Below are 114,768 nucleotides of genomic sequence, written 5' to 3' on the forward strand. Positions count from 1 at the left end.
GCGAAGGGGTCGCAGACTTGGGGTCGCCTTCTCTTTGGTGACTTTCTCTTGGCGAACCAAGAGAAAGTTACCGCGCCGCCGGGCGCGCACCCCGGCTCCCGCCATCAACACTGGCATGCTGCCCCATCAGCGAGCTAGCGAGCAGCGCCCAAGTTTCGACAGATTCAAACCGAACGGACGTGGGTCAAGCGCCCAGGTTTCGGCAACCTCAACCCGACCGTGTGTAGAGCGCAGCGCCCCGACCCACCAGCAGCCGAAACGGCAGCAGCAGCGCCACCCCCAACACCAGCTTCACCCCCAGGTCCCCCAGCGCCCAGGTCACCCACGGATCGTTGCTGCCAGCAAAAGCGATACTCCAGAACACTGCCGTGTCCAGCACCGCAGCCAGCAAAGTGGCCACCAGCGGCGCGCGCCACCAGGTGCCGTGGCGCAGCCGATCGAACACGGCGATGTCCAGCCATTGCGACAGCAAAAACGCCGTGCCGGACGCGATGGCAATGCGCGCAGGTGCCAGCACCAGCGACGCGGCCACCGCCACCGCAAAGCCCACCCAGGCCACGCGGCGCGCTGGCTGCGGGCCGTGGGAGCGGTTGACCAGCTCGCTCACCAAGAAAGCGACGGGGTAAGTGATCGCGCCCCAGGTCAACCAGTCGTTGATCGGGAACTGCACCAGGATGTTGGAAGCCAGCACCACAGCGGCCATGGCGAGCGCTGCAGCTGCGAACTGCGCGCGGGTCGGGAGCGTCAGCGCAGCAGGCATGCCACCACCAGCACGTCAGGCCGTGCCCAGCAATGCACGGGCAACCGCCTCGCTCACCTTGATCCCGTCCACCCCCGCCGACAAAATGCCGCCCGCGTAGCTCGCGCCTTCACCCGCCGGGTACAGGCCGGCGGTGTTCAGGCTCTGCAGGTTCTCGCCCCGCCCGATCTTGAGCGGCGATGACGTGCGTGTCTCCACGCCGGTCAGCACCGCGTCGTGCATGTCAAAGCCCTTGATCTTGCGGCCGAACACGGGCAGTGCCTCGCGCAGTGCGGCGATGGCGTAGCCGGGCAGGGCGGCGTGCAGGTCGCCCAGGGCCACGCCGGGCTTGTACGAGGGCTCCACATCGCCCAGGTGTTTGGACGGCGTGCCTTTGATGAAGTCGCCCACCAACTGCCCCGGCGCGCTGTAGTCGCGCCCGCCCAGCACGAAGGCGTTGGACTCGAGCTGGCGCTGCAGCACGATGCCCGCCAGCGGGTGGAACTGGCCCTGCGGCAGCGCTTCGATGCCGTGGGTGTGGCCCAGGTGGGTGTCGAAGGCGGCGGCATCGGTGGGGTAGTCGCTCGGGTCGATCCCCACCACCATGCCGGCGTTGGCGTTGCGCTCGTTGCGCGAGTACTGGCTCATGCCGTTGGTGACCACGCGGTTCGGCTCGCTGGTGGCTGCCACCACGGTGCCGCCCGGGCACATGCAGAAGCTGTACACCGCGCGGCCGTTCTGCGCATGGTGCACCAGCTTGTAGTCGGCCGCGCCCAAGAGCGGGTGGCCGGCGTGGCGGCCCCAGCGGGCGCGGTCGATGATGCCCTGCGGGTGCTCGATGCGAAAGCCGATGGAAAACGGCTTGGCCTCCATGGCGACGCCGCGGTCGTACAGCATGGCAAAGGTGTCGCGCGAGCTGTGGCCCAGGGCCATCACCACATGGTCGGCGCGCAGGTCGGTGGTCTCGCCCGTGGCCTGGTTCAGCACCTTCAGGCCGCGCAGGTGGCGGGCGTCGCCCGTGCCTTCCACGACCACGTCCGTCACGCGCTGCTCGAAGCGGATCTCGCCGCCCAGCGCGATGATCTGCTCGCGCAGGTTCTCCACCACCTTCACCAGCTTGAAGGTGCCGATGTGCGGGTGGGCGACGTACAAGATTTCTTCGGGCGCGCCGGCCTTGACGAACTCGTTCATCACCTTGCGGCCCAGGTGGCGCGGGTCCTTGATCTGGCTGTAGAGCTTGCCGTCGCTAAAGGTGCCGGCGCCGCCCTCGCCGAACTGCACGTTGCTCTCAGCATGCAGCTCGCGCTTGCGCCACAGGCCCCAGGTGTCCTTGGTGCGCTCGCGCACGGGCTTGCCACGCTCCAGCACGATGGGCTTGAAGCCCATCTGCGCCAGCACCAGCGCCGCGAAGATGCCGCAGGGGCCGAAGCCCACCACCACGGGGCGCAGGGGCAGGTCGGCAGGGGCCTGGCCCACGGGGTACCAGGCCATGTCGGGCGTGGGCTGGATGTGCGGATTGCTGTCGAACTGCGCCAGCAGCGCGGCTTCGTGTTCTGGCTGGGCCAGTGCGATGTCGACGATGTAGACCGCCAGCAGCTCGACCTTGCGCGCGTCGAAGCTGCGCTTGAAAACGTGCAGGTGGGCAATGTCGGCCGGGGCCAGGCCCAGCAGCTTGGCGGCGGCGGCGCGCAGCGGCGCGTCAGGGGCTTCGGCGGCCGTGAAGGGCAGCCGGATTTCAGAGAGGCGGATCATGGTCTTGCGGGCCCGTGTCGATCGGGCGGCGTGCAAAGTCGTGGGGCCGTGATTTTACCGGGGCTGCTTGCGCGGCGTGCAGTGGCGGCGTGCAAGCGGGTCAGCAAGCGACCCGTGTTTTGAGTGATTGCTATCAAATAAATAGCTGCTGCCGCTTTATGGATGAGCGGTACAGGCCATTTTGGTTTGATTTTTGGGCGGGTTGGTATTGTTGCTGTCGTTGTTGCCGCCCCGGCGCCAGCGCAGTTCGGCCACGCCAAACGCCACGGCGGCCAGTACCAGCGGCACAAAGTAGTACAGCGCCCGGTACGCCAGCAGCGCGGCCAGCACCTGGTCCTGCCCCAATGCGCCTGCCGCTCCGGTGGCCAGCAGCGCCACGCCCACGGCCTCCAGCACGCCCAGGCCGGCAGGCACGCGCAAAATGAGCCCGGCCACAGCGCCCAGTTGCACGGTGGCCAGGGCTGCGGAGTAGCTCACCTGGCCCTGCAGCACCGTCCACAGTGCTGCGCCCATCAGCATCCAGTTGGCGGCCGAGACGGCCACCTGCCACAGTGCCACAGGCCAGTGCGGCAGCGGAAACTCGTGGCCCCGCAGCGTGAGCGCCCGGCCCGCGCGCAGCGCGCACAGCGCCACATAGGCGATGGGCAGGCAGCTCACCAAGGCACCGCCTGCGCGCAGTTGCCACGGCTCGACGGCCCAGCCTGCCACGGCCGGCGCAACCCACAGCCAGGGCAGTACGGCCAGCAGCAGCAGGTAGCCCACCCAGTTGGTCACGATGCTGGTGCCCACCACCTGGCCGATGGTGCCGGGGCCCACACCGCGGCGCTCGTAGAGCCGGTAGCGCACACCCACGCCGCCAATCAGCGAGCCCAGGTTCAAGGTGAAGGGATAGCTGGTCATCGCAATGCCCAGCGTGGTGGAGCGCGACAGGCCGTGACCTGTGCAGTGGCGGCCGATCAGGTCGAAGGTGCCGTAGGTGCAGTGGCTGGCCAGCGCCAAGGCACCTGCCACGGCCAGCACGCTGACCGGCAGCGCCTGCAGTGCCTGCCACACGGCAGGCCAGTCCACGGTGCGTGCCTGCCGCACGATGAGCCAGGCCACCACCGCGAAGAAGGCCAGTGCCAGGCCCCGCGTGAGCCAGGGCCACCAGGGGCGCTGCGTGATGCCGCGCCAGCCTGTGGGTGCTGCATGCAGGTGGGTGTCGCTGCCGGGCTCCAGGGCAAGAGGGTGGGGGGTGCTGGCAGCCATGGGCAAAAGAGGTTATGCGGAGCGCACGGCTTGGCTGCGAGCCGCGTTAAGCCGCGGCACCCGCGTTGGGCGTGGACGACTTGGCGCCCGAGCCACCGGGTGCGCCATCGGCCTCGGCTGCGGCTGCCGCCGCGCGCACCATGGTGATGGTGGGCTGGTGCCGGGGCAGCCAGCCCGCCCACGTGGGGAACCAGCGCATCAGGTGGAACACCAGGTAGCTGCGCATCAGCCGCAGGCCATCGAAGCGCCCGGAGGGCTGGGGCTTGATCTGCTTGCAGCTGTTCTCCATCAGGTGCGACAGTCGGCCATACAGGTGGTCGTTGAAGGCGCGGTCGCGGATGATGACGTTGGCTTCGAGGTTCAGCGACAGGCTCAGCGGGTCAAGGTTGCTCGAACCCACGGTGGACCACTCGTCGTCCACCAGCGCCACCTTGCCGTGCAGCGGGCGGTCGCAGTATTCGTAGATGCGCACGCCGGCGCGCAGCAGGTGGTCGTACAGCATGCTGGCCGCCGTGCGCACGATGGCCATGTCGGGCTGGCCCTGCAGGATCAACCGCACGTCCACACCGCGCTTGGCCGCGCGCCGCATCTCGCGGATGAAGCGGTAGCCCGGGAAGAAATACGCATTGGCGATCACCACGCGGTGGCGCGCCGAGCGCAGCGCGACGCGGTAGTGACGCTCGATGTCGTTGGTGTGATGGTGGTTGTCGCGCGTGACAAAGATCGCGTCGGCACTGCCTGCTGTGGCCGGTTCCTTTTGCTGCGCCTTGCCATCCGGCTGCTGTTGCGGCTTGCGGCCGCCACGGCCCAGCACCGCCTCGCGTGCAAAGCGGTGCATCTGGGCCACGATGGGGCCGCGCATCGCTACCGAGTAGTCCTGCTTGGCCTCGGGTCCGAAGTCCGCCACATGGTCGGCCGAGTAGTTGATGCCGCCGATGAAACCCAGTTCGCCATCCACCACCACGATCTTGCGGTGCATGCGGCGCAGCAAATTCAGCCGCTGGCCCATGAAGCGGCGGCCCGGGTCGAAGATGCGAAAGCGCACGCCCGCATTCACCAACTGGCCGACAAAGCTGTCCGACAAATCGGGCGAGCCGAAGCCGTCCACCAGCACGTGCACTTCCACCCCGCGGTCGGCTGCGGCCAGCAAGGCTCCATGCAGCTCCTTGCCGATCTTGTCTTCGAACAAAATGAAAGTCTCCAGCACCACTTCGCGCTGCGCTGCGCGGATGGCGTCGAAAACGCGGGGGAAGAACTCCTCGCCGTTTTCCAGCAGCTCGAAGTGGTTGCCGGGCACCCAGCGCGAAGACCGCGGCGGCGTGAAGGTGGGGCGGCGCAGGCTCATAGATAAATCTCCGCAGCCAGGGGCGCGTGGTCCGACAGCTTGTCCCATGGCTTCTTGGGCAGGGTCAACGGCGAGTGCACCGACGCGTTGCGCACGTAGATGCGGTCCAGCGCCAGCAGCGGCATCGACGCAGGGAAGGTGCGCACCGCGCGGCCGAAGGCCTGCACGAACACCTCCTCCAGCCCCGCGCCGCGGTGCAGGATGGAATGGGCGCGGTGGCGCCAGTCGTTGAAGTCGCCCGCCAACACCACGGGCTCGTCCTTCGGAAAGGTGTTCACCAGGTCGCACACCAGCTTCAATTGCCGCTGGCGGTGCGACTCCTGCAGGCCCAGGTGCACACACACCGCATGCACCGGCAGGTGATGGCCTGGGGGCTGCAGCACACAGTGCAGCATGCCGCGGCGCTCGGGCCCGGCAATCGAGATGTCGTGGTTGTCGTAGCGAGTGATGGGGAACTTGGACAACAGGGCGTTGCCGTGGTCGCCGTTGTCATACACCGCGTTGCGGCCGTAGGCGTATTGCGACCAGATCGTGTCCGCCAGAAACTCGTAGTGCGGCACTTGCGGAAAGTTGGCGAGCCGGCTGGCATGCTTGTGGTGCGTGCCCTGCACCTCTTGTAAAAACACCAGGTCCGCCTCCACCTCCCGCACTGCTTCGCGCAGCTCATGCAGCATGAACCGCCGGTTGAATGTGGTGAAGCCCTTGTGCACGTTCACTGTCAGAACCTTGAACGCAATGGGCTGGGATGGGGTGGTGGCCATAGGCAAACAATCGTTGTAGTGACCCTGCGGCGAAGGCGCCACGCAGGGCGGTCCGAAGGGTGAAACGATTGTTGTGGCCGTGGTGCGCGGCCACTGTAGGACGTCTGGCCGTTGGCATGTGCTGCCGTGGCCGAAAAGGCTTGCAGTGACTGCGCCGCAATGAGCAGCAAGGGTCAAGAAGTCACCCCACCTCGGCATCAAAAGCTGACGCGCCCTGGACCAGCGCCACCGTGGATCTGGCTCTGCCAGTCCACGGGGGGCGTCCCCCGGGGGGATGGCGCGCCGCACCTCAGGGGGCGATTTACGCGGGCAGGAAGCCTTCTACGGACAGGTAGCGCTCGCCCGTGTCGTAGTTGAAGCCCAGCACCTTCGCGCCAGCTGGAAGCTCGGGCAGTTTCTGCGCAATGGCGGCCAGCGTGGCACCCGAGGAGATGCCCACGAGCAGGCCCTCTTCGCGCGCGCTGCGGCGGGCGTATTCACGCGCCGGTTCGGCATCGACCTGGATCACGCCGTCGAGCACGCTGGTGTCCAGGTTCTTGGGGACGAAGCCCGCGCCGATGCCCTGGATGGGGTGCGGTGCCGGCGCGCCGCCCGAGATCACGGGCGACGCCGTGGGCTCGACCGCAAACACCTTGAGGTTCGGGAACTTGGCCTTGAGCACCCGCGCCACGCCGGTGATGTGCCCACCCGTGCCCACGCCCGTGATCAGTGCGTCGATGCCGTCCGGGAAGTCGGCCAGGATCTCCTGCGCCGTGGTGCGCACGTGCACGTCGATGTTGGCGGGGTTTTCGAACTGCTGCGGGATCCACGAATCCGGCGTCTGGGCCTGCAGCTCTTGCGCGCGGGCGATCGCGCCCTTCATGCCCTTCTCGCGCGGCGTCAGGTCGAACTGCGCGCCGTAGGCCAGCATCAGGCGACGGCGCTCGATGCTCATGCTGTCGGGCATCACAAGGATGAGCTTGTAGCCCTTGACGGCCGCCACCAGCGCCAAGCCGATGCCGGTGTTGCCCGAGGTCGGCTCGATGATCGTGCCGCCAGGCTTGAGCGCGCCCGACTTCTCGGCGTCTTCCACCATCGACAGCGCAATTCGGTCCTTGATGGAGCCACCGGGGTTGCTGCGCTCGGACTTCACCCACACGTTGGCCGCCGGGCCAAAAATGCGGTTGATGCGCACGTGCGGCGTGTTGCCGATGGTTTGCAGAATGTTGTCAGCTTTCATGGCGTCTCCTGTGAAGGTCAATTCAATGGATAGGGGTGACGGGGTGACCCAATGCCAGCCGGTGGATGGCCAGATAAACAACCATCCGTTCAGCCTGAGCCTGTCGAAGCCAGGGCACGATGGCGTGGCTGGTCCTTCGACAGCTCTGGGTGGACGGGTCACTGACCGGCATTGCGGTGTCCCGCGCATTCTGAACCAGTTGTTCGACGGCTCCGGTGATATGGATATATCCGAGGCGCCACTCCCCAGCTTTCAGCCATTCCAGCTGCGCTCACTGCAGCGGGCTGACCTCCACCCGCATCGCCCGGTCCGCCGGCGTGATCTCCACCCGCACCGGCAGGCCCAGCGCAATCGTCTGCGCATTGGTGGCCGTGTGCTGCGTCACCTCGGTGCAGGTGTAGCGCGCGGCACGCCCGCTGCGCCACACGGCCAGTGCCAGCGGCAGCATCCACTGGTCCGCCAGGTGCGGCCCCAGCGCACCGTGGCTGCGCTGATATGTGAGCACCTCGTCCGCCAGCCGCTTGGCCACCTGCTCGGCCGACAGGCTGCGCTCGCCCAACTGGCAGAACACCTCGGTCACGTGCTCGTATTCCAGCGTGGCGATGAGTGCATTGCCCGGCCCTTCGTTCTGCCGCGTGGGCGGGTTGCGCAGTTGCCCCGCTTCGAACGTCCAGCCCATGCGCTGGCCCAGGGCCTCCAGTTCGCGGTGCGCAATGTTGCGCGCCAGGCCCGGCACCAGCGCTTCGCCGTAGGCATTGAGCAGCGCCCCGCGCTCCATCAAGTCCACAGGTGTCAGCGGCTGCGCTGACGGCGTGATGTGCGCCACCAGCTCGCCGCCCCCGGCGGGGTAGAAACCGCGGCGCTGCAGTTGCAGGTCCAGCCCCACACCCAGGCGCCGCACCAGTGGCGTAAACGACCGCTCCAGAAAGTCGAACGGCGGCGCCATCGGGTTGTGCGTGCCGCCCGACAGCTGCACACGGCTTTCGCCGCCGGCCAGCATCAGCGCGGGCAGCACCGTCTGCAGCACCAGCAGGCAACTGCCCGCCGTCGCGATCTGAAAACGGTAGTCGCCCGCCTGCACCGCGCCGGGCGTGAACAGCAGTGTCTGCGAGCCCAGCTCGGCGCCGTCCGCCTGCCCACCGCTCACGGCCACTGCGGCCTGCACGCAGGCCAGGTGTTGGCGCATCAGACCCGGCTTGGGCCGCCCGGCACGGATGCGCGTGATGTGCAGCGGCCGGCCGGTGACCATGGAAAGCGCCAAGCCGGTGCGCAGGATCTGGCCGCCGCCCTCGCCGGTGAAGCCGTCGAGGATGAGTGGCGGGGGATTCGGATTGCCGGAGATATTGGATGTCTCGCTCAAGATAGCCTCAGATGTCAGTGTCGAAAGAGAGTGCTGCATGACGCAAGATCGCCATTTCCATGCGCTGAGCTCTCCCGGATGTCCATGAATTTTGGTCTTTGCAGAGGACTCGTAGTTCTTTCAGAAAACTCTCATTGGCCACTTTGATGGCCAGTCGGCAGTCGTATCGGAAACTGCCTGTAGAAGGGCGATGGGCAATGGAAATCAGAAGAGATTTCTGAATGTCTTTTCGTTCCCGGTCCTGCAGTTGGGCTTGTTTGAGTCTCGTGCAAACCACGTTGCGCAAGTAGCCTGAGCGGAAGAACCGAGGACTGATTTGCAGGTACAGAATTGCCGTGTCACGCCATTTGCCGCTGCCAGCCAGGATGTCGTGTTGCGCTTGAGCACTCCATAGTTCCCACAGCGGGCTTCGGTATGCCCGAAACTCCTCTGCGGCGCGCATGTACTCTTTGCGCAGCGCCGGGTTGGAGCGCTGGCGCATGGCTGCGGCACGGCAAGCCGCGTGAAGACGGTTCATTTCACGCTCGGTCTCCCGGATCACGCGAGCGTCAATCACCGGGGTTTTCACGCCAAGCTGCGTTTCGAGTCCCTGATGTCGTACTTCAGCACGGTGTCGTGCAGCAGCACATCCAGCGCGGCATGCCCCGGCACGGGCAGCGGCTGCACGGGTTCAGCTGCGTTGCGTGACAGTTCGGCCTCGATGAACGCGTGGATGCCCGGCCAGCGCGGGCTGGTGGCGGCCTCGCCGGCGCGCATCTTCACCTCCAGCAGGGCGTTGATCTCCGCGACCAGCGCAGCGTCGGCCACCGGGTCCAGCGTGTGCTGGGCCAGCTCGGCGAAGCGCATGGGCGGTACGCCGGGCAGGTTGCGGATCCAGCGCGCAGCCAGCAGCGGGCGCAGCACGTACAGGTACTTCTTGTAGCGCACCTCGTCGGCCTGCAGGTGCTCGCGGAAGTTCTTCTTGGCCATGGAGCTGTAGTGGTGCCAGCCCTTGGCGTTGGAGAAGACGTTCTCTGCCAGCGCGCGGAACGGCGCCATGGTGGCCGCCTCTTCGCGGTAGACGATGGGCGAGCGCAGCCACTCCAGCAGCGTGGGGTTGGACTCGCGCAGCAGCCCGAGCGCCTTGCGCAGGTCCCAGCCGTTGATGTCCAGGTCGCCACTGATCGGCACCTCGATCACATCGCGGCCGGGTGCCACTGTGAGGTACCAGGGCAGCCGGTGCACGTAGATGAAGCGCACGTCGTAGTCGCTGTCGGGCGATGCAAAGCCCCAGCCGCGGCTGCCGGACTCGCAGGCGAAGAGGATGGTCACGTCGTGCGTGGACTCGATGCGCTGCAACTCCTGCATCACCTGCGCACGCATGTGGGGCTCGACCGGGTGGGCGGAGCGCAGCAGTTCTTTTTGTTCTGATGTATGCATAAAAATCGGCTGTAGCGCCTACTGGGTAAGCGCTACTAGCTATGAGTTTTCATAAGCGGCCCGCTTCGGGCTGGCTGCAGGTTGTTGTTGGCGGTCAATCTGTCACTTGGACACCAACCAATTTGAGATTGAGGACAAGTTGGGTACGCACCTCACCCAAAGTGCGCGCGAGCAGCCGAGCTCTCCACGCCGCCCAGTTTGCCTGCACTTCTGGTACAGCCAGTTTCGACGCTCCAGGGTCGTCGTCGTATCCAAACTCGAATCCGCACTGGCACATTTCGAATGAGGCTCCTCCGCAATCCAGATAGGGTGGATTGAGCAGCCCAACACTTCCACACACCGGACAGGCCCAATGCCCGTCAAGGGATTGGAAAAGGAATGCGCAGCTACCGTCTCTCAAACGGACCTCTTGTCGTTGCATTTGCCTCACCCCTTCACGCACACCACCTGCTTGAGCGTGTACACCACCTCCACCAGGTCTTCCTGCGCCGCCATCACCGCGTCGATGTTCTTGTACGCCATCGGGATTTCGTCGATCACGTCGGCATCCTTGCGGCATTCCACGCCTTCGGTCGCTTTGATCTGGTCTTCGACCGTGTACATCTTCTTGGCCTTGGTACGGCTCATGGTGCGGCCCGCGCCGTGGCTGCAGCTGTTGAAGCTCTCGGGGTTGCCTTTTCCGCGCACGATGAAGCTCTTGGCCCCCATGCTCCCCGGGATAATCCCCAGCTTGCCTTGCTCGGCACTCACCGCGCCCTTGCGGGTCACGAAGACGTCCTGCCCGAAGTGCGTTTCGCGCTGCACGTAGTTGTGGTGGCAGTTCACCGCCTCCACGTGCGTCTCGAACGGCTTGGTGACACACAAGCGCAGCGCAGCGATCACCCGGCCCATCATCACTTCGCGGTTGGCGGCGGCGAATTTCTGCGCCCACCCCACAGCCTTCACGTAGTCACCGAAGTACTGCGCGCCTTCCTCGAAGTACGCCAGGTCCTTGTCGGGCAGGTTGCGCTGGTTCATCTCGGCGTCCTTCTTGGCCAGCTCGATGAAGTGGGTGCCGATGGCGTTCCCCACCCCACGCGACCCCGAGTGCAGCATCACCCACACGGACTGGTGTTCGTCCAGGCAGATCTCGATGAAGTGGTTACCCGTTCCGAGCGTTCCCAGGTGCTTGTAGTTGTTGGTCTTCTCGATGCGCGGGTGCGCCTCGCAGATTTCCTTGAACTCGTCCACCAGCGCCGACCATGCGCGGTCGGTCTCGGCAGGCGGGGTATCCCAGCTTCCTTTGTCGCGGCCGAAGTGCTTGGGCGTCATCCCCACCGGCACGGCGCGTTCGATGGCGGCACGCACACCGGACAGGTTGTCGGGCAGGTCGCTCGCGGTCAGCGTGGTCTTGCACGCCATCATTCCGCAACCCAGGTCCACACCCACCGCGGCGGGGATGATGGCCTTGAGCGTCGGCACGACCGAGCCGATGGTGGCGCCGATCCCCAGGTGCACGTCGGGCATCACCGCCACGTGCTTGAACACGATGGGCAGGCGCGCGATGTTGCGCAGCTGGTTCTTGGCTTCTTCTTCCACGGGCACGCCGTTCGTCCACATCTTCACGGGGACGCCGTTGGGTACTTCGAGTTGTTCGTAAGTCTTCATATCGTTCTTTCGTCTTTGGTCTTCTCTGCCGTTCATTGAACCATTCCGCGCGCTGCGGCCTGGGCGTAGTTCTTCAGTTCGTCGTCGCTCTTCACCTGGCGGATGAATGCGTCCATGTGCGCCTGCAGTTCCTGGGGCCGCCCCAACCGCGCGCCCTCATGGCCTATCCCGTGCAATGCGGATTCCTGGGCAGCCCGGTACGGCATCGCCAGCATCTCGCAGAACACCTGCCACATCGCGTCGCGCCATTCAGGGATGTCCTTGGCGTTCCAGAACGACGGCCATACGTCAAACCACATGTAGCTCACAAAGTACAGGCGGTCGCTTCGGCTCCCGATGGGGCTCGGCCCGGTATCCAGGCGCGGGCCGAGGCAGTCGCGCCACAAGTTGGGCAGCGCCCGCATCATGCGCATAGCGTCGGCCAGGGGCACGGAGGGGTCGTTCACCATGTGCGGAATGTCCCCGGCGTTGTTGCTCATCACATGGTTCAGGCCCATGCCCACCTGCTCGTCGCTGTAGGGCGCCAGGTCGGTGCCCGCGTTGGCGAACAGCACGGTCTGGATGTGGGTCCATTGCAGCGGCGTGGCGTCGAACTCCGGCTCGTCGATCAGCCAGTACCACTCCTGCCCGCTCTTATCGGGCACGGGGCGGTCGAACAGATAACGCAGGGCTGCGCTATAGACCGCCGGCTCCAGGTTGATCGACTCGCAACTCACGGGCGTCTCCTTACGGTTCGCGCGCCTTTCACGTGCGGTCAGTTTCTTTGCTTTCATCTCGATTTCTCTTTCCTCATGAGAATCAACGCATCTTCACGAGGCCGTTCAGCACCTGGTCCAGGCCACCAAACACCGAGATCTTGTCGATCCGCTCGGCCACCCGCTCCAGCGTCTCCAGCTCCTTCATGCGCAGGGCGACGGGGTTGTCCTCCATCACCTTGGCGGTGTTGAGCAGCGAGCGCGTGGCGGCGGTTTCCTCGCGGCGGCGGATCACGTTGGCCTGGGCCTGCTTTTCCGCCTGCACCACCTGGGTCAGGATGGTCTTCATCTCGCCGGGCAGCACGATGTCCTTCACGCCCACGCTCTCCAGTTGCATGCCGTAAGGCTGCAGCTTGATCGCCAAGTGAGCGGTCACCACCTCGTCGATCACCGTCTTGTTCTCCAGCAGCTCGTCGAGCGTGCGGGTGCCCACGGCGGCGCGCAGCGCAAACTGCAGCTCGCGGTACAGGTAGTCGGCAGGCTTTTGCAGCTGGGCAAAGGCTTGCAGCACATTGGTCACGCGGTAAGTGGCCGACAGGTTCAGGCGCAGGCTCACCTTGTCGCGGGTCATGATGTCCTGGCCCGAGACCTCCACGGCCTGCAGGCGCAAATCCACCAGTTCCACGGCGATGGTGCGGCCGTACTTCCAGAACGCGTAGGTACCGGCGGTCAGCAGGCGCTCGACCTTGCCGTCCAGCGTCAGCAGCGCGCACTGGCCTTCAGGCACCTGCACCTGCAGCACGCCGTTCAGGCCAGTCACTGCGCGCTGGCGCAGTTGGGTCTGCGTCAGACGGGCGACCAGGTCGGCGGGCAGCTCGGCACCGTTTTGCAGGTTCACCACCTGTACGGTCACGTCCACCAGGCCCTTCCAGTACAGGCGGCGCGTGCCGGGCGGCAGGATTTCAACCAGCACGCCGTTCTCGCTGCGCAGGCCCACTTCGCGCTCCGACAGGTTCACCTGCACGAAGTTGGCGGCGACCACGGCAGGCTCCTGGGCCATCAGGTAATCGGCCAGGCCGTTCGTGAACGCGGGTTGCTCCAGAGCGAAGGTTTCCACGCGCAGCGTGTCCAGGCCGGCAAACAGCCAGTGCGTACCGCTCTGCAGCACGCGGTCGAAATCGCCGTTGCGCAGCAGCAGGGCGCGTTCGTTCTTCTTGACGGTGATGCGTTGGATCTTGTTGTTCAGCATTTCTTTTTCTCCTTATTGCGGTCCGCGCCGCGGATTTCTCGTTCGTTCGTTCGTCTTCTCTTCTTCGTCGTCGTTGTCATGTCGGTTGGCGCACAGCGCTGGCAACACAACCCCCATCCCAAGAGGGCGCCGTTACAGCGGCGGCGGGGCTCCAGGCAGTGCAGCCGCGGGCCTTGCAGTGCGCCGTGGTTGCTGCCCTGTAAACAGGGCGGCAGCGTGGCTGGCTGCGGGCGCGGGCTGCACCGGGGTCTGGTGCAAACCGCCGCCGGCTGACGGAGTGCCTGCGGGGGCTGCCGTGCAGCAGCCTTTGCCTGCGCCCCGCGTCCGGCGGGTGGTCTTTCGACCGTTTCTTCAAAGCTCCGGCCTTGCGGCCGGAAGAATGGACAGGAATCGAACCTGTGACAGACCCTTGCGGGTTGCTCTTCCTCTGAGCTACCAGTGGTGGCCCGCCTGGAGTCGAACCAGACACGTCCTTTCGGAGTGGTCTCCACGACCGTGCCGTGACCAGACGATGGCGACGTGCGGCATGCAGGGGTTCGACAAGAGCCTTGAGGACCCCTGGAACCTCGGCACCGGCAGGGCGAACTTGTGTCCTAACCCTGGCCTGTGAGCGGTCGACGCTGGCGTCTGGTACTTATCTATTGCCAGATGCGTGCCAGCTTGTGAAATTGGGGGTGAAAATTTGCAAGCCATTGATTCATATGAAATTAATGACATTTCAAAAAATCTTTGTCGCAATCGATTTGCCTAAAAGATAGAATAAAAGCTAGTCAATTAGCTGAATATGATGCGCAAAGAAAAAGTGGTCATCGGTTTTCTGGGAACGCAGCTGGATGCAGGCAAGGGGGCGGGCCGCTGGGAGAAGTGGCGCCCCACGGTGTCGCTGGCCCAGCACGAGGATGTGGTCGTCAAGCGGATGGAGCTGCTCTACACCCCGCCCCACCACGATCTGGCCCACCAGGTGCGCACGGACATCCACACCGCGTCGCCCGAAACCACCGTCCACCTCGTCAAGCTGGACATCGCCGACCCGTGGGACTTCGGCGAGGTCTACGCCACGCTGTTCGACTGGGCCCAGGGCTACCGCTTCGACACCGAGCGCGAGGAGTACTGGACGCACATCACCACCGGCACGCACGTGGCGCAGATCTGCCTGTTCCTGCTGGTGGAGTCGCGCCGCATCCCGAGCGTGCTGGCGCAGACATCACCGCCGAAGCGCCAGCAGATGGGCGACCCGGGCAGCTATGCGCTGATCGACCTGGACCTCTCGCGCTACGACGTGATCGCGCAGCGCTTTGGTGCCGAGCAGCGCGATGCGGTGGACTTTCTCAAGAGCGGCATCGCCACGCGCAATGCGCGCTTCAACGCATTGATCGAAGAGGTCGAGCGCGTGGCGGTGCGGTCGCGCGCGCCCATCCTGTTCACCGGGCCCACGGGCGCGGGCAAGTCGCACCTGGCGCGGCGCCTGTTCGAGCTCAAGAAGGCGCGCCACCAGGTCGAGGGCGACTTCGTCGAAGTCAACTGCGCCACACTGCACGGCGACGGCGCGGCGTCCACGCTGTTCGGCCACAAGAAGGGTGCCTTCACCGGCGCGGCGGCCGACCGCGCGGGCCTGCTGCGCACGGCGCACAAGGGCGTGCTTTTTCTCGACGAGATCGGCGAGTTGGGCCTGGACGAGCAGGCCATGCTGCTCAAGGCCGTGGAGGAAAAGCGCTTCTACCCCATGGGCAGCGATCGCGAGGTGGCGAGCGACTTCGAGTTGATCGCGGGCACCAACCGCGACCTGCGCACCGAAGTGGCGGCCGGGCGCTTTCGCGAAGACCTGTACGCACGCATCAACCTCTGGAGCTACCAGCTGCCCGGCCTGGCCCAGCGGCCCGAAGACATCGAGCCCCACCTGGACCACCTGCTCGCGCGCACCGGTGTCGAACTGGGTCGCATGGTGCGCCTGTCGGCCGAGGCGCGCGTGGCCTACCTGCGCTTTGCGCAGTCAAGCGACGCGCTGTGGAGCGGCAACTTCCGCGACCTGTCGGCCAGCGCCACGCGCCTGGCCACGCTGGCCGACAGCGGCCGCATCGGCCTGCCCCTGGTCGAGGCCGAGATCGCCCGCCTGCGCTGGCTGTGGCAGGCGGCCCGGGATGCGCGCGACGGCATGGCCCAGGCAGGCGTTGGCACCGTCGGCCGCGACGATCTGGTGGAACTGCTGGGCGAGGAGGCGGTGGGTGGACTGGACCTGTTCGACCAGCTGCAACTGGCCGCGGTGCTGCAAATGTGCCGGCAATCGCGCACCTTGTCCGACGCGGGCCGACAGCTCTTCAACGCCTCGCGCACGCAGCGCACGGTGGTCAACGATGCGGACCGGCTCCGCAAGTTTCTGGCGCGGTTCGGGCTGGATTGGGAGCGTGTCAGCCGAAAGGGATGAAGGCTGCGCGGTGCGCCACACGGGAGGTGGGATAATCCAGCCCGTGAAGCACGCCAGACCGCCGCTGGTGCAATCTGGGAAACCAGGCACTGGAGGAACGTCCGGACTGCACAGGACAGCGTAGCAGCTAACGGCTGCCCACCGTGAGGTGAGGATCAGAGCAACAGAGACGAGTCAGGTCGTTTTCAGCCACCAAGGGTGTTCTATGGGGGCCAGCGCAAGCTGGTACCGGCTGGCGCAAGCCAGACGCTCAGGCGCAAGCCTGAAGCCCCATAGCCGCCCAAGGCGCGGAACGCGACTTGGGTGAAACGGGCAATCTCTACGCGCAGCAATACCAAGTAGGCCAGCGTTGATGTGGTTCCGCAGAGCTGGCGGGTAGGTAGCACCGAGCCGTGGTGGCGACACCCGGCCCAGATTAATGGCGGTCACACTGCGGGCAACCGTGGTGCACAGAATCCGGCTTATCGGCGTGCTTCACACTTTATTTTGAGGCCCATGTCCACGGGCTTCACACAGCGCGGCCGCATCACGCCTGCATCACGGCGTGATGACGCACTGCAGTGACGAAACCCGCGCCTTGCCCGCGCTGACGGCGAACGAGATGGCCGCAGACGCCACATCCTCACCCGCTGCGTGGCGAATGGTCACCGTGCATTGCGCCGCCTTGCTGCAACTCCCCTCGATCACGTTCGTGCCTGCATACAGGTACGCCATGCGCATGGCCAGCAGATCCTTGACCTTGGCTTTTCCGGTCTGGCCAAAATCGCCATGGCATGAGGACGCGCGGGGAATGGTGTCGTTGGCGGCCGCCAGCAAAGCGCCCAGAGCCTTCTGCGTGGCGACCGGATCCGCAGCAGCGGCCGCAGCGGGTGCTGTATCAGCTGCCAACGCAGGAGGCGCCGCCAGGGCGCAGCCCAGAGCGATGGCTGCGCAGAGCGTGTGCAGGCGCTGTGTCACGGTGCCACCCCGTAGTACAGCGAAATATCGTTGCCGGCGTAGCTGTTCTTGAATTTGTTGTGGAACGCTTCTACGGAGTTGTCGGCAACGACCTTGTGCTGGCCGTTGGAGAAGTTGAACACCATGCCGCCATGGTAAATGCCCACATGTTTTTGCGGCACGGGAGACATCACATTGTTGACCACGTTGGCGGCCGACAGGACAAAGATCAACAGCCCGTCTGATATCGCGGGCTTGTCGGCCCATTTGCCCTTGAGGGCCAGCCTGTTGTAGAGCTCATCGCAGCGGATGGACCCGCCCGTCTTCTTGGTGCTGAACTTCATGTCGCCGCACAGCATGCCCAGTTTGATGCCCAGTGCATGGCTTACAAAATGTGCGCAATGATTTTGCGACGCAGAGTCAAATTTGTTGGAGCAGATGTCGGAGATCGGCTTGCCTACGTAAGCTTGAAGGGCTGTGAGTGTCGTGCTCATAGGGGTTGGATGGATGAGTAAGCCCTGCGGTTCAGCAGGGCAAGACACCGCCTTGGTTCCGATCCATTCACCTCTTGGGGGATCGACCTCGTCCGTGCGAGGCAGGCGGCTGCGAAACCCGGCCATTCTCTGCAGGGAAGCGCCCATCGCTGTTACTTTGTGTTTATCCAGGTAACTAATTCAGCGGAATGTGCTGCCAGATGTTGTTATCTGCGGCAGCACATGCTGGCCCCGAGGGGCCTTCTTTTCGTCTACTCAGCTGCTACGGATTTCGAACACGCGCATGTCAGCTCTTGCCGCAATGCGGCGCATGACCTTGCTCCAGTTCCGTCGCCCGGCGCACGGTGTCGGGGTGGCTGCTCAGCAGCGACCACACCGGGTGCGCTTCCAGTTCGGCGCGGGCCTGGCCTTTGGTGATCGGCGCGGGTGCGCTGGCTGGCGCACTGCCGGGTGCAGCGGGAGCTGATGCTGCGGCTGTCGCGTCTGCTGCTTGGCCTGCAGCCGGCTTGGCGCTGTCCTTCTCCTTATCCTTCTTGTTCTTTTGCTTCTGGTCCTCTGCCTCTTCTTCGTCCCGCGCAATGGCCAGCAGCAGCTTGCCCATGGGCGCGGTGGGCAGGGCGGTGTGGCGCATGAGGGCGATGGCGTAGCAGTCGGCTTCGCGCTCGTGGCTGCGGCTGTAGGCGAGGCCGGTCAGCACCGAGGCGCCGGTGGACACGATGCCCGACACATCCCCCAGCGCCAGGCCCAGGCCCATGTTGAGCACGCCTTGCTCCACCACCATGCGCGTGGTGTGGCGGTGCACGACGTGGCCGATCTCGTGCGCCAGCACGCCCACCAGGGCGTCGTCGGGCAGGCCCTTCTCGGCGGCGGCCTTGACGATGCCGTCGGTCATCACGATCTTGCCGCCGGGCAGCGCGAACGCATTGGCGCCCATGCCGGCTCGGAACTCCAGCGACAGAGGCGGGCGGTAGTCGGGGTAACGGTGCAATGTGCGGGGCGTCTGCTGCACCAGGGCGTCGAAGCGCGCCTTGAGCTGGTCTTGCCGCTCGCTGGGCAGCTTGCTGGGCTTGAGGGTGCCGTCGTCCATCTGCTTGAGCACGTTCTCGGCCACGCTGGTTTCCCAGCCCACCGGCACGAAGCGGGTGAGCTGCGTGGCGGCCCAGGGTGTGCCGTAGCGGTAGAACAGCGTGAGGCCGATAGCAGCGGCCACCGTCACGCCCAGCAGCACGGGCCAGCGCGTCTGCATGCGCTGGGCGATGCCAGGGCGCTCGCCCGCGGCGGCCAGCGCGGCGCGCCAGTCGGCCACGGCGTCGATCTCGAGGCTGCCCTGGTCGCGCAGGTCCACCACCACGCGGGGCTGGGGCTTGTGCTCGTTCCAGGCCTCAGGCCAGCCCACGTCCTTCCAGGCAAAGACCACGGGCTCGGCACCGGGCTGAGAAAGCGGGTGCAGCACCAGCGACGGCCCGCGGGGCGTGGGCTGCAGGCTCACCATCACGGGCCGGGCCTTGCTGCTCAGCCCGTCGAACCAGCGTCCCTGCAGCAGGCGGGCCGGGGGCGTGGTAGGGTCACTCATCCGATAAGGTCCAGGCCGGCCGCGTCGGCCAGCGCATCGCCCAGGCCGCCCTGCTGTTGGCGCACCATGGTGCCGGCCACCTGTTCCACGCCGCCCTTGACGTGCAGGGTCACCGATTCGAGCTTCATACGGTATTCGCTCACGCGGGCAAACGGGCGGTACAGGCCCAGCGTGAACAGGGTCAGGAACATGTTCTTGATGCGCAGGCCCACGTAGCCGCCGCTTTTGAGGTGGCACTTGAAGCGCGCCACATGGCTCACGCCGGTGTTGTTCCACTGCAGCTGGAACATGCGGGCCTCGCGGTACGCGCGGGCGGGGGCCGAGGCCAGGAACAGCAGCAGCATCCCGCCGATGATGGCGGCGAAGATGATCACGAACAGCCAGAAACCCAGCTTGTCGGAGGTGGCCACCAGCAGCGCGATGGAGCTGCCCGCCAGCACCGCGATCAGCGTGGCGATGACGACGACGCACAGGACGAACACGGCCACCGTGGCCAGCCACACCTTCACGAAGTCCATGTACACCGGCTTCCAGCGGCCGCGTTCGGCGCCCACCTGGGCGCGCAGTACCAGCAGGCTCTTGTAGTTGTATTCCAGCCGGATGAAACACAGCACCGTCAGCACCAGGCCCAGCGCCAGCAGGCCGCCCATGGCGGGCGTGAAGCTGGGCAGGGCGCGCTTGGCGCCTTCTTCGGCTTCTTCCATCGCCTCCATGGCCTGGGCCAGTTCGGGCGACAGCATCTGCATGCCGAAGAACACGGCGAACCACACCAGGGCCAGCGCAAACATGGGCCAGCTGGCGATGTAGACCTCTTTCCAGCTCGCAGTGAACTGCAGGCGCAGCCCGCGCCAGCGCGTGGCACCCAGGCGAAAGCGCATCGCGCTGCCCCAGATCAGCGGCGAGAGCAGTGCACCCGTCAGCAAGAACACGCCCACGGCGGCATCCTGGCCGGTGTTGGCGGCGATGTTGTAGGCAATGGTGATCAGCGTCAGCAGCACAAAGCCCATCACCATCTTGCGCTGCTGCGCGGTGAATTCGAGCGGGCTGCCCGCCACCAGCGTGTGGCTGTAGAAGTACTGCGCAGTACGCCGCCGCGCCCAGGGCGTGTAGATGCCCAGCGTGACGATGGACAGCAACACGTTGACGATCCACACCCTGAAATACTCGCCCCCACTGCCGGTGAATTCGAGCGGGTGCGCGTCGATGTTCTGCGGCATGAAAGTCGACATCGGTCCTGCCGAGCCGCCGGTATTGTTTTCGTTCATGAACTCACTCCCTCCCGAGTGGCAGGCAGTGTAGCAGCGAGGCATGGGTGCGAAATTCAAGCAAAAGCAGCCCCTGCCGCTTGATAGGAAAGCGCGAGCAGCTATATTTTTAATAGCATTGGTCGCCCGCCACACGCCGTTCGCAAAAGGCACGCCTCCGCCAGCGCACCCGTGGATCTGGCTTCGCCAGGCCACGGGGTGCGTCCCCCTTGGGGGGAAGCGGCGCAGCGGCTCAGGGGGGCATCAGTCCTTCCCGTGGACCTGGCTCCGCCAGGCCACCGGGTGCGTCCCCCCTCCGGGGGGAAGCCGCGCAGCGGCTCAGGGGGGCTAGAACTTCTCCCAGGGTTGCAGGTACCGCCACTGCCCTTCGGGCACCTTGGCCAGCGGCACGCGGCCGATGCGGATGCGCTTGATCGCCACCACCGACAGCCCCACGGCCTCGCACATCGCCGGAATCTGCCCGGGCCGGATGCCCTTGAGCGCAAATCGCAGCTTCGTCTCGTTCTGCCAGCTCACCTTGATGGGCGGCAGCGGGCGGCCATTGAAGGTGAGGCCGTGGCACAGGCGCTGCAGGCCGTTCGGGGCGATCTCGCCTTTCACCTCGACGATGCACTCCTGCTCCAGCGACTCGATGTCTTCGGCCAGCTTGCGCCCGATGCGCTTGTCCTGCGTGTAGACCACGAGCCCGCTGGCTTCGGTCGGCAAAGGCGTGAAGCACTCGAGCTGCCGGAAGTGCCGCTGCAGCACGCGAATGCCCGAGGCGTCTTCCGCCAGGTGCGACGCGGCGCTCAGCAGCGTGGTGGCGGGCGTGGCGCCCTGGCTGCGGCTGCCGTGGCTGCCATGACTGCCTGATGGGGTGTTGTGGGCGGAGGCTCCGCCGGGCGCGCTCTGGCCCAGGCCCGCTTCAAATCCGGCGGGCTTGTGCAGCAGCAGCGTGACCGGCGTGAGTTCCAGCAGGCTGGCATCGGGGTCCACCGTCACGGCCTGGTCGGGCCGCACGCGGGTGCCGGGCTCCTCCACCACCTGGCCGTCCACGCTCACGAAGCCGCCCTCGATGAACTGCTCCGCCGTGCTGCGCGAGCAGTTGAGTTGGTCGGCCACGCGCTTGGCCAGGCGGATGTGGGAAGGGTCAGGGTTCTTGTCGGTCATACATCAAAGGTGAACATTCGCCGTGCGCGGGTCGAGGGTGTAGGTGGGTGATTGTCGGCGGTGCACTCCCCACGAGCGCGGCCTGTCGCCAGTGCCACCGTGGAACTGGCTCTGCCAGGCCACGGGTGGCGTCCCCCTGGGGGGGAAGCGGCGCAGCCGCTCAGGGGGGCTTCTCAACCTTCAAGTTGCAGGGACCGGATGCGTTCCACATGCGCCAAGAGCGACCGCTGCGCCACCGGCCACATGCGCGGCGGCACGTCATCGTAGGCGTGGCGCACCCAGTCCTCCATGGTGCCCTCTGGCAGCGCCTGCATGGCAGCCAGCACCTTGGCTTCGCGTGCGAGGCGGTGGGCCTTGAGCTTGGCGATGGCGCTGCGGGCCTGGCCCAGCACGTAGCCGTGCGCGGGCAGGATGAACTCCACGCCGTGCTGCGTGCAGACCGCGTCCAGCCGGTCCAGTGAGTCGAGGTAGTCGGCCATGTTGCCGTCCGGCGGGTCGACTACCGTGGTGCTGCCGTTCAGGATGTGGTCGCCGCTGAACAGCAGGGCGTCTTCCACCAGCAGCAGGCACAGGTGGTTGGCCGCGTGGCCGGGCGTGTGGATCACCTGCAGGGTGTGGGTGATATTGCCCTCTGCCGCTTGTCCTGCAAGCGTCAGCAGCTCATTGTTTTGTAGCACCCGGTCGGGCGTGAAGGCGCTGGCTGCGCGCGCCGTGGGCGCGGACGGCAGGCCCAGGATGGGCGGCGGCGCCTTGCCCGCCTGCACACACAGTGCCTGCAGCGGCGCGGCGCCCGGCGAGTGGTCCGCGTGCGAATGCGTGCACACGATCATGCGGATGTCGCCACCCGCTGCGCGCCAGAGCGTGTCCAGGTGCTCCGGGTCTGCCGGGCCGGGGTCGATGGCGATGAACCCGGTGGCCGGGTCGCCCACCAGGTAGCTGTTGGTGCCGGGCCCGGTCATCACGCCGGGGTTGGGCGCGGTCAGGCGTTGCACGTTGCGCAGCAGCGGCACGGGCTGCGCGGTCTGCCAGTCGAGCGCGTGGACGATCTGCCCGTCGGGGCACACCAGCGCCAGCTCGCCGTAGGGCGTGTCGCTTTCCATGTAGCGCGCTTCCTTGCCGGCCAGGGTGCCGGCGCGCGGGCAACTGGTCCACAGCGGCTGCTCGTCGGCTAGCGCGTCGAACACGGCCTGCGTGGTGCCGAACTGCGCCAGCCGCTGCAGCGTGCGCACGGTCGGAAAGATCATGAAGAACTGCCCCGCCTCGTGCCGCGCGAGCGCATCGGCCGGGCGCACCCACACGGGCTCGAACTGCTCGGCCTCGTCGGCCACCGGCTCCTGGCCTTCTTCAGGCATGCGTGCCACGAGAAACGGCACGTCGAAGCGGCGCGGCAGGTCGCGGTCGGTCGTCCAGTGCGCCAGCACGAACACGCTGTCGGCCGCGAGCCGCAGGCCGCGCGCGCTGCATTGCTGGGCGAAGGGCTGGTGGCGGTCGATGGCAGCGATGTCGGCGGCATCGGCCCAGCGGCCGTCGGCGGCGTGGCGCGCCAGCAGGATGCCCAGTTCTTCGAAGCTCTCGCGGATGGCGGCGATGGCCTGGGTGAGGTGCAGGTCGCTTTGTGTGGGGCGGCGGTCTGCGGCGGCGTGGGTGGTGGGGGCGGCGTCCAGCGCGTCGATGCCGCCGCCGGGGAAGACGTATGCGCCAGGGGCGAAGCTGGCGGTGGCGGATCGGCGGGTCATGAGGACTTCGAGTCCGCCTGCATCGCCTGGCGCATCACGCAGCAGCAGCACGGTGGCGGCGGGGCGGGTGGCTACGGGCTCGCGGTGGGGGTGCAGTTGTTGGGTGGTGCGGGGCATCGGGGGATTATCGGCGTGGGGCGGGAAGCTTCGCTCGTTGTTCCCTTGCCGGTCGGGGTGAGTCTGTCGAGGCCTCGGGGCTGGCTTAGCCGTACCCGTTCGGGTTGGCTACCAGCCACCTGTGCAGCGCCCCAGCCGCCCACCCGGCACCACAATCAGCCCCGCCCCCACCCCGCCCTACTTGCGCTGCAAGAAATCCACCGCCAGCGCCGCCAGCGTACGCGCCCCCACCGGCAACTGGTCTTCATCGATATCGAACAACGGCGAGTGGTTCGACGGCGCCTTGTTGAAGTCCGCGCCCTTGGGCGGCGCGCCCAGAAAATAGAAGAAGCCGGGCGCCACCTTCTGGAACTCCGAAAAATCTTCCGATCCACTCACCTTGGGGATGATCATCGCCTTGCCCCCCGACGCCAGCTTGAGCGCTGGCAGCGATGCAGCCGTCAGCTCCGCTGGGTTGCTGGTCACCGGGTATGCCACGGGGCCGAAGCGCACCTTGGCCTTGGCGCCGCTCGATGCCGCGATCTGCTCCGCCGTGGTGGTGATGCGCTTCAGGGCCTCCTGGCGCATACCTTCGTCGAAGGTGCGCAGCGTGCCCAGCAGCTCCACGTTGTCCGGAATGATGTTGTAGCGCGTGCCGCCGTGGATGGAGCCGATGGTGACCACCGCGGGCTCCTGGCTGATGTTGAGCTGGCGGCTCACCACCGTCTGCAGGCCCAGCACGACCTGGCTGGCGGCCACCACCGGGTCGACCGCGTTCCAGGGCGACGAGCCGTGGCCGCCGCGGCCTTCCACCTGGATGCTGATGTTGTCCGAGCCGGCCATCAGCGGGCCGCTGCGGTAGCCCACCACGCCGGACGGCAGGTTGGCCGTGATGTGCAAACCGTAGATGGCCTGCACGTCCTTCATCGCGCCCTCTTCCACCATGGCCTTGGCGCCGAAGCTGGGCACCTTGCCGCTGGCATCGGCCTCCACCGGCGCGCCCTCTTCGGCGGGCTGGAAGATGAACTTGATGGTGCCGGGCAGCTGGGCCTTCATGCCGGCCAGCGCCTCGGCCGCGCCCATGAGCATGGCCACGTGGGCATCGTGGCCACAGGCGTGCATCACCGGCACTTCCTTGCCCAGGTAGTTGGCCTTCACTTTCGAGGCGAACGGCAGGCCGGTGTTTTCGGGCACGGGCAATGCGTCCATGTCGGCGCGCAGCGCCACCACCTTGCCCGGCAGGCCGCCGCGCAGGGTGCCCACCACGCCGGTGCCGCCCACGTTGGTCTGCACCTCCATGCCCAGCTTCTTGAGGTGCTCCGCCACGAGCTTGGCGGTGCGCACCTCCTGGCCCGACAGTTCCGGGTGGGCATGGATGTCGCGGCGCCAATTGACCATCTTGGGCGCTACCTTGTTCACGGCGGTGTCGATGACCTGCAGGCCGGCGGCATCGAGCGCCTGAGCGTGGGCCGAAGATACGACGGCCAGCCCGCTGGCAGCGAGGCCTGCGGCAATGGCGATGGCAGAAAGGGGTTTGTGCATGGAGCAGGTCCGTAAAGGTGGGTGGCAGCTTGCAAGGCCGGTGGATAGCAAAAAGCACGTCCATGCTAAAAGCCGCACCCCGCTGCATGACAAGCGAAAATGGCCATCCAAAGAGCCAATACCGCCATGCAGCCCCCACGTTTTCCCTCGCCCGCCGGCACGACGAGTCGCACCGAGCCCGCGGTGTATCGCATCGACATCCCTTTGCTGCCCGAGTCCGCGGCGGGCAATGCGCTGCAGCTCATCGACCTGCTGCGCAGCGCGAATCTGCTGGCGGGCTTGCGCCTGGGCGCGCAGGCACCGCGCCTGGCCTGGCGGCTGCGGGACGCCGAGGGCCTGCCCCTGCCGCAGTTGCCGGGGCCGCTGGCGGCCTACGGCGCCGCCCCTGCCCAGGCCGACGACCCGGAGGCCAACCGTGCGCCCGCCCAGGCGCTGTTCATCCCGTCGTTCCACGCACCGGACATTCCGGCCATCCGCGCAGTGGCGGGCCGCTACGGCGCGCTGTCGCGGCAGCTGGGCATTGCGGTCGATGCGGGTTGCAAGCTGGTCACCGTCGGCAACGGCGCCTGGCTGGCCGCGCACAGCGGGCGGCTCAACGGGTGCCAGGCGAGCCTGCCGTGGTTCTACATCGCGGGGTTCGAGCGGGACTTTCCGGGCATCGGCCTTAGCCTGGGCCAGGATGTCTCGGACGACGGGCCCTGGCTCAGCGGCGCGCTGCCGCACAGCGTGAATCTGCTGGCCATCGCCCTGGTACGCCACGCGATGGGCCCGGAACTGGCCTCCGCCTGCGAGTCCGTGATGGCGCCCGACCACCAGCGCGCCCGCGCCGCGTTGCAGGCCAACGCGCAGCAGCACATCCCGGCCACGCGCGACAGCACCCTGGCGCGCGCCATCGCCTTCATGGAGGCGCACCTGGACCAGCCCTACGCCCTGGCCCGGCTGGCCGAGGCTGCGTCGGTGAGCACGCGCACGCTGCTGCGGCACTTCCAGCAGGAGCTGTCGCAGTCGCCGCTGGACTACATGCACGGCCTGCGCTGCGCGCGCGCCCGGGTGATGCTGGAGGTGACGCTGGAGAGCGTGCCCAGCATCGCCGTGGCCTGCGGCTATGCGGACCCCGCGGCCTTTCGGCGCATCTTTGCGCGCTACACCGGCATGGCGCCGGCCGAGTACCGCAAGCGGCATGCGCTGCGCGCGCCGCGCCGGCGCTGGCGGGTCGAGGTGGCGGGGCGCTGAGTGAGTGGAAGGGCCTAACGCAGCAGCGCGTTGCCAGCCGGCAGGCGGAACGCCTCCACCAGCTCGGCCAGCTGCTGCGCCTGCACGCGCAGGCCTTGCGCAGCGGCGGAGGATTCCTCGACCAGCGCGGCGTTCTGCTGCGTCATCTGGTCGAGCTGCGACACCGCCTCGCCCACCTGGCTCAGGCCCGTGGTCTGCTCGCGCGCGGCGGTGCTGATCTCGCCGATGATGGTGGCCACCTGGCGCACCGAGTCCACGATCTCACCCATGGTGCTGCCGGCTGCATTCACCAGCTTGGAGCCTTCGTCCACCTGGCGCACGCTGTCGCTGATCAGGCCGCCGATCTCCTTGGCCGCCGTGGCCGAGCGCTGGGCCAGGTTGCGCACCTCGCCCGCCACCACGGCAAAGCCCCGGCCCTGCTCGCCCGCGCGGGCGGCCTCCACGGCGGCATTGAGCGCCAGGATGTTGGTCTGGAACGCGATGCCGTCGATCACGCTGGTGATGTCGGCAATGCGGCGCGACGACAGGGCGATGCCGTCCATGGTGCCGACCACGCGGTCCACCGCCTCGCGGCCGCGGCGGGCCACGTCGCTGGCGCCGGTGGCCAGGCTGCTGGCCTGCGCGGCGGCGTCGGCGCTGTGGCGCACGGTGGCCAGCAGCTCTTCCATGCTGGCGGCGATTTCTTCCAGGTTGGAGGCCGTGTGCTCGGTGCGGGCCGACAGGTCGCTGTTGCCCGCGGCGATCTCGCTGCTGGCGCCCGCCACCGAGGTGCTGGCCTGGCGCATGCCCACCACCAGCCCGGCCAGCCGCGCCTGCATGCCGCCCAGGCGTGCCAGCAGGGCTTGCAGTTCGTCGCGGTTGCCGGCGCTGGGCGTGGGCACGGCCGTGGTCAGGTCGCCTTCGGCGATGCGATCAGTCACTTCGGACGCTTGCGCCAGCGGCTGCAGGATGGAGCGCGAGAGCAGCCAGGCGCAGGCCAGGCTCAGCAGCAGGCCCACGGCGGAGCCTGCCGCCAGCAGCACGATGCCCTGGCTTTCGCTGCGGCCAGCGGCTTCGCGGGCTTCCACCACGCGCTGGCGCTGGTACTCGGCCAGCTTGTTCACCGAGGCCGCATACGCATCGGCCGCAGGACGCAGGCGCGTGGCGATGGCGTCGGGTGGCAGGGCCTCGCCGTCCTTGCGGCGCTTGACCAGGTCGTCGCGCACCGTGCGAAAGCCGTTGCCGGCCTTGTCGATGGCGTCGAACAGGGCCTGGGATTCGGGGTCTGCAGCCAACTCGTCCAGCCGCTTGCGCACTTCGGCCGAGCGGGCCGAGGTGACCTTGCGGTCCGCATCGATGCGGGACGCGTAGGCGGCGTTGTCGATCTCCAGCAGGGTCTCGGCGCGCACCGAGCTCAGCACCACGATGGCGTGCAGCTCGCGCGCCAGCAAGGCGCGCTCCGACGATGCGCCCCCCAGGTCATCCGCAATGTCCTGCAGCCCCGCCAACCGCCAGATGCCGACGGCGGCAGACAACGACATGACTAGGCACACAACGCCAAAGGCCAGGGCCAGGCGCACCGCAACACGTGCGTGGGAGATGGACATACAACAGGATTCCGTAAGAAGATTTCAGGGCACGGCATGCACGACAAGCCACGCTGACTGGCCCCGTGGCGAGTTTATCGACAGAAAGTTACAGACACTTGAGGCTGGAGGCCACCGGCCAGCGGCCCTGCACAGAGGCAGGGGCCGCGCGGCACGTCTGCCACCGCACTCGCCGCGGCCCGCCCTCCTCCCGCCAGCGTCCGGCCCCGCCGAAACGCCCATGAAAAAACCGCCGCAGGGCGAAACCCTGTGGCGGTCGATGGTGGGGGGCACGGGGGCGTTGAAAACCCCGTTCAATCCGCCTTACTGCTGCGCGTTCTGCAGCGCGGCGATGCGCTCTTCGATGGGCGGGTGGGTGGAAAACAGCTTGCCGATGCCGCCGGCAATGCCGAAGGCGGCGACGCTCTTGGGCAGCTCGCCGGGGTGCATGCCGCCCAGGCGGGCCAGGGCGTTGATCATCGGCTGGCGGCGGCCCATGAGCTGGGCGGCACCCGCGTCAGCGCGGAACTCGCGCTGGCGGCTGAACCAGGCCACGATCATCGCGGCGACGAAGCCCAGCACGATGTCGAGCACGATGGTGGTCACGTAGTAGCCGATGCCGGGGCCCGAGCTGTTTTCGTCGTTCTTGCGCAAAAAGCTGTCGACCGCGTAGCCGATGACCCGCGACAGGAACACCACGAAGGTGTTCATCACGCCCTGGATCAGCGTCATGGTGACCATGTCGCCGTTGGCGATGTGGGCCACCTCATGGCCGATCACGGCCTCGACCTCGTCGCGCGTCATGCCCTGCAGCAGGCCGGTGGACACCGCCACCAGCGCCGAGTTCTTAAAGGCGCCCGTGGCAAACGCGTTCGGGTCGCCTTCGAAGATGCCGACTTCGGGCATGCCGATCTTGGCCTGGTCGGCGAACTTGCGCACGGTCTCGACGATCCAGCGCTCATCGGGCGAGCCGGTGCCGTCGATCACGCGCACGCCCGAGGTCCACTTGGCCATGGGCTTGCTGATGAGCAGCGAGATGATCGCGCCGCCAAAACCCATGATGAGCGCAAAGCCCAGCAGCGCGCCCAGGTTCAGCCCGTTGGCCGTGAGGTAGCGGTTCACGCCCAGCAGGCTGGCCACCACCCCCAGCACGACAACGACGGCCAGGTTGGTCATCACAAATAACAGGATCCGCTTCATGGAATGGGTTCTCCGTGGGGTCTACTACAACAACAGTGTTCGCTGGTCCAGATGGGGGCCGGGGGCGGTGCTTCAAGCGGCACGCCCAGCGTGGAAAGCCGCCTGCACCCCGCGCCGGCCCGCCCATGGCCGCGATTTCATCGCGCTATGGTAGGTGCAAACCCGCGGCGCGGCGTTGATCACACAAGCGTTGACGGGAATTACGGCCGGGGCCCGGGGCGCGGCGCTGGCCGAAAGACCTGGGCGTCGGCATAAAAGCCGGGTGCCTCGTTGGCCGGCCACCAGCCCGGCACGCCCAGCACCGGCAGCGGCACGAACGGCTTGGCAGCCCAGGTGTGCGGCTGCACGGCCTGCGCCAGCCAGGCGTCGAGCTCGCCCAGACCGTCCCCAGCACCGATCACTCCCGAATTGATAGCTACTGGCGCTGGATAGACGTGCGCCACCATGGGTTTTCGGGGTGCTACCAGCTTCTCCAGCAAGGCATGGCCGAACAGCACCAGCCGGGCCCGGGGCCACAGCGGGCGCAGGTCGATGAACAGGCGCTGCCAGTCCCGCGCGCGAAGGGCATCCCACAGCGCATCGGGCGCCTGCAGCAGCGCGCCGTTTTCATCGAACACCGTGAGCGAATCGCGCAGCGGCCCGCGCACGGCCTGCACGCCATCGGCCGCGATGGCCTGGGCCTGCAGTTCGTTCAGGCGGCGCTTGGCCTGCGGAAAATGCAGCCACACCAGGCCGTTGAAGAAGTCGTGCAGGTTGTCGCGGGTGGGTACGCGGCGGGTGTGCCAGATGTACTGCTCGTAGGCCGTGCCCTCGGGCAACTCGGACTGGGCGGCGAACACCACCGGCGCAGCCCCAGGCACCGCAGCCTGCAGCGCCTGGCCGACCGGGCTGCCGCCCTGCACCTGCTGCGCCACCGGCAGGCCCCGGCCGCGCCACGGCGCCAGCCAGGGAGCGCTCCAGTCGATCGCGCAGGGCAACGTGGAGGTGGGCGGGCTTACACCAGTCGCCACGGCAGCGCTTCACCGGAGCGCAGGGGCTTGAGGTTGGCCTCGCCGAAGACGAAGCTCTCGGGCGGCGTCCAGGACTCGCGGCGCAGGGTGATGGTGCCGGTGTTGCGCGGCAGGCTGTAGAAGTCGGGGCCGTGGAAGCTGGCAAAGCCTTCGAGCTTGTCCAGTGCCCCCGCGTTGTCGAACGCCTCGGCGTACATCTCCATCGCGGCGTGCGCGGTGTAGCAGCCGGCGCAGCCGCTGGCGTGCTCCTTGAGGTGTGCGGGGTGCGGCGCGCTGTCGGTGCCCAGGAAGAACTTGGCGGAGCCGCTGGTGGCGGCCTCCACCAGCGCCACGCGGTGCGTCTCGCGCTTGAGCACGGGCAGGCAGTAGTAGTGCGGGCGCACGCCGCCGACGAAGATCGCGTTGCGGTTGTACAGCAGGTGGTGCGCGGTGATGGTGGCGGCCGTGAAGCGGTCGGATGCCTGCACGTAGTCGGCCGCGTCCTTGGTGGTGATGTGCTCGAAGACGATCTTGAGCTCGGGGAAGTCGCGGCGCAGCGGGATGAGCTGCTGGTCGATGAAGACGGCCTCGCGGTCGAACAGGTCGATGTCGCTGCTGGTGACTTCGCCATGCACCAGCAGCAGCATGCCGGCCTTTTGCATGGCCTCCAGCGTCTTGTAGGTCTTGCGGATGTCGGTCACGCCCGCGTCGCTGTTGGTGGTGGCGCCCGCGGGGTAGAGCTTGCAGGCCACCACGCCCGCGTCCTTGGCACGCGCGATCTCGTCGGCGGGCAGGTTGTCGGTGAGGTACAGCGTCATCAGCGGCTCGAACTGCACGCCGGCCGGCACGGCGGCCAGGATGCGCTGCTTGTACTCGAGCGCCTGCTGCGCCGTGGTCACGGGCGGGCGCAGGTTGGGCATGATGATCGCGCGGCCGAACTGCGCCGCCGTGTGCGGCACGACGGTCTGCAGCGGCTCGCCGTCGCGCACATGCAGGTGCCAGTCGTCGGGGCGGGTGATGGTGAGGGTTTGAAGGGGGTGGGAAGGTGCGGCGGTCATGGCCTGCATTCTCCCATTGCGCGCCCCACCCCATTGCACGCTATGTATTTGATAGCTGGTTGCGCTTGCCTACGGTGCGGCAGGCGGTCAAAACCCTTCAAATCTCCTATCATGCACCACCAGTCCTGACGCCAGCAGGTCACTCTGCCGTGATGCCCACCTTGCGCACCACTTCGCCGAACTTCACCAGGCGCTCGGACATCATCTTCTCGAACTGGGCGGGCGTCATCTCTTCCGGCGCGATCACGCCGCGGTCCTTGAGGTTGGCCACCATGGCGGGCGACGTGGCGACCTGGCGCACCGCCTTGAACAGCGTCTGCACCACGGCGTCGGGCGTGCCGCCGGGCGCGGCCAGGCCGGTCCAGGACGTGAGGTTGAGCTCGGGGTAGCCCACCTCGGCCAGCGTGGGCACGTCGGGCAGCTGCGGCAGGCGCTGGTCGGACGCCACGGCGAGGGCGCGCACCTTGCCCGCCTGGACGTGGGGCAGCATGATGACCAGGTTGTCCAGGATGAACTGCACCTCGTTGGCCAGCACCGCCGTGATCAGCGGCGTGCCGCCGCGGTACGGGATGTGCGTGGTGAAGGCGCCGGTCGCGGCCTTGAACATCTCGACGTTGAGCTGGCCCATGCTGCCCACGCCGCCGCTGCCGTAGTTGAGCTTGCCGGGATTCTTCTTGGCGTAGGCCACGAACTCGGCGAACGTCTTGAACGGCAGGCTGCTGTGCACCACCAGTGCGTTGGGCTGGCGGCCCAGGATGGCGATGTTCTCGAAGTCCTTGACCGGGTCGTAGCCCACCTTGGGCTGGGTCAGCGGGTTGGCCAGGTGGCTGCTTTGCGACGACACGACCAGCGTGTAGCCATCGGGCTTGGCACGCGCCACGTACAGCGCACCCACAGAGCCGCCCGCGCCGGCGCGGTTCTCCACCACGATGGGCACGCCCAGCACCTTGGACAGGGGCTCGGAATACTGGCGCGCCATGATGTCCACCGACCCGCCGGGCGGGAACGGCACCACGAGCGTGATCGGGCGCGAAGGGTATTTCTCGTCGGCCTGCACGGCCAGTGGTGCCAGGCCGGTCATGGCCGCCAGGCCCAGCGCCAGGCTGGCGGAAAGAACGCGACGGCGGGGAGTTTGCGAGGCAAAGGACATGGGTCTACTTTCAGGAAACTGGAATGGGGATGGAGCGTCGGCGCAGCGGCATCGGCGGACCTGTGCTGACTTGTACGGATAAGCGGATGGGCGCGGAATGGTTCAGGGGTGGTCGAGCACCGCCAGCGCCACGGCCTGCGCGCGCGGCACGAAGGTGGACAGCTCGCAGTACTCGCGCTCGGTGTGCGGGTGGCCGCCCACGGGGCCGGTGCCGCACAGCGTGGGCGCGCCCACCGATGCGGTCAGGCCGCTGTCCGCCGCGCCCCCGGTGAACTCGCCCTGCACCTCGAAGCCCAACGACAGCGCGCCGCGCTGGTACAGCGCCAGCAGCGCGTCGGGCGTGGGCTTCATGGGCAGCGTGCGGCGCGATTCGGTGATGCGGCCCTGGGTGCGCGGCACGGACTCTTCCTCGACGATGGCGCGCACCTTTCCGAGCAAAACCTCCGGGTCGGTGTCGGAGGTGAAGCGCAGGTCCACCTCGGCCTTGGCGTGCGGCGCCACCATGTTGGGCACGATGCCGCCGTGCACCACGCCCACGTTGACGGTGGTGCCCGTGGCGGGGTCGGTCAGTGCATGCAGCGCCAGCGTCTTGCGGGCCAGCGCCTCGATGGCGCTCGCGCCCGCCGCGTGGTTGATGCCGGCGTGGGCGGCGACGCCCTCCACCTCGAACTCCACCACCATCGAGCCCTTGCGGCTCGTCACCAGGTTGCCGCTGACGCGGCCGGGCTCGGCATTGAGCACCGCCTTGACGCCGCGCGCCTGGGCCATGATGCGCTCGCGCGTGACGGGCGAGCCGATCTCCTCGTCGCACGAAAAGAACAGCTGCAGCGGCCCTTTGAGCCCGCCGCAGCGCGCAAACGCCTCGGCCACGAACACGTTCATCACCAGGCCCGATTTCATGTCGGCCACGCCGGGGCCGTAGGCACGGCCATCCTCCACACGAAACGGGCGCCGCGCCACGGTGCCGACAGGAAACACGGTGTCCATGTGGCCCATGAGCACGATGGGCGGGCCGTCGGCGGCGCCAGGAACGTGGGCATGCAGCAGCACGCCATAGCCCGGCACGGGCTCGAACCGCACGGCCACGCCGGCGGCTTCCAGCCGCTCGCGCAGGGCGATGGCCACCGCTGTCACACCTGGCTCGTCGCGGCTGCCGCTGTCGATGTTCACGACTTTCTGCAACAGGTCTTGCATGGCTTGGGACTGGCCAGCCAGCCAGTCCAGAATGCGCTGGCGCACCGCCAAGCCTTGGTTTTCAAGGGTATCCTGCATCTCAATCCTCAGGTTTTGCCCCGGAGTCGGGGCGCGAATCTGGGTTGAAGTGTTGCACGCGTCGTCCGTGTTTGCAATACGTTTTTCACAAAAGAGACATCAATGAAATCATCATTGCAAACATCCACAGGCTTGCTGACCGAGCGCCTGGCGCGCCAGAGCGCGGAGCTGACCGCCAGCGAACGCGCCCTGGCCGAGGCCCTGGGGCGCGACTACCCGCACGCGCTGCTCGAATCTGCCACGGCCCTGGCCGCGCGCAATGGCACCAGCGCGTCGACCGTGGTGCGGCTGTTCGCCAAGCTGGGCTACGCCAGCTATGCCGAGGCCCAGCGCGAGGCGCGCGGCGAAGTCACCGCCCTGCTGCAGACAGCCGGCCAGCGCGCCCCGGTGACCATCGGCACCGAGCGCAGCCTGCCGCAGTGCGTGGACGATGCTTTGCTTCACGACCAGCACAACATCACCGCCACCCGCGACAGCCTGGACATGGCGGCTTTCGAAGCCATGGCCCGGCGCATTGCCGAGACCGAGGGGCGGATCTTCGTGCTGGCACAGATCAACAGCGCCCCCGTGGCTGCGTGGCTGGCGCTGCACCTGAACATGTGCCGCCCTGGCGTGCACGAACTGGGTGCCGGTGCGGTGGCGGCCACCGACCAGCTGCTGTGGGTGCAGCCCGAGGACACGCTGCTCGTCTTCAGCATCCGCCGCTACGCCAGCGGGCCGGTGAAGGTGGCCCAGCGCTTTCGCGACGCGGGCGCGCAGGTGCTGGCCATCACCGACAGCCCGGCCGCCCCGCTGGCGGCGCTGGCGCGGCACCTCGTGCAGGTGCGCACGTCCAACGCATCGCCGTTCGATTCATACACCGCCGCGTTCTTCGTCTGCAATGCCCTGGTCTCGGCCGTCGCTCAGCTTCGGCATGCCCAGGTGTCCGAGGCGCTCAAGCGCAGGGACACGCTGTGGAAGGATGTGGAGGACCAGCAGCTCATCGTGGCCGAGCAGTCGGTGCGCAGAACGTCACGCAAGTAGCGGGAAAGGGCGCGCCCGCTGCCGTCAGGCTTTTGGTGTGCAGTGCCAAAAACAAAGGCGCCCGCAGGCGCCTTTGTGGAATCCACCGCATCGCACCCGAAGGGCTGCGATGCAATGCGGGCGCACCGGTCAGTGCGCCAGGATCTTGTTGAGGAAGTCCTTCGTGCGGGGCTGGCGGGCGTCCGGGTTGTTGAAGAAGTCGTCCTTGGAGCAGTCCTCCAGGATCTTGCCGCCCACGTCCATGAAGATCACGCGGTTGCTCACCTTGCGGGCGAAGCCCATCTCGTGGGTCACGCACATCATGGTCATGCCTTCGTTGGCCAGGCCCACCATCACGTCCAGCACTTCGCCGACCATTTCGGGGTCGAGCGCGGACGTGGGTTCGTCGAACAGCATCACGATGGGGTCCATCGACAGCGCACGGGCAATGGCCACGCGCTGCTGCTGGCCGCCCGACAGCTGGCCCGGAAACTTGTCCTTGTGTGCCATCAGGCCCACGCGTTCAAGCATCTTCAGGCCACGCTTTTTGGCGTCGTCCGCGCTGCGGCCCAGCACCTTGATCTGCGCGATCGTCAGGTTCTCCGTCACCGACAGGTGGGGGAACAGCTCGAAATGCTGGAACACCATGCCCACGCGGCTGCGCAGCTTGGGCAGGTCGGTCTTGGGGTCGTGCAGACGGATCCCGTCCACGGTGATCTCGCCCTTCTGGAAGGGCTCCAGCGCGTTGATGGTCTTGATCAGCGTGGACTTGCCCGAGCCCGAAGGGCCGCACACCACCACCACTTCACCCTTGTTGATGGTGGCCGAGCATTCGTTGAGCACCTGCACGGGGCCATACCACTTGGATACGTTCTTGAGTTCGATCATTTCTTTTTCCTCAATCCTTCTCTTGTCACTTGTTCAGGGCGCCACGCATGAACCGATGCGGGCCTCATGCGAGGACGCCGTGGAACTGGCTTTGCCAGGCCACTGGCGTCGTCCCCCGCCGGGGAAGGCGCCGAAGGCGACTCAGGGGGCTACCGAATAATGGCGATCTTCTGGTGCAGGCGCTTCACTGCCCACGACAGCGCATAGCACATCACGAAGTACAGAACAGCTGCAGCCAGGTACGCCTCGATGGGACGGCCGAAGTTCTTGCCCGCCACTTCAAAGCCCTTGAGCATGTCGTACGCACCGATGGCATAGACCAGCGACGTGTCCTGGAACAGGATGATGGTCTGCGTGAGCAGCACCGGCAGCATGTTGCGGAACGCCTGCGGCAGCACCACCAGCTTCATGTTCTGGCCATACGTCATGCCCAGCGCCTGGCCTGCGTGCACCTGGCCACGCGGGATGGACTGGATGCCCGCCCGCATGATCTCGCTGAAGTACGCCGCCTCGAAGGCGATGAAGGTGATGATGGCCGACACCTCGGCGCCGATGGGCCGTCCGATGATGGCTGGCACCAAGAGGAAGAACCACAGGATCACCATCACCAGCGGAATGGAGCGCATGCCGTTGACGTAGATGGTGGCGGGCACGTCCAGCCACTTCTTGCCCGACAGGCGCATCAGCGCGAGCAGGGTGCCGAAGAACACGCCGCCCAGGGTGGCGACGGCCGTGAGCAACAGGCTGAAATACAGCCCCTTGAGCACGAAGTTGGAGATCAGGTCCCAGTTGTAGAAGGAGAAATCGAGATTCATATCAATGTCCCCCGCCGCCGCTGGCTACGACCATGCCGGGGATTCGCACGCGTTTTTCGATGAACGCCATGATCCGGTTGATCGCAAATGCCGACATGACGTAGAGCGCCGTCACAGCCAGGTACACCTCGATGCCGCGCGAGGTTTCTTCCTGCGCCTGCATGGCGAACATCGTGAGTTCGGCCACCGACACGGCGAAAGCCACCGACGAGTTCTTGAAGATGTTCATCGTCTCGCTGGTGAGCGGTGGAATGATGATGCGAAACGCCATGGGCAGCAGCACATAGCGGTAGGTCTGGAAGGTGGTGAATCCCACCGCCATACCCGCATAGCGCTGGCCGCGCGGCAGTGTCTGGATGCCCGAACGCACTTGCTCGGCGATACGCGCCGAGGTGAAGAAGCCCAGGGCCAGCACCACGAGTGCAAAGCCGGGAACGCCTCGGAGCACCGGGAACAGGCTCGGCAAGACGTGGTACCAGAGGAAGATCTGGACCAGCAGAGGAATATTGCGAAACAGCTCGACCCAGGCATTGCCCAGCCGAACGATCATCGGCCGGTCCTGCAAGGTGCGCAGCGTGCCGATGAAAGAGCCCAACACAAGCGCCAGCACCAGGGCCAGCAACGAAACAGACACCGTCCAGCCCCAGGCCGACAGCATCCAGTCCAGGTACGTGATGTCGCCGCCTTTGCCAAAGCAGCTTTGCACGACTTCCCTGTCCATGGTGTCCTGGCAGAACACCTGCCAATCCCAACTCATAGGAGCACCCCTTTAATTCTTGGAAAGGCGTCGGGCTGACCCGCAGGCGCAGCCCAACAAAAAAGCCCCCTCGAACCGGTTGGCCGAAGGGGCACAAGCTCAGCGAAGATTACTTCTTGGCGTAGTCTTCCATGGGCTTGTCGTTAGGCGATGCCCAGGCAGCCTTGGTAGCGTCCGACATCGGCAGGCCGATCTTGGTGTTGGTCGGTGGCACGGGTTGCATGAACCACTTGTCGTACAGCTTGGCCAGAGAGCCGTCGGCGATCTGGCGCTTGATGGAGTCGTCCACAGCCTTCTTGAAGGCGGCGTCGTCCTTGCGCAGCATGCAGGCGATGGGTTCCACCGACAGCACTTCGCCAACGATCTTGTAGTCGGCAGGGTTCTTGGACTTGGAGATGTTGGCAGCCAGGATCGAGCCGTCCATCACGAAGGCGTCGGCACGGCCGGTTTCCAGCATCAGGAAGCTGTCAGCGTGGTCCTTGCCGAACACTTCCTTGAAGTCGATGCCGCCAGCGCGCTCATGCTTGCGCAGGGTCTGCACCGAAGTGGTGCCGGTGGTGGTGGCCACGGTCTTGCCTGCCAGGTCCTTGATCGAGGCGATGCCAGAGTTGGCCTTCACCACGGTGCGCACTTCTTCCACGTAGGTGGTCACGGCGAACGCCACGTCCTTCTGGCGGGCCGCGTTGTTGGTGGTGGAGCCGCACTCCAGGTCCACGGTGCCATTGGTCACCAGGGGGATGCGGTTTTGCGAGGTCACGGGCTGGTACTTGATGTCCAGCTTGGGCAGGCCCAGTTGCTTTTGAACGTCGTGCAGGACGATTTCACCCATTTCAGTGTGAAAGCCGACGTACTTGCCGTTGCCCAGGGTGTAGGAAAGACCCGAAGACTCCCGCACGCCGAGCGTCACGCTGCCCGAGCCCTTGATCTTGGCCAGGGTATCTGTGGCCTGCGCAAACGCGCTACCTGCAGCGAGGGCGGTCACAGCAACCGCGAGCAAATGCTTCTTCATGAGAATCTCCTTGTATGTGAAGCGAAAGGACAGAGGGGAATTTTAGGGCTCCGCACAGGCCGGGGTGGCCGGCAGGCAGAGCATTCCGGAAAGGGTACTCAACCAGGATTGTTAGTCAGAACGGAACCTGGTCAGTAGGGTATTTCCAGAAGTCCCGCAGCAAATAGCTGACGGGAAGGTTCAGCACCGTGCCGGTCGGGGGGATCGGCTTGTTGAACCACTTGTCATAAACGGGGTAGATGTCGCGGCTGGTGATCATGCGGCGCATTTCCTCATCCACCAGTTTTTTGAACTCGGGGTCGTTCTTGGGCAGCATGATGGCCAGGGGCTCGGTGGTCATGAACCGGCCCACCACCTTGAGCGCCTTGGGGTCCGGGCGGCCGGCAGCCAGGCCGTACAGCAGCACGTCGTCCATCACGAAGGCATCGGCCTCGCCCTTTTCGACCATGTCCACCGCCTTGGCGTGGTCGGGGGCCTCCACGATGGTGATGCCCATCAGGCGCTCCCGGTTGGCCTGGTCGGCCGCCTTGAGCGGCGTGGTGCCCTTGGTGGACACCAGCTTCTTGCCATTGAGGTCTTCGACCCGGTCGATGGGGCTTGCGGCCTTGACCAGCAAGCGCGCGCCGGTGATGAAGTGGGGAATGGTGAACGCCACTTTCTGGCGCCGCTCGGCGTTGTTGGTGGTGGAGCCGCACTCCATGTCCGCCTTGCCCTGCTCGATGATGGAAATGCGGTTGGCGGACGTGACGGCCACGAACTCGACTTCCATGTCCTTCTTGCCCGTCTTCTTGCGCACCACGTCGGCCAGGCGCAGACACAGGTCCACCGCATAGCCCACGGGCTTGCCCGACTGGGAGTCCACGTACGAGAACGGTACGGACGAATCGCGGTGGGCAATCACCAGCTTGCCGCCGGCGCTGATCCGTTCCAGGACGGTGGCGGCCTGCGCGGGCATGGCCAGGGCGCAGCACAGACCTGCAAGGCCTGCGGCGAATCCCCATTGCTGTACTTTCATGCGATGCCCTGTTGAGTGAATGAACTGGATCTGCAATCTTCGTGCCATCTAGCGCTTGACACGGTCTGCAGTGTCCAACCCAGCGATGGCGCGAACTGTACGTGTCGTTACCATGAAATTCCAATGCCGTTTGCGGGCGCAACTATGCAAAGTGTTTATATCCGTAGTTACCCTTAGCATGACCCTGCCTGTGCCTGCAGGTAGGTCCACAGCGCCTGGGCGGTGCTCTTGGGCGCCTCTTTGCCGCCCGGTTTCTCGCGGTAGGCCCGCACGTCCATGGTCATCTGCAGGCCATCGGTGTCCGGCGGGGCCGCACTCACGAGGCGCCGGGCGCGCAGTTCCTTCTTCACCGCACTGTGCGGCAGGAAGGCCACGCCGTGGCCTTCGAGCGCCATGGCCTTGAGCCCCTCGGCCATGTCGGTCTCGTACACGCGGTCCAGGTGGATGGGGGTGCCGGACTCCTTGAGGATGAGCTCCGTCACCCGCCCCAGGTAGGCACCGGGCGCGTAGCCCAGGTACGGCAGCGGCTGGCCCGAGCGGCCCGGCAGGCGGTGCAGCGGCTGGCCATCGGCATCGGCCTTGCTGTAGGGGGAGATCACCTCCTGGCCCAGGCTGACCATCTCGTAGCGGTCGGCATCGAGCTGAAACGGCTGCGACGGGTGGTGGTAGGCGATCAGCAGGTCGCAGCCACCCTCCACCAGGCGCATGACGGCGTCGTGCACGTTCAGCGCGATGAGCCGGCTCTTGAACGGGCCGAACTTGTCGGCCAGGCTCGATACCCAGGCGGGGAAGAACGTGAACGCCAGCGTGTGCGGCACCGCGAACTCGATCATGTCCTTGCCGGCACTGGTGTGCGCCCGCAGCATGGCCCGGGTGTTCTGCAGGGCCTGCAGCATTTCCAGCGCCTGGTCGTACAGGGTCTTGCCGGCCGGCGTCAGGCGGGTGGGGTAGGAACTGCGGTCCACCAGATCGGTGCCTGCCCAGGCCTCCAGCGCCTGGATGCGCCGCGAAAAGGCGGGCTGCGTTACATGTCGGAGCTGGGCGGAGCGGCTGAAGCTGCGCGTTTCCGCAAGACTGACGAAATCTTCGAGCCACTTGGTTTCCATCGTCCCATTATCGGCGCGGGGCCCCGCCAGCGCAGTGCGGGGATATGAGGGTTTACACAGTGGATACCGCCTGCACCATTGGTGTGCACACTTAGCAACACATCGCATAATAGCCAGCGGCGCCAACCGCGCTTTTTTGCCCTCGGGGCATGCCCCCAGCCCCTGGTGCACAACACTGCCGGGCAGAGCAATCGACCAGCATGTGTTTGTTTGTCTCCTCCATCCCTGCTCCCCCGCTCCAATGTCCTCCTCTTTTCCTCCGGGGGCCAAGGCCTCCGACGCGGCACCGGCTGCCGCGAGCCCTGAGTCCGAGCCGCGCTCCCTGCGGCTGGAAGACTGGCTCACCGTCATCGTGATGGCGTCGCTTGCGCTCATCACCTTTGCCAACGTGCTGGTGCGCTACTTCACCAATTCGTCCTTTGCGTGGACGGAAGAAATCTCGGTCTTTCTGATGATCGTGCTGGCCCTGGTGGCCGGCTCGGCCGCCGTGGCGCGCGACCAGCACATCCGCATCGAATACTTTGCCGAAGGCGGCTCGGCCCTGCGCAGCAAACGTCTCGCGCAGTTGGGCGCCATCTGCGTGGCCGTGCTGTTCGGGCTGATCGCGGTGCTAAGCGTGCGCGTGGTGTGGGACGACTACCGCTTTGGCGAGACCTCGCCCGGCATCGGCGTGCCGCAGTGGTGGTATTCCATCTGGCTGCCGGTGCTCTCCACGCTGATCGCGGCCCGCGCAGTGGGCCTGCTGGTGCGCCGCAACCGTGAAGCGCGCCGTTCCGACGCCGCCGCACAGGACGCCCAGCCATGATCGCCACGCTTCTGTTCGTGGCCTTCCTGGGCCTGATGTTCGTGGGCGTGCCGATTGGCGCCGCCCTGGGCCTGGCAGGTGCCGCCGCCATCGCCCTCGCCAATGCCGACAGCCAGTGGTTCGGCTTGCTGGCCGTGCCGCAGAACTTCTACGCAGGCCTGGGCAAGTACCCGCTGCTGGCCATCCCGATGTTCGTGCTGGTCGGCTCCATCTTCGACCGCTCGGGCGTGGCCCTGCGCCTTGTGAACTTCGCCGTATCAATAGTCGGGCGCGGCCCGGGCATGCTGCCGCTGGTGGCCATTGCGGTGGCGATGTTCCTGGGCGGCATTTCGGGCTCGGGCCCGGCCAACGCCGCCGCGGTGGGGGGCGTGATGATCGCCGCCATGTCGCGCGCGGGCTACCCGCCCTCGTTCTCGGCCAGCGTGGTGGGGGCCGCGGCCGCCACCGACATCCTGATCCCGCCCTCGGTCGCGTTCATCATCTACTCGGTGCTGGTGCCGGGCGCCTCGGTACCGGCGCTGTTCGCAGCCGGCATGATCCCCGGCATCCTGGCCGGTATCGCACTCATCGTGCCGGCCGTGTGGATGGCCCGCAAGCACAAGATGGGCGCGCTGGAAGCCACCATGCCCCGCCCCCCGTTCTGGAAGAGCCTGCGCGAGGCCACCTGGGGCCTGGCCGCACCGGTGCTGATCCTGGGCGGCATGCGCGCCGGCTGGTTCACCCCCACCGAGGCCGCCGTGGTGGCCGTGTTCTACGGCCTGTTCGTGGGCATGGTGATCCACCGCACGATCAAGGTGCGCGACCTGTTCCCCATCCTGCGCGAATCGGGCGAGCTGTCGGCGGTGATCCTCATCGTGGTGTCGCTGGCGGGCATCTTTGCGTATTCGCTGTCCACGCTGGGCGTGATCGACCCGGTGGCCAACGCCATCGTGAACTCGGGCCTGGGCGAGTACGGCGTGCTGGCGCTGCTCATCGTGCTGCTGATCACCGTGGGCATGTTCCTCGACGGCATTTCGATCTTCTTGATCTTCGTGCCGCTGCTCTTGCCCATCATGCAGTTCTACAAGTGGGACCCGGTCTGGTTCGGCGTGATCCTGACCCTGAAGGTGGCCCTGGGCCAGTTCACCCCGCCGCTGGCGGTGAACCTCATGGTCTCGTGCCGCATCGCGGGCGTGCGCATGGAGTCGACCGTGCGCTGGGTGGGCTGGATGCTGCTCGCCATGTTCCTCGTGATGGTGCTGGTGATCGCCTTCCCGCAGCTGGCGCTGTGGCTGCCCGCCAAGCTGGGCTACTGACTGACCGCCGTACCGACGCATTGCATTGACTGACTGACGCATTGACCCATCGATTTCTACAAGGAGACTGACACCATGAAACTGCGCACCTTCCTGACCTCGGCCGTGGCCGCCGCAGCGGCCCTGGCCTTCACGGCCCCTGCCGCCATCGCACAGACCGCCTACAAGAGCGAGTACCGCATGTCGCTGGTGCTGGGCACCGCCTTCCCCTGGGGCAAGGGCGGCGAACTGTGGGCCAACAAGGTCCGCGAGCGCACCAGCGGCCGCATCAACATCAAGCTGTACCCCGGCGTCTCGCTGATCCAGGGCGACCAGACGCGCGAATTCTCCGCACTGCGCCAGGGCGTGATCGACATGGCCGTGGGCTCCACCATCAACTGGTCGCCCCAGGTCAAGCAACTGAACCTGTTCTCGCTGCCCTTCCTGTTCCCCGACTACGCCGCGGTGGACGCGGTGACGCAGGGCGACGTGGGCAAGCAGATCTTCGCGACGCTGGACAAGGCCGGCGTGGTGCCGCTCGCCTGGGGCGAGAACGGCTACCGCGAAATCTCCAACTCCAAGAAGGCCATCAAGACGCCCGAGGACCTCAAGGGCCTGAAGATCCGCGTGGTGGGCTCGCCCCTGTTCCTGGACACCTTCACCGCGCTGGGCGCCAACCCCACGCAAATGAGCTGGGCCGACGCACAGCCCGCCTTCGCCAGCGGCGCCGTGGACGGCCAGGAGAACCCCATCGCCGTCTACATGGCAGCCAAGCTGCACACCGTGGCGCAAAAGCACGTGACGATGTGGGGCTACGTGAACGACCCGCTGATCTTCGTGGTCAACAAGGACATCTGGGCCTCCTGGACCCCTGCCGACCGCGAAATCGTCAAGCAGGCCGCCATCGACGCCGGCAAGGAAGAGATCGCCATCGCACGCAAGGGCATGGTCGAGGCCGACAAGCCCCTGCTCAAGGACATCGCCGCCAACGGAGTGACCGTGACGCAACTCTCCCCCGCCGAGCGCGCCGCGTTCGTGAAGGTCACCCGCCCCGTGTACGACAAGTGGAAGGGCCAGATCGGCGCCGACCTGGTGACGGCTGCCGAGAAGGCGATTGCGGCGCGCAAGTAAGCTGACGCTATCAAAAAAGGAGCTGCTGGCGCTTGTCTATCAAGCGGTAGCAGCTCTTTTTTCGTGTGTCACAGGTTGGGGGCTTTGGGTGGAGGGTGTTTCACCGCGTTCTTCGCCAGCTTGCGCTCCACCGCAGCGTGCAGGTCCACGCCCGCATGGTCGGCGATCTGCAGCAGGTACAGCAGCACATCGGCCACCTCATCGGCGATGGGCTCCGTAAGCGCCGGGTCGTCGCGCGCGGCCAGGGACTGCTCGGGCGTCATCCACTGGAAGATCTCGGCCAGCTCGGCCGCCTCCACCATCAGCGCCATCGACAGGTTCTTGGGTGTGTGGAACGGCTGCCAGTTGCGCTCGGCAGCGAACTCTCGCAACCGGGTTTGCAGGGCTTTCAGGTCCATGGTGCTTCTCTCTTCCAGCTCATTGGCTGACTTTTCATCGCCATCAAGGCTGGCTGCATCTGCATCTGCATCTGCTGCTGATTGCTCGCCCTCATGCAGCACCATCCGCAGCCGCCACCGATGCCGCGATGTCCGCCATGGACCGAAATAGCACCAGCGGGTCGTCGCGTGAAGCGATGAACCCCCGCCGCGTCCAGAATGCGGCGGCACCCTCATCCACAGCGTGAACAACCAGAGCACGGCCACCGATGAGCTGGGCCGCTGCCACGCTGCGCTGCAAGGCATGCTTGACCAAGCCTGTACCCACGCCCTGCCCGGCCCAGCGGCTGTCGGTGGCCAGTTGCCCCAATAGCAGGCAGGGCACCGGATCGGGCGGCTGGCCGGTGCGGACGGAGCGCGGCAGTTGCACGGGCAGCACCGCCGTGGGCGACAGGCCGTAGAAACCCACCACGCGGCCCTGCACATGCACGACGACCACGGCCGTGAAGCCCTTTTGCTGGTTGGACAGTGCGCGGGTGTGCAGCCAGCGGTCGAGCGCGGGGTGGCCGCACGAGAACGACGACACCTCGTGCTGGGCCGTCAGGGCCTGCGGCCCTTCGATCTTCACGGAGTGCGTTCCCAGGGCGCGGTGCGCTGCAGGGTTTGAACCATCTCCGGCACTGGCGTACCGGGCTCGGCGAGCACGGACAGGAAGGCCTCGAAGCCCTCAGGACTCATGCGGATGGGCAGTGCTTCGAGCAACGCTTCTTCCGCAGCCCGCACGGCGGCATCGCGCATGAACTCGGTGCGCGACCGGCCGCGCAGTGCCGCGGCACGGTCGATGATGGCCAGGTCGCCGGTGGCGAGGCGCAACGACAGGGGATGAACGGTGAGGGCAGTCATGCGCACATTGTAGCGATGTAGCGCAAATAGCACTACAGAGCAACACCACGTCTACAACCCTGTTACCGCCAAGCCAATTCACTAGCCGCTGGCACTTGTTGCCCAGGTGCGTAGTAAATCACGGCCAGATATTCACCTGGCCTTGACTCAGATCGGCGACACCGGCGCCTCGCCCGCCCGGTGCCGGCGCGCGTTCTCCAGGAAGCGGTCCACCGACGCCTGCACCGCCTCGGGCGACCAGCCGGCGACGTGGGGGGTGAGCACCACGGTGTCCAGGCCGGTCAGTTCGGCCGGCGGCGCAGGCTCGCTCTCGTACACATCCAGGCCCGCGCCTGCGATGGTGCCGTCGCGCAGGGCCTGGGCCAGCGCGGCGGTGTCGATGACGCTGCCGCGCGCGATGTTGACCACATGGCCGCGCGGGCCCAGAGCCTCCAGCACAGCCGCATTGATCAGGTGCCGCGTGCCCGCGCCGCCGGGCGTGGCCACGATCAGAAAGTCCGCCCATTCGGCCAGCGCGGCCACGTCGGCGAAGTAACGGTAGGCCACATCGCTGCGCGCACTGCGGTTGTGATAACCCACCTCCATCTCGAAGCCCAGCGCGCGCTGCGCGATCTTCTTGCCGATGGTGCCCAGGCCGATGATGCCCAGCCGCTTGTGCGACACGTTGGGCGGCAGCGGCAGCGCCGTGCGCCACACGCCCTCGCGCGTGAGGGCGTCCAGCTTGGGAATGCCGCGCACGGAGGCGATCAGCAGCCCGAACGCATGGTCGGCCACGCAGTCGTCATTGGTGCCCGCACCGTTGGCCACCACGATGCCACGCGCCTTGGCATGCGCCACCGCGATGTTCTCGTAGCCGGCGCCCAGCGCGCAAATCAGCGACACCTGGGGCAGCGCATCGATCTGCGCTGCCGAAAGGCCCGTGGCGCCGATGGTTAGCACCACCGTGATGCGCGCGCCATGCTCGGCCATCGCCACCGCAGCCTGCGCCGCGTCGGGCGCATAGATCACCTCAAACGACTGCGCCATCTGGGCGCGGTGTTCTTCGGACAGGAACATGAGGGCAAGCAGGACAGGTTTCATGGGAGCGGATGGAACAGGATGAACGAGGAACAGAAAACGACGGAGCAAAACAAGGGACGCCACAGAAGCATGCAACGGTCAGTCACCCCACCAACGCATGCCACGAGCGCGGCCCCACCAGCGCCACCGTGGAACCGGCTCTGCCGGGCCACCGGTGGCGTCCCCCTCAGGGGGATAGCGCGAAGCGCTTCAGGGGGAGCTCTCATTCTGCAGTGCCCACATGCTCGAATACCGCCCGCGCTGCGCCAGCAGTTGCGCATGCGTGCCGCGCTCGATGATGCGGCCCGACTCCATGACCAGGATCTCGTGCGCGTCCACCACGGTGGACAGGCGGTGCGCGATCACCAGCGTGGTCTTGTTCTGCGCCACGCTCTGCAGCTCGGCCTGGATGGCGCGCTCGTTGGCCGAGTCCAGCGCCGAGGTGGCCTCGTCGAAGATGAGGATGGGTGGGTTCTTGAGCAGCGTGCGCGCGATGGCCACGCGCTGCTTTTCGCCACCCGACAGCTTGAGCCCGCGCTCGCCCACCATGGTGCCGTAGCCCTTGGGCGCACTGGCGATGAATTCGTGGATGCGCGCCGAGCGGGCCGCGGCCTCCACCTCGTCCTGCGTGGAGCCCGGACGGCCATAGGCGATGTTGTAGGCCACGGTGTCGTTGAAGAGCACGGTGTCCTGCGGCACGATGCCGATGGCCTGGCGCACGCTGGCCTGTGTCACGCCGCGGATCTCCTGGCCGGCGATGGTGATGCGGCCCTGCTGGATGTCATAGAAGCGGAACAGCAGCCGCGCCAGCGTGCTCTTGCCCGAGCCCGACGGCCCCACCACCGCCACCGTCTTGCCGGCCGGGATTTCGAAACTCACGCCGTGCAGGATGGTGCGGCCGCCCTGGGGGTCGTAGGCGAAGTGCACGTCCTCGAAGCGCACCGTGGGCTGGTCCAGCCCTGCCAGGGGCTGCGCGCCGGGGGCATCGGCCACCTCGCGCTCGCGGTCGAGCAAGGTGAACATCTTGTCCAGGTCGGTCAGGTTCTGCTTGATCTCGCGGTAGATCACGCCCAGGAAGTTGAGCGGGATGTACAGCTGGATCATGTAGGCGTTGACCATGACCAGATCGCCCAGCGTCATGGTGCCCGCCGCCACGCCCTGCGTGGCACGCCACAGCATGGCCACCAGGCCCACCGCGATGATGAGCTGCTGGCCGGTGTTGAGCAGCGACAGCGTGAACTGCGCCTTGATGCGCGATCGGCGGTAGCGGTCCAGGCTCTCGTCGTAGCGCCGCGCCTCGAAGCCCTCGTTGTTGAAGTACTTGACCGTCTCGTAGTTCAGCAGCGAATCCACCGCCTTGGTGTGTGCGGCCGAATCGAGCTCGTTGGCCTCGCGCCGGTACTTGGTGCGCCACTCGGTCACCGTCACGGTGAACAGGATGTACAGGCCCAGCGCGCACAGCGTGATCCACGCGAACCAGGCGTCGAACTTCACGGCCAGGATGGTCAGCACCAACACTACCTCGATCAGCGTGGGCACGATGCTGTAGAGCGAGTACGAGATCAGCGACTCGATGCCCTTCACGCCGCGCTCGATGTCGCGCGTCATGCCACCGGTCTGCCGCTCCAGGTGAAAGCGCAGGCTCAGCGCATGCAGGTGCTCGAACGTGGCCAGCGCAATGCTGCGCGTGGCGCCCTGCGTGGCGCGCGAGAACACCAGTTCGCGCAGCTCGGTGAACAGCGAGGTGGACAGGCGCAGCAGCCCGTAGGCCACCAGCAGGCCCACCGGCACCACCAGCACCGCGGTGGGGTCGCCGGGCTTGATGCTCATCGCATCGACCAGGTTCTTGAGCAACAGCGGCACGCTGACGTTGGCCACCTTGGCCCCCACCATGAACAGCAGGGCCGCGAGCACGCGCCACTTGTACTGCCACAGGTAGGGGAACAGGCGGGAGAGCGTGGACCAGTCGGACTGCGTGGAGGCCGCAGCGGCGGCGCCCGGGGGCGTGGGGAGGGGGGAGGTGGATTCGCCGGTGCGGCGCATGGGGGACAATTCCGGTTGTTTTTTTATCTACCCGGGATTTTGCCCATGTCTGCCATCTTCAGCCCACCACCCGCCGCATTGCCCACAGACAAGGAGCTGGTGCTCAAGGTCATCCCCATGCCCGCGGACTGCAACGCCAACGGCGACATCTTCGGCGGCTGGGTGATGGCGCAGGTGGATCTGGCAGGCTCCGTGCTGCCCGCGCGCTACGTTCAAGGCCGCATGGCCACCGTGGCGGTCAACGAATTCATCTTCAAGCAGCCCGTGCGGGTGGGCGACATCCTGTCGTTCTGCTCGGCCATCACGCGCGTGGGCAACACCTCGATCACGGTCGAGGTGGAGGTGTACGCCGAGCGTTTTGCCGAACAAGGCCGGTACGTGAAGGTGACCGAGGCCCGCCTGACCTATGTGGCCATCGACGAGCAAGGTCGCCCACGGGCCGTGTCCAAGCTCACGCAGCCTGCGCCCGCTGCCGCAGCAGACGAGTAAACGCTGGGGCCTGCACAAGGCCCCAAGCATTGGCCCGCGATTGGCCCGCGATTGGCCCGCGATTGGCCCGCGATTGGCCCGCGCTCAAGGCGCGATTGCCACAGCAGTCGCTGCAGGCACAAACCTGGGCACGCAATACATAGCCCCCAGGGCACGGGGCGCAGACGTGAACAGGCACCCGTTGCGACGAACGCCAGCCAGGCGGCTGGGCCATCGCGGGTGCCCGGGTGGGTGGATGCCTTGCGGAGTGGACCGCCGCCAAGGCGGCGCGGCGATCAGGCCGCCATGGCGGTGGGTTCGGCCCGCAGTGGGGCAGATGCCGTGCGCTGCACACCAGACGACGATGCGCCATTGGCAAAGCCCGCTTCGATCTCGCCTGCGAGCTGGCCGCCCTCCTCCACCACGAGCTTGCCGTAGCGGATCTTGCCGTTGACCTTGCCCGTGCTGTAGATCACGAGCTTCTGGCGCACGGTGAGCGTGCCGTTGAACTCGCCATGGATCTCGGCGATGTCGATTTCGGCCGAGCCGCGGAAGGCGCCGTTCTCCGAGATCTGGATCACGCGCGAATCCATGGTGGCTTCCACCGTGCCCTCGACCACGAGGGTGTCGCAATCGGTGATCTCCACACCCTTGAGCTTGATGTTGGGGCCCACCGTGAGCTTGCTGCCCGTGGTATCGGTGGGCGACTTGGCAGCAGAGCCCGACAGAGCCTGCGCATTGAGCCCGCTGGTCGCCGCCGTACCCGTCAGGCCGGCGGAGGTGGAAGGGGTCGGTGTGGAAGTGGTGGCGCTGTGGCGGGGTTGGAACGATTCGGGTTCACGCTTGCCAAAGAAGGGGTTTTGCACGGCCATCAGATCTCCTTGAAAAGAAGTCATCGTAGGGACCGTGTGTAGGGAAAGATGCCTTCGTTACGCAAGAACGGTAACCAAACGGTTCTCTCGTTGCATGCACTTGCAAGGCTTGCGGGATCACACATTCAGAGGTCAGCGCTGCGCCAAGCTAACTTGGGACATTGCAGGGCGCGAACCAGGCCGCCCGAACGCGCCCTGCCCCTGCTGGCGAGCCCGCAGCCCGCTACGACACGATGTACGCAGCCGCACCCGCCGACATGATCTCGCCGTCCGGCCCCAGGAACTCCATGCGGGTGCTGGCAACGCGCGAGCCCAGGCGCAGCACGTTGGCGCGCAGCTCGAAGTGGCTGCCGATGCCCGGGCGCAAATAGTCGATGCGCAGGTCGATGGTGCCCAGCTTGCCGAAGCGGTGCAGGCGCTGCTCCGGCGGCTCGTCCATGTGCTTGGCACCGATGGCGGCCATTACTGCCAGGCCGCCCATCGCGTCCAGGCCCGCACTGATCACGCCGCCGTGGATGCGGTTGTACGCGTAGTGCCCCACCAGCTCGGGCTTCATGTCGATGCGGCCGGTCACGCCGTCGGGCCTGAGGCTCGTGACCTTCAGGCCCAGCACCTGGTTGAACACGATCTTCTCTTCGAAGATGGCCTTGAGCCCGGTGATGAACTCAGGCTCGAACGCCCGCGGCTCGGAGGCAGAGGGCGTGGTGTGGGTGGTTTTGCTCATGCGGTTCCTGTTCGGTTCCTGTGCGGTGGCGCCAGCGCTTCGTGAAAAGGCCTGCACCGTAGATGCTACTATTTTTATAGCTTGCAGCGCTTGTTGATCAAGCGGTAGCGACTATTTTTCCTTAAGAAAAACTCTCGGCGGTATGCCCGCCCCTGCCGTGCAGCGATCGAGCACGACGGATCGCAAAGTTGCGCGCACCTGAGCGACGCCGCTTCATGTCACCCACGCGACACGGCGCTCCATGAGCGTGCGAGCGATCCAGAGGCCCACACGGGTGCGCCACCAAGCCACCCAAGCCTCTCCAGGGCTTCTGCAGCGCGCACCGACGCGATCAATACCGCAGACACGCTCGATACCGCCATCGATGCCCTCCCCGGCAACCCGAGCCCGGCCTAGGCCGCAACCCTTATTGCGCCGTGCCCCGGGCTGCGTCAATATGCGCCGCGGCCTCCTGCAATCCACGCCACTGGACGCGCCATCAGGGTTAGCCCCGAGTGCGGTGCGCCCGCAGCACGTGCACCATTATTTATGCAAAGCAATCGCTTTGTATAAATATCTGCCAAGGCCCACGCAGACCAGGACGGACACACCGCATGTCCAAGGCCCTGCGCGTTGCCCCCGTTCGATCTGCGTCAGTCCTCTTCGGGAGAGCCCGTGTGCAATTCGTGCAACTGTTGATCAGTGGTGTCTCCCAGGGGTGCATCTACGGGCTGATCGCGCTGGGCTTCGTGCTGATCTACAAGGCCACCGAAACCGTGAGCTTCGCGCAGGGCGAACTCATGATGCTGGGCGCGTTCTGCGGACTGGCGCTCATGACGGTGCTGGGCTTTCCGTTCTGGGTGGCGGTGATCGCGAGCATCCTGGCCATGGGCCTTTTCGGCACCGTGCTCGAGCGCGCCGTCATCCGCCCCATCCTCGGCCAGCCCGCGTTCTCCATCGTCATGCTCACCATCGGCATCGGCTATGTGCTGCGCGGCCTGGTGACGATGATCCCCAACATCGGCACCGAGACCCACACGCTGCCCGTGCCCTACAAGGACATGTCGCTGCGGGTGGGGGCGCTGGTGCTCAACGCCGAACAACTGGTGGTGATCGGCGCCACCGCCGTGCTGTGCCTGCTGCTGTTCGCGATGTTCCGCTACAGCAAGCTGGGCATTGCGATGCAGGCCTCGTCGCAGAACCAGCTGGCGGCCTACTACATGGGCATCCCCGTGCAGCGGCTCAATGGTCTGGCGTGGGGCCTGGCCGCCGCCGTGGCCGCGGTGGCGGGGCTGCTGCTGGCGCCCATCACGTTCGTGCACGCCAACATGGGGATGATCGGCCTCAAGGCCTTTCCGGCGGCCGTGGTCGGTGGCTTCGGCAGCCTGCCAGGCGCCATCGTGGGCGGGCTGGTCATCGGTATCGTCGAATCGCTCTCGGGCTTCTACCTGCCCGACGGCTTCAAGGACACGGCGGCGTACATCGTGGTGCTGATCATGTTGATGGTCAAACCCAATGGCCTGTTCGGCGAAAAATTGAGAAAGAAAGTCTGACCCCATGCGCTTTCTTTTCAAGACCTCGTACGAACAAGACCTGCGCCTGGCCAAGCATGGCGGGCATATCTTCTGGTACAGCCTGCTGGCCGTGGCGCTGGTCGCAGCCCCCTGGGTGGCGCCCGAGTACTGGCTGGCGCAGCTCACCTTCGTGCTGATCTACGCCATCGTCGGCCTGGGGCTCATGCTGCTGGCCGGCTTCACGGGGCTGTTCTCGCTGGGGCATGCGGCCTTCCTCGGCGTGGGGGCGTACACGCAGGCGGTGCTTACGGGCATGGGCTGGCCGTTCGCGCTGTCGCTGGCCTGCGCGGCGGGGCTGTCGGCCGCCGTGGGCGTGGTGGTGGGCCTGCCCGCGCTGCGCGTCAAGGGCATCTACCTGGGCATGGCCACGCTGTCGTTCGGGTTCATCGTCGAAGAGGTGTTCGCGCGGTGGGAATCGGTGACCGGTGGCAACTCCGGCAAGCACCTGGTGCCACCCGAAATCTGGGGGTTCAAGTTCGAATCCACCGAATCGTTTTACTTCTTGTGCCTGGTGATTGCCGTGGTCAGCACGCTGGCCATCCTGAACCTGCTGCGGTCCTCCACGGGCCGGGCCTTCGTTGCGATCCGCGATTCGGAAATATCGGCGCAGAGCATGGGCATCCACTTGGCGCGGTACAAGACGCTGTCGTTTTCCATCTCGGCGGCCCTCGCCGGCATCGGCGGTGCGCTCTATGCGCACAAGCTGCAGTTCATCTCGCCCGACCAGTTCAACATCCTGCAGTCCATCGACCTGCTGCTGATGATCGTGATCGGTGGGCTCGGGTCGGTGCATGGCGCGTTCCTCGGGGCCATCTTCCTCATCACCATGCCCCAGATGATTTCGCTCAGCAAGGACTGGCTGCCCGCCGCCATCGGCCAGGCGCCGGGGCTCCAGGCCGTGGTTTATGGCGCGGTGCTGATCGCGTTCGTGCTGTTCGAGCCCATGGGCCTGTACGGCCGCTGGCTCAAGGTGCGCACCTGGCTGCAGATGTTCCCGTTCTACCGCAGGGGGATGTTCAAGCGGCAGAAGTCCTTCCAAAAATCAGACAGGCTGAAATGAACGACGACATCCTGCTCACCGCCCAGAACCTCAGCGTGCGCTTTGGCGGCGTGCTGGCGGTCAACAAAGTGAGCTTCGACGTGCGCCGGGGCGAGGTGTTCACCCTCATCGGCCCCAACGGTGCGGGCAAGACCACGGTGTTCAACCTCATCAGCCGCATCTACACGCCCACCACCGGCACCATCGCGTACGCGGGCCCGGGCGGCGCCATGCTGCCTTTGACTGACCAGCCGCCTCACAAGGTGGCGGGCCTGGGCATCGCCCGCACCTTCCAGAACATCGAGCTGTTCGAGCATGCGAGCGTGCTGCACAACCTGCTGATCGGCCGCCACACGCGCCGCGAGACCGGCCTGTGGGCAGAGATGTTCTTCACCCGCAAGGTGCGCGACGCCGAGGTGCGTGCCCGCGAGAAGGCGGAGCAGGTCATCGACTTTCTCGACCTGCAGCACTACCGCGACACGCTGGTGGCCGGCCTGCCGTACGGCGTGCGCAAGGTGGTGGAGCTGGCGCGCGCGCTGTGCACCGAGCCCCAGCTGCTGCTGCTCGACGAGCCCTCGTCGGGCCTGAACGTGGAGGAGACCGACGACATGGCTTTCTGGATCCAGGACATCCAGCACGAGCTGGGTATCACCGTGCTGATGGTGGAGCACGACATGTCGCTGGTCTCCAAGGTGTCCGACCGCGTGCTGGCCATGAACCAGGGCGAAGTGGTGGCCATGGGCACGCCGCGCGAGGTGCAGTCGCACCCCGGCGTCATCGAGGCGTACCTCGGCACCATCGACGACGTGAGCAACCTGCGCCGCCCCGCAGGCTCCAGCCAGGAGGTGCGGGCATGAGCGCCGTTCTCGCCGTCGACAACGCTGGCACCGCGGCCGTGGCCGACCCCCAACCCCTGCTGAAATTGCAGAACGTCGAGAGTGCCTACGGCCCCATCAAGGCCATCCGGGGCGTGAGCCTGCAGGTGCGGCGCGGCGAGATCGCGGCCGTGCTGGGCAGCAACGGCGCGGGCAAGACCACCATCTTGAAGACCATCAGCGGCATCATCGACCCGCGCAAAGGCACCATCGAATTCCAGGGCCAGGACATCACGGCGCGCGACCCCGCGGCCATCGTGCGCCGGGGCCTCATGCACGTGCCCGAGGGGCGTGAGGTGTTTGCACTGCTGTCGGTGCGCGACAACCTGCTCATGGGCGCGTACACCCGCAGCGACACCGATGCCGTCGCGCGCGACATCGAAACGGTGTACGGCTACTTCCCCATCCTCAAGGAGCGTGCCGCGCAGGACGCGGGCCTGCTGTCGGGCGGGCAGCAGCAGATGCTGGCCATCTCGCGCGCGCTGATGGCCAACCCCGAGCTCATCCTGCTCGACGAGCCCAGCCTGGGCCTGTCGCCCAAGCTCACCAAGGAAATCTTCGAGATCGTGGTGCGCATCAACCGCGAGCGCGGCACCACCATCTTGCTGGTGGAGCAGAACGCGAACATGGCGCTCAACGCCTCGGACTACGGCTACGTGCTGGAGAACGGCCGCATCGTGATGGAAGACAGCTGCGAGCGCCTGCGCGAGAAGGACGACATCAAGGAGTTCTACCTGGGCATGAAGGACGAAGGCGTGCGCGGCGAGCGGCGGTGGAAGAAGAAAAAAACCTGGAGATAAGTCCACATGTCGAATCTCTGGGACCTTGATCACATCCAGCCCGCCGGCACCGACGTGCTGGCCGGCAGCACCATCTCCGCCATGTTCTGGAACGCGGTGGCATTGCGCGGCCCCAACGTGTGGATGCGGCAAAAGGAGCTGGGCATCTGGAAGAGCTGGACCTGGGACCAGACCGCCGAGGCCGTGCGCGAGATCGCGGGCGGGCTCATGGCGCTGGGCTTTGCCCGCGGCGACTGTGCGTCCATCCTGTCGAACACCAACATCGAATGGGTGCTGGCCGACCTGGCCGTGCTCAGCTGCGGCGGCGTGTCCAACGGCATCTACCCCACCGACGCCGCGGCGCAGGTGCACTATCTGAGCGAAGACTCCGCCACCACCGTGCTGTTCGTGGAAAACGACGAGCAGCTCGACAAGGCGCTGGAGGTGCGCGCGGGCCTGCCGCTGCTGCGCAGGATCATCGTGTTCGACATGGAAGGCCTGCGCGGGCTGCAGGACCCTGGCGTCATCAGCCTGCAGGCACTGCGCGACCTGGGCCGCGCCTGGAACCAGCAGAACCCCGACGCGCTCATGCGCCGCGTGCAGGCCTGCCAGCCCGAAGACGTGGCCATCCTCGTCTACACATCGGGCACCACCGGCAAGCCCAAGGGCGCGATGCACACGCACGCCGCGCTGGTCTACACCGTGCGCGGCTACAACACGCTGATCTCGCGCACCGACCAGGACGAGGCCATGTGCTTTCTGCCGCTGTGCCACATTGCCGAGCGCATGGGGGGCGAGTACTTCTCGCTGTACACCGGCTCGCGCCTGAACTTCGTCGAGAACCCCGACACCGTGCCCGAGAACGTGCGCGAGATCGCCCCCACCGTGTTCACCGCCGTGCCGCGGGTGTGGGAGAAGTTCTATTCGGGCGTGATGATCGCGCTCAAGGAATCCACCGCGCTGCAGCAGGCGGCGTATGCGTGGTCCATCGGCGTGGGCACGCGGATCGCCGACCTGGTGCTGGCCGGCCAGCCCGTCGGCGGGCTGCTGAAGCTGCAGTTCCAGCTGGCGCGCTGGCTGGCGCTGAACAACGTGCGCAAGCTCATCGGCATCCACCGCGCGCGTTTTCTGGTCACGGGGGCGGCGCCCATCTCGCCCGAACTGGTGAAGTGGTACCTGGCCCTGGGCGTGCCCATGCTGGAGGTATGGGGCATGACGGAGACCTGCGGCGCGGCCACCGGCGTGCCCGCCAGCCGCATCAAGCCCGGCTCCATCGGCCCTGCGGCGGCCTACAACGAGGTGCGCATCGACCCCGCTACCGGCGAGATCCTGGTGCGCGGCCCCAACGTGTTCAAAGGTTATCTCAACCTGCCCGAGAAGACGGCCGAGACCATCGACGCCGACGGCTGGCTGCACACGGGCGATGTGGGCACCATCGATGCCGACGGCTACCTGCGCATCACAGACCGCATGAAGGACATCATCATCACGGCCGGCGGCAAGAACATCACGCCGAGCGAGCTGGAGAACGAGCTCAAGTTCAGCCCCTACGTGACGGACGCAGTGGTCATCGGCGACAAGCTGCCCTACCTCACCGTGATCATCATGATCGACCAGGAGAACGTGGAGAAGTTTGCGCAGGACAACGACGTGCCGTTCTCCAACTACGCCAGCCTGACGCGTGCGCGCGAGGTGCAGGACCTGATCCAGGCCGAAATCGACCGCGTGAACACGCAGTTCGCCCGCGTGGAGCAGATCAAGAAGTTCTTCCTCCTCGACACCCAGCTCACGGCCGAGGACGAAGAACTAACGCCCACCATGAAGCTCAAGCGCAAGCTGGTGCAGCAGAAGTACGCGGCGCAGATCGAGGCGATGTACCGGTAGGGGCGGCCTTCGACAAGCTCAGGCTGAACGGGTGGGGGTTGGTGGGTTGGTGGATTGAGGGTTTGTGGATTGAACCCCAAAGCCGTGCAATCACCCCCTACCGTTCGGGCTGAGCCTGTCGAAGCCAGGGCGCACCGCCACCCAGGCCCGCCCCAGATAGGGAAAGTGCTGGTGCCCCACCCCGGGCATCGTTCTATAACGAGCGATCGTGTTCGATCCAACCGAAGGAGACGTGCCATGAAACTTCATCCCATCGCAGCCCTGGCTGCCATGGCCCTGGCTGCAGGCGCCGCGCATGCACAGGCCACCCAGGGCGTGAGCAAGGACACCATCACGCTGGGCTCTATCCAGGATCTGTCGGGCCCGCTGGCGGGCTTTGGCAAGCAGGTGCGGCTGGGCATGATGCTGCGCGTGGACGAGGCCAACGAGCAAGGCGGCGTGAACGGCCGCAAGCTCGACCTCAAGGTGGAGGACTCGGGCTACGACCCCAAGAAAGCCGTGCTGGCCGCGCAAAAGCTTGTCAACCAGGACAAGATCTTCATGATGATCGCGCACATCGGCACCGCGCAGAACCTCGCCGCCATGCCGGTGCAGTTCAGCAAGAACGTGATCAACTTCTTCCCCGTAACGGCCGCGCGCGAAATGTACGAGCCCTTCCACAAGCTCAAGTACTCGTTCGCCGCCACCTACTACGACCAGATCCGCCTGGCCGCCCCCAAGCTCATCAAGGAGAAAGACGCCAAGAAGGTCTGCACCATCTACCAGGACGATGAGTTCGGCCTGGAGGTGATGCGCGGCGGCGAGGCGGCGCTCAAGTCCATCGGCATGGAATTCGCAGAGAAGACCTCGTACAAGCGCGGCGCCACCGACTTCTCGTCCCAGGTCGCCAAGATGAAGTCCTCGGGCTGCGACTTCGTGATCCTGGGCACCATCATCCGCGAGACCATCGGCACTATCGGCGAGTCGCGCAAGACGGGCTTCAACCCCACCTTCCTCGGGTCCAGTGCCGCCTACACCGACCTCATCCACAAGCTGGGCGGCAAGCCCATGGACGGGCTGTACGCCACCATGACGGTGCAGCACCCCTACCTGGACGAAGCCAGCCAGCCCATCCGCTTCTGGGCCAACAAGTACAAGACCAAGTTCAACGAAGACCCCACCGTGTTCTCGGTCTATGGCTACGGCGCGGTGGACGCCTTCATCAAGGCCGCGCAAAAGGCGGGCACGGGCCTGACCACCGACAGCTTCATCAAGGCCATGGACACCATGGTGATCCCGCCCGACATGTTCGGCAGCGCCGAGGCTTCCTACGGCCCGCAAAAGCGCCTGGGCAGCGACCTGTCGCGCCTGTCGCAGATCACCGACGGCAAGTGGAAGGTGGTGTCGGACTACGTGAAGTAGCCGCGCCCCGGCTTCGCCCCCCAAGCCGCCCCGGGGCGGCTTTTTCATTCGGGGGTGCGCCCGGGCCTGGACAGTGGCAGAATTTAACCAAGCAGTAACTTTGCAAAAATAGGATCGCCGCAATGATCGACCGCACCCTCTTCCAGAGCGACCACCTGGCGTTTGCCGACAGCTTCCGCCGCTTCATCGACAAGGAAGTGGTGCCCCACCACGCCGCCTGGGAAGACCAAGGCTACGTGGCGCGCGAGGTATGGAGCCAGGCGGGGGCCAACGGCTTCTTGTGCATGAGCCTGCCCGAGGAATACGGCGGCGCCGGGGCCGACAAGCTCTATTCGGTGGCGCAGATGGAAGAGCTGGCGCGCGCCGGCACCACCGGCATCGGCTTCGGGTTGCACAGCGAGATCGTCGCGCCGTACATCCTGCACTACGGCACCGAAGCGCAAAAGCGCCGCTACCTGCCGCCAATGGCCAGCGGCGCGGTGGTGGGCGCCATCGCCATGAGCGAGCCCGCCGCCGGCAGCGACCTGCAGGGCATCAAGACCACCGCCCTGAAGAGTGCCGACGGATCGCACTATGTGCTCAACGGCAGCAAGACCTTCATCACCAACGGCTGGCACGCCGACCTGGTGATCGTGGTCGCCAAGACCGACCCGGCGGCCGGGGCCAAGGGCACCAGCCTCTTCTTGGTGGAGCGCGGCATGCCCGGCTTTGAAAAAGGACAGCGCCTCAAAAAAATGGGCATGAAGGCGCAGGACACCTCCGAGCTGTTCTTCACCGACGTGAAGGTGCCCGCCGACAACCTGCTGGGCGGCCCCGCCATGGAAGGCCGTGGCTTCATCTGCCTGATGGAGCAGTTGCCCTGGGAGCGCCTGCAGATCGCCATCACCGCCGTGTCCGCCGCGCAGGCCGCCATCGACTGGACAGTGGACTATGTGAAGGACCGCAAGGTCTTCGGCCAGAGCGTGGCCTCATTCCAGAACACCCGCCACACCCTGGCCGAGCTGCAGACCCAGGTGCAGGTGGCGCGCGTGTTCGTCGACAAATGCTGCGAGCTGATCACGCGCGATCAACTCGACACCCAGACCGCCAGCATGGCCAAGTACTGGACCACCGACCTGCAGTGCAAGGTGATGGACGAGTGCGTGCAGCTCTTCGGCGGCTACGGCTATATGTGGGAATACCCCATCACCCGCGCCTATGCCGATGCGCGCGTGCAGCGCATCTACGGCGGCACCAACGAGATCATGAAAGAGGTGATTGCGCGTGCGATGGGCCTGGGCAAGTAACACAACGCGCAAGACAACGTGAACCCGCCCCGTACCCACCTTGGCTCCCTCGGCCTCGCGTTCAGCCATCCCCTGCCGTTCAAGCTGAACTTGTCGACACCCCGCGCGGCGCATCGACAAGCTCAGCGTGATCGGCTTCTATGGTGGGAAGGCCAATGGGTATCCGCGGGCGCCGAACGCCTCTACAGGTACCAGGCGGCGCGGGCTTCTTCAGGGCTGAGCGGCGCGCCGGGGCGGCGGTCGGTGACATTCACCCAGGACCGGACGCCCTGGCTGCCACTGAGGGCCCGCATCAGCAGCAAACCCGCGCCGATGCCGCGAATGGCCGCCGCGCCGGGACTGGGCGCCATGAAGGCCGCCACCGCCAGAGCGCTGGAGGCCGCCAGCGCCACATGGTGCTCCAGCGCAAAACCTTCACGCGTGTCGTCGTATTCCACAGCGCCACGGACCATGCGCTGCAAGGCAGAGGATGTATTTCGTTTCATAGCCAAAATTGAGAAAGCAACGACCGAAAGATAGTGCAAAAACCGCCGCACCGGCGTCAGAGAGCGTGCTGTCGTGGTGTGAGCCACCAATCACCGCGCCTTGCCGCGGGCAAGGTCAGCTTTGCCAGCGTGCGCGCCTTCACCGAACCATGTCAGAGACCACCGGAGACCATTCATGACCGAAGCCTATGTATTCGATGCGCTGCGCACCCCGCGCGGCAAGGGCAAGAAGGACGGCACCCTGCACGAGGTCAAGCCCATCGACCTGCTCACCGGCTTGCTGATCGAGCTGCAGGCGCGCCACCGCTTCGACACGGCCGCGGTGGACGACGTGGTCATGGGCATCGTCTCGCCCGTGGGCGAGCAGGGCTCGGTGCTGCCCAAGGTGGCCGCGCTCAAGGCCGGGTGGGACTTTCGCTGTGCGGGCGTGCAGGTCAACCGCTTTTGCGCATCGGGCCTCGAAGCCGTGAACCTGGCCGCGCAAAAGGTGCGCAGCGGCTGGGAGGACCTGGTGGTGGCCGGCGGCGTGGAGAGCATGAGCCGCGTGCCCATCGGCTCCGACGGCGGCGCCTGGGCGCAAGACCCCGCTACCAATTCGGAAACGCTGTTCGTGCCCCAGGGCATCGGCGCCGACCTGATCGCCACGCTGGACGGCTACACCCGCGCCGACGTGGACGCCTTCGCGCTCGAATCGCAGCGCCGAGCCACTGCGGCGCGGGCCGCGGGTTACTTCAAAAATTCCGTCGTGCCCGTGCGCGACTTCATCGGCCAGACCATCCTGGCGGAAGACGAATTCATCAAGCCCAAGACAACCCTCGAAGGCCTGGGCGCGCTGAAAGCATCGTTCGAGCAACTGGGCGGCATGGGCTTCGACGCCGTGGCGCTGCAGCGCTACCCGCAGGTGGAGCGCATCCACCACGTTCACCACGCGGGCAACTCGTCCGGCATCGTGGACGGCGCCGCCGCCGTGCTGATCGGCAACGAGGCCGCCGCCAAGGCCCACGGCCTCACGCCGCGCGCGCGCATCGTGGCCACGGCACTCAGCGGCGCCGACCCCACCATCATGCTCACCGGCCCCGTGCCCGCCGCCCAAAAGGCGCTGGCCCGTGCGGGCATGACCATCGACCAGATCGATTTGTTCGAAGTCAACGAGGCGTTTGCCGCCGTGCCCATGCGCTTCATGCGCGAGCTGGGCGTGCCGCACGACAAGGTCAACGTGAACGGCGGCGCCATCGCCATGGGCCACCCGCTGGGCGCCACGGGCGCAATGATCCTCGGCACCCTGATCGACGAGCTGCACCGCCGGGGCCAGCGCTACGGCCTGGCCACGCTGTGCGTGGGCGGCGGCATGGGCATTGCCACCATCGTTGAACGCATTTGATTGACGGGCAGGAGACAAGAACATCATGCAAACCATCCGCTACGAACTCATCCCCGCCCAGGGCACCGAAGGCCAGGTCGCCGTCATCACATTCGACGAAGCCAACTCCCCCGTCAACACCATGTGCCGCCAGTGGCAGCAAGAGCTGGGCGAGGTCACCGCCCAGGTGGTGGCAGACCGCGAGCGCCTGGGCGCCGCGCTCAAGGGCATCGTCCTTGCATCCGCCAAGACCAGCTTCTTTGCGGGCGCCGATCTGAAAGCCACCATGCGCCTGACACCCGCCGACGCGCCTGCCGCGTTCAGCGAGATCGAGCGCATGAAGGCGCACTTTCGCACGCTCGAAACACTGGGCATCCCCGTGGTGGCCTGCCTCAACGGCGCGGCGCTGGGCGGTGGGTGGGAGGTGGCCCTGGTCGCCCACTACCGCATCGCCGTGGCCGACCCCAAGATCCAGTTCGGCCTGCCCGAGGTCACGCTGGGCCTGATGCCCGGCGCCACCGGCGTGACCAAGATGACGCGCCTGCTGGGCCTGATGGGCGCACAGCCCTACGTGCTGGAAGGCAAGCTCTTCAACCCCGCCGAGGCGCTGGACCTGCAACTGGTGCACGAGCTGGTGGCCACGCGCGAGCAACTGCTGCCCGCCGCCCTGGCCCACATCGCCACCCACCCGCACGCCGTGCAGCCGTGGGACGACAAGCATTACAAGATGCCCGGCGGCACGCCCGCCAACCCCAAGATCGCCAGCGCCCTGACGGTAGCGCCCGCCATGCTCAAGAAGACCACGCGTGGCCGCTACCCTGCGCCCGAGGCGGCCCTCGCCGCCATGGTCGAAGGCGCGATGGTGGACTACGACACCGCCCTGCGCATCGAAAGCCGCTACCTCGCCCGCCTGATGACCGGCCCCGTGGCGCGCAACATGATCAACACGTTCTTCTTCGACATGAACGCGATCAAGAGCGGCAAGTCGCGCCCGGGCTCAGCCCCGCGCTACAAGCCGCAAAAGGTCGGCATCCTGGGCGCCGGCATGATGGGCGCCGGCATCGCCTGGGCCCAGGCCAGCCGGGGCATCGCCACCGTGCTCAAGGACGTGAGCGCGGAAAAGGCCGAGGCCGGCAAGGCCTACAGCACCAAGCTCGCACAAGCCCGCGTGGACAAAGGCCGCATGACGACCGAGGCGCAGCAAGCGCTGCTCTCGCGCATCACGCCCACCGCCAGCGCGGCCGACCTGGCGGGCTGCGACCTCATCATCGAAGCCGTGTTCGAAAGCCGCGACCTCAAGGCCCAGGTCACGCGCGAGGCCGAGCCGCAACTCGCGCCCGGCGGGTTCTTTTCCAGCAACACCTCCACCCTGCCCATCAGCGGCCTGGCCACGGCCAGCAGCCGGCCCGAGAAGTTTGTCGGCATCCACTTCTTCAGCCCCGTGGACAAGATGAAGCTGGTAGAAATCATCCGCGGCAAACAGACGGACGACAAGACCGTGGCCCGCGCGTTCGACTACGTGCAGGCCCTGGGCAAGGTGCCCATCGTGGTCAACGACGCGCGCGGCTTCTACACCAGCCGCACCTTCGGCACCTACGTGATGGAAGGCGCCGCCATGCTGGGCGAAGGCATCCCCGCCGCTGCGATTGAAAACGCCGCCCTGCAGGCCGGCCTGCCCGTGGGGCCGCTGGCCGTGCTGGACGAAACCGCGCTCACCTTGAGCGTGCACGTGCTGGACCAGACGCGCGCGGACTACGCGGCGGAAGGCAAAACCTACACCGCCACGCCCGGCGAGCTGCTGGTGGAGCGCATGGTCAAAGAGCTGAAACGCCCCGGCCGTGCGGGCGGCGGTGGTTTTTACGACTACCCCGCAGGCGCCAGGAAGCACCTGTGGCCGAAGTTGAAACCTTTGTTCGAAAAGCCCGGCGTGGCGTGGAGCGTGCAGGAGATTCAGGACCGGCTGCTCTACCGTCAGGCCATCGAGACTGCGCGTTGCTTGGCGGAGGGGGTGCTGACCAGTGTGCATGACGCGAACATTGGGTCGATCTTTGGGATTGGGTTTCCGGCTTGGACGGGGGGGGCTATGCAGTTTGTCTATGGAATGGGCGTGAAGGCATTCCTCAAGCGGTCGGATGAACTGGCGGCGACGTACGGGGCGGGGTTCGTTGTGGAAGCAAAAGCCCGAGATGCCCTTCGAGACTTTCAGCCCACCTATTGATCGACCTTGTTTCATTCGAACCGGATAGCTGAAGGCACTCGCTTCTGGCACACCAAACGCATCACCGACCATTTGCCCTATCCGCTGGTTCGGTGTTGTGGAGAACACCCACCACAGCCCTGCTCTGCGCTGTGCTGCGCAGTGCGGGAAGCACCACGTCTTTCAGCGTGAAGCGTCCGCCGCCATGGCGCTTACCGCGCCACCATCCGCAACCCCAGCGCAATGAACACCGTGCCTGCCAGCCGGTCCAGCCATACACCCACCCGCGGCTTGCGGTGGATCCACCCACCGACCCTGCCTGAGAAGTAGCCCAGCAACCCGAACAGCACCGCCGCCTGCGCCGTGAACAGCAGCCCCAGCAAGCCCAGCTGCAGCTCCATGCCGCCGCGCGATGCATCCACGAACTGCGGCAGGAACGACAGGAAGAACAGCACGACCTTGGGGTTGATGGCGTTGGCTATCAGGCCCTTGGAGAAGGTGCGGCCGAGCGATTCAGCAGCGGGTTGGCTGCTGGAGCTGCCATGGGCGCCTTCGATGCGCACTGCGCCTGCGTGGCGCAGGGCCTGGGTGCCAAGCCAGATCAGGTAGGCACCACCCGCCCACTTGAGCGCCGTGAAGGCCACTGGCGATGCGGCCAGGATAGCGCCTACGCCAATGACGGCCAGCACGGTATGGCTGAGGCAACCCAATGCGCAACCCAGGCCAAACACGATGCCAGCGCGGCGGCCTTTGGACATGCCGACGCTGAGCACCATGAGGTTGTCGGGACCGGGCGTGGCTGTGAGCATTACGGCGGTGAGAAGAAACGCGATGGCCTGGGCGGTGGTCAACATGGTGGTGGCTGCCTGGTTTTTTTTGGCTGGCCGGGGCAGACGGTGACAGTGATGGGGATGGTGGTGTGCTGAGGCTTGCCCTGAATGTCCAAGGCATCGCAGCAAACCGAATACTATCCAATCAATAGCATTCGTTCCTTTACAAACCAGCGGCAGAGGCCTGAAAAGATGGAAGCTGGGCCTGCCAACGCCCGCCGCTTGGGCTGCAGGTCCAGATGCCAGGCTGCTTCCGGGGGCCGAAGGACCCGCAGCCCCGCCGACCACCACCCGTGGCTGTATCGGAGCCGGGCGGATGCCCCGTCCGGCAGATACGGGCCCGGCCAGCTCGCCGCCATCAATCCACGATGAGTTTGTTGTTGTTCAGCAGCTGGGTAATGATCTGCTGGTCGGTGGTGGCGCCGGAGTAGAGAGACTGCAGGTCGACCCCCGAAAGAACGATCTGCTGGGTTTCGGTGGCGCTGGTATAGGCGGCCCCCACGAAGTGGGAATCCGCAGCAAACCCACCCGTGTGGCTGATGTGGATGATGGTGTTGCCCCCCGAGATCTCGAAGTGCACATAGTCCGCCAAGTTGCCCGCGCCGTTGGATGGACCCACGTGCTCCCCCTGCAGCAGGTCGCGCAGGTCCAGCACGTCGCCCCCCGCGGTATTGCTGCCCGCTGCCGCCGTTTCGAAGTTCTGGATGGTGTCCACCGCAGGAGTCCCGGCAGCGCCCTGGTCGCCCAGGCTCCAGACAAACACGTCCACGAAGTTTTCACCGGCATCGCCGCCGATCAAGGTGTCGTTGCCGGGACCGCCCGAGATCACGTCGGCACCGCTGCCGGCGTTGATGGTGTCGTTGCCGCTGCCGCCGTAGAGCATGTCGGACCCGCTCCCGGCAGAGAGGTTGTCATCACCGTCACCACCGTGGACGATGTTGTTGCCATTGGCGGCATTGATGGTGTTGTCGCCATTTCCACCTTGGATGAATTCGTTGGCAGAGCTGCCGGTGTAGCCGCCACTCGCTGTCGTGGTGATGTCCACCGTTGTGTAGGCCGCCTTGAGCGTCACCACACTGCTCACGCTCGCAGTGACGCCACCGTTGGTTTCCGTGGATGTGACCTGTACGGTCAGGTGGGTTGCGTTGGTCGTGTAGCTGCCAGGAAGATTCAGCATCAGGTTGGGCAGGTCCGCCTCGGCAAGCTGCCACACGCCGCCACCCAGGTTGGCGCCCGCATTGAACGAGACACCCGTGGGCACGTTGCTCACCCTGATCGACAGGCTCTCGGAGCCATCCGTGTCCACCAGCGTTGTGGTGATAGGGAACCTGGCGCTGGTTCCACCAGTGCCGTGCGCATTGACCACCAGGGACTTCAAAACCACCAACGAAGGCGTGGTGGCCGAGCCGACGGTCACATTGACCGTGGCCGTGCTGCTGGCGCGGGAGGGATCCTCTATGGTGTAGGTGAAGCTGGCGGCACCTTCGAAGCCGCTGGCTGGCGTAAAGATGACGTTGTTGCCAATGCGGCTGACCGTGCCGTTCACTGCCGCCTGTACCGACACCAGGGTCAGCACGTCTCCATTGGCATCGGTGTCGTTGGCCAGCAACGTGGACACGGGAATGGAAATGGCCGTGTCCATGCGCGTGAGGGCCGTGTCGTTGGCAGCGACCGGCGCCTGATTGACGGTGGGATTCACGGTCACCGTGACGGTGCCGGTCGCCGTGTGGCCATGCCCATCGTCGACGGTGTAGGTGAAGGTGTCCGTACCGGTGAACCCGGCGTTGGGGGTGTAGATGGGGTTGCCTGTAACGGCATCGATCACCACCGAGCCATTGGCGCCCTGAGTCACGCCAACAACCGTGAGCGAATCGCCATCGGGGTCCGTGTCGTTGCCGCGCACGGCAATGACTACAGAGCTGTCTTCATCCACTGTCGCCACATCGTTGTTGGCGACGGGCGCGCCATTGGCCGGCGCATTGACCGTGACCGTGACGGTTGCGGTGGATGTGGCGCCCTTGCCGTCGCTGATGGTGTAGGTGAAGCTGTCACTGCCGGCAAACCCTGCGTTGGGTGTGTAGATGGGGTTGTTCGTGACGGCATCGATCACCACCGAGCCGTGAGCGCCCGGCGTCACACTGGCAACCGTGAGGGGGTCACCGTCGGCATCGGTGTCGTTGCCGCGCACAGAGACGGTCACAGGGGTGTTTGCATTGGTGGAGACTGCGTCGTTCACCGCCACGGGCGCACGGTTCACGGTGATGCTGAGCGTGCTCGATGCGCCTGTGTGCACGGTGTAGGTCACTACCAGCGGACTGGCGCCAGTGAACGGCGAGGCCGCCACAAAGGTGTAGTCGCCGTTGCTCTGCATGGTCAACGTGCCCAGCCCTGCCGCCGTGGCCGGCGTGCCGGCCGCGTACCGCGTGCCCTGGTAAGTGAAGCTGGCCAGCACCAGCGGGCCATCAGGGTCCAGGTCATTGAGCAGCACATTGCCCGTGGCCTGCGCTGCCGCCACCGCCGACACGGTATCGGCCAGCAAGGTGCTGGACTGATGGCCCTGCGCCGCGGTGGCCGCAGCAGCGCACAGTGCCGCCACATCGACCCAGCACGCGCCGCCTGCAGGCAGTGCAGTGCCAACGGCACAGACGGTGCCCGGGCGGGCCGGGGTCACTGGCAGGGGCGACGGAATGCCCAGCGGAAAGCAGGTGCTCCAGGTCGGCTGCGTGATGCTGGTGATGCGCAAGCCGGACGCTGTCCCGTTGGTGTAGACCACCGGCAGGAATCCCGAAGGATCGCCACCGGGTGTGGTGCCCGTGGACTGCACGGGAATCGTGAGCGTTTCTCCACCCGCCTGGTGGAACGCAGCCTGCAGCTCCTGCAACTGGGCCTGCACAGCGTCACCCCACACCACCAAGGCGCCCAGCACCGTGGCCACGGCTCCCAGCGCCACGCTGCGCAAGGTGGCGGAGGACACGAGGCCTTTCGTGCGCACCATCCAGCCCATGCAGGCCACCATGGCCACCGCCAGCAGCAGCAAGGCGCCAGGGTGGTCGACGGGTATCGCTGCGGCCGCGAGCGCGCCTGCCGTAATCGTCTGCGCCTGCGCCGCCGGCAATGCGGCCACCAGCAGCATTGCAGCCGCCAGGCGCCGCAATGCACTGCGTGCACCGAGAGGGTCAGCGAAAAATGGGGCGCAATACCAGGGGCGCAACATCGATAGTCCTTCGTTGTTGGAAGAATGAAAGCTCATGGGGGGTTGCCTGTCGGGCATGCCTGCACAAGGCCTGCGGCAGGCCGCCTGGAGGGATGGCGCCGGCACTCTACCCTGTAAAAGCAGGTAAGCCATCATAGAAAATTGCAACAGGCCCACGGAGCACAAGACTTACTCCAACGCCGTGGGGGAGGCGCAAGTACGCAAACTGCCTGCCAAAGCCGCGCAACAGGCGGGCAATGCGTGGCCTACGCTATGCGCCAGCCAACCCCAACATGCCCCGCGCCTCCTGCGGCGACGCCACCTCCCGCCCCGCATTGCGCGCGTAATGCGCCAGCTTCTCGATCAACGGCCCGTTCGAATCCGCCTTGGTCCCATCCGGCAGATAGAACGTGTCCTCCAGCCCGGTGCGCAAATGCCCGCCCAACTCGGCCACGCGCTGGTGCACGGGCCAAATCTCAGCGCGGCCGATGACGGTGGCCTGCCAGGGGGCGTCCTTGATCTTGAGCTTGAGCAAGATGGGCAGCAGGTCCGGGTCCGCGGGCATGCCGGACTCGACACCCATCACGAAGTTGTATTCGGGCAGCCGCGCGGTGTACATGCCGGTCTGCACATACATCTCCACGCAGCGCACGATGCCCACGTCGAAGCATTCGAACTCGGGCAGCGTGCCGGTTTCCAGCATCACGTCGATGAAGTCCTTGACCTTGGCGGGCTGGTTGTCGAACAGCATGGGCGGCCAGGCCCAGGTGCCGTTGCTGCGCACCTTCAGGTAGTTGAGCGAGCCGGCGTTGCACGCGGCCATCTCGGGGCGGGTGGCGCGCAGGCAGTCGAGCGGTCCCTGGTAGTGGGGGCCGACCACGCCGGTGGTCTGGTTGATGATCAAACCCGGGCAGGCCTCGCGCATGGCCTGCACGCAGTCGCGCGCGACCTGCGGGTCCCAGCTGGGCAGGTGGCCCTTGCCGGGCTCCTGGTTGCGAAAGTGCACGTGGACCACGGCGGCGCCTGCGTCGCAGGCGCGGCGGGCTTCCTTCGCCAGCTGCTCGGGCGTGACGGGCACATGGTGCTGGCCGGGGTCGGTCAGCACGCCGGTGATGGCGCAGGTGATGATGGCTTTGTGGCTGGTTGCATGACTGGTCATGTGCGTCTCCGAATGGCGGTACTACTCTTGCTTCGCAACACCCCGACCGTTTGGCCTGAGCCTGTCGAAGGCGGGTGCCCTGGCTTCGGCAGGCTCAGCCCGAACGGTTGATGGTGGGCGTGCCATGGCTTCGACGGGCTCAGCCCGAACGGTGGGAACAAGGGTGGGCTTTTGGTCACGGGCAACGCTTCCATTCAAATACCCAACTGCTTGGCAGCCAGGTCTTTCATGATTTCTTCCGCACCGCCGCCGATCATCATGACCTTGACCTCGCGGTAGATGCGTTCGCTGACGGTGCCGCGCATGAAGCCCATGCCGCCCAGGATCTGCACGGCCTGGTCGGCGCAGAACTGCAGGGTCTGGGTGGCGTGGTTCTTGAGCAGGCACACGTTCGCCACCCACTCGGTACCGGTGTGGCCCGCATCGGCCTGCGCAGCCACGGACTCGCACCATGCGGCCGTGGACTGGATGCGCATCTGCATGTCCACCAGCTTGTGGCGGATGACCTGGTGCTCCACCAGCGCGGCACCGAAGGTCTTGCGCTGGCGGGCCCAGGCCAGGGCTTCGTCGTAGCAGGCCTCGGCAAAGCCCAGGGCCGACACGGCCAAGCCGAAGCGCTCGCCGTTGAAGTTGGACATGATGATCCGAAAACCCGCACCCTCTTCGCCCAGCAGGTAGCGCGCCGGCACGCGCACGTTGTCGAAGCGCAGGTGCGCGGTGTCGGAGCAGAGCCAGCCCATCTTGTCCAGGCGCGTGCGCGAAAGGCCCGCGCTGTGGCCGGGGATGAGCAGCATGGAGATGCCCGCGCTGCCCTTGCCGCCGCCGGGCCGCCCCAAGGCGGCAAGCGCCCCCTCGGGGGGCAGCGACCCCTGCAAAGCAGGGGAGCGTGGGGGCTCATGGTCTCTGCCGGCATCCCCGGTGCGCACGGCCACGGTGATCCAGTCTGCACGCATGCCCGACGTGATGAACACCTTCTCGCCATCGACGACGTAGTCATCCCCCTCGCGCCGCGCGGTGGTCCTGAGCTGTGCCACGTCCGACCCGCCACCGGGCTCGGTGATCGCCAGCGCGGCGATCTGCTCGCCCGCCAGCACGGGCGGGATGACCTCGGCGCGCACCGCGTCGCTGCCGTGGGCCAGCACGGGCGGCAGGCCGATGTTGTGCGACAGCAGGCTGGCCAGCACGCCGCCGCTGGCACCGTGGCGGCTGAGCGCGCGCCACAGCGGCAGGCGCAAGGCGTAGCTGGCAGGCGTGCCGCCGTACTGCTCGGGGTAGCCCAGGCCCAGCAAGCCCAGGTCCGCTGCGCGGCGGTACAGGCTGCGAGGGAATTCACCGGCCGCGTCCCAGGCGCCCACGTGCGGGGCGATCTCGGCGCGGGCAAAACGGGTGACGGTGTCGGTGAGTGCGTTGCGGTCTTCGTCGCTCTCCGACGTCGTGTGCGTCGGGGCCGTCATGCGGGACCTCCTGGCAGGGCGGGAGCAAAGCGCACCAGCACCTGGCCGGGCGCCACCTGCTGGCCCGGCGCGACCAGCAACTCGGCCACGGTGGCGGCCACGGGGCAGGCCAGGCTGTGTTCGAGCTTCATGGACTCGATGACCACCACGGTATCGCCCGCCGCCAGCGCCTGGCCCGCGGCCACCGGCAGCGCGACCACCTTGCCGTTGAAGGGCGCGCGCAGCTCGGTGGCGCCACCGGCGGCGCCCGCGCGGGCTGCCGGCTCCCAGGATGCGTCTTCCACCCAGCCATCCACACCACCGGTCTGCCAGTGCCAGCGCAGCCGGCCCACGGGCACGGCGTGCACCGTGTGGTCGGCCACCGGCGCATCGCCGCCCTGGCCGGTGGCACGCACCGCACCGCCGGGCTGCGGGGTCAGTTGGACCGTGGTGGTGGTCGTGATGGTTTCCATCGACCCTGGCGAGGTGCCGGCACGCTGGGCGCGCTCCACCTGCAGCCGCCCGGCCCCCAGCTCGCGCACCGACAGCGGCAGCACTGTGCCCTGGTGGCGCAGACGCAGCGGGCGCGCCAATGAGCACGGCAGGCTGGCGGAGGCTGGTGTGGGTGAATTAGAAGCAAAAATGGCCGCTACCGCGCAAGGGACCAGCGCCAACAGCTCCTCTTTTAATAGCAAATCCTGCAGACCCGCTGCATGCTCTGCCAGAAACGGCACCAGCGCCTGCCCGCCCCGGAACGCCGGGTGCTGCAGGCACGCCGCCAGGAATGCGCGGTTGGTGGGCAGGCCCAGCACGCGGGTGGCGTTGAGCGCGCGCACCAGCGCGTCGATGGCCTCGGCCCGCGTGGGCGCATGCATGATGAGCTTGCCCAGCATGGCGTCGTAGTGGGGCGAGACCTCGGCGCCCTCCTCCAGCGCGTGGTCAAACCGCAGCGCACCCGGCGCAGCGCGTTCAAAGGCCGTGGCAGCGGGCGCGCTGAAGTGCAGCACGCTGCCGGTGTGCGGCCGAAAGTGCGCGTCTTCGGCACACAGGCGCACCTCGATGGCGTGGCCTTGCAGATCGACCTGCGACTGCGTGATGGGCAGCGGCTCGCCGCGCGCGATGCGGATCTGCCACTCCACCAGGTCCAGGCCGGTGATGGCTTCGGTCACCGGGTGCTCCACCTGCAGGCGGGTGTTCATCTCCATCAAGAAGAATGGCGCCCCTGCGCTCGCCGGGGACGGGGCCCCGGCTGTTGCGGGGCCTGGGTCTTTCGCGGCTTGGGACGTTGCGGCGTCATCCCCATCGTTGCCATCCAGCAAGAACTCCACCGTGCCCGCTCCCACATAGCCGGCAGCCTGCGCCAGGGCCACGGCGCAGGCGCCCATGCGCTCGCGCAGCGCGGCGCCTACCGCCGGGCTGGGAGACTCTTCGATGAGCTTCTGGTGGCGGCGCTGCACCGAGCAATCGCGCTCGCCCAGATGGATGCACGCGCCGTGGGCATCGGCAAAAATTTGCACCTCCACATGGCGGGGCTGCAGCAGCGCACGCTCGATCAGCAGGTCGCCACAGCCAAAGCCCGCCAGCGCTTCGGACCGGGCGCTGGCCAGTGCGGCGGGCAGTTGCGCCGCATCGGTGACGAGCCGCATGCCGCGCCCTCCCCCACCCGCCACGGCCTTGACCATGGCGGGGTAGCCGATGCGCGCGGCCTCTTGCGCAAAACGTTCATCGCTCTGGTCGTCCCCCGCGTAGCCCGGCAGGCACGGCACCCCATGCACCGCCGCCAGCGCCTTGGCACCGGCCTTGCTGCCCAGCGCGCGGATGGCTGCGGGGGGCGGGCCGATCCAGGTCAGGCCGGCATCGACCACGGCCTGGGCGACGTCGGCGTTCTCGCTGAGGAACCCGTAGCCGGGGTGCACCGCATCGGCGCCGGTGGCACGCGCCGCGGCCAGCAGCTTGTCGGTGCGCAGGTAGGTGTCGGCACTGGATGCGCCGCCCAGCGCAATGGCCTGCGTGGCCTCGCGCACATGCAGGGCGTTGGCGTCGGGGTCGGAGTAGACGGCCACCGTTGCGATGCCCATGCGGTGGGCGGTGTGGATGATGCGGCGGGCGATCTCGCCGCGATTGGCGATGAGGATCTTTTTCATGGCTTCGCACTCCAAGGCGGCGTCTTGCGCGCGGCAAATGCAGCCAGCCCTTGCGGTGCCTCAGGCCCACGCAGCGCTTGCGCAAAAGCCAAGGCCGCGTCATCCAGCAGCGCGAGCAATGGCGTCTCGGGCTGGGCCAGCAACAAACGTTTGGTGGCGGCCACGGCCTGCGGCGCTGCGGCGGCGTGACGTGCGATGGCAGCTTGCACAGCGGCCTCCATGCCACCAGCGACCACCTCATCCACCAGCCCCGCACGTTGAGCCGTCGCGGCATCCCAGCGCACGCCTGTCAACAAACACCCCCGCGCTGCCGCTGGGCCCAGGCGCCGCACCACAAACGGTGCGATCTGCGCAGGCACGATGCCCAGCGTGACCTCGGGCGTGGCGAACTGCGCGCCGCTGTGTGCCAGCACGCGGTCGGCACAGCACACAAGCCCAAAGCCGCCGCCCATCGCGGCGCCCTCCACCACCACGATGAACCACTGCGGCAACGCACACAGCGCCTGCAGCAGCGTGCCAAAGCGGCGGTTCAGCGGCACCAGCGGGTCAGCCTCGCCCGCAGCCAGGGGCTGTCCAATGGTCTTGGCAAAGCCACCCAGGCTACCCCCCGCGCAGAAGTGCCCACCGGCACCCCGCAACACCACGCCGCGCAGGTCGGTATCGGCCGCAGCCCGCTCACAGGCGGCAATCAAACCATCAACCATCGCCTCCGACAGCGCATTGCGGCTGGCCGGGTCATTGAGCGTCCAGGTTTCCACACAGCCGCTAGCCAGCGGCGCGCGGTCGATCAACAGCGAATCGGCCATGTCAGTGCGCAGGCCGCTTGGCGATGCCCATGAGCTTGGCGAGGATGCCCAGCATCACCTCGTCCGCACCGCCGCCAATGGACGCCAGCCGCCCATCCCGGTACATGCGCGAGACCTTGTTCTCCAGCGTGTAGCCCATACCGCCCCAGAACTGCAGGCAGGTGTCGGGCACCTCGCGGTTCAGGCGGCCGGCCTTGAGCTTGGCCATGCTGGCCAGCTCCAGCACGTCCTGCCCGTTCACGTACAGGTCGCAGGCGCGGTAGGTCAGTGCGCGCAGCGCCTCGACCTCGGTCTTGAGTTCGGCCAGCTTGAATTGCACCCACTGCTGGTCGGCCAGCGTGCTGCCAAACAGCTTGCGCTCCTGTGCGTAGTCGATGGTCCACTGGATGCAGTGGTTCAGCGATTCGAGCGTGCTGGCGGCGCACCACAGGCGCTCTTCCTGGAACTGCTGCATCTGGTAGATGAAGCCCTGCCCTTCCGCGCCGATGCGGTAGCGCTGCGGTACGCGCACCTCGTCGAAGTAGATGAGCCCGGTGTCGCTGCTGTGCATGCCGATCTTGCGGATCTTCTGCGCCACCTCGACGCCCCGGGTCAACCGGCCGCCGGGGCCATCGCGCAGGGGCACCATGACGAGGCTCTTGTTCTTGTGAGGACTGCCGCCCGTCACGCTCTGGCCGTCGCCCGTGTTCACCAGCATGCACATCCAGTCGGCCTGCAGGCTGTTGGTGATCCACATCTTCTGCCCGGTAATCACGTAATCGTCACCATCCTTGCGCGCCACGCTTTTGATGCCCGACACGTCGCTGCCCGCCGCAGGCTCGCTCACGCCGATGCAGCCCACCATGTCGCCCGTGATGGCCGGGGCCAGAAACTGGCGCTTGAGCTCTTCGCTGCCGTAGCGCGCGAGCGCCGGGGTGCACATGTCTGTCTGCACGCCAATGGCCATGGGCACGCCGCCGCAGTGGATGTGGCCCAGCATCTCGGCCATGGCCAGGCTGTACGAGTAGTCCAGCCCCGCGCCGCCGTATTCCTCGGGCTTGCACAGGCCCAGCAGGCCCAGGTGGCCCATCTTCTTGAAGACCTCGTGCGCGGGGAAGATCTCGGCCGCCTCCCACTCGTCCACGTGGGGGTTGATCTCTTCGTCGATGAAGCGCTTCAAGGTCTTCTGGATCTCGCGGTGCTCGTGCGTAAACTGCATGGTGCCTGTCTCCTGCGGTTATGTGTTGTGCCTGCGAACCTCGACCCCGAACATCACGACAGATCGAACTGCCCCAGGGGCTGCGGCCGCCCGTTGAGCACCAGCTCCACCTGGTGCGCGCCGGGGTAGTGGGTGCGTGTGGTCATCTGCTGCAGCGACAGCGTCTTGCCCACGGCCACGGTCGCCCCTGCGGGGATGTCCAGCGTCTGCAGCTTGAACACCTTGGCCGCCGCGCCACCGTGGGCCTTGACGTAGTGCACCTTCAGGTCGGCCAGCACGCGCTGCGGCAGTGGCGTGGGGTTGTGCAGCTCGGCCTCGATGCGCACCTTGCCGCCGATGCGCGCACGGGCGGGCAGCACGCGCGCGGCCCGCACATCCAGCGCCACGGCATGGCCCACGCCCAGGGCATCGAGCGCGCCAGCGTCGCCGCGCTTGATGAGAAAACGCAGGCCGTGGCGCACCAGGGCTTCGCGCGGGGCGGGTGCACCCTGCAGCCAGGTGCGCGCGGTGCCCACGGCCAGGTCGGGGTGGTCCTTGGCGATGTCGCCCAGGTGGTTGGCCACCGAGCGGCGCACGTAGGAAGACGGGTCGTCCTTGAGCGCATCGAGCAGCGGCAGGGCCAGCTGCGGGTCCTTCTGGAATGCGGGCAGGCGCGGCGCCCAGGGCAGGCGGGGCCGCGTGCCTTCGCTCACCAGGCGGCGCACGTGGGCGTTGCCGTCCTGCGCCCAGTCCCGCAGCCGCGCGAGCGTGGCCTGCTGGTGGTGCAGCAGATAGGGGCGGATGCAGAACTCGGCGGTAAAGCGCTGGGTCAGCGCGTGCTGCGCGGCCATGGCCGCCTCGAAATGCGCCAGGCCCTGCGAGCCGATGTACAGGCTGTGCGGCAGGTACAGGAAGGCGCTGTAGGGGCGGTCGCCCGCATGGGGCTCGCCGGCGGCGTCCAGGCCCATGGGCGGGTCCATGGAATCGACCAGCACGGCCAGTGCGCGGGGTACGTCCTGGGGCAGGTGCGCCTGCAATGCCTGCGCAATGCGCTGGCCGCGCGCCATCAGCTCCAACGACTCATAGCCGGGCTCGACCTGCCGCAGGAAGGCGGCCGTGTCGAACTTGCGCCAGGCGCGCTGCACCATGGCGGCGATGCGCGGCGGCACGGTGTCGTTCAGCAAATATTTAAGAGGTTCGGCCATGGTGTGTGTCGGTGTGCTTGCGCCCTCTTCGCCTACATCCGTGCCACGCCAAAGCCCAGGGGCCGCAGCGTGCGGGCCTGTGCATCGGCACAGGTATCGAGGCAAAAGGCCAGCACGGCACGCGTGTCGCGTGGGTCGATCACGCCGTCGTCCAGCAGCAGGCCGCTGGTGTAGAAAGCATCGGCCTGGGCCTCGAACATGGCGACGATCTTGTCGAACTGGGCTTGCGATTCGGTCGGGTCGGGCGTGATGCCTTTGCGCGTCAGCGCCGCCTCGGTCACGATCTGCATGGTGCGCGCGGCCTGCTCGCCGCCCATCACGGCCGTCTTGGCGCCCGGCCAGCTGAACAGGAAGCGCGGCGCATAACCCCGCCCGCACATGCCGTAGTTGCCCGCGCCGAAGCTGGCGCCGCACTGGATGGTGATCTGCGGCACGGTGGCGTTGGTCACGGCCTGGATCATCTTGCTGCCGTGCTTGATCATGCCGCCCTGCTCGCTGTCCTTGCCCACCATGAAGCCGGTGGTGTTCTGCAGGTAGATGATGGGGTGGCCCAGCTGGCACATCCACTGGATGAAGTGCGTGGCCTTGTTGGCGCCCGCCACATCGATGGGGCCGTTGTTGCTGATGAAGCCCACGTCATGCCCGCCGATGCGGCCCTGCGCGCAGAGCGTGGCCATGCCGTAGCGGGCCTTGAACTCGAGCAGCTCAGACCCATCCACCAGCCGCGCAATCACCTCGCGCATGTCCACGGGCTGGCGCAGGTCGCCCGGCATCAGGGCCAGCAGGTCGTCGGCGGGCATCTTGGGGCCGGGAGCGCTGGGCCGCGCGGGGGTGTTCCACCCCAGCTGCGCGATCACTTCGCGTGCCATGCCGATGGCCTCGCGGTCGTCCTGCGCCAGGTACTCGCCCAGGCCCGAGACGGCGGTGTGCATCTCGGCGCCGCCCAGTTCCTCTTCGGTCGCGACCTCGCCCGTGGCGGCCATGAGCAGCGGCGGCCCGGCCAGGAAGGCGCGCGAGCGGCCCTGCACCATGATGACCACGTCCGACAGCCCCGGCATGTAGGCCCCGCCCGCGGTGCCCGAGCCGTGCTGCACGGTGATGACCGGTATGCCCGCCGCCGACAGCCGCGCGAGGTTGCGGAACAGCGTGCCGCCGTGCACGAAGCCTTCGACCCGGTAGCGCATGAGGTTGGCGCCTGCGCTCTCAACGAGGTGCACGAAGGGCAGGCGCTCGCGCAGGGCGATCTCTTGCACGCGCAGAATCTTTTCCAGACCCATGGGCTGGATGGCCCCCGCCTCGATGCCGGAGTCGCTGGCCACCACCATGCAGCGCACACCGCTGACCCACCCGATGCCGGCAATCATTCCGCCGCCGGGCACGGACTTCTCCGGGTCCCTCACATCCTGCAGGTAGCCCGCCAGGGTGCACAGCGGCAGCCACGGCGCGCCCGCATCCAGCAGCAACGCCACGCGCTGGCGCGGCAGCAGCTGGCCGCGTTTGTCGAACTGCGGCAGCGAGCGGGCCGATGCCGCCGCAGCCCGGTCTTCCAGCGCGCGCAGGGCATCGAGGCGGGCAGCCAGGGCAGCGCGGCGCGCCTGCGCATCGGGTGCACCGGGGAGGAAGCGCGAAGCGAAGGCGGTGGTCATTCGTCGGAGCCCTTGGGTGCACTGCCCGCCGGGTCCGCGGACGCTGCAAACACACGCGGCACCTGTGCGCGGTGAAAGCCTGCGTAGGGCTTGACCGCAGCGCGCTGCTGCGTGGCGGCATCGGGCACGCGCAGGGGCCAGCCCAGGCGCACCTGCGGTCGCGCGCCGTCCACGCGCAGCGTGCTACCGCTGATGAAGCTGGCGGCCGGGCTGAGAAGGAAGACGATGGCCGCCGACACCTCGGCCTCGTTGCCGAATCGGCCCAGCGGCACGGTCTGCGGCATGGCGCGCAGCGTGTGCGCGGCGGCGGGCGGGTAGTTGTCCATGCCGCTCGATGCGATGTAGCCCGGCGCGACCGCGTTCACGCGCACGCCGCTGCAGGCCCATTCGAGCGCAGCGGTTTCGGTGAAGCTGACCATGCCCGCGCGCGCCGCACCGCTGTGCCCCATGCCCGGCATGGAGCCCCACATGTCGGCCACGATGTTGACTACCGAGCCGCCGTTCGGCGCCATCCACTGCCGGTAGCATTCGCGCGCCACCAGGAAGCCGCCGGTGAGGTTGGTGTGCAACACCGCCTCCCAGCCCTTGGCGCTGATGGATTCGAGCGGCGACATGAACTGCCCGCCCGCGTTGTTCACCAGGCCATCGATGCGCCCGTGCGCGGCCAGCACCTGCTGCACCAGCACGACCACCGCGTCTTCGGAGCGGATGTCGCACGCATGCCAGGACGCTGCGCCACCATCCGCAGCGATCTCGTCGACTACGGCCTGCAGCTTCTCGGGCTTGCGCCCGACCAGCACTGCGTGCGCGCCCAGGCGCGCCAGCTCGTGCGCCGTGCAGCGGCCAATGCCCGAGCCGCCGCCCGTGACGATGACCACCTGGCCGCTGAACAGGCCTGGCGCGAACACCGACTGGTAGCCGCTGGGTGCATTGAAGGCCGTGGAAGCCATGGTGGGTGCGCCTTTTATTTTTTTGCTGTTATGTGCGGATGAAGAGGGCCAGGGCCTCGTCGGTGAGTGCGTCGAGCGATTTGCCCTTCTTGGGCGAGAACCACTGCACCGCCCAGTTGAGCGCGCCAAAGATGAACAGCCGCGCCACGCCAGGCTCGGCCTGCAGCGCGCCCTGCTGCGCCAGCGCCTCGAGCGCGGGCATCCACGCGGCCTCGTAGCTGTCCTTGATGCGCGCAATGCCCTTGCGCTGCGCCGGTGTGAGCGAGCGCCATTCGTACAGCATCACCGGGATGAAGCTGCTGCGCGGGCCGAGCAGGATCTCGAAATGGTGGCGGATGAGTGTGTGCAGCTGCTCGCGTGGCGTGGCCTGGGCGAGCAGCGCATCGAGTGCCTGCTGCTGGCTTTGCGTGGCCATGGTCATGCCTTCGCTCATCACCGCGTAGAGCAGCGCGCTTTTGCTTTCGAAATGGTAGAAGGGCGAGCCGCTGTGCATGCCAGCGGCTGCGGCGATGTCGCGCGTGCTGGTGGCGGCGAAGCCCTGGGTGCGGAACAGCTTTGCGGCGCCGTCCATGAGCTTGCGGCGGCGGTTGCCGTCGTCGAGTTCTTCGGCGGTTTTGCGGGGGCGGCCGCGGGGGCGGCGGGGGGGTTGTTTTTCTTCTTCGGCGGTGGAGATCTGAGACGTGGCGGCCTTGCGTTGGCGGGCTGGTGGGAGGGGTGCAGCGGGCGCGGATGCGCGGGGGCGGGCTGGTGGGAGGGGTGCAGCGGGCGCGGATGCGCGGGGGCGTCGGGCTGGGGATTCCATGTTTTGCACGATAGCAAAATGGATTATTTTTAGCAAGCAAGTGCTTTGTAAAAATATGGATGCTTGTGCTGAAAGGATAGAGCGCTTCAGAGGCGGGGTGCCCTACGGGTTTGGAGTGCCTTCGCGCTCATGTCCGCCCGGGTTGAGTTGGTCTACGTGTATCGACCCCACCGTTCGGGCTGAGCTTGTCGAAGCCTGGGCACATCGATCCACGTCCGTTCGGGTTGAGCCTGTCGAAACCTGGGCGCATCGACCCATGGCCGTTCGGGTTGAGCTTGTCGAAACCTGGGCGCTGCTCGCAGGCTCGCTGATGGGCAGCATGCCTTTGTTGAGGGCGGAGGCCGGGAGTCGCCCGGCGNATGGCAAGCAGGGCTGGACGGTGCGGGTCCGGTCACAGCCTCCCGTTCGGGTTGAGCCTGTCGAAACCTGGGCGCTGCTCGCAGGCTCGCTGATGGGCAGCATGCCTTTGTTGAGGGCGGAGGCCGGGAGTCGCCCGGCGTGCGAGTAACTTTCTTTTGGTTCGCCAAAAGAAAGTCACCAAAGAAAAGGCGACCCTACAGCCTGCGTCCCTTCGCTTCGCTGCGGGCAACCTGCGGTGCTCGGTCGTGGGGTGCGCTGCGGAACTCGCTGCGCGCTGCCGCGCTACGCTCAAACATCCGCAGCGAGTCAGTTCACGATGCGTGTGTCCTTCGGCACACGCTCACCCCACGCCCTGCGCTCCTCGGCGCATCCTGAAGGGATGGGGGANGAACTCGCTGCGCGCTGGCGCGCTACGCTCAAACATCCGCAGCGAGTCAGTTCACGATGCGTGTGTCCTTCGGCACACGCTCACCCCACGCCCTGCGCTCCTCGGCGCATCCTGAAGGGATGGGGGACCCAACATCCACACGGGCCATCGCTGCGCTCGGCCTGGCGGTCGCGGCGCGAAGCGCCTGCGCGTTCGGGGCCGAGCAACGCGATGGCCCGTGTGGCTGTTCGGCTGTCCACCCCCTGCTGGCTGCGCCTGCGGAGGGGCGGTTGCGGGGTGGCATGCGCGNGGCGGTCGCGGCGCGAAGCGCCTGCGCGTTCGGGGCCGAGCAACGCGATGGCCCGTGTGGCTGTTCGGCTGTCCACCCCCTGCTGGCTGCGCCTGCGGCGGGGCGGTTGCGGGGTGGCATGCGCGTCGGAGCGCGCATGCTTCGTCATCTAGCTCGCCGTGGATGTCTGAACGTAGCGCCAACGGCGCGCAGTGAGTTCCACGGCGCACCCCGCAACCGCCCCGACGCAGGTCGCCCCTTCGCAACGCGAAGGGGTCGCAGACTTGGGGTCGCCTTCTCTTTGGTGACTTTCTCTTGGCGAACCAAGAGAAAGTTACCGCGCCGCCGGGCGCGCACCCCGGCTCCNGCGAAGGGGTCGCAGACTTGGGGTCGCCTTCTCTTTGGTGACTTTCTCTTGGCGAACCAAGAGAAAGTTACCGCGCCGCCGGGCGCGCACCCCGGCTCCCGCCCTCAACACAGGCATGCTGCCCAATCAGCGAGCTAGCGAGCAGCGCCCAGGTTTCGACAAGCTCAACCCGAACGGATAGTGATGACGGACAAAAGCTTCGACAGGCTCAGCCCGAACGGCCTGGGGTGCGACAGACCCAGGTTTCCCACAACATCAGACCGCGCTGAAATCAGGCTTGCGCTTCTCCATAAACGCAGAAAACGCCTCCCGCGCCGCCGGCTCACGCAGCATGCGCCCGAAGCTCTCGCCCTCCTCCGCCATCACCTCCAACACCTTCGCCGTCTGCCCACCCTTCATCAACCGCTTCGTCTCGATCAACGAAGACAACGGCTTGGCAGCCAGCTTGCGCGCCTGCGCCTGCGCCACCCCATTGCACTCGGTGGGCGGCACCACCCGGTTCACCAGCCCCACCTCGAGCGCCGCCTCGGCCATGAACGGCTCGCCCAACAGCAGCGCTTCAGCCGCACGGTGATACCCCAGCATCTGCGGCACCAGCAGGCTCGATGCGGCCTCGGGGCACAGGCCCAGGTTGACGAACGGCATCGAGAACGCCGCGTTGTCGCCCGCATAGACCAGGTCGCAATGGAACAGCATCGTCGTGCCGATGCCCACCGCCGGGCCGCAGACCGAGGCGATCACGGGCTTGGGAAAGGACGCGATGCCGCGCAGAAAACGGAACACGGGCGAGTCCTGCGTGGCCGGGGGCTGCTGCAGAAAGTCGCCGATGTCGTTGCCCGCGCTGAAGATCGCCACGTCGCCCTGGAACACCACCACGCGCACGCTGGCGTCGGCCTGGGCGGCATCCAGCGCGTCCGCCATGGCGGCGTACATGTCGCGCGTGATGGAGTTCTTCTTGTCCACGCGGTTGAAAGTGATGGTGGTCACACCGGCTTCGGTGTGGGCGAGGATGTCGGGGGTCGCAGTGCTCATGGTGCTCTTATTCCTTGTAGTAAACGATCTGGTGGCTGGTGGCCAGCATGGTGCCGGCCTCGTTCCACAGCTGCACGGTCTGGTCGAAGAAGCCGTTGCGAAACTCCTGCCCGCGCGCCTGGCCGAGCAAAAAGCCGGTGCCCGTGGCCTGCAGCTGTTCGGCCGTGGCATGGAAGTACACGGTGATGGACACGGTGCCCGCAGGCACCTGGCGCGCACGGCGCAACCACACGCGGGGGAAGAACACATCGGCCAGCGCGGCCAGTGCGCAGAAGTCGAGGGCGCGCGGGGGCGCATCGCGCATCCACAGCTGCGTCAGGCTGTGGTCGCCGCTGCCGTCCCAGGTGCGCGGGATGAAGCCGGTGATGGGGCGCATCTCATAGCGGTTGAGCCATTCCACAGCGCCTGGCGGCGCGACGATGGCTTGGTGGTCGGTGGGCCGGGGCACCTCGGGCATGGGCACGTCGCCCACGCTCCACGTCTCGCGGCGCACGGCCGTGACGGCGGTGGCCGTGGTGGTGACCACCGGGGCGCCGTCAGCGTCGGGCTGCAGGATGGACAGCGTCCAGTGTTGCGTGGAGCGGTTGGTGCGCACCGGCACGGCCTGCACGGTGAACGCGCCGGCCGTGAGGGCCCCTGCGTAGTTGACGGTGAGCGACAGCGGATCACCCAGGCGCTGGGGGTGCTGCATGATGGCCTGCAGCAGCGTGGCCGCCGTGATGCCGCCGAACGGGCCCACCATGTTCCAGTAGCCCGGGTGCGTGGTGCCTTCGTACTGGCCTGCAGCAATGGCCGCCGCGGCAGATTCGGACGCAGATGCAGATGCGGGCTCGGCCGACTGCGCATCAGCTGCGCGCCGCAGTTGCAGCGCCTCGTCCAGAGGGTGCGGTAGGGATGTGGATGCGGAAGTCATGCTGTGAGTGTGCCGCCAAATGAAAACTCAGATCGTCGTGCCGGCGACTGCGCCCGCCACTGCTGCCATCGGCCCATCGCCAGAAGGCCGGCCCGCCGCACTGCCCAGCGCCATGAAAGCGGCGGCAGCGCGCGGCCACAGGCTGTGGCGGAACTGGCCGCGGAAGAACCCGAAGTGCCCGATGCGCCGCACCTGCACGTCGGCGGGCGTGATGCTCTCCACCCGGCGCTCGGTGTTGGCGTACAGGTTGACGAGGTTGTGCGTGCCGCGCAGCGTCATCAGCTCGTCGTCGGCCATCGACAATGCCAGCACCGGAAAGCGCACCGCGCCATAGCTTTGCGCCACCGCGGGCCCTTCGGCGCCCACGCTGTAAGCCGGGTGCAGGCACCAGCGCCGCCACTGCAGGATCACCCCCGCCGGCAGGTCGCCCACCTTCTTGAGCGTGCGCCCCGGAAAGTACCCGCACAGCCGTGTGGCCAGCGGCACCAGCACCCACCAGAAGTACGGAACGATGCGCTTGAGCTGCGGCGCGTTGTCACGCCAGTAGCCGCTGCCCGCGGCCACGCTGAGCAAGCCCGCTACCTGCTCGGGCTTTTGGAGCAACCCCGGCAACTGCGCGCCCAGGCTGTGGCCCAGCAGGTACAAGGGCTGGGCAGGCAGCGCAGCCTTGGCCGCAGAGATCACCGCCTCGTAGTCCTGCGCCCAATCGAACAGGTCGGCCTTCACATCGCGCATGGCGCCCTGCAGCGAATCGCCATGCCCCCGGTAGTCGAACGTGGTGACCCGAAACCCCTGCTGCGACAACCACAGCGCAAAGCCTTCGTAGAACGACTGACGCACCCCCATCGCCCCACCGATCACGACGCTGGCGCGCGGCGGTGCGCCCTCGGGCTCATAGACGCGCAGTGCCAGCGGCACGGCACCGTGGTGGACCTGCAAGGTTTGCTTGTTGATCATGTCTGTCTCCTTGTTTCGAAACCGATCTGCGCCGGCTTGAAGAAAAGAAAACTATCGCTGAGCTGGGCCCTGGCTTCGACAGGCTCAGCCCGAACGGGCGGGGGCGGAGGCGGGTCGGGGTCTCGGGTCGGGTCGGGTCGGGTCGGGTCGGGTCGGGTCGGGTCGGGTCGGGATGAGACATCAGAATCCTCCTGCCCGGTTCCCTTGCTTTCACACCCCGCCCTCCAGGGCGTAGCGAGCGGGATCAGCTGCTAGGCGGACGGAGCACAGGAACCGGAACGTACTTGAAGTACGTGAGGATTCCGAGCACCGCCCAACGACGCAGATGACCCGCGCAGTAGCCAACCCCCTACAACGCCTCGATGATGCCGGCGGCGCCTTGTCCTGTCCCTACGCACATGGTGACCATGCCGTACTTCAGCTTGTGCCTGCGCAGCGCATGCACCACCGTCGCCGCGCGGATCGCGCCCGTGGCGCCCAGAGGGTGGCCCAGCGCAATCGCGCCGCCCATCGGGTTCACGCGGCTCGGGTCCAGCCCCAGCGTGTTGATCACAGCGAGCGACTGCGCCGCAAAGGCTTCGTTCAGCTCGAACCAGCCGATGTCTTCATGCTTCAAGCCCGCATACCGCAGGGCCGCAGGAATCGCCTCGATGGGGCCGATGCCCATGATTTCGGGCGGCACGCCGCGGGCGGCGTAGCTCACGAAGCGGGCCAGGGGCGTGAGGCCGAATTGCTTGACCGCCTTTTCGCTGGCCACGATGAGCGCACCGGCACCGTCGCTGGTCTGCGAGCTGTTGCCCGCCGTGACGCTGCCGCGTGCGGCGAACACGGGCCTGAGCTTGGCCAGGCCTTCGAGGGACGTGTCGGGGCGCGGGCCTTCGTCCAGGCTCACGGTGCGGCGCTTTTCCACCACTTCGCCAGTGGCCAGGTTAGGCGAGCGCTCCACGACCTCGAAGGGGGTGATTTCATCGGTGAACTCACCGGCCTTTTGCGCCTTGATGGCGCGCAGGTGCGATTCGAGTGCAAAGGCGTCCTGCGCCTCGCGGCTGATCCTCCACTGCTGCGCGACCTTCTCGGCCGTGAGGCCCATGCCGTAGGCGATGCCCACGTTCTCGTCGCGCGCAAAGATCTCGGCGTTGAACGATGGCTTGTTGCCGCCCATGGGCACAAGGCTCATGGACTCGGCGCCGCCGGCGATCAGCACGTCGGCCTCGCCCACGCGGATGCGGTCGGCGGCCATCTGCAGCGCGGTGATGCCCGATGCGCAAAAGCGGTTCACGGTCACGCCGCCCACGGGGTGGTCGAACGCCAGGCCCACGGCGATGCGGGCCATGTTCATGCCCTGCTCGCCTTCGGGGAAGGAGCAGCCGATGATGGCGTCCTCGATCGCCTTGGGGTCCAGCGTGGGGACCTGGGTCATCGCGCTCTTGATGGCGGCGACCAGCAGGTCATCGGGGCGGGTGTTCTTGAAATAGCCGCGGCCCGAGCGCCCGATGGGGGTGCGCGTGGCAGCAACGATGTAGGCGTCCTGGACTTGTTTTTGAGCCATGGTGTTGAAACTCCTTCAATGCTTGGCGGGGCGGCTGGAAGGAATCCAGGCCCACGTAAATACACATTCGACCGGCTCCACGCCAGCGTCGTCGGTCACGGTGACCGCGACCTGCACCTCGCCCTTGTCGCTGGCCTGCATGGCGGCGCGCTGCTCGGCGGTCAGCGTGGCCACGGCCTTCAAGCCGCCCGTGGCGCGCTTCTTGAACGCCATGGACAGCTCCTTGGCCAGCGGGATGCAGTCGTCGCGCACGTTCATGCCGACCACCATGCCCGTGGCCGTCTCGGCCAGCAGGTTCATGGCCGAGGCGTGCACGCCGCCGATGTGGTTCTGCACGCGGTGCTCATTGGCAAGGCGCACTTCCACACGCTCGGGCGTGAGCGACACGAACTTCACCCCGGCCGTGCCGGTGAAGGGCACGGCCCGGCGCAGGATGATGTTCTGCACGAAGCCGCGCATGAAGGCGGGTGCCTCGTCCAGGCGCATCAGCGAGCGCTGGAGTTTGTTGGGGGCGTGGTCCGTCATGGTGATGGCGGTCAGTTGCGAACAGGCTTGCCTGTCGAGAGCATGCCCAGGATGCGCTCGTGCGTCTTGGGCTGGGCGATCAGGTGGCAGAACGCCTTGCGCTCCAGCGTGAGCAAGTATTCCTCGCTCACCAGGGCACCGGCATCCACATCGCCGCCACAGACCACCTCGGCGATCATGGTGCTGACCTTGAAGTCGTAGGCGCTGATGAAGCCGCCGTCGCGCATGTTCACGAGCTGTGCCTTGACGGTGGCCAGGCCGCTGCGGCCCGCCACGGGGAACAGGCGCTTGTGCGGGGCGCGCCAGCCGCTGGCGGCCATGGACTTGGCTTCGTTGACGGCCACGAACAGCAGTTCGTCCTTGTGCGGGACGATGATGTCGGACTCCAGCAGGTAGCCGAGCTTGCGCGATTCGAGCGCGCTGGTGCCCACCTTGGCCATCGCGGCGGCGGTGAAGCCTTCGGTCAGGAAGGGCAGGATGTCCTTGCCGGTGGAAGCCGCCATGTTCTCGGCGGCGCGGCGCGCGATGTAGGTCAGGCCGCCCGCGCCGGGCACCAGGCCCACGCCGACTTCCACCAGGCCGATGTAGCTTTCCATGTGGGCCACGCGCTTGGCGGAGTACACGGCCAGCTCGCAGCCGCCGCCCAGCGCCATGCCGTGGATGGCCGCGACGACGGGCACCTGCGCGTAGCGGATGCGCAGCATCAGGTTCTGCAGTTCCTGCTCGATGCTTTCGACCGCATCGGCACCGCCGACCATGAAGGCGGGCATGGTGGCTTCCAGGTCCGCGCCCACGCTGAACGGGGCGTCGCCGGACCAGATGACCATGCCTTGGTATTCGGCCTCGGCCAGCTCCACGGCTTCGGTCAGGGCTTCCATCACTTCGGGGCTGATGGCGTGCATCTTGTTCTTGATGCTGGCGATCAGTATCTGGCCGTCGAGCGTCCAGGTGCGCAGGGCTTTCGATTCGGCAATGGTCGTGCCGGCGGTGCGCCAGTCGGGCAGGTTGGTCTCGCCCAGCAGCGTCTCGGGGAAGATCTGGCGCTCGTACACGGGCAGCTGGCGGCGGGGCACGAACTTGCTTTGCGATGCGCTCCACGAGCCTTGCGCGGTGTGCACGCCACCGGCTTCGGCCACGGGGCCCTTGAAGACCCACTCGGGCAGCGGCGCCTTGCTCAATGCCTTGCCGGCGTCGATGTCTTCCTGGATCATCTTCGCCACCTCGAGCCAGCCGGCCTCTTGCCAGAGCTCGAAGGGGCCCTGCTTCATGCCGAAGCCCCAGCGCATGGCCTGGTCCACGTCGCGTGCGTTGTCGGCAATGGTGCCCAGGTGCACGGCGGCGTAGTGAAAGCCGTTGCGCAGGATGGCCCACAGGAACTGGCCGGGTGCGCCTTCTGCGTTGCGCAAGAGCTTCAGGCGCTCGGCCGCCGGCTTCTTGAGCATGCGGCTGTACACCTCGTCGGCCTTCTGGCCGCCGGGCACGTACTCTTCGGCTTCCAGATCGAAGCGCATCACGTCGCGGCCGACCTTCTTGTAGAAACCGGCCTTGGCCTTCTGGCCGAGGTGGCCCAGTTCCATCAGCTTCTTGAGCACGGCGGGCGTGCCAAAGCTTTCGTAGAACGGATCGGTCTCGATGCTCAGGTTGTCCTGCAGCGTCTTGATCACGTGGGCCATGGTATCGAGGCCCACCACGTCGGCGGTGCGGAAGGTGCCGCTTGATGCGCGGCCGAGCTTCTTGCCCGTGAGGTCGTCCACCACGTCGAAAGTCAGGCCGAAGTTCTCGACCTCTTTCATGGTGGCCAGCATGCCGGCGATGCCCACGCGGTTGGCGACGAAGTTGGGGGTGTCGTGCGCGCGCACCACGCCCTTGCCCAGGCCGCTGGTGACGAAGGCTTCGAGCTGGTCGAGGACTTCGGGCTGGGTGGTGGGGGTGTTGATCAGCTCCACCCGCGTCATGTAGCGCGGGGGGTTGAAGAAGTGGATGCCGCAAAAGCGCGGCTTGATGCTCTCGGGCAGCACTTCAGACAGCTTGGTGATCGACAGGCCCGAGGTGTTGGACGCCAGGATGGCGTGCTTGGCCACGTGGGGCGCGATCTTGGTGTACAGGTCGAGCTTCCAGTCCATGCGCTCGGCAATCGCCTCGATCACGAGGTCGCATTCCTTGAGCAGGTGCAGGTGCTCTTCGTAGTTGGCCTTCTGGATCAGCGCCGCGTCGTCCGCCACGCCCAGGGGCGAGGGCTTGAGCTTCTTGAGGCCTTCGACGGCCTTGGTGACGATGCCGTTCTTCGGGCCTTCTTTGGCGGGCAGGTCGAACAGCACCACCGGCACCTTGACGTTGACCAGGTGCGCAGCAATCTGCGCGCCCATCACGCCTGCACCGAGCACGGCGACTTTTTTCACTTGGAATCTGGACATGGTTTGTGTCATTTCAAAACCGTTCGGGCTGAGCCTGTCGAAGCCTTGGCGGGGAGGTGGCCACCAGGCCCTGGGGCCAAGCTCAGGGCGAACGGAGTGTTGATAGGGGTTGGCGCTTACTGGACCCGGATCCAGGTCTGCGAGCGGCCGAAGGGGCCGATGGAGCCGCGCACTTCGAGCTTCTTGCCGCCCTCGATGGGCGTCATGCGCAGGGTGTAGTTGCGGCCGTTCTCGGGGTCGAGGATCTTGCCGCCCTCCCACACTTCCTTGCCGTCGGCCTTCTTGGCGCCGCGGATGATCTCGAGCCCCAGGATGGGCTTGCCCTTGCGGTCGTCCGAGCATTCGTCGCAGACGTCGTCAGGCTTGGCGTCCTTGGTGAGGCGCTTTTCCAGCGCCCCGTTCAGCACGCCGCCGCCGATGTCGCGGATGCGGATCTCGGCCTTGGCTTCACCGGTCTTGTCGTCGATGTTGCGCCACAGGCCTTCGGGCGTCATCTGCGCCCAGGCCGGCAAGGCACCTGCTACCAAAACAATAGCTGCTACCGCTTTATACATAAGCGCTCCGTGGCAAAAAGGCTGAAGATCCGCAGGGAACAGGGGTGGTGGTGGGGGAGATCAGGCCAGGGCCAGGTCCGTGTCCATCAGCACCTTGCTGCCAGCGCGGGCGGTGCGCATCAGCGTCGCGGTCTCGGGGAAGAGCTTGGCGAAGTAGAAGCGGGCCGTCTGCAGCTTGGCGCCGTAGAAGGGGTCGGTGTTGCCGGCGGCGATCTCGCGCAGCGCGACCTGGGCCATGCGGGCGAACAGGTAACCGAACACCAGGTGGCCGGCCACGCGCAGGTAGTCCACGGCCGCGGCGCCCACTTCGTCGGGGTTCTGCATGCCCTTGAAGCCGATCTCGGTGGTGAACTTGGTCATCTGGTCGCCCAGCATGGCCACGGGGTTGATGAACTCGGCCATCTTCTCGTTCACGCCTTCTTCTTCCACCAGCTTGCCGATCAGCTTGCCCAGCTTCTTGAGCGTGGCGCCGTTGTTGCCCAGGATCTTGCGGCCCAGCAGGTCCAGCGACTGGATGGTGTTGGTGCCTTCGTAGATCATGTTGATGCGGTTGTCGCGCACGTACTGCTCCATGCCCCATTCCTTGATGAAGCCGTGGCCGCCGAAGACCTGCATGCACGCGTTGGTGCTGATGTGGCCGTTGTCGGTGATGAAGGCCTTCACGATGGGGGTGAGCAGCGCCACCATCTCTTCGGATTCGGCACGCACCTTTTCATCGGGGTGGCTGTGCACCTTGTCCAGCAGCAGCGTGCAGAAGATCTGCAGCGCGCGGCCGCCTTCGGCGTACGCCTTGGCCGTGAGCAGCATCTTGCGCACGTCGGGGTGCACGATGATGGGGTCGGCGTCCTTGTCCTTGGCCTTCACGCCCGACAGGCTGCGCATCTGGATGCGGTCCTTGGCGTAGGCCAGCGCGTTCTGGTAGGCCACTTCGGTCAGGCCCAGCGACTGGTTGCCCACGCCCAGGCGGGCGGCGTTCATCATCACGAACATGGCGGCCAGGCCCTTGTTGGGCTGGCCCACCATGGTGCCGATGGCGCCGTCGATGGCGATCTGCGCGGTGGCGTTGCCGTGGATGCCCATCTTGTGCTCCAGGCCCGTGCAGTAGATGGGGTTGCGGTCGCCCAGCGAGCCGTCGGCATTGATGTTGAACTTGGGCACGACGAACAGGCTGATGCCCTTGCTGCCTTTGGGCGCATCGGGCAGGCGGGCCAGCACCAGGTGCACGATGTTGGCGGTCATGTCGTGCTCGCCGGCGCTGATGAAGATCTTGTTGCCGGTGATCTTGTAGGTGCCGTCGGCCTGGGGTTCGGCCTTGGTGCGCAAGAGGCCCAGGTCGGTGCCGCAATGGGGTTCGGTCAGGCACATGGTGCCGGTCCACTCGCCGCTGGTCAGCTTGGGCAGGTAGATCTTCTTTTGCTCTTCGGTGCCGTGGGCGTGCAGGGCTTCGTACGCACCGTGCGACAGGCCGGGGTACATGGTCCAGGCCTGGTTGGCCGAGTTCATCATTTCGTACAGGCACTGGTTCAGCACGAAGGGCAGGCCCTGGCCGCCATAGGCGGGGTCGCACGACAGCGCCGCCCAGCCGCCTTCGACGTACTTGGCGTAAGCGTCCTTGAAGCCCGACGGGGGCTTGACCTCGTGCGTGGCCTTGTCGAGCACGCAGCCTTCGGTGTCGCCGCTGATGTTGAGCGGGAAGGTCACCTCGGCGGCGAACTTGCCGGCTTCTTCGATCACGGCGTTGATGGTGTCCACATCCACCTCGGCATGGGGTGGCATTGCCTTGAATTCATCACTGACCTTGAGCACTTCGTGCATGACGAATTGCATGTCGCGCAGCGGCGGCGTGTAGATAGGCATGGGGTTTACTCCTTGGATGTGGTGGTTTGGTTGGAAACTTTGCGGCGCTTGGCGGCAGCAGGGGTGGCTGCAGGCGCCGCGGCGGCCGACGAAGGGGCCGGGGCGCTGCTGTAGCGCGCCAGGATGTTGTGAAAGCCCTGCACCGCCCGGCCCATGGAGCCGGGGGTCTGCAGGAAGCGCGCTTCGTAGTGCAGCGCAAGGATGAGGCCGTGGATCTCGAACAGCATCTGTTCTGCATCGGTATCCACACGCAATTCGCCCAGGCCCTTGCACTGCTCGATGGCGCGGCGCATGGCGGCGTGCCAGGTCAGCACCGAGCTGGCCAGCGCGTCGCGAACGGGGCCGGTGCGGTCGTCGAACTCGACCGCGCCGCTGATGTAGATGCAGCCCGAGTCGATTTCGATGGAGGTGCGCTTCATCCAGTTGTCGAACAGGGCCGACAGGCGCGCCACGCCGCGCTCGGCGGACATGGCGGGGTAGAAGACTTCCTGCTCGAACCGGGTGTGGTATTCGCGGATCACGGAGATCTGCAGCTCTTCGCGTGAGCCAAAATGGGCGAACACGCCGGACTTGCTCATGCCCGTGACGTCGGCCAGGGCCCCGATGGACAGGCCCTCCAGCCCGATGTGCGTGGCCAGGCCCAGCGCCGCCTCGACGATGGCCGCCTTGGTTTGCTGGCCCTTTTGCAGGGCACGGCCGGTGCTGCTGCGGGCGCGCGGGCTGCGGGTGGCCTGGCTGGATTCGGAGGTGGCGGGCATGCTGGCAAATAAAAACGAACGTTCGTTCTATTCTGCAGCAATTTCAGGGCACCGCCAAAACCCCTGGAAAAAATAGGGAGGGGTACCCAAACGGGCGTTGCAGGGGCGCCACCCGCAAGGCGGGGGCGCGCTGCCCTGCTCTTCTGCTCTGGACCATCGAGCCTTCTGACAGATCCTGTCGTTGGCTCGGCCGTTTGGCTGCCCAAGCCCTCGTGCTGGCATCGCCGCCGGCAGCGCCCGCCGCTTCACCCTGACAGCCGGGTAGCCAGGTAGCCGGGCCCGCTTTACAGGATGAGCGCCAGGCTGGCTTCTAGGTGCTCCGACGGCAGGCGCTTGAAGCCCGAGCGGGCGTAGCGCTGCAGGCGCCCCACGGCAAAGGCGGTGAGCACGCTGGCGGCCACCTGCGCATCCACCGTGGGCGTGGACGACCCTGCAGTCGTGGGCCGAAGGCACTGGCGCAGGGTGGATTCGATGCGGTCGAAGAACTGGTTCATGCGCTGCTGCAGGCGCTCATGCTCGAACACCAGGGCGTCGCCCACCATCACGCGCACCATGCCAGGGTTGCGCTCGCCGAACTGCAGCAGCAGGCCGACGATGCGCGCCGCCTGGCGCGCGCCGACTTCGGGCGGCTGCTCGGTGTCGGGCACCTCGCGGCCGGTGATCTGCGTCACCAGGGTGAACACGGTCTGCTCGATGAAGTCGATGAGCCCCTCGAACATCTGCGCCTTGCTGGCGAAGTGGCGGTACAGCGCCGCCTCGCTCACCGACAGGCGGGCGGCCAGGGCGGCCGTGGTGATGCGCTCCGCACCCGGCTGCTCCAGCATGGCGGCCAGCGCCTGCAGGATCTGCACGCGGCGCTCGCCCGGCTTGGGGCGCTTGCGCGCCGCGGGGGCAGCCTCCGCATCGTCGGTGGAGACTGGCTCGGGCAGGGGCGAAAGTTCGGACATGCAGGGCAGGCGCTCAGGTAGGGCCCTGCGTCACCAGCCGCCATGCCGTGGCATGGGCGGGTGGGCAGCAGGACAGGGATCCACAGGGCTTGTGCAAGCGTCGAGGCAGTGGTGCCGCCCCCAATGGCGCCAGCGAGTGCCGGCGCCATGTTTGCACAAGTCAATCTTGTATGTAAATGATTCTCGCACAGGGCTTTGCACCCCGGACTGCCCGCCGTGGCTACAGCGGGAACACCACCGCGACGAGCAGTCCGTGGCCTTGCGCACCCGTGCCCAGCGTGAGGGAGGCCCGGTGCACGCGGGCGATCTCGTCCGCAATGGCCAGCCCCAGGCCCGTGCCCTCCCCCACCGTGCCTGGCACGCGGTAAAAGCGCTGCATGACGCGGGCACGCTCGACCTCGGGCACGCCGGGGCCGTCGTCCTCGACCTCCAGGAACACGCGGGGCGGCCCCGTGCGCCCCTGGCGCATGCCGCAGCGGATGGTGACGATGCCGCCTGCCGGCGTGTACTTGATGGCGTTGTCCACCAGGTTGGACAGCAGCTCGCGCAGCAGCCAGCCGTGGCCGGTGACGTGCACCGGCTGCACCTCCAGGCCCAGGTCCAGGCCCTTGCCGGTGGCGGGGTCGAGAAAGGTCTCGAGCAGGGTTTCGCACAGGTCTTTCAGGTCCACCCGCTGCGTCTGCTGGGCGTCCAGGCTGCGCGCATCGGCCCGCGACAGGGCGAGCAGCTGGTGCGCCAGCTGCGAGGTGCGGCGCGTGGCGTTGCGCAGCTTCTCGATCTGGTCTACTCCTAAAACAATAGCACCTTGCGCCCGCCCATCGTGCGGTAGCGCCGTTTTCCCATCCAAATCCGGCAGCGAGACGCGCGGCGGTGCCGCCGCCTTGGCCATCATGGCCCACGCCTCCACCTGGGCCTGCAGGCCGGCCAGGGGCGTGCGCAGCTGGTGCGCCGCGTCGGCCACGAAGCGGCGCTGCCCTTCGGCCTGGGCATTGACCAGCGCGAACAGCCGGTTGAGCGAGTGCACGAGCGGGCGCACTTCGGCCGGGGACGCGGCTTCGTCGATGGGGCTCAGGTCGCGGGGGGAGCGGTCCTCCACCGCTTCGGCCAGGTCCACCAGCGGCTTGAAGGCGCGGCCCACGGCCCAGTGGATAGCCAGCGCCGCCGCGGCCACCAGCACCAGGTTGGGCAGCAGCACGCGCAGCAGCAGTTGCTGGGCCCACTGCTGGCGGGGGTCGGAGCCGTCGGCCAGGGCCACCACCAGCTCGCCCGCGCCGGTGCGCCCGCGCTGCACGGCCACGCGGTAGGTCACGCCGCCGAACTCCACGCTGTGGAACTCGGGCGCCTGCGTGGTGGGCACGGCGCTGTGCACCCAGTCGTCGCCCAGCAAAAGCTTGCCCGACGGGTCGCGCACGCTGTAGCCCGAGAAGCCGGCGTTCTGGCGCAGGAAGTCTTCCACCGGCGGCGCGAGCAGCAGCAGGGGCGGTTCGTTGTCGCGGATGGCCGGGGCCAGCACCGAGTCGGACAGCGCGGGCAGCAGGCGCAGCAGGCGCTGGTCGTGCCGGTTGGCGGCATCGTCGGCCGACCGGTAGTCCAGCCACACGCCGACCATGGCCAGCAGGCACAGCGGCAGCACCAGCAGCAGCAGCAGCCGGTTGCGCAGGTCCGAGGTCATGGCGCGCAGGCCGGGCCGCTGCAAAGGGGTGGACCGGGGTGGTGTCGGCGTCATGGCGGGAGCAGACGGCAGATGGACGGGCTGGCAGGCTGGCCGATGGACGGACTGGCCGTGGGTCTGGTGGGCCGACGGGGGCCGGTCAGGCCGCCTGCAGCTCCAGGCGGTAGCCGAACCCGCGGATCGAGCGCAGCGCCACGCCGTGCGGCTCCAGCTTGCCGCGCAGGCGGGAGACGTAGACCTCCACCGCGTTGGGTGTGATCTCCTTGTCCCAGCCGGTCAGCGCCTGCAGCAGCTTGTCCTTGCTGGCGGGCTTGGGGGCGTTGATGAGCAGGTATTCGAGCACGGTCCACTCGCGGGGGCCGAGCTCGATGACCAGATCGCCATCGCCTGCGCGCACCGTGGCGCGGCGGCCCGCGGTGTCGAGCTCGAGCGGGCCGAAGCTGAGCACCGCCGTGGTGGCGGCCTGCGAGCGGCGCAGCAAGGCCCGCAGGCGGGCCAGCAGCTCGGGCAGCTCGAAGGGCTTGACCATGTAGTCGTCCGCCCCCAGGTCCAGGCCCTGGACGCGGTCGTGCAGGGCATCGCGCGCGGTGAGGATCAGCACCGGCATCGACGGGCTGGCCATGTCGGGGCGGCGCAGGCGGCGGGTGAGCTCCAGGCCGTCCATGGCGGGCAGGCCGATGTCGATGATGGCTGCGTCGAACGACTCGGTGCGCAGCACTTCTTCAGCGCGCTCGCCGCTGCCCACCCAGTCCACCGCGTAGCCTGCGTCCGACAGGCCCAGCTTGATGCCGCTGGCGACCATGACGTCGTCCTCGACGAGCAGCAGCCTCACGCCTGCGCTCCCTGGTGGCCCACCGGAAGATGACCGCCGCCCGGCATCATCGTGGCCTCAGTGCGAGCGGATCATCGTGCCGTAGGCCTGATCCGTGAGGATCTCCAGCAGCATGGCATGGGGGACCCGGCCGTCGATGATGTGCACGGCGTGCACGCCGGCCTTGGCGGCATCCAGCGCGCCGGCGATCTTGGGCAGCATGCCGCCCGAGATGGTGCCGTCCGCGAACAGCGCGTCGATCTCGCGCGCCGTGAGGTCGGTCAGCAGGTTGCCCTGCTTGTCCAGCACGCCGGGCGTGTTGGTCAGGAGCATGAGCTTTTCAGCCTGCAGCACGGTGGCGAGCTTGCTGGCCACCACGTCGGCGTTGATGTTGTAGCTCTCGTTGTTCTCGCCGAAGCCGATGGGGCTGATGACGGGGATGAACGCGTCGTCCTGCAGCGCCTTGACCACGCTGGGGTCGATGGAGACGATGTCCCCCACCTGGCCCACGTCGTGCTCGATGGCGGGGTTCTTGTTGTCCACCATCTTGAGTTTTTGCGCGCGGATCATGCCGCCGTCGCGCCCGGTCAGGCCCACGGCCTTGCCGCCGGCCTGGTTGATCAGGCCCACGATGTCCTGCTGCACCTCGCCGGCCAGCACCCACTCGACCACTTCCATGGTCTCGGCATCGGTCACGCGCATGCCCTGGATGAACTCGCCCTTTTTGCCCAGGCGGTTCAGGGCCGTCTCGATCTGCGGGCCGCCGCCGTGCACGACCACGGGGTTCATGCCCACGAGCTTGAGCAGCACCACGTCTTCGGCGAAGTCCGCCTGCAGGGCCGGGTCGGTCATGGCGTTGCCGCCGTACTTGATGACCATGGTCTTGCCATGGAACTTGCGGATGTAAGGCAGCGCCTGGGCCAGGATTTCAGCCTTGTCGCGTGGAGCAATCGAAAGAAGGTCGGTCATGGAGGCGTGCCATCCGCAAGAAGAAAATGTGAAGCGCAAATTGTGCCGCATTCGCGGCGCGGCCCGCTACCGCAGTGCGTGCACCGGTCTCAGTGCCGCAGCCAGTGCGGCACCTTGAAGCGCACGATGGCCATGTAGGCCATCACATAGCTGATCACGAACAGGCCGCAAAACGCCATGAGCAGCGGTGTATTGCTCCAGAACAGCACGGCCGGCACCACGGTCAGCAGGGTGAAGCCCCACAGGTAGGGCGATGTGCGGTTGTTGCGCATGAGCATGCGGCGGGACTCGTCGTCATGGAACACGCCGCGCACGATGCGCCGGTAGATCAGCTGGTGAAAGTGCAACGCATCGGCCACCCCGGGCGAAACGCCCCGGACCGCCTTGCGGTAGATGGAAAACACCGTCTCCCACACCGGGTAGATCAGCAGCAGCATGGGGAACCAGGGGGACACATCGGCATTGCGCTGCACCAGCGAAATGCTGGCCAGCGCAATCACCACGCCCCACACGTACGCCCCGCCGTCTCCGGCGAACACCATGCCGCGCGGGTAGTTCCACACCAGGAACCCGCCCGTGGCGGCCGCGGTGGACACCAGCAGCGCCGCCAGGGCGCGGTCGCCCACCTGCAAGGCGACGTGCGCCAGCGCCAGGCACACGATGAGCGCCACCATGCCCGCCAGGCCGTTGTAGCCGTCGATGATGTTGAAGGCGTGGGGCAGGCCTGCGACGGCGAGCACCACGATGCACCAGCCGATCCAGGGAGCCATGGCCATCCAGCCATCGAGCCACGGCCAGCCCACGCGGGGCAGTGTCAAATCCAGCAGAAAGATGGCCAGCACACCGGATGCACCGGTCAGGGCCAGCCTGTAGCGCACCGACAGCCGTTGCGTCATGTCTTCGGCAATGCCGCCCAGCGCAGCCGGCAGCAGTGTCAACAGCCAGGCGCCGACCCAACTGCCCAGCCGCAGCGAGCCAGGGTCGCCCCAGCCCAGCGACTGCCACACGCCCAGCCCCCAGCTGACGACCATACCGATCAGCAGCGCAGCGCCGCCGATGCGGGGCACGTCACCCAGATGAAACCGCTGCGGCATGCCCTCGCCATAGACGAGCGCGTGTTCATTCCCCCATCGAACGATGAGCCCTGCAGCCAGCGCCGCCACCAGAAAACCGACTACAGACAACCAAATCATGGGGTGCCGATGGTACCTTTGATACCTGAGGCCCCAGTTAGCAACTGTTGCGCCTGCCGATACACGGGCGACATCCACAGCCGAAACAGGCTGCGAACGTGCCAGGCCAGGTGGTCGAGCCGGCGGCCGCTGGCCCGCTGGCCCGCATGCACGATCTCCACCGGCGCCTTGATCAGTGCCCCCCCGGCCAGCCGGAGCCTGAGGCAAAAGTCCACGTCTTCGCAGTACATGAAGTAGCGCTCGTCAAAGCCGGCCAGCTCCCGCCAGACAGATGTCGGCAGCAGAAGACATGCCGCGTTGACCCAATCGACGCGCTGCTCCGTGCGGCCCAGCAAACGCCGGCGCAACAGCGTCCAGGGGGACGGTAGTTCGCGCTCGCTATCCTGCACACGGCCGCTCTCGTTGACCTGGATGGGGTAAGCGCAGCCTGAGGCGTGCCCGGCCAGGGCGTTGACCAGGGGCACAAACGGGTCGTCGCCCAGCACCACATCCGGGTTGAGTACGCAAACAAACGCTTCCTGGGCCGATGCCAGCGCCTGGTTGTGGTTGGCGCCAAAACCTACGGGCACCTCGTTGCGAATGATGTCCAGCGAAAAAGGCCATCGCCCTGACGGCCATTGCGGCTCTGCCTCGGGCACATTGAGTGTGAGCACCACCCTCGACACCACCGGGGAATTCAGGCGGGCCAGGGCCTCCAGCAATGCCTGAATCTGAACCCCATGGGCATGGCTGACGATGGACACGACGACGGTGGGTGAAGGGCGGGGAGCAATCAGTGGCACCCCGGTATTGTCGTTCGGATAGCCACACAGTTGTAACAATCTCCCGGGGGTGCCCTGGCAAGCCCCGTCATAATTCCGGGATGACGCAAACAATTGAGGACTTGCACGTCTATCTACGTAGCATTCGTCCCGAAGAAAGAACTTCTCTCTCCACCCTCGCCGAGATGATTCCCGCAGGCTCCAAGGTCCTCGACCTGGGCTGTGGGAGCGGGGCATTGGGTCAGTACCTGGCGGAAACCCGCAGCTGTGTCAGCGACGGCGTCACGTGGAGCGAGGCGGAAGCGGCCCACGCCCGCCCCCACTATCGCCACGTGCATGTGGCGGACCTGGAAACCGCGGACCTGCCCAAGCTGTTCGCCGGGGAACGCTACGACGCCATCGTGTGTGCGGACGTGCTGGAGCACTTGCGGCACCCCGAGTCGGTGTTGGCAGCCGCCCGGAACATGCTGTCCGCCGAAGGACGGCTGCTCATCTCCGTGCCCAACGCCAGCTACAGCGGCCTGATCGCCGAATTGCTCAAGGGCGAATTCAAATACCGCAAGGAAGGCTTGCTGGATGAGACGCACCTGCGCTTCTTCACGCGCCGGTCGCTGGTGCGGTTCATGACGGAACAGCGCTGGGCCATTGACACCCTGGAGGTCATCGAGCGCCCGATCCCCGAGTCAGAGTTCAAGGTGGAGTTCGACGATCTGCCGCCGTCGGTGGCCCGTTTCATCCTGTCGGGCCCGGATGCCCTGAGCTACCAGTTTGTCGGTGCGGCGCGTCCCGTCGAGTCCGCCGAAGAAGCGGTGGTGGTGCAGGAGTCCTTTCCTGCAGAAGGCAAGGCTCATTTTTCGGCCGAGCTGTACTTGGGGCGCGACGGCCAGTACCGCGAAGCCGACAAGCTCACCGCGTCGGGGATCATCGGCCAGGACCGGCAGACCGTTCGCTTTGACATCCCCGCAGCCGACGTGCCCTGCACGCACCTGCGGCTGGACCCGGCAGACCGGCCGGGCTACCTGCACCTGTACGGCATCGCGCTGAAGAATGCCCAGGGCGCCGAGCTCTGGAAGTGGGATGCACAGGCAAGCCAGCGCTCTCTGCTCGCCACCACGCCCCACCATGAAATCGTCTGGCAGGCACCTTTGCCCGCCGCCAGCGGAGCGACCCTGCTGCTGCTGTCGGGCGAAGACCCGTGGTTCGAGGTACCGGTCCCGGTAGAGATTCTGCGGTCCCGGTCGCCCGGCGGCCTGGCGCTGGAGGTCGAGCTGGGCTGGCCGATGTCCACGGACTACCTGGCGCTGGCTGCGACGGTGCACCCTCTGCACGACCGCATTGCGCAACTGGAAGGCGATCTCCGCGACACGCAAGGTCATCTGCACCAAGTGCAAAGCAGCCTGAGCGCAGACCTGGCCACGGCCCGCAGCCGCAACGCGCTGCTGGAAGAAAGCAACCGCGCCACAGGCCACCAGCGTGCCACCTGGCAACGGGAGGCTACGCGCGTGCAGCGGGACTACGACGACCTGGCCCGTCACTTGAAGAACATCGAGGCGTCCACCGTCTTTCGCGCAACCCGCCCCCTGGTACACGCAAAAATGCGCATTGACCGATTGCTGGGCCGTGCGCCCAAAAGCAGCGCCGCTGCGACCCCGACAGCCCAGCCCATGTCCGCACCGGCCCATCCGGTGGACATCATCGTTCCGGTCTACCGCGGGTTGGCCGACACGCAGCTTTGCATCGAGTCGGTGCTGGCAAGTTCTTGCACGAGCGAGTACCGCCTGATCGTGATCAACGATGCGAGTCCCGAGCCCGAAGTCACCGCGTGGCTGCGCGAGAAGGCCGCCCAGGACAGCCGCGTCACCCTGCTGGAAAACCCCGAGAACCTGGGCTTCGTCGGCACCGTGAACCGCGGCATGGCGCTCAGCGACAGCCACGATGTGCTGCTGCTCAACAGCGACACGGAAGTCGCCAATGACTGGCTCGACCGCATCCGCCGCGCGGCCTACAGCGACCAGAAGGTCGCATCCGTCACGCCGTTTTCGAACAACGCCACCATCTGCAGCTACCCCCGCTTTTGCGAGGGCAACGACCTGCCGGAAGGCTACAGCACCGCCCGCCTGGACGCCCTGTGCGCAGCCACCAACCCTGGCGCGGTCGTGGATGTGCCCACCGGCGTGGGCTTTTGCATGTACATCCGGCGCGACAGCCTGGCCGACGTCGGGCTGTTCGACACCGAGAACTTCGGCAAGGGCTATGGCGAAGAGAACGACTTCTGCCAGCGCGCTGCAGCCAAAGGCTGGCGCAACCTGCACAACCTGGACACCTTCGTACTGCACACGGGCGGGGTGAGCTTCGGCGACAGCAAGAGCCCGCGGGAAAAGGCCGCCATGGAGACGCTGCGGCGGCTGCATCCGCGGTATGAAAGAGCAGTCATGGCCTTCGTGCAGGCGGACCCGGCACAGCCCTCCCGCCTGGCGCTCGATGTGGCCCGGATAGCGCAGGCGGGACTTCCCGCTGTGCTTGCCGTGCTGCACGACAGAGCAGGCGGCACCCTGCGCCATGTGCGCGAGCTCGCCCAGCACCTGAGCGATCGCGCCGTCTTCCTCACCCTCAAGCCCGCGCCTGCGCGCAGCGTGGTTCTCGAGCTGGCGGCGCAAGATGAAGGTTTCGAACTGGTCTTCCGCCTTGCGGATCAGCACCCGGATCTGGTGGAGGTGTTGCGGCAGCTCGGCGTGGCGCACATCCACTACCACCACCTGCTGGGCCACGACCCGCTGATCATGGACCTGCCCCACCAACTGGGCGTGCCCTATGACTTCACCGCGCACGACTTCTACAGCTACTGCGCACACATCTCCCTGACCGGGAACGACAACCGCTATGCGCCAGAGCCCCGGCCCGGCGAATGTGCCTGCTGCTCGACGCACGAAGCAGCCCCCGCGGGCACAGGGACCATCGCAGACTGGCGGCACCGCAACGAGCTGTTCCTGACCAGCGCCCGGCACGTCTTCGCGCCAAGCCACGACACCGCGCGGCGAATCGCCGCATTTGCGCAGGGTGCACGCGTCAAGGTTGTCCCGCACACGGACCTCACTGGCGATGGCGTGCCGACGCTCACGGCCCCGCTGCCTGCGACACGCCTGCCCAACGCGCCCCTCAAGATCGCAGTCATCGGCGCACTGAGCGCCATCAAGGGCGCCGACCTTCTCGAAGCCGTGGCCATCGAAGCCGCCAAGCGGCAGGTGAACATAGAGTTCCACCTCCTGGGCTACGGCTACCGCCACCTGCAGACCCAGCCCCGCGCCAAACTGACCGTGCATGGCCAGTATGAGGAGGCAGACCTGCCCGGCCTGCTGCAGTGGCTGCAACCCGACCTGGTGTGGTTCCCTGCGCAGTGGCCAGAGACTTACAGCTACACCCTGAGTGCCGCCTTGCAGGCTGCGTTGCCAGTGGTGGTGAGCGATCTGGGCGCATTCGCCGAACGCATTGCGGGGCGCCCCTGGAGCTGGGTGGTCCGCTGGGATCTCAGCGCCAAGGAGTGGGTGGATACCTTCGCCTCCCTCCAGGCGCAGCATTTCGTACCCGGCACGCCCCCTGCCATCACCGAGGCCGAAGCCCAAACCTCCGGCAACGCGGGCGTGGGTGGAGCCGGCGAATGGCATTACCGGTCGGCCTACCTGGCAGACGACATTGCGTCCCGCCGTGCCTCAGCCACTGGTCTGGGCAGTAATGCACTGCAGGCCTATCTGCCGCAGCCCGATGCGGCGCTCGGTGCCAAGTCGGGCTTGTTGAGCGCTGTGGTGTACCTGCGCTCGCTGCCCGTGCTGCGCAGCGTGGCCCAGAGGATTCCAGGCCACTGGCAGCGCCGTGTCAAGAACTGGTTGAGGGCATAGGTCGGGTGGCGCGCCGTGCGCGCAGCCACCGGTGGGCTGCGCGAATGCAAGGCCGCTCCACCCAGAACCACGACATCAGGGCCAGCCCCAGCACCGGCAGCAAAGACAGCGCCAGGCATGCGGACAGCGGCCAGCCTTGGCGCAGGCAGACTGCCGTGACCGCCTGCTGCACCGGGAACGCGTAGATATACACCCCGTAGGAGATATCGGTGCGCTCCCGCTGCCTTGGACCTTCGCGGGCCGTCCCGGCATGCGCAGCGTAGAAGGTGCCGCAGGCCACCAGAGCCCATACGCTGATCTGGCGCAACCACTCGCTCTGCAGCGTCAGGGCCGCAACCGCAGACACCAAGGCAGCCAGCGCCATCCAAACTCGCGGGCGCACTCCATAGGCTGCCCACCACGCGCCGACGAAAAACGGTACGCCAAAGCCGCAGAAATCCCGCCAGCGGAATGCGTCCGCCAGGAGCCCGCCACCGGCTTCGATGCCGGCATCCCAGCGGCCCTGCCGTGCTGCTTCCCAACCGAGTACCAGAATGCACACAGCGAGCGGGTAGACCCAGCGGCGCCCGCGCGCAGCCATCGCCATGGTGGCGAGGATCAGGTACATCGCCAGTTCATACCGGATGGTCCACAAGGATCCATTCACCGCACGCGCGAACGGATTGCTTTCGAACACACCCGGCAGGGTCTGCACCGTCGCCAGCCCCAGCGCGTTGTTGACGACGTTGAGCCAGGTGCTGCCTGAACCCCAGTAGACCGACGAGGGCAACGTGGTGACCGCCCAACCGAGCACGAAGACGGAAAATAAGACCGCCACCATCAGGCCCGGAAAGATGCGCATCGCCCGCTTCACCCCGAACGCACGCCAGTCGGGCTCGCGGTCCCAGCTTTGGCACACCAGGTAGCCGCTGACGAAAAAGAAGACATACACCGCCACCGATCCCAGGCTGTGCCCGGGGAAAGGCACCGGCAGATGCAAACGGTACAGAAAGTCGCCGTGCGCCACAAAGACCGCGAGCGCAGCCATCAAGCGAAGCAGATCGAAGCGGTTGCCGCGCTCAATGGCCTGCATGGCAATCACCCGATGCATGTTGACCCCAAAGTCCATTCGGCAAGGTCCTGATGCACTGCATCGGCCCCAAGCCAGCGAGCTGCTGCACCAAGCGGCACACCCCGTGCGCCCGGCAGGAGCGGTCGTGTCCGCGCGTCATGCGCCAGCAGCGGCAGCAGTTGCTGTGCGTGCGCCGCCAGGGCGCCCATCCAGCCAGCGCTTGAGCCGCAGTGCGGGGGCCTCCACGGCATGCCACGATGCATATCCGGCAGCCACAGCCACAGCGAGCGCCAACGCCAGGCTCAGCAAAAAAGGCAAGCCAGGGAACAGGGCTTGTACCGCCTGCTGAATGGGGCACCCGAGGATATAGATGCCGTACGAGGGATCGCCCTTGCGATGCAGCCACGCAAAAGCAGGCGCCTTGAGCGACCCCAGATGGATGAGCAACGGGGGCAGCAGCAACAGGCCGGCAGAGTGCTCCAGCTTGGCGCCGAAAAAAAGCGCAGCCGCTACCGGCACCAGGCCGAGTACCACCTTGCGCCCATGGGCATGGAACTGATCGCGGGACAACGCCAGCAGCACACCGCAAGCGAAGTACGCCGGGTATTCGAACCAGTGCTCCATCACGCCCGTCAGGTCGGCATTGCGCTTTGCCAGGAAGTACGCGACATAGGCCACGGCCACGGCGCACGCCAGCTTGCGCGAGCGCAACACACCCAGCACGCCCGCTACGGCGAGGGCAAAGTAGCACATGAGCTCCATCGGGATCGTCCACAACGGCCCGTTCATCAACCCGGCCAGCGGGTTCTTCGGGAAGACTCCGGGCAGGTTAACGTAGGCAGTCCCCAGCAACAGGTTCTGCCAGTGCTCCAGCGTCTTCGGGTGCACGAGAAACTCCCGCAGCGGGAGCGATGTGAAGAACGCGCCAAACAGAAAAACGTCGGCCAGCACCGCCACCAGCATGCCAGGCCACAGCCGCAGCAGCCGCTTGCCGATGAACGCCAGCACCCGCGGGTCCCGCAGCCAGCTCAGCGTCACCAGATAGCCGCTGATGCTAAAGAACGTCATCACCGCTACGCCTCCCACCATGTCGGAATGCAGCCAGGAGGGCGGCGGGGTCCCAGTGATGTGAAAGTGGTGGCTGAAGATCACCGCGGAGGCAGCGCCGATCCGCAACGCGTTGAAGGCGTTGCCTTGCTCATCGGCCGACGATGTGGGGATGGCGCTCATTCCTTGCGCAGCAGCAGGAAGATCTCGTTGTTCAGCAACCACTCTTGCGGATACCGGTCGCGCAGTGCCGACGGCACCTCCATCTCTACGTTGCGCCGCTCCTGGCGTGCCACCGAGAAACCCGCAGCTACGGCAAGTTCCACCAGTTCATCCGAGGTCAGGCGGTTCAGCGCCAGGTATTCCTTGAAGACAAAACGCTTGTAGCCGTCCACGCCAAAGTCGGCAAAACCGAAGTCCACCTCAGCCGCATCGATAGGCCCCTCGTGCGACTGCACGACGCCCCACAACTCGTCCTCGCTGGCCAGCAAGTGGTGCCAGGGCTTGTCGTCATAGCGCCGCAGGTGCGAACCGAATGGGGAGTAGAAAAGCGGCTCGATCTGGATGAAGAAGTACCCACCAGACCGCAGGCACCCGTGCAGGTCGCGCAGTATGGGGGCCAACTGATCGCGCTGCACATGTTCGAAGGTCGACCAGCTCATGATCGCGTCGAAGTTACTGTGGCGCCCAGCCAGCGGGGTGCCCGGCAGGATGGTCTCAAAAGTCAATGCCGACGGGATTCTGGACATTCCCAACTGCTCGCGTGCAATGCGCGGCAGCTTGGCGTATTCCTGCCGGATGTCCACGCCATGGATGCGTGTCGCGCCATGGCGCAGCACCAGCGACAGGTCTGTGATGCCATCGCCGCATCCGAAGTTGAAAAGCTTGGCGTGGGGCATGTCCACGACACTGCCCACCCAGTGGTTCACCACGTCCGCGGCGTAGTGGAAATGGGCACGGAACCACTCATCCGAGATTTTCTGGGCATCCCAAGGGGCCAGGCCCCACAACCGCTCCTGCAGCTGCAGCATCCATTGCGTGCGCATGTTGTTGTCGTCAGTCCATGTCAGAAGGGGAAGAAACTAAGCGCACCGGAGGCACTTGCGGCAGTGCAGGTCGTCATGGCTTGCGCAACACGTACGCATCCTGGTGGTTCCAGAAATGCACCAACGACCGGTGTACCAGCGCCTGGTCACCCCAGGTTTCAGCAATGCGCTGAATGACGAAGTCCTCGGACGTGAAAGCCGTCCCATATTCCTGAGCATCGATGGCATTCGACTCGCTGGAGGGGGCGAAGAAGAAGCCTTCTTCATCCAACTGCACGCTATCGAAATGAGCCGCCTTCATGCCGTGTGTGCTGAACACCAGCAGCCCACCAGGCGCAACCGCCCCGTGCAGCACCTGAAGCCACCGAGTCCATGTGCTGCGCGGCAGATGGCTGAACAACGACAGAACGAACACAAGGTCATATTGCCGTGGCCATTGCACACTCTCCGGCACGCTGGCAGACAGGAACCCCTGCACGCCGAACGTCTGCCTCGCAAACTCGACCGCCCCCGGAACCACATCAGACACGGTGACACGCTCAGCCCCCAGCGCTTTGACTAGATGGCGCGTGAAACGGCCGTGACCGCTGGCGAACTCCAGCACCTGCGGAGTTTTGAGCAGCGGCTGATCTACGGCCTCCAGCAACAGCAGCAGCTCGGAAAGCGTGCGCCAACCGTCTGCAAAGTAGTCGCGCAGTGGGTTGACGCTGGATGGATGGCTCGCAAAGAACCCAAAGATATCGTCCTCGGGCGATATCTTGCATTCAAGCCCGGTCATGTTCGTGAACGAACCCACCAGCGCATGCTGCTCGATCAGGCCGTGCGCCTCGAGCAAGGTCTCGCGCACCTCACGCGCCCTTGCAAGCACCTGGGCGGCGCCAACGCGGTCACCTTGCTGCAGAAGTTGCACGCCCTCGTGCAGCAACTGCTGCGCTGCGCTGGTGGGGTTGTCCTGCGAAATCAGAGAATCCATTGTCATGGGAAATAAGGAATCAATACCTGCTTGAAGGAGACAAAAGCGCCCCGCGATGCGAGGTTGCCAATCTGAGTAAGCCGCATAGCTGCCAGCGACCTGCTACCCAGGTACGCTGCGAGGTGATGGGGCGTGGCTGTGGGTCATTTTCCAACATTCCCGCCCGGCCTCACGACTTGTGCATGGCTGGGCCAGCACACACCCGCTCACTGCGGCGTGGCTGCGGTGCGAGCCGAGCCCCTACCCCCAGTGGTGCGGCAAGCGAACGAGCCCCGGCAATGCCTTTGGAAAAACAAACCGGAAATGCATGAACTGGAACCACTCGTCGTACACAGCCAGGCCCGTTTCGTCGAACAGGAAAGCGCTGATGACGTAGTCGCCGCTGTGCAAAGGCAAATCGGGAAACGTGAGTACCGAACGCCACGTCCCATCTGGCTGACGCTCAGGGTAGGCACCATCCTCATGCGTCGCCAGCGATGTGATACCTACGCCCTTGGACTGCTCGATCATGAAGCCAATGTGCGGACGTTCCTCGCCCCGCCCTCTGGCTGTGATGGTGACCACCAGGTTGGTGCTTTCCAGCAAAGGTGGCTGGTCGCCGACCGGGTCTGCCAGGTCCTGCACATCCACCGACACGATGCATGCAGCGCCAAGATCGTTAACGGCTGCGGGGTGCTTGCCCGCGGCGTCGGCTTCTGACGCGCCCGCTTCGCCTTCGCCTCCGCCGGGTGTATCTGCATAGGGAACGACGCCCTCTTGCGAGCCGTCCTGCAGCGCCTGACGCTGCCGGGTGTGCACGTCGTATGCCGCGAGCACCGGCTCGGTGGGCCCAAACTGCACCACCTCCCCGGCCCTGAGCCACAGCGCGGCATCGCACAGGTGGCGTATGTGGTACGGGCTGTGGGAGCAAAACAGGATGGTGCAGCCGTTGTTGCGAAACGCCATGATGCGTTCGACGCACTTCTTCTGAAAATGCTGGTCGCCCACCGCCAAGGCTTCGTCGATGATCAGCACGTCGGGCTGCACGGCCGTCACCAGCGCAAAAGCCAGCCGCACCGTCATGCCCGATGAATAAGTCTTGACCGGGCGGTCCAGGGCTTCACCCAGCTCACAAAACTCCACGATCTCCGGCTCCAGCCGCGCCATCTCGTCATGGCTGATGCCAATGAGGCTGCCGCCGAAGTACAGGTTGTCACGGCCGCTGAAGTCAGGGTGGAAGCCTGCTCCCAGTTCCAGAATGGCCGTTACACGGCCTACGCGATCAATGCGTCCGCTCGACGGCTGCAGGGTCCCGGCCAGAAGCTTGAGCAACGAGCTCTTGCCTGCACCGTTGTCTCCAATGACACCAATGCACTGGCCTCGATGCAGCTCGAACGACACGTCGCGCAGCGCCCAGTGGCTGCGGTGGGTGGCGCGCCCCGTGAGCAACGCCCGCAGCCTTGAACGTGCAGAAGGGTAAAGTTTGTATTCTTTGCTGACGGACTGCACGCTCAACACGGTCTGCGGCGTTACACCGCCCTCTGGGGAAGGCTGAACCATTGCACTCATAGCCAGTCCACCAGTTGATCCCGGCTGCGCGCCACCAGCACATTCAAAGCCAAAACCAGCACCACCATCCATGCGCAGGATACCCACCATACGCTGGCGGCGGGCCAACTGCCCTGCAACAGAATCTGCTGGTAGCCCTGCACTGGTGCCGCCATGGGGTTGAGCCACAAGACCCAGCGCCAGCGCTCAGGGAACAGGGTCATGGGAAAGAGGACCGGCGACAGGTAGATGCCGACCGACAACAGAAAGCCCACCATCTGCACCGTGTCGCGCAAGGCGGCCGCCAAAATGGCCAGCACGTAGGCCAGGAGCAGACAAATTGCCCACTGGACCAGAACCAGCAGAGGGAAGGCAACCACGGGCCACGCAAACCGATGCAGCGGTGTGTAGGCAATTGCCAGGAGCAACAGCAACGGCGCAAACACCAGGGCACTGGCCAACACGGAGCGGGTGACAAACAGCACCGGAGGCAGTGGGTTCTTCTGAAGCAGCCCGCCTGCATCGATAAGACTGTTCATGCCGCGTGCCACAGCATCACAAAATGCCATCCACGGAAGCGCGCCGACCACGAGGAACGTGCCTACCGCATGTGTGGGGGCGCCATCACCCAGGCGCATGGCAAACACCACGTCGAAGACCAGATAGTAAGCCGCTACTGTCAGCAATGGCTGGAGATAGGGCCAAAGAATGCCAGCGGCCGTGCCTGCATGGCGGGCGGCCACCTCACGGCGGGTGAGCACCCACACCAAGGACCGCGCGCTCCAGACGGCCCTCAGTTCATTGCCAAACGCATGCAGCATGTTGATTGTTGCAGGCCTGCTGTGGCAGGCCCATCCTCGTCAAAGACAAAACCGCGTAACGTACCACGTTTTGCCGCATGCTGATATGCGGACTGCCGTTTGCTGGATTGAGCTGTCGGTTGCCACGAAGACTTACGCCGGCACATGGAGCGACGGCGTAAGTCCAGCGGCCTTACTTCTTGGCGGGAGCTGCCGGTGCTGGAGCAACCAGCTTGTCCACAGTGGCCTTGATGGCGGCATCGTCAAGCTTGACGGTCTCTTCGAGGGTCTTGGCCAACTCGTTGCGACCCTTTTGCTGCTCAGCCTGGCGGACCTTGGCCACCAGTGCTTCCTGCACTTCTTCGAACGGCTTCTGGCCCGCAGGCTTGCGACCCACGAGCTGCAGCACGTGGTAACCGAACTGGGTCTTGATCACTTCGCTGGTATCACCCGGCTTTTGCAACGCCCAGGCGGCCGTGTCGAATTCTGGCACCATGCGGCCCTTGGCGAAGAAGCCCAGGTCACCGCCCTTTTCGGCGCTGCCGGGGTCGCCCGAGTTTTGCTTGGCCAGCGCTGCAAAGTCACCTCCTGCCCGCACCTTGGTCAGCAGGTCTTGAGCCTTGGCTTTGGCAGCAGCATCTTCCGAAGGGTCCTTGACAAGGATCAGGATGTGACGCACCTGAACCTGCTCAGGCTCAGCATATTCCGCTGCCTGGGCTTTGTAGATCGTGCGTGCCATGGCTACGGCCTGCGTGTCCGACGGTGTGTTGGACCTATCGACCTGGACCAGCAGCGCATCCGACAGAACTTTGTCGCGCGCCAAGGCCAGCGCGGCAGCCACTTCGGGGTTCTGTGCCAAGCCCTGGGCTTGCGCACGTTGTGCCAAGGCACGGCGAGTGTACAGATTGGTCACCAGTTGATTCATGGTGCGGGCCTGGGTCAGCACCTGAGGCCGCACTTCCAGTGGGATGCGTTGCACGTCTGCGATCACATCCGATGCAGTGACCTGAACTTCGCCAGCTTCCTTGACAGACCCCTTGGCCAGCACCGGCTCGGCAGCATGGGCTGCAAAGGCCAGAAGCGGGACGGCGCAAACGGCCACCCAGCGCTGCTTCCATGCGCCATGTGCTACGGTTTCTTGGGGGTCGCTCTTCAGAACGCTTTGACAAAATTTACGCATATGCATGTGGATCAATGTATGTGGAGTGCCCCGGCCACCTTGCTCAACCAGTCAGGCACAAAGTAAAAAAAAAGGCGGGTTGCCCCGCCTTTTTTTGGTTTCGCATTGCTGCGAAAAGTTCACGCCGAATTAACGGCCGTAACGGTGACCCCAGGTCAGACCGAACGTCGATGCGAAGCCTTGGCCTGCGGAGTCGTTCTTCATCTTGATGAAGGCGTCGCCCAGGATTGGCAGACCGCCAGTGAAACCAGCCGTGTTGTTCACACCAGCGAAGGTGTTGGTCGTGGTGACCAGCGTCCAGCCGTTGGTGTAAGGCGACGTCGTGGTCGAAGCGGTCAGGTCGGAGCTGGAGCTCAGAACCTTGCCAGTCGACAGCGACAGCACGCTGGTTTCGCCGCAGAAAGCCAGTTGGCCGGCCACTGCTGGCGAGAAGATTGGCGCGTTGCCAGTCGTGGTTTCTTCACGGTCGAAGAAGCGGATGGCGTCTGCGTTCACGCAGATGTTGCCACGGCTGTCCACCGACGTGTTGGCGGGGTGGAACCACTCGTCAGCCAGACCCGTCAGGGCAGGCGTGCCAGGAGCAGTAGCCACGACGCTCAGGTCGGAGTACAGGCGGTATGCATCAGCAGCGGTCGTAGCAGCCTTGTAGTTAGCAGCAACGCTGTAACGACGGGTAGGCATGGAGAACACCCAGTCGGTTTGAGCCGAGATGCCTGCGTCCAGAGCGTACTGGTTGGACACCGACGTGCGCGACAGAGCGGCAGTCAGGGTCACAGCTTGCAGCTTAGGCAGGTTGGCATCGCCAGCAGCGCCGGCAGGTGCGTTACCTGGCAGGTAAGGCGTCGACATGTCTGGCAGGTCGATGAACAGAGGTGTCACGACTGGACCAACAACGGCAGCCTTGGCTTGGTTGTGAACGTTCGTGCGCAGCAGTGGGTCAGCGGTGTAGGTGTCGGCGCTCTTGTTCGCGGTAGCGAAGAAGGCAGACGAACCAGCGTCCGTTTGTGGGAAGTGCACGAAGTTGGCGGCACCAGCAACACCACCAGCACCCACGCGCGCTTCGATAGCGGTAGCGGAGCCAGAGAAGGCAGTGGTTTGAGCCAGGTTCAGGATGTACCAGTCAGCAGCCAGACCGGTCGTAGCGCCACCGAAGCCAACCGACGAAGCGTGAACGCCCGTGGTGTAGCTGGTCAGAGCGATTTCGTCCAGGGTTGCACGAGCAGCAGAACCTGCCACCGAGCAAGGAGCCACGCCAGCCACGTGCTTGGTAGCCGTGTACAGGATGGAGTTAGCGGTGCCAGCAGCGCCAGCAACCACGCCCGAAGCAGGAGTCGTAGCGGAGTACAGCTTCACGGATGGGATGTCAGCCATGTTGAAGATTTCAACGTAGCCTTCACGCGTGCCGTTCACATTGGCGGTGGTGTTCAGACGAGCGGTAGCGAAAGGCGTGCCGGTCGAAGGAATAGCAGGAACCGTGCAGGTCTTGTCAGCGGAGAACAGCGAAGCTGCGCCATCAGCGCCTTGCAGAACGGCACCAGTCCACACGTCACCAGGCGACAGGAAGATCTGGAAATCCTTCACGTCGTCGGAGTTAGCGGCGCCGCGGAAACGGATCTTCACAGCCTTACCGTTGGCACGGTCGGTGTTGCTCAGGTGGATCACGGACATGTTGCCGTTTTGAGCCGTGTAGTAAGGAACCACCAGCGTGTGGCCGGTGTTGTTGGGGTTCACTTCCAGCACGGTTGCGGATGCAGCAACGGTACCAACCACGCCTGGCTCAGTAGCCACGTTCGTGCCGAGCACAGCGCCGGTAGCAGCCGCAGCTGGTGCGAACACGTCAGCTTGGGCAACGCCAGCAAAGCTACCAACCATGGCAGCAATGCTCAGTGCCAATACATTCTTTCTCATGCTTTAACTCCAGTTAAATAAATAAGCGCAACTACCACGATTGATTACGCCCGCGAATCCTAGCACAGAGTTTTTCAAACCTGCCTAAGATTCCGGCACCCCCACAAACCTGTTGCTTCATCGCCACAGAGAGGGCTTGGTCACCATTGGCAGCAAGCTGCCGGGCGCAGGATAGTAATCAGCAATTCCGACTATACCCAAGCACCCACCTGCGGTCCCATGATTTCTATCAGCGGCAGCACGAAGTGTTGTTTCTTGAGTCATTTGTCACACTCAGGGAGCTTCGTGGCGCCACCACTGGCCGTCGACCAACAGCCATGTTTCGTCCATGTAGCCGGTCACGGTGGGCAAGGCCAGGCCAGGCACCATGGGCTTGGCGGTGAGACCCACCTGGGCAATGCATTTCTCTGCCTCGCAGGTGACTTTGGTGATCTCGCTCTTTAGGACAGGGGCGCGTTCGCCAAACTGCTTGATGAACGATGGCTCGTCCCGCAGACCACGATAGGCTGGCGTCATCAGCGCGTAGGCGGCCTTGGCGTCTCCGGCCAGCCGTGCCTTCCAAAAAGCTTCTGCACGGGCCTGCACCTTTTGCTCGGGCGTTTGACCACCCATAGTGGCACAACCTGCTGTTGCAGCCATTACCAGGGCAGCCAGCGCAATCTTGGCAGGGCTGATGCTGCGCGGTGCAGCAACGGGTGCCATCGTGGCGGGGGCGGAGGCCGACTGAAGAATCGTCATGAATACTTACTCCTACAAAAAAGATAGCGACTGCTCACATCGCTTTGCTGAACTCCCCTAAAAAGTCCGCCCGCAATGCGGGCGGCTTGAAGGGGGGGCTGGCTCAGGTCACATTCGGCACGTTGGTTAGTTAGCCGGTGCAGAACGCTGCGGTACCGAGTCGAGTACCGGGGCTTTGGTTCCGATGCCTAAGGTCTCGAACGACTTCAAGCCTTTGAGGCGGTCACGCAAATCTTCGCTCACTTCGCGGATATCGATATCGCTACGAACAACGCGGGGGGTCAGCACCACCAGCAATTCAGTGCGTGTGTTGTTGTTGCGGTTGGATCCAAACAGCTTGCCCAAGACGGGTACATCCTGCAGCAGGGGCACGCCGGTTTTACCAGTCGTGGTGTTGTCGCGTATCAGGCCGCCCAACACAATGGATTCACCTGAACGCACGGCCACCTTGCTGCTGATTTGGCGTTGCAAGAAGGCTGGCTGGTTGTTGGCGGAACTCACCGGATCACCCACTTCCGTCACGGTTTGGTCGACTTGCATAGTGACCAGGTTGCCGGCATTCACCGAAGGCGTCACGGTAAGCCCCACCCCAGTGTCCTTGTACTGGATGGTATCCGCCGTATTGCCAGAGGTGTCGTTGGTGATGATGGCGGAACGGATAGGCTGCTGGTTGCCCACGTTGATCGCGGCGGTGTGGTTGTCCAACACCATGAGCGAGGGGCTTGAGATCACCTTGAGCTGAGACTTTTCAGAAATGGCCTGCAGCACGGCACGGGGACTGCCGCCCTTGCGGAGCAAGTAGGAGAACCCTTGGGTGATGCCGCTGACATCACTATCCTTAAACCCGCCAACGTTCCCTGCACCACTAAAGCTGCTGCCATCCCAGCCGTCCGAAAAGAGCCATCGAACGCCGTAGTTCAGATTGTCCCCAAGTGTCACTTCCACGATGGTGGCCTCGATCAGCACCTGGGTGGGGGGCAGGTCGAGGCGCTTGAGCGTCGCCTCGATCTTGGAGTACTCGGCCTTGGTACTCCAGATCAACACTGAGTTGTTCAACTCATCCGCCATGACCCGTATGCCACCAATGCTGGCCGCAGCGACTGCTTGTTGCTGCTGCCCACCGTTGTTCTGGTTGTTTCTGTTGCCGAGGCTGTTGACCCCGGAGTTCTGAGTGCCGATGCGGTTGCCAAAGCTGCCGCCGAAGTTGCCACCGGAAAGGCCGCTGCCAGAGAAAGAGTTGGTGTTTCCAAAACCGCTGCCGGAAAAGGACGACTGACCGAACGAATTGCCGGTTGCGGTGGACAGACCGGGGGCCACTCCACTGTTGGCCACGTTGCTCGTGCTGCTCGTTTGTCCACCGAAGATTCCACTGAGCACGTTGGCGAGGTGTTTCGCGTTGACGTTCTGCACCTGGTAGATGTACAGCTGTGGTTCGCCACCGCTGTCGGTGGGCTGGTCGAACCGTTCGATCCAGCGGCGCGCTTCGTCCAGATAGGCGGCGCGAGGGGTCACGACCAGGATCGAGTTGATGCGCTCGATGGGCATGATGCGCAAGGCGCCGAACAAAGGGTTGCCTTCACCCAGAACCGCAGAGGCTGCAGCGCCAGCGTTGCCCGCTTGCCCGCGTCCCGCGGCACCCGCCTGCGTTCCCACGCTGCCAGCAGCGCCGCCCGTTGCACCTCCGGCAGGGGCAGCACTGCCGCCACTGACCAGCCTCAAGGCCGCCTCGATCTCCTTGACACTCGCGTGCTTGAGTGGGAACACCCCCACCGACATGCCCTTGAGCAAATCGACGTCGAAGGTGTTGACCAGCTCCAGCCACCCTTCGGCCTGGGTGCGGGTGCCGTTCATGACCAACAGGTTGCGTACCGTGTCCACGCGGATGATGGCATCGCCCGGAACCATGGGGCGCAGGATGGAGGCCATCTCTCCGGCGCCGATGTAGTTGAGCGGAATGACGATGGCACCAAAACCGGGGGACAGGGGTGCACGCGGGCTGGCCTGGCGCACGTCGGAGCCAATGTTGCGCAGCATGTCCGCCCGGCCCACGTGGTAGGTGCCGCGGGCATCGCGCGCCAGTGCCAGGCCGTTGGCCTGCAGCGCGCTTTCCAGCAGAAACACGGCCTGGTCTGGCGGAATGGCATTGCGGCTGGCCAATGTCACGGTGCCGGCGATGGGCGGGTGCAGCACATAGGGCACGCCCATGATGTCGCCCAGCACGGTGCGCACGACGTCGGCCACCGGAGCATCTTCAAAGCTGAAGGTGAGCGGCGCACCGCTCAAGGTTGCAGCTGGCTTGCCGGGCGCAATGACCTGGTCGTTGCCGCGGATGATGCGGGGCCGCGTTTCGGCAGGCTCGGCTTGCGGCTGCACACGAGCGGCATCTGTGGCGGGGGCGGCCTGCGTGGGGGTGGCGGGAACTGCCGCAGCGCCGGGTGCAGCCTGCGCCCACGATGTGGCGCTCAGGCCTTGCAGCATGGCGAGGGCGAGCAAGGAGTAGCCGAAGCGGGGGAGAGTCATTGTTCAGGAGCCTACGATTACTTCAGGATGAACCGGGTGGGTCTCTGCATCAGGGACCAAACCGCGGTGGCGGGGGGCGCGGCCTTGCGGGCGCCTCTGCTGTGCCGGTGCTGCCACCGGCTGCGGTCCCCGCAGATGCGGCGGAACCATCTCCCCGCCGCTCAATGGAGGAAGGAGCTGGAACTGGCTGCGCGCTCTGCATGGTGGGCGCCGGTTGCGCCAGACCGCCATACTTGCTGACATCTGCCCGTTGCATGGTCAGCGTTTGAGATTGCTCACCACGGATGAAGGTGACCTGACGGTCGCCAAAACTTTTGAGGGTCCAGCCCTCCACGCTCTGGTTCTGCTGCACGCGGCGCTGTTTGCCGTTGACCAGCAAGATGGCATAGCCCACCCCTTCGCCCCGCACGATGCCGGTCACACGGGCAGTGCTGAGGTAGTCTGGCGGCGGCGGGGGCTGCTCGGGCGGTGGAGGCGGCGGCGGCCGCCGCGTGGCAGAAAACAGCGGGCGCTCCAGCATAGCGAGGAAGCGGCTGGACTCCATCTGTTTGTCGGGCATGAGCGCTGGCGCAAGACTGGCGATGTCTGCCTTCAAAGGCGCAGGCTCGTTCCAGCGGATGTTGCGGGGAGTTCCATCGGGCTTGACCCACATTAGCGCCAGCCCGCACAGGAGCGCGAGGTTGATGAAAGCCAGCACTCCTACGGCACGTATTTTCATGTGCGGTCTTTCAGCACGCTGAGCGAGAACTGCGTCGTCAGCCGCACAGGGGTCTGCTTGGCAGAACTCGGCACGTTGAGGCCACCAATGAGCTGGACTACCACACCGTCAATGATGATGACCGGCTTCTGGCTGCCAAGCACGGTCAACACGCTCTGCAGGGCCAGCAACTCGCCTTCCGCCTGCACCTTGAGGGAAATACGGTCGTAGCCTTTTTCATCCTTGGGCTGGAGCACCTGGCTGCTGCTGATCTGCATGCCGGCGGCAGCGAAGATTTCGCGGACGTGCTGCTGGGCAGCATTGCCCGCCTGGCTGACATCCATGGTGGCAGGGTACACATACTCGGTCTGCGCCTGCTGGACGCGCTTGCGAACGTCCTCGATCTCTGACTTCTGCAAGTCCAGGCCGGTCAGGCGTGCATAGCGCGGCTCCAGCTGGGCCACAAGGTCACGGGCCCACTGGTGCTTTTGGTACACATAGATCCCTCCGGCGATCAAAGGCACCAAAGCCAACAGGATGGACGCCAAGACCAACACGACATCTTTGGGAAAACGGATAGGCTTCATCGACGCACTCCTGCGCCAGAGGCTGTCGATACAGCGGGTGCCACTGAGGTCGCCGAGGTCGCTGCTGTGGGTGCCACCGCTGCCGATCCAGTCACTTGAGTCGCACCCGCCACAGCAGTCTGCGGACCAGCAGTGCCGAACACCTTGGGATCGACGACGAACTCGATACTGAAGCTTTCCTTGTTGGAGTTGTTCAGACGGGTCGCTGCAGCTGGCGCCTTCACTTCTCGAATGCCAGGGTGCTGGCCCAGCTTCTGCATCAATTCGGCAGCATCGGTGGCCTGACCACTCAGCGAAACCTTGGTGCCGACCAGCTGCAAAGCCTGCACAGCTGCGTCGTCCGGCAGGATTTGCGTCAGGGTGTCGATCACACGCAGTGGCTCGATGCGTTCGCCCAGTATTTCTGACAGTGCGTTCAGCTTGTTGGAAGCTAGTACCACCTGTTCGCGGTCGCGAACGACGGGCGCAGTGCGCCGCACGACGTCTTCGTAGGCTGCAGCGGCCTGCAACGCACGCACCCGGAGCTGGAGTGTCGGCGTCACGGCCATGGCAGTGAGCACAGCCACGATGCACAGCAGCAATGCGTACCCCAGGTTGCGCTGGCGGGCAATCAGGCGTTGGCGCCGCTCGACGCCTGCACCTGGCAAGGCCGCGTATTTCTGCGCACCGACAGCCACCCACACCTCGGCCGGCGACGCGCCGACGACCGCAGGCATCCGCTGGCGAAGCTCCTGCACATATTGGTCGACCTGCAGGCGAGACGCCAACACCAGCGTGTAGGTGCTTGGCACTGGGGTTGCGTCGCTGACCCAGATCAGATCTTCAGGGGGGAATGGACTGAAGGTGCGCGCTTGCAGCGCCAGGGCGTTGCCCGTGTCTGCACGGCTCATTCCCACCGGTAGGCGAATGGTCCTGGAGAGCACCAGGTCCGAGGGCAGTT

95 protein-coding genes and 1 other RNA gene (1 of these 96 only partly in view) are annotated in these 114,768 nt (G+C 66.1%); 18 read left to right on the forward strand and 78 right to left on the reverse strand.

From position 1 onward, the window contains the following. Nucleotides 1-208: 208 nt before the first annotated feature. The 12 genes from ASF16_RS05260 to ASF16_RS05310 form a co-directional block, all read right to left on the reverse strand. Nucleotides 209-760 carry a VUT family protein gene (locus tag ASF16_RS05260; RefSeq protein ID WP_056163835.1) on the reverse strand — a complete coding sequence of 184 codons (552 nt, stop codon included), beginning with the start codon at nucleotides 758-760 and terminating at the stop codon, nucleotides 209-211. A gap of 15 nt (nucleotides 761-775) precedes the next feature. After that, nucleotides 776-2,491 (reverse strand): NAD(P)/FAD-dependent oxidoreductase, encoded by a 1,716-nt coding sequence (locus ASF16_RS05265; RefSeq protein WP_056163837.1) that lies wholly within the window; start codon nucleotides 2,489-2,491, stop codon nucleotides 776-778. 156 nt (nucleotides 2,492-2,647) lie between these two features. Continuing rightward, a complete protein-coding gene (locus ASF16_RS05270; protein ID WP_156371944.1) occupies nucleotides 2,648-3,739 on the reverse strand; it encodes a lysylphosphatidylglycerol synthase domain-containing protein in 1,092 nt (363 codons plus the stop codon). A gap of 46 nt (nucleotides 3,740-3,785) precedes the next feature. After that, complete coding sequence (gene clsB / locus ASF16_RS05275) at nucleotides 3,786-5,084, reverse strand: cardiolipin synthase ClsB (protein WP_082516758.1); 1,299 nt, start codon at nucleotides 5,082-5,084, stop codon at nucleotides 3,786-3,788. Beyond that, a complete protein-coding gene (locus ASF16_RS05280) occupies nucleotides 5,081-5,845 on the reverse strand; it encodes an endonuclease/exonuclease/phosphatase family protein (RefSeq protein ID WP_056163840.1) in 765 nt (254 codons plus the stop codon). Before ASF16_RS05280 ends, clsB begins: the two co-directional genes overlap by 4 nt. 301 nt (nucleotides 5,846-6,146) lie before the next feature. Then, nucleotides 6,147-7,064 (reverse strand): cysteine synthase A, encoded by a 918-nt coding sequence (cysK, locus tag ASF16_RS05285; protein WP_056163843.1) that lies wholly within the window; start codon nucleotides 7,062-7,064, stop codon nucleotides 6,147-6,149. Between the two features lie 271 nt (nucleotides 7,065-7,335). After that, complete coding sequence (rtcA, locus tag ASF16_RS05290; protein WP_235507264.1) at nucleotides 7,336-8,424, reverse strand: RNA 3'-terminal phosphate cyclase; 1,089 nt, start codon at nucleotides 8,422-8,424, stop codon at nucleotides 7,336-7,338. 7 nt (nucleotides 8,425-8,431) lie between these two features. Continuing rightward, nucleotides 8,432-8,992, reverse strand: coding sequence for a hypothetical protein (locus ASF16_RS25920; RefSeq protein ID WP_156371945.1), 561 nt, complete (start codon nucleotides 8,990-8,992; stop codon nucleotides 8,432-8,434). After that, the gene (locus ASF16_RS05295; protein ID WP_056163846.1) at nucleotides 8,989-9,843 is read right to left on the reverse strand and encodes a nucleotidyltransferase domain-containing protein; all 855 of its coding nucleotides are present in this window, start codon (nucleotides 9,841-9,843) and stop codon (nucleotides 8,989-8,991) included. The genes ASF16_RS25920 and ASF16_RS05295 overlap by 4 nt, the downstream gene beginning before the upstream one ends. A gap of 426 nt (nucleotides 9,844-10,269) precedes the next feature. Then, nucleotides 10,270-11,490, reverse strand: a complete 1,221-nt coding sequence (locus tag ASF16_RS05300; protein ID WP_156371946.1) for an RtcB family protein — start codon at nucleotides 11,488-11,490, stop codon at nucleotides 10,270-10,272. Nucleotides 11,491-11,522: 32 nt separating this feature from the next. After that, entirely contained in the window at nucleotides 11,523-12,206 is a 684-nt protein-coding gene (locus ASF16_RS05305; protein WP_235507265.1) for a hypothetical protein, read from the reverse strand. 82 nt (nucleotides 12,207-12,288) lie between these two features. Further along, complete coding sequence (locus ASF16_RS05310; protein ID WP_056163854.1) at nucleotides 12,289-13,434, reverse strand: slipin family protein; 1,146 nt, start codon at nucleotides 13,432-13,434, stop codon at nucleotides 12,289-12,291. 787 nt (nucleotides 13,435-14,221) lie between these two features. On the opposite strand from ASF16_RS05310, the gene rtcR reads away from it, so the two are divergent. Both rtcR and rnpB read left to right on the forward strand, forming a co-directional pair. Beyond that, a complete protein-coding gene (gene rtcR, locus ASF16_RS05320; RefSeq protein ID WP_056164129.1) occupies nucleotides 14,222-15,856 on the forward strand; it encodes an RNA repair transcriptional activator RtcR in 1,635 nt (544 codons plus the stop codon). 45 nt (nucleotides 15,857-15,901) lie between these two features. Then, nucleotides 15,902-16,336: RNase P RNA component class A (gene rnpB / locus ASF16_RS05830), an RNA gene on the forward strand. Between the two features lie 57 nt (nucleotides 16,337-16,393). Here the strand turns inward: rnpB and ASF16_RS05325 are convergent. The 7 genes from ASF16_RS05325 to ASF16_RS05355 all read right to left on the reverse strand — a co-directional run bounded on the left by ASF16_RS05325 (nucleotide 16,394) and on the right by ASF16_RS05355 (nucleotide 24,647). Beyond that, the gene (locus ASF16_RS05325; RefSeq protein ID WP_056163857.1) at nucleotides 16,394-16,813 is read right to left on the reverse strand and encodes a hypothetical protein; all 420 of its coding nucleotides are present in this window, start codon (nucleotides 16,811-16,813) and stop codon (nucleotides 16,394-16,396) included. Next, nucleotides 16,810-17,433, reverse strand: a complete 624-nt coding sequence (locus tag ASF16_RS25925) for a hypothetical protein (RefSeq protein ID WP_156371947.1) — start codon at nucleotides 17,431-17,433, stop codon at nucleotides 16,810-16,812. The genes ASF16_RS05325 and ASF16_RS25925 overlap by 4 nt, the downstream gene beginning before the upstream one ends. 139 nt (nucleotides 17,434-17,572) lie before the next feature. Next, nucleotides 17,573-18,859, reverse strand: coding sequence for a M48 family metallopeptidase (locus tag ASF16_RS05335; RefSeq protein ID WP_056163862.1), 1,287 nt, complete (start codon nucleotides 18,857-18,859; stop codon nucleotides 17,573-17,575). Continuing rightward, complete coding sequence (locus tag ASF16_RS05340; protein ID WP_056163864.1) at nucleotides 18,856-20,124, reverse strand: YjgN family protein; 1,269 nt, start codon at nucleotides 20,122-20,124, stop codon at nucleotides 18,856-18,858. The genes ASF16_RS05335 and ASF16_RS05340 overlap by 4 nt, the downstream gene beginning before the upstream one ends. Nucleotides 20,125-20,451: 327 nt before the next feature. After that, nucleotides 20,452-21,273, reverse strand: a complete 822-nt coding sequence (locus ASF16_RS05345; protein ID WP_056163867.1) for an rRNA pseudouridine synthase — start codon at nucleotides 21,271-21,273, stop codon at nucleotides 20,452-20,454. 173 nt (nucleotides 21,274-21,446) lie between these two features. Then, a complete protein-coding gene (locus ASF16_RS05350) occupies nucleotides 21,447-23,126 on the reverse strand; it encodes an MBL fold metallo-hydrolase (RefSeq protein WP_056163870.1) in 1,680 nt (559 codons plus the stop codon). 177 nt (nucleotides 23,127-23,303) lie between these two features. Continuing rightward, nucleotides 23,304-24,647 (reverse strand): amidohydrolase, encoded by a 1,344-nt coding sequence (locus ASF16_RS05355; RefSeq protein WP_056163874.1) that lies wholly within the window; start codon nucleotides 24,645-24,647, stop codon nucleotides 23,304-23,306. A gap of 126 nt (nucleotides 24,648-24,773) precedes the next feature. On the opposite strand from ASF16_RS05355, the gene ASF16_RS05360 reads away from it, so the two are divergent. Next, nucleotides 24,774-25,880, forward strand: a complete 1,107-nt coding sequence (locus ASF16_RS05360) for a GlxA family transcriptional regulator (RefSeq protein ID WP_056163876.1) — start codon at nucleotides 24,774-24,776, stop codon at nucleotides 25,878-25,880. A gap of 14 nt (nucleotides 25,881-25,894) precedes the next feature. On the opposite strand, the gene ASF16_RS05365 is transcribed toward ASF16_RS05360, so the two are convergent. From ASF16_RS05365 to ASF16_RS05390, 6 genes are all read right to left on the reverse strand, one after another. Next, nucleotides 25,895-27,466 carry a methyl-accepting chemotaxis protein gene (locus ASF16_RS05365; protein ID WP_056163879.1) on the reverse strand — a complete coding sequence of 524 codons (1,572 nt, stop codon included), beginning with the start codon at nucleotides 27,464-27,466 and terminating at the stop codon, nucleotides 25,895-25,897. 303 nt (nucleotides 27,467-27,769) lie between these two features. After that, entirely contained in the window at nucleotides 27,770-28,645 is an 876-nt protein-coding gene (gene htpX, locus ASF16_RS05370; RefSeq protein ID WP_056163883.1) for a protease HtpX, read from the reverse strand. A 200-nt stretch (nucleotides 28,646-28,845) separates the two neighbouring features. Then, nucleotides 28,846-29,655: a DUF3025 domain-containing protein gene (locus tag ASF16_RS05375; protein WP_235507266.1), complete on the reverse strand. Its 810-nt coding sequence runs from the start codon at nucleotides 29,653-29,655 to the stop codon at nucleotides 28,846-28,848. Continuing rightward, a complete protein-coding gene (gene pyrC / locus ASF16_RS05380; protein ID WP_056164132.1) occupies nucleotides 29,640-30,692 on the reverse strand; it encodes a dihydroorotase in 1,053 nt (350 codons plus the stop codon). Before pyrC ends, ASF16_RS05375 begins: the two co-directional genes overlap by 16 nt. A gap of 139 nt (nucleotides 30,693-30,831) precedes the next feature. After that, complete coding sequence (locus ASF16_RS05385; protein ID WP_056163889.1) at nucleotides 30,832-31,842, reverse strand: tripartite tricarboxylate transporter substrate binding protein; 1,011 nt, start codon at nucleotides 31,840-31,842, stop codon at nucleotides 30,832-30,834. Between the two features lie 102 nt (nucleotides 31,843-31,944). Continuing rightward, nucleotides 31,945-33,114 (reverse strand): M20 family metallopeptidase, encoded by a 1,170-nt coding sequence (locus tag ASF16_RS05390; protein ID WP_056163892.1) that lies wholly within the window; start codon nucleotides 33,112-33,114, stop codon nucleotides 31,945-31,947. A gap of 102 nt (nucleotides 33,115-33,216) precedes the next feature. Here ASF16_RS05390 and ASF16_RS05395 point away from each other — a divergent pair, with 102 nt between their 5' ends. Next, complete coding sequence (locus tag ASF16_RS05395; RefSeq protein ID WP_056163895.1) at nucleotides 33,217-34,137, forward strand: MurR/RpiR family transcriptional regulator; 921 nt, start codon at nucleotides 33,217-33,219, stop codon at nucleotides 34,135-34,137. A 129-nt stretch (nucleotides 34,138-34,266) separates the two neighbouring features. Here the strand turns inward: ASF16_RS05395 and ASF16_RS05400 are convergent, their stop codons facing one another. From ASF16_RS05400 to ASF16_RS05425, 6 genes are all read right to left on the reverse strand, one after another. After that, nucleotides 34,267-35,004 (reverse strand): amino acid ABC transporter ATP-binding protein, encoded by a 738-nt coding sequence (locus tag ASF16_RS05400; RefSeq protein WP_056163897.1) that lies wholly within the window; start codon nucleotides 35,002-35,004, stop codon nucleotides 34,267-34,269. Between the two features lie 149 nt (nucleotides 35,005-35,153). After that, nucleotides 35,154-35,819, reverse strand: coding sequence for an amino acid ABC transporter permease (locus tag ASF16_RS05405; RefSeq protein WP_056163898.1), 666 nt, complete (start codon nucleotides 35,817-35,819; stop codon nucleotides 35,154-35,156). 1 nt (nucleotide 35,820) lies between these two features. After that, nucleotides 35,821-36,576, reverse strand: a complete 756-nt coding sequence (locus ASF16_RS05410) for an amino acid ABC transporter permease (RefSeq protein WP_056163901.1) — start codon at nucleotides 36,574-36,576, stop codon at nucleotides 35,821-35,823. A gap of 109 nt (nucleotides 36,577-36,685) precedes the next feature. Further along, nucleotides 36,686-37,585 carry an amino acid ABC transporter substrate-binding protein gene (locus ASF16_RS05415; RefSeq protein ID WP_056163905.1) on the reverse strand — a complete coding sequence of 300 codons (900 nt, stop codon included), beginning with the start codon at nucleotides 37,583-37,585 and terminating at the stop codon, nucleotides 36,686-36,688. Between the two features lie 115 nt (nucleotides 37,586-37,700). Further along, nucleotides 37,701-38,600, reverse strand: a complete 900-nt coding sequence (locus ASF16_RS05420; protein ID WP_056163909.1) for an amino acid ABC transporter substrate-binding protein — start codon at nucleotides 38,598-38,600, stop codon at nucleotides 37,701-37,703. 173 nt (nucleotides 38,601-38,773) lie between these two features. Then, nucleotides 38,774-39,706 carry a LysR family transcriptional regulator gene (locus tag ASF16_RS05425; protein WP_056163913.1) on the reverse strand — a complete coding sequence of 311 codons (933 nt, stop codon included), beginning with the start codon at nucleotides 39,704-39,706 and terminating at the stop codon, nucleotides 38,774-38,776. 241 nt (nucleotides 39,707-39,947) lie between these two features. Here ASF16_RS05425 and ASF16_RS05430 point away from each other — a divergent pair, with 241 nt between their 5' ends. From ASF16_RS05430 to ASF16_RS05440, 3 genes are all read left to right on the forward strand, one after another. Further along, the gene (locus ASF16_RS05430; protein ID WP_056163916.1) at nucleotides 39,948-40,511 is read left to right on the forward strand and encodes a TRAP transporter small permease; all 564 of its coding nucleotides are present in this window, start codon (nucleotides 39,948-39,950) and stop codon (nucleotides 40,509-40,511) included. After that, on the forward strand, nucleotides 40,508-41,806 hold the full coding sequence (locus ASF16_RS05435) for a TRAP transporter large permease (RefSeq protein ID WP_056163919.1): 1,299 nt from the start codon (nucleotides 40,508-40,510) through the stop codon (nucleotides 41,804-41,806). Before ASF16_RS05430 ends, ASF16_RS05435 begins: the two co-directional genes overlap by 4 nt. 75 nt (nucleotides 41,807-41,881) lie before the next feature. Then, nucleotides 41,882-42,916, forward strand: coding sequence for a DctP family TRAP transporter solute-binding subunit (locus tag ASF16_RS05440; protein ID WP_056163922.1), 1,035 nt, complete (start codon nucleotides 41,882-41,884; stop codon nucleotides 42,914-42,916). Nucleotides 42,917-42,984: 68 nt separating this feature from the next. Here ASF16_RS05440 and ASF16_RS05445 read toward each other — a convergent pair whose 3' ends face one another. From ASF16_RS05445 to ASF16_RS05465, 5 genes are all read right to left on the reverse strand, one after another. Continuing rightward, entirely contained in the window at nucleotides 42,985-43,314 is a 330-nt protein-coding gene (locus ASF16_RS05445) for a nucleotide pyrophosphohydrolase (protein WP_056164135.1), read from the reverse strand. Between the two features lie 91 nt (nucleotides 43,315-43,405). After that, a complete protein-coding gene (locus ASF16_RS05450) occupies nucleotides 43,406-43,921 on the reverse strand; it encodes a GNAT family N-acetyltransferase (RefSeq protein ID WP_056163925.1) in 516 nt (171 codons plus the stop codon). Beyond that, nucleotides 43,918-44,196 carry a DUF1778 domain-containing protein gene (locus ASF16_RS05455; protein ID WP_056163928.1) on the reverse strand — a complete coding sequence of 93 codons (279 nt, stop codon included), beginning with the start codon at nucleotides 44,194-44,196 and terminating at the stop codon, nucleotides 43,918-43,920. The genes ASF16_RS05450 and ASF16_RS05455 overlap by 4 nt, the downstream gene beginning before the upstream one ends. Nucleotides 44,197-44,343: 147 nt before the next feature. Continuing rightward, entirely contained in the window at nucleotides 44,344-45,276 is a 933-nt protein-coding gene (locus ASF16_RS05460; protein WP_056163930.1) for a 2-hydroxyacid dehydrogenase, read from the reverse strand. 189 nt (nucleotides 45,277-45,465) lie between these two features. Continuing rightward, nucleotides 45,466-47,298 (reverse strand): ABC transporter ATP-binding protein/permease, encoded by a 1,833-nt coding sequence (locus tag ASF16_RS05465; protein ID WP_056163932.1) that lies wholly within the window; start codon nucleotides 47,296-47,298, stop codon nucleotides 45,466-45,468. A gap of 45 nt (nucleotides 47,299-47,343) precedes the next feature. Here ASF16_RS05465 and ASF16_RS05470 point away from each other — a divergent pair, with 45 nt between their 5' ends. Beyond that, complete coding sequence (locus ASF16_RS05470) at nucleotides 47,344-47,787, forward strand: acyl-CoA thioesterase (RefSeq protein ID WP_056163935.1); 444 nt, start codon at nucleotides 47,344-47,346, stop codon at nucleotides 47,785-47,787. A 275-nt stretch (nucleotides 47,788-48,062) separates the two neighbouring features. On the opposite strand, the gene ASF16_RS05475 is transcribed toward ASF16_RS05470, so the two are convergent. Further along, the gene (locus ASF16_RS05475; RefSeq protein WP_056163938.1) at nucleotides 48,063-48,638 is read right to left on the reverse strand and encodes a polymer-forming cytoskeletal protein; all 576 of its coding nucleotides are present in this window, start codon (nucleotides 48,636-48,638) and stop codon (nucleotides 48,063-48,065) included. 223 nt (nucleotides 48,639-48,861) lie between these two features. Continuing rightward, nucleotides 48,862-49,362 (reverse strand): thioesterase family protein, encoded by a 501-nt coding sequence (locus ASF16_RS05480; protein WP_056163941.1) that lies wholly within the window; start codon nucleotides 49,360-49,362, stop codon nucleotides 48,862-48,864. Between the two features lie 656 nt (nucleotides 49,363-50,018). On the opposite strand from ASF16_RS05480, the gene ASF16_RS05485 reads away from it, so the two are divergent. The 7 genes from ASF16_RS05485 (at nucleotide 50,019) to ASF16_RS05515 (ending at nucleotide 58,179) form a co-directional block, all read left to right on the forward strand. Then, on the forward strand, nucleotides 50,019-50,894 hold the full coding sequence (locus tag ASF16_RS05485) for a branched-chain amino acid ABC transporter permease (RefSeq protein ID WP_056163944.1): 876 nt from the start codon (nucleotides 50,019-50,021) through the stop codon (nucleotides 50,892-50,894). A 4-nt stretch (nucleotides 50,895-50,898) separates the two neighbouring features. Then, on the forward strand, nucleotides 50,899-51,975 hold the full coding sequence (locus ASF16_RS05490; protein WP_056163947.1) for a branched-chain amino acid ABC transporter permease: 1,077 nt from the start codon (nucleotides 50,899-50,901) through the stop codon (nucleotides 51,973-51,975). After that, nucleotides 51,972-52,811 (forward strand): ABC transporter ATP-binding protein, encoded by an 840-nt coding sequence (locus ASF16_RS05495; protein ID WP_056163950.1) that lies wholly within the window; start codon nucleotides 51,972-51,974, stop codon nucleotides 52,809-52,811. Before ASF16_RS05490 ends, ASF16_RS05495 begins: the two co-directional genes overlap by 4 nt. After that, complete coding sequence (locus tag ASF16_RS05500; protein ID WP_056163951.1) at nucleotides 52,808-53,629, forward strand: ABC transporter ATP-binding protein; 822 nt, start codon at nucleotides 52,808-52,810, stop codon at nucleotides 53,627-53,629. The genes ASF16_RS05495 and ASF16_RS05500 overlap by 4 nt, the downstream gene beginning before the upstream one ends. A gap of 6 nt (nucleotides 53,630-53,635) precedes the next feature. Continuing rightward, nucleotides 53,636-55,492: a long-chain fatty acid--CoA ligase gene (locus ASF16_RS05505; protein WP_056163954.1), complete on the forward strand. Its 1,857-nt coding sequence runs from the start codon at nucleotides 53,636-53,638 to the stop codon at nucleotides 55,490-55,492. Between the two features lie 237 nt (nucleotides 55,493-55,729). After that, nucleotides 55,730-56,893, forward strand: a complete 1,164-nt coding sequence (locus ASF16_RS05510) for an ABC transporter substrate-binding protein (protein WP_056163958.1) — start codon at nucleotides 55,730-55,732, stop codon at nucleotides 56,891-56,893. A 122-nt stretch (nucleotides 56,894-57,015) separates the two neighbouring features. After that, nucleotides 57,016-58,179: an acyl-CoA dehydrogenase family protein gene (locus tag ASF16_RS05515; RefSeq protein ID WP_056163961.1), complete on the forward strand. Its 1,164-nt coding sequence runs from the start codon at nucleotides 57,016-57,018 to the stop codon at nucleotides 58,177-58,179. A gap of 182 nt (nucleotides 58,180-58,361) precedes the next feature. On the opposite strand, the gene ASF16_RS05520 is transcribed toward ASF16_RS05515, so the two are convergent. Continuing rightward, a complete protein-coding gene (locus ASF16_RS05520) occupies nucleotides 58,362-58,664 on the reverse strand; it encodes a hypothetical protein (protein ID WP_235507267.1) in 303 nt (100 codons plus the stop codon). Between the two features lie 175 nt (nucleotides 58,665-58,839). Here ASF16_RS05520 and ASF16_RS05525 point away from each other — a divergent pair, with 175 nt between their 5' ends. Both ASF16_RS05525 and ASF16_RS05530 read left to right on the forward strand, forming a co-directional pair. Then, on the forward strand, nucleotides 58,840-60,045 hold the full coding sequence (locus ASF16_RS05525) for an acetyl-CoA C-acetyltransferase (protein ID WP_056163969.1): 1,206 nt from the start codon (nucleotides 58,840-58,842) through the stop codon (nucleotides 60,043-60,045). A gap of 25 nt (nucleotides 60,046-60,070) precedes the next feature. Continuing rightward, nucleotides 60,071-62,242, forward strand: a complete 2,172-nt coding sequence (locus ASF16_RS05530; protein WP_056163972.1) for a 3-hydroxyacyl-CoA dehydrogenase NAD-binding domain-containing protein — start codon at nucleotides 60,071-60,073, stop codon at nucleotides 62,240-62,242. 191 nt (nucleotides 62,243-62,433) lie between these two features. Here ASF16_RS05530 and ASF16_RS05535 read toward each other — a convergent pair whose 3' ends face one another. From ASF16_RS05535 to ASF16_RS05665, 26 genes are all read right to left on the reverse strand, one after another. Beyond that, nucleotides 62,434-63,075, reverse strand: a complete 642-nt coding sequence (locus tag ASF16_RS05535; RefSeq protein ID WP_056163977.1) for a LysE family translocator — start codon at nucleotides 63,073-63,075, stop codon at nucleotides 62,434-62,436. A gap of 334 nt (nucleotides 63,076-63,409) precedes the next feature. Continuing rightward, the gene (locus ASF16_RS05540) at nucleotides 63,410-66,301 is read right to left on the reverse strand and encodes a midcut-by-XrtH protein (protein ID WP_235507268.1); all 2,892 of its coding nucleotides are present in this window, start codon (nucleotides 66,299-66,301) and stop codon (nucleotides 63,410-63,412) included. A gap of 214 nt (nucleotides 66,302-66,515) precedes the next feature. Further along, nucleotides 66,516-67,403 carry a 3-keto-5-aminohexanoate cleavage protein gene (locus tag ASF16_RS05545; protein ID WP_056163983.1) on the reverse strand — a complete coding sequence of 296 codons (888 nt, stop codon included), beginning with the start codon at nucleotides 67,401-67,403 and terminating at the stop codon, nucleotides 66,516-66,518. Nucleotides 67,404-67,597: 194 nt separating this feature from the next. Beyond that, nucleotides 67,598-68,857 carry an acyl-CoA dehydrogenase family protein gene (locus ASF16_RS05550; protein ID WP_056163986.1) on the reverse strand — a complete coding sequence of 420 codons (1,260 nt, stop codon included), beginning with the start codon at nucleotides 68,855-68,857 and terminating at the stop codon, nucleotides 67,598-67,600. Beyond that, a complete protein-coding gene (locus tag ASF16_RS05555) occupies nucleotides 68,854-70,980 on the reverse strand; it encodes a biotin carboxylase N-terminal domain-containing protein (RefSeq protein ID WP_056163988.1) in 2,127 nt (708 codons plus the stop codon). Before ASF16_RS05555 ends, ASF16_RS05550 begins: the two co-directional genes overlap by 4 nt. Then, complete coding sequence (locus tag ASF16_RS05560) at nucleotides 70,977-71,786, reverse strand: enoyl-CoA hydratase/isomerase family protein (RefSeq protein WP_056163992.1); 810 nt, start codon at nucleotides 71,784-71,786, stop codon at nucleotides 70,977-70,979. Before ASF16_RS05560 ends, ASF16_RS05555 begins: the two co-directional genes overlap by 4 nt. 1 nt (nucleotide 71,787) lies before the next feature. Continuing rightward, on the reverse strand, nucleotides 71,788-72,984 hold the full coding sequence (locus ASF16_RS05565; RefSeq protein ID WP_056163994.1) for an acyl-CoA dehydrogenase family protein: 1,197 nt from the start codon (nucleotides 72,982-72,984) through the stop codon (nucleotides 71,788-71,790). Nucleotides 72,985-73,037: 53 nt separating this feature from the next. Further along, on the reverse strand, nucleotides 73,038-74,168 hold the full coding sequence (locus tag ASF16_RS05570) for a hypothetical protein (RefSeq protein ID WP_056163998.1): 1,131 nt from the start codon (nucleotides 74,166-74,168) through the stop codon (nucleotides 73,038-73,040). Between the two features lie 32 nt (nucleotides 74,169-74,200). Next, nucleotides 74,201-75,814, reverse strand: a complete 1,614-nt coding sequence (locus tag ASF16_RS05575; RefSeq protein ID WP_056164001.1) for an acyl-CoA carboxylase subunit beta — start codon at nucleotides 75,812-75,814, stop codon at nucleotides 74,201-74,203. Next, on the reverse strand, nucleotides 75,811-76,764 hold the full coding sequence (locus ASF16_RS05580) for an SDR family oxidoreductase (RefSeq protein WP_056164004.1): 954 nt from the start codon (nucleotides 76,762-76,764) through the stop codon (nucleotides 75,811-75,813). The genes ASF16_RS05575 and ASF16_RS05580 overlap by 4 nt, the downstream gene beginning before the upstream one ends. A 28-nt stretch (nucleotides 76,765-76,792) precedes the next feature. After that, the gene (locus tag ASF16_RS05585) at nucleotides 76,793-77,566 is read right to left on the reverse strand and encodes a TetR/AcrR family transcriptional regulator (protein ID WP_056164008.1); all 774 of its coding nucleotides are present in this window, start codon (nucleotides 77,564-77,566) and stop codon (nucleotides 76,793-76,795) included. Between the two features lie 1,638 nt (nucleotides 77,567-79,204). After that, entirely contained in the window at nucleotides 79,205-79,981 is a 777-nt protein-coding gene (locus ASF16_RS05595) for an enoyl-CoA hydratase (RefSeq protein WP_056164012.1), read from the reverse strand. Nucleotides 79,982-79,988: 7 nt separating this feature from the next. Continuing rightward, nucleotides 79,989-80,894: an acyl-CoA thioesterase II gene (locus ASF16_RS05600; RefSeq protein ID WP_200926869.1), complete on the reverse strand. Its 906-nt coding sequence runs from the start codon at nucleotides 80,892-80,894 to the stop codon at nucleotides 79,989-79,991. Between the two features lie 27 nt (nucleotides 80,895-80,921). Next, a complete protein-coding gene (locus ASF16_RS05605; RefSeq protein WP_369817114.1) occupies nucleotides 80,922-81,851 on the reverse strand; it encodes an alpha/beta fold hydrolase in 930 nt (309 codons plus the stop codon). Nucleotides 81,852-82,200: 349 nt separating this feature from the next. Next, nucleotides 82,201-83,400 carry an acetyl-CoA C-acyltransferase gene (locus ASF16_RS05610; RefSeq protein WP_056164015.1) on the reverse strand — a complete coding sequence of 400 codons (1,200 nt, stop codon included), beginning with the start codon at nucleotides 83,398-83,400 and terminating at the stop codon, nucleotides 82,201-82,203. 15 nt (nucleotides 83,401-83,415) lie between these two features. Beyond that, nucleotides 83,416-83,925, reverse strand: coding sequence for a DUF4442 domain-containing protein (locus tag ASF16_RS05615; RefSeq protein WP_056164018.1), 510 nt, complete (start codon nucleotides 83,923-83,925; stop codon nucleotides 83,416-83,418). 11 nt (nucleotides 83,926-83,936) lie between these two features. Then, nucleotides 83,937-86,339, reverse strand: a complete 2,403-nt coding sequence (locus tag ASF16_RS05620) for a 3-hydroxyacyl-CoA dehydrogenase/enoyl-CoA hydratase family protein (RefSeq protein ID WP_056164144.1) — start codon at nucleotides 86,337-86,339, stop codon at nucleotides 83,937-83,939. Between the two features lie 116 nt (nucleotides 86,340-86,455). Beyond that, nucleotides 86,456-86,893, reverse strand: coding sequence for a DUF2147 domain-containing protein (locus tag ASF16_RS05625; RefSeq protein ID WP_056164020.1), 438 nt, complete (start codon nucleotides 86,891-86,893; stop codon nucleotides 86,456-86,458). Nucleotides 86,894-86,953: 60 nt separating this feature from the next. Next, a complete protein-coding gene (locus tag ASF16_RS05630; protein WP_056164023.1) occupies nucleotides 86,954-88,750 on the reverse strand; it encodes an acyl-CoA dehydrogenase C-terminal domain-containing protein in 1,797 nt (598 codons plus the stop codon). A 5-nt stretch (nucleotides 88,751-88,755) separates the two neighbouring features. Then, nucleotides 88,756-89,508, reverse strand: a complete 753-nt coding sequence (locus ASF16_RS05635; protein WP_056164026.1) for a TetR/AcrR family transcriptional regulator — start codon at nucleotides 89,506-89,508, stop codon at nucleotides 88,756-88,758. A 284-nt stretch (nucleotides 89,509-89,792) separates the two neighbouring features. Continuing rightward, nucleotides 89,793-90,455 (reverse strand): nucleoid occlusion factor SlmA, encoded by a 663-nt coding sequence (slmA, locus tag ASF16_RS05640; RefSeq protein ID WP_056164030.1) that lies wholly within the window; start codon nucleotides 90,453-90,455, stop codon nucleotides 89,793-89,795. Nucleotides 90,456-90,675: 220 nt separating this feature from the next. Beyond that, nucleotides 90,676-92,127 (reverse strand): sensor histidine kinase, encoded by a 1,452-nt coding sequence (locus ASF16_RS05645; RefSeq protein ID WP_056164033.1) that lies wholly within the window; start codon nucleotides 92,125-92,127, stop codon nucleotides 90,676-90,678. 139 nt (nucleotides 92,128-92,266) lie between these two features. Next, nucleotides 92,267-92,959: a response regulator transcription factor gene (locus ASF16_RS05650; protein ID WP_056164036.1), complete on the reverse strand. Its 693-nt coding sequence runs from the start codon at nucleotides 92,957-92,959 to the stop codon at nucleotides 92,267-92,269. Between the two features lie 57 nt (nucleotides 92,960-93,016). Continuing rightward, nucleotides 93,017-93,907, reverse strand: coding sequence for an acetylglutamate kinase (gene argB / locus ASF16_RS05655; protein WP_056164040.1), 891 nt, complete (start codon nucleotides 93,905-93,907; stop codon nucleotides 93,017-93,019). Between the two features lie 89 nt (nucleotides 93,908-93,996). Next, a complete protein-coding gene (locus tag ASF16_RS05660; RefSeq protein WP_056164043.1) occupies nucleotides 93,997-95,100 on the reverse strand; it encodes a glycosyltransferase in 1,104 nt (367 codons plus the stop codon). Further along, the gene (locus ASF16_RS05665) at nucleotides 95,097-95,882 is read right to left on the reverse strand and encodes a glycosyltransferase (RefSeq protein WP_162241055.1); all 786 of its coding nucleotides are present in this window, start codon (nucleotides 95,880-95,882) and stop codon (nucleotides 95,097-95,099) included. The genes ASF16_RS05660 and ASF16_RS05665 overlap by 4 nt, the downstream gene beginning before the upstream one ends. 80 nt (nucleotides 95,883-95,962) lie before the next feature. Here ASF16_RS05665 and ASF16_RS05670 point away from each other — a divergent pair, with 80 nt between their 5' ends. After that, on the forward strand, nucleotides 95,963-99,754 hold the full coding sequence (locus ASF16_RS05670) for a methyltransferase domain-containing protein (RefSeq protein WP_056164047.1): 3,792 nt from the start codon (nucleotides 95,963-95,965) through the stop codon (nucleotides 99,752-99,754). Here ASF16_RS05670 and ASF16_RS05675 read toward each other — a convergent pair. The 13 genes from ASF16_RS05675 to ASF16_RS05735 all read right to left on the reverse strand — a co-directional run. After that, on the reverse strand, nucleotides 99,732-100,862 hold the full coding sequence (locus tag ASF16_RS05675) for an acyltransferase (protein ID WP_235507269.1): 1,131 nt from the start codon (nucleotides 100,860-100,862) through the stop codon (nucleotides 99,732-99,734). The genes ASF16_RS05670 and ASF16_RS05675 overlap by 23 nt on opposite strands. Before the next feature lie 99 nt (nucleotides 100,863-100,961). Further along, nucleotides 100,962-102,035: an acyltransferase gene (locus tag ASF16_RS05680; protein WP_056164050.1), complete on the reverse strand. Its 1,074-nt coding sequence runs from the start codon at nucleotides 102,033-102,035 to the stop codon at nucleotides 100,962-100,964. Continuing rightward, the gene (locus ASF16_RS05685) at nucleotides 102,032-102,898 is read right to left on the reverse strand and encodes a bifunctional 2-polyprenyl-6-hydroxyphenol methylase/3-demethylubiquinol 3-O-methyltransferase UbiG (RefSeq protein ID WP_056164053.1); all 867 of its coding nucleotides are present in this window, start codon (nucleotides 102,896-102,898) and stop codon (nucleotides 102,032-102,034) included. Before ASF16_RS05685 ends, ASF16_RS05680 begins: the two co-directional genes overlap by 4 nt. A 73-nt stretch (nucleotides 102,899-102,971) precedes the next feature. Next, the gene (locus tag ASF16_RS05690) at nucleotides 102,972-103,877 is read right to left on the reverse strand and encodes a bifunctional 2-polyprenyl-6-hydroxyphenol methylase/3-demethylubiquinol 3-O-methyltransferase UbiG (protein ID WP_056164056.1); all 906 of its coding nucleotides are present in this window, start codon (nucleotides 103,875-103,877) and stop codon (nucleotides 102,972-102,974) included. 234 nt (nucleotides 103,878-104,111) lie between these two features. After that, entirely contained in the window at nucleotides 104,112-105,410 is a 1,299-nt protein-coding gene (locus tag ASF16_RS05695) for an ABC transporter ATP-binding protein (protein WP_369817115.1), read from the reverse strand. 5 nt (nucleotides 105,411-105,415) lie between these two features. Further along, complete coding sequence (locus tag ASF16_RS05700) at nucleotides 105,416-106,219, reverse strand: ABC transporter permease (RefSeq protein ID WP_200926870.1); 804 nt, start codon at nucleotides 106,217-106,219, stop codon at nucleotides 105,416-105,418. A 172-nt stretch (nucleotides 106,220-106,391) separates the two neighbouring features. Then, nucleotides 106,392-107,177, reverse strand: a complete 786-nt coding sequence (locus ASF16_RS05705; RefSeq protein ID WP_235507270.1) for a peptidylprolyl isomerase — start codon at nucleotides 107,175-107,177, stop codon at nucleotides 106,392-106,394. 330 nt (nucleotides 107,178-107,507) lie between these two features. Then, the gene (locus ASF16_RS05710) at nucleotides 107,508-109,286 is read right to left on the reverse strand and encodes a hypothetical protein (protein ID WP_082516761.1); all 1,779 of its coding nucleotides are present in this window, start codon (nucleotides 109,284-109,286) and stop codon (nucleotides 107,508-107,510) included. A gap of 273 nt (nucleotides 109,287-109,559) precedes the next feature. Continuing rightward, a complete protein-coding gene (locus ASF16_RS05715) occupies nucleotides 109,560-110,024 on the reverse strand; it encodes a hypothetical protein (RefSeq protein ID WP_235507271.1) in 465 nt (154 codons plus the stop codon). Nucleotides 110,025-110,150: 126 nt separating this feature from the next. Continuing rightward, a complete protein-coding gene (gene gspD, locus ASF16_RS05720) occupies nucleotides 110,151-112,544 on the reverse strand; it encodes a type II secretion system secretin GspD (protein WP_082516763.1) in 2,394 nt (797 codons plus the stop codon). Nucleotides 112,545-112,593: 49 nt separating this feature from the next. After that, nucleotides 112,594-113,262, reverse strand: coding sequence for a hypothetical protein (locus tag ASF16_RS05725; protein ID WP_156371948.1), 669 nt, complete (start codon nucleotides 113,260-113,262; stop codon nucleotides 112,594-112,596). Beyond that, nucleotides 113,259-113,828, reverse strand: a complete 570-nt coding sequence (gene gspM / locus ASF16_RS05730) for a type II secretion system protein GspM (RefSeq protein WP_056164069.1) — start codon at nucleotides 113,826-113,828, stop codon at nucleotides 113,259-113,261. The genes ASF16_RS05725 and gspM overlap by 4 nt, the downstream gene beginning before the upstream one ends. Beyond that, nucleotides 113,825-114,768 carry the 3' portion of a PilN domain-containing protein gene (locus tag ASF16_RS05735; protein ID WP_056164072.1) on the reverse strand. The gene runs 241 nt beyond the window's last position, so 944 of the gene's 1,185 nt are visible here — the last part of the coding sequence; its start codon lies beyond the right edge, outside the window — the gene reads right to left on this strand; its stop codon occupies nucleotides 113,825-113,827. The genes gspM and ASF16_RS05735 overlap by 4 nt, the downstream gene beginning before the upstream one ends.

It is taken from the genome of Acidovorax sp. Leaf78, assembly GCF_001422735.1.
Classification (GTDB): domain Bacteria; phylum Pseudomonadota; class Gammaproteobacteria; order Burkholderiales; family Burkholderiaceae_C; genus Acidovorax.

What these genes read in the sequence shown, in the direction of transcription:
- ASF16_RS05500 (WP_056163951.1), top strand. Translation starts at nt 52,808, where the DNA reads ATGAGCGCCGTTCTCGCCGTCGACAACGCTGGCACCGCGGCCGTGGCC.
- ASF16_RS05560 (WP_056163992.1), bottom strand. Translation starts at nt 71,786, where the DNA reads ATGGCCGATTCGCTGTTGATCGACCGCGCGCCGCTGGCTAGCGGCTGT.
- ASF16_RS05280 (WP_056163840.1), bottom strand. Translation starts at nt 5,845, where the DNA reads ATGGCCACCACCCCATCCCAGCCCATTGCGTTCAAGGTTCTGACAGTG.
- ASF16_RS05680 (WP_056164050.1), bottom strand. Translation starts at nt 102,035, where the DNA reads ATGAGCGCCATCCCCACATCGTCGGCCGATGAGCAAGGCAACGCCTTC.
- ASF16_RS05335 (WP_056163862.1), bottom strand. Translation starts at nt 18,859, where the DNA reads ATGAGTGACCCTACCACGCCCCCGGCCCGCCTGCTGCAGGGACGCTGG.
- clsB (WP_082516758.1), bottom strand. Translation starts at nt 5,084, where the DNA reads ATGAGCCTGCGCCGCCCCACCTTCACGCCGCCGCGGTCTTCGCGCTGG.
- ASF16_RS05610 (WP_056164015.1), bottom strand. Translation starts at nt 83,400, where the DNA reads ATGGCTCAAAAACAAGTCCAGGACGCCTACATCGTTGCTGCCACGCGC.
- ASF16_RS05670 (WP_056164047.1), top strand. Translation starts at nt 95,963, where the DNA reads ATGACGCAAACAATTGAGGACTTGCACGTCTATCTACGTAGCATTCGT.
- ASF16_RS05440 (WP_056163922.1), top strand. Translation starts at nt 41,882, where the DNA reads ATGAAACTGCGCACCTTCCTGACCTCGGCCGTGGCCGCCGCAGCGGCC.
- ASF16_RS05620 (WP_056164144.1), bottom strand. Translation starts at nt 86,339, where the DNA reads ATGTCCAGATTCCAAGTGAAAAAAGTCGCCGTGCTCGGTGCAGGCGTG.
- ASF16_RS05700 (WP_200926870.1), bottom strand. Translation starts at nt 106,219, where the DNA reads ATGCTGCATGCGTTTGGCAATGAACTGAGGGCCGTCTGGAGCGCGCGG.
- ASF16_RS05595 (WP_056164012.1), bottom strand. Translation starts at nt 79,981, where the DNA reads ATGAGCACTGCGACCCCCGACATCCTCGCCCACACCGAAGCCGGTGTG.
- ASF16_RS05605 (WP_369817114.1), bottom strand. Translation starts at nt 81,851, where the DNA reads ATGATCAACAAGCAAACCTTGCAGGTCCACCACGGTGCCGTGCCGCTG.
- ASF16_RS05580 (WP_056164004.1), bottom strand. Translation starts at nt 76,764, where the DNA reads ATGGCTTCCACGGCCTTCAATGCACCCAGCGGCTACCAGTCGGTGTTC.
- ASF16_RS05695 (WP_369817115.1), bottom strand. Translation starts at nt 105,410, where the DNA reads ATGGTTCAGCCTTCCCCAGAGGGCGGTGTAACGCCGCAGACCGTGTTG.
- ASF16_RS05675 (WP_235507269.1), bottom strand. Translation starts at nt 100,862, where the DNA reads ATGGACTTTGGGGTCAACATGCATCGGGTGATTGCCATGCAGGCCATT.
- ASF16_RS05435 (WP_056163919.1), top strand. Translation starts at nt 40,508, where the DNA reads ATGATCGCCACGCTTCTGTTCGTGGCCTTCCTGGGCCTGATGTTCGTG.
- ASF16_RS05635 (WP_056164026.1), bottom strand. Translation starts at nt 89,508, where the DNA reads ATGCCCGCCACCTCCGAATCCAGCCAGGCCACCCGCAGCCCGCGCGCC.
- cysK (WP_056163843.1), bottom strand. Translation starts at nt 7,064, where the DNA reads ATGAAAGCTGACAACATTCTGCAAACCATCGGCAACACGCCGCACGTG.
- ASF16_RS05510 (WP_056163958.1), top strand. Translation starts at nt 55,730, where the DNA reads ATGAAACTTCATCCCATCGCAGCCCTGGCTGCCATGGCCCTGGCTGCA.
- ASF16_RS05520 (WP_235507267.1), bottom strand. Translation starts at nt 58,664, where the DNA reads ATGAAACGAAATACATCCTCTGCCTTGCAGCGCATGGTCCGTGGCGCT.
- ASF16_RS05570 (WP_056163998.1), bottom strand. Translation starts at nt 74,168, where the DNA reads ATGGCCGAACCTCTTAAATATTTGCTGAACGACACCGTGCCGCCGCGC.
- ASF16_RS05455 (WP_056163928.1), bottom strand. Translation starts at nt 44,196, where the DNA reads ATGACTGCCCTCACCGTTCATCCCCTGTCGTTGCGCCTCGCCACCGGC.
- ASF16_RS05545 (WP_056163983.1), bottom strand. Translation starts at nt 67,403, where the DNA reads ATGACCAGTCATGCAACCAGCCACAAAGCCATCATCACCTGCGCCATC.
- ASF16_RS05615 (WP_056164018.1), bottom strand. Translation starts at nt 83,925, where the DNA reads ATGACGGACCACGCCCCCAACAAACTCCAGCGCTCGCTGATGCGCCTG.
- ASF16_RS05470 (WP_056163935.1), top strand. Translation starts at nt 47,344, where the DNA reads ATGTCTGCCATCTTCAGCCCACCACCCGCCGCATTGCCCACAGACAAG.
- ASF16_RS05575 (WP_056164001.1), bottom strand. Translation starts at nt 75,814, where the DNA reads ATGACCACCGCCTTCGCTTCGCGCTTCCTCCCCGGTGCACCCGATGCG.
- ASF16_RS05390 (WP_056163892.1), bottom strand. Translation starts at nt 33,114, where the DNA reads ATGCAGGATACCCTTGAAAACCAAGGCTTGGCGGTGCGCCAGCGCATT.
- ASF16_RS05420 (WP_056163909.1), bottom strand. Translation starts at nt 38,600, where the DNA reads ATGAAAGTACAGCAATGGGGATTCGCCGCAGGCCTTGCAGGTCTGTGC.
- ASF16_RS05300 (WP_156371946.1), bottom strand. Translation starts at nt 11,490, where the DNA reads ATGAAGACTTACGAACAACTCGAAGTACCCAACGGCGTCCCCGTGAAG.
- ASF16_RS05405 (WP_056163898.1), bottom strand. Translation starts at nt 35,819, where the DNA reads ATGAATCTCGATTTCTCCTTCTACAACTGGGACCTGATCTCCAACTTC.
- ASF16_RS05525 (WP_056163969.1), top strand. Translation starts at nt 58,840, where the DNA reads ATGACCGAAGCCTATGTATTCGATGCGCTGCGCACCCCGCGCGGCAAG.
- gspD (WP_082516763.1), bottom strand. Translation starts at nt 112,544, where the DNA reads ATGACTCTCCCCCGCTTCGGCTACTCCTTGCTCGCCCTCGCCATGCTG.
- ASF16_RS05260 (WP_056163835.1), bottom strand. Translation starts at nt 760, where the DNA reads ATGCCTGCTGCGCTGACGCTCCCGACCCGCGCGCAGTTCGCAGCTGCA.
- ASF16_RS05295 (WP_056163846.1), bottom strand. Translation starts at nt 9,843, where the DNA reads ATGCATACATCAGAACAAAAAGAACTGCTGCGCTCCGCCCACCCGGTC.
- ASF16_RS05550 (WP_056163986.1), bottom strand. Translation starts at nt 68,857, where the DNA reads ATGACGGCCCCGACGCACACGACGTCGGAGAGCGACGAAGACCGCAAC.
- gspM (WP_056164069.1), bottom strand. Translation starts at nt 113,828, where the DNA reads ATGAAGCCTATCCGTTTTCCCAAAGATGTCGTGTTGGTCTTGGCGTCC.
- ASF16_RS05490 (WP_056163947.1), top strand. Translation starts at nt 50,899, where the DNA reads ATGCGCTTTCTTTTCAAGACCTCGTACGAACAAGACCTGCGCCTGGCC.
- ASF16_RS05600 (WP_200926869.1), bottom strand. Translation starts at nt 80,894, where the DNA reads ATGACTTCCGCATCCACATCCCTACCGCACCCTCTGGACGAGGCGCTG.
- ASF16_RS05460 (WP_056163930.1), bottom strand. Translation starts at nt 45,276, where the DNA reads ATGAAACCTGTCCTGCTTGCCCTCATGTTCCTGTCCGAAGAACACCGC.
- ASF16_RS05360 (WP_056163876.1), top strand. Translation starts at nt 24,774, where the DNA reads ATGCAGCCCCCACGTTTTCCCTCGCCCGCCGGCACGACGAGTCGCACC.
- ASF16_RS05430 (WP_056163916.1), top strand. Translation starts at nt 39,948, where the DNA reads ATGTCCTCCTCTTTTCCTCCGGGGGCCAAGGCCTCCGACGCGGCACCG.
- ASF16_RS05710 (WP_082516761.1), bottom strand. Translation starts at nt 109,286, where the DNA reads ATGAGAAAGAATGTATTGGCACTGAGCATTGCTGCCATGGTTGGTAGC.
- ASF16_RS05270 (WP_156371944.1), bottom strand. Translation starts at nt 3,739, where the DNA reads ATGGCTGCCAGCACCCCCCACCCTCTTGCCCTGGAGCCCGGCAGCGAC.
- slmA (WP_056164030.1), bottom strand. Translation starts at nt 90,455, where the DNA reads ATGTCCGAACTTTCGCCCCTGCCCGAGCCAGTCTCCACCGACGATGCG.
- ASF16_RS05690 (WP_056164056.1), bottom strand. Translation starts at nt 103,877, where the DNA reads ATGACAATGGATTCTCTGATTTCGCAGGACAACCCCACCAGCGCAGCG.
- ASF16_RS05385 (WP_056163889.1), bottom strand. Translation starts at nt 31,842, where the DNA reads ATGTCCTTTGCCTCGCAAACTCCCCGCCGTCGCGTTCTTTCCGCCAGC.
- ASF16_RS05310 (WP_056163854.1), bottom strand. Translation starts at nt 13,434, where the DNA reads ATGCTGAACAACAAGATCCAACGCATCACCGTCAAGAAGAACGAACGC.
- ASF16_RS05265 (WP_056163837.1), bottom strand. Translation starts at nt 2,491, where the DNA reads ATGATCCGCCTCTCTGAAATCCGGCTGCCCTTCACGGCCGCCGAAGCC.
- pyrC (WP_056164132.1), bottom strand. Translation starts at nt 30,692, where the DNA reads ATGACCGCCGCACCTTCCCACCCCCTTCAAACCCTCACCATCACCCGC.
- ASF16_RS05630 (WP_056164023.1), bottom strand. Translation starts at nt 88,750, where the DNA reads ATGCCTATCTACACGCCGCCGCTGCGCGACATGCAATTCGTCATGCAC.
- ASF16_RS05445 (WP_056164135.1), bottom strand. Translation starts at nt 43,314, where the DNA reads ATGGACCTGAAAGCCCTGCAAACCCGGTTGCGAGAGTTCGCTGCCGAG.
- ASF16_RS05535 (WP_056163977.1), bottom strand. Translation starts at nt 63,075, where the DNA reads ATGTTGACCACCGCCCAGGCCATCGCGTTTCTTCTCACCGCCGTAATG.
- ASF16_RS05660 (WP_056164043.1), bottom strand. Translation starts at nt 95,100, where the DNA reads ATGATTTGGTTGTCTGTAGTCGGTTTTCTGGTGGCGGCGCTGGCTGCA.
- ASF16_RS05555 (WP_056163988.1), bottom strand. Translation starts at nt 70,980, where the DNA reads ATGAAAAAGATCCTCATCGCCAATCGCGGCGAGATCGCCCGCCGCATC.
- ASF16_RS05495 (WP_056163950.1), top strand. Translation starts at nt 51,972, where the DNA reads ATGAACGACGACATCCTGCTCACCGCCCAGAACCTCAGCGTGCGCTTT.
- ASF16_RS05395 (WP_056163895.1), top strand. Translation starts at nt 33,217, where the DNA reads ATGAAATCATCATTGCAAACATCCACAGGCTTGCTGACCGAGCGCCTG.
- ASF16_RS05515 (WP_056163961.1), top strand. Translation starts at nt 57,016, where the DNA reads ATGATCGACCGCACCCTCTTCCAGAGCGACCACCTGGCGTTTGCCGAC.
- ASF16_RS05340 (WP_056163864.1), bottom strand. Translation starts at nt 20,124, where the DNA reads ATGAACGAAAACAATACCGGCGGCTCGGCAGGACCGATGTCGACTTTC.
- ASF16_RS05355 (WP_056163874.1), bottom strand. Translation starts at nt 24,647, where the DNA reads ATGCACAAACCCCTTTCTGCCATCGCCATTGCCGCAGGCCTCGCTGCC.
- ASF16_RS05415 (WP_056163905.1), bottom strand. Translation starts at nt 37,585, where the DNA reads ATGAAGAAGCATTTGCTCGCGGTTGCTGTGACCGCCCTCGCTGCAGGT.
- ASF16_RS05465 (WP_056163932.1), bottom strand. Translation starts at nt 47,298, where the DNA reads ATGCGCCGCACCGGCGAATCCACCTCCCCCCTCCCCACGCCCCCGGGC.
- ASF16_RS05645 (WP_056164033.1), bottom strand. Translation starts at nt 92,127, where the DNA reads ATGACCTCGGACCTGCGCAACCGGCTGCTGCTGCTGCTGGTGCTGCCG.
- ASF16_RS05715 (WP_235507271.1), bottom strand. Translation starts at nt 110,024, where the DNA reads ATGACGATTCTTCAGTCGGCCTCCGCCCCCGCCACGATGGCACCCGTT.
- ASF16_RS05685 (WP_056164053.1), bottom strand. Translation starts at nt 102,898, where the DNA reads ATGCGCACGCAATGGATGCTGCAGCTGCAGGAGCGGTTGTGGGGCCTG.
- ASF16_RS25925 (WP_156371947.1), bottom strand. Translation starts at nt 17,433, where the DNA reads ATGGGCGCTTCCCTGCAGAGAATGGCCGGGTTTCGCAGCCGCCTGCCT.
- ASF16_RS05505 (WP_056163954.1), top strand. Translation starts at nt 53,636, where the DNA reads ATGTCGAATCTCTGGGACCTTGATCACATCCAGCCCGCCGGCACCGAC.
- ASF16_RS05565 (WP_056163994.1), bottom strand. Translation starts at nt 72,984, where the DNA reads ATGCAGTTTACGCACGAGCACCGCGAGATCCAGAAGACCTTGAAGCGC.
- ASF16_RS05625 (WP_056164020.1), bottom strand. Translation starts at nt 86,893, where the DNA reads ATGTATAAAGCGGTAGCAGCTATTGTTTTGGTAGCAGGTGCCTTGCCG.
- ASF16_RS05425 (WP_056163913.1), bottom strand. Translation starts at nt 39,706, where the DNA reads ATGGAAACCAAGTGGCTCGAAGATTTCGTCAGTCTTGCGGAAACGCGC.
- htpX (WP_056163883.1), bottom strand. Translation starts at nt 28,645, where the DNA reads ATGAAGCGGATCCTGTTATTTGTGATGACCAACCTGGCCGTCGTTGTC.
- ASF16_RS05350 (WP_056163870.1), bottom strand. Translation starts at nt 23,126, where the DNA reads ATGCCCCGCACCACCCAACAACTGCACCCCCACCGCGAGCCCGTAGCC.
- ASF16_RS05365 (WP_056163879.1), bottom strand. Translation starts at nt 27,466, where the DNA reads ATGTCCATCTCCCACGCACGTGTTGCGGTGCGCCTGGCCCTGGCCTTT.
- ASF16_RS05480 (WP_056163941.1), bottom strand. Translation starts at nt 49,362, where the DNA reads ATGAGCAAAACCACCCACACCACGCCCTCTGCCTCCGAGCCGCGGGCG.
- ASF16_RS05410 (WP_056163901.1), bottom strand. Translation starts at nt 36,576, where the DNA reads ATGAGTTGGGATTGGCAGGTGTTCTGCCAGGACACCATGGACAGGGAA.
- ASF16_RS05530 (WP_056163972.1), top strand. Translation starts at nt 60,071, where the DNA reads ATGCAAACCATCCGCTACGAACTCATCCCCGCCCAGGGCACCGAAGGC.
- ASF16_RS05400 (WP_056163897.1), bottom strand. Translation starts at nt 35,004, where the DNA reads ATGATCGAACTCAAGAACGTATCCAAGTGGTATGGCCCCGTGCAGGTG.
- ASF16_RS05540 (WP_235507268.1), bottom strand. Translation starts at nt 66,301, where the DNA reads ATGAGCTTTCATTCTTCCAACAACGAAGGACTATCGATGTTGCGCCCC.
- ASF16_RS05585 (WP_056164008.1), bottom strand. Translation starts at nt 77,566, where the DNA reads ATGGAATCCCCAGCCCGACGCCCCCGCGCATCCGCGCCCGCTGCACCC.
- ASF16_RS05475 (WP_056163938.1), bottom strand. Translation starts at nt 48,638, where the DNA reads ATGGCCGTGCAAAACCCCTTCTTTGGCAAGCGTGAACCCGAATCGTTC.
- rtcR (WP_056164129.1), top strand. Translation starts at nt 14,222, where the DNA reads ATGCGCAAAGAAAAAGTGGTCATCGGTTTTCTGGGAACGCAGCTGGAT.
- ASF16_RS05345 (WP_056163867.1), bottom strand. Translation starts at nt 21,273, where the DNA reads ATGACCGACAAGAACCCTGACCCTTCCCACATCCGCCTGGCCAAGCGC.
- ASF16_RS05725 (WP_156371948.1), bottom strand. Translation starts at nt 113,262, where the DNA reads ATGAAAATACGTGCCGTAGGAGTGCTGGCTTTCATCAACCTCGCGCTC.
- argB (WP_056164040.1), bottom strand. Translation starts at nt 93,907, where the DNA reads ATGACCGACCTTCTTTCGATTGCTCCACGCGACAAGGCTGAAATCCTG.